General features: G+C 71.7%; 104 protein-coding genes and 1 pseudogene (1 of these 105 cut by a window edge). 74 read left to right on the top strand and 31 right to left on the bottom strand.

Annotation, left to right across the window (positions count from 1 at the left end; translation table 11 throughout):
- Positions 1-94, bottom strand: partial view of a GNAT family N-acetyltransferase gene (locus Q4A22_RS05655; RefSeq protein WP_303177762.1) — the 5' portion only. The gene continues 386 nt to the left of window position 1, outside the view; the window shows 94 of its 480 coding nt (coding positions 1-94); the start codon lies at positions 92-94; its stop codon lies off the left edge, out of view.
- Between the two features lie 61 nt (positions 95-155).
- Here Q4A22_RS05655 and Q4A22_RS05650 point away from each other — a divergent pair, with 61 nt between their 5' ends.
- The 3 genes from Q4A22_RS05650 to Q4A22_RS05640 all read left to right on the top strand — a co-directional run bounded on the left by Q4A22_RS05650 (position 156) and on the right by Q4A22_RS05640 (position 2,673).
- Positions 156-1,118 carry a 1-phosphofructokinase family hexose kinase gene (locus Q4A22_RS05650; RefSeq protein ID WP_303177761.1) on the top strand — a complete coding sequence of 321 codons (963 nt, stop codon included), beginning with the start codon at positions 156-158 and terminating at the stop codon, positions 1,116-1,118.
- Between the two features lie 52 nt (positions 1,119-1,170).
- The gene (surE, locus tag Q4A22_RS05645; RefSeq protein ID WP_303177760.1) at positions 1,171-2,067 is read left to right on the top strand and encodes a 5'/3'-nucleotidase SurE; all 897 of its coding nucleotides are present in this window, start codon (positions 1,171-1,173) and stop codon (positions 2,065-2,067) included.
- 333 nt (positions 2,068-2,400) lie between these two features.
- A complete protein-coding gene (locus tag Q4A22_RS05640) occupies positions 2,401-2,673 on the top strand; it encodes a hypothetical protein (protein ID WP_303177759.1) in 273 nt (90 codons plus the stop codon).
- Here Q4A22_RS05640 and Q4A22_RS05635 read toward each other — a convergent pair.
- Positions 2,670-3,143: an NUDIX domain-containing protein gene (locus Q4A22_RS05635; protein ID WP_303177758.1), complete on the bottom strand. Its 474-nt coding sequence runs from the start codon at positions 3,141-3,143 to the stop codon at positions 2,670-2,672. The two genes, Q4A22_RS05640 and Q4A22_RS05635, sit on opposite strands and share 4 nt — an antisense overlap.
- A gap of 22 nt (positions 3,144-3,165) precedes the next feature.
- Here Q4A22_RS05635 and Q4A22_RS05630 point away from each other — a divergent pair, with 22 nt between their 5' ends.
- From Q4A22_RS05630 to Q4A22_RS05620, 3 genes are all read left to right on the top strand, one after another.
- The gene (locus Q4A22_RS05630; protein WP_303177757.1) at positions 3,166-4,179 is read left to right on the top strand and encodes a nitronate monooxygenase; all 1,014 of its coding nucleotides are present in this window, start codon (positions 3,166-3,168) and stop codon (positions 4,177-4,179) included.
- Positions 4,180-4,277: 98 nt separating this feature from the next.
- On the top strand, positions 4,278-5,336 hold the full coding sequence (locus tag Q4A22_RS05625; RefSeq protein ID WP_303177756.1) for a Dyp-type peroxidase: 1,059 nt from the start codon (positions 4,278-4,280) through the stop codon (positions 5,334-5,336).
- A gap of 2 nt (positions 5,337-5,338) precedes the next feature.
- The gene (locus Q4A22_RS05620) at positions 5,339-6,139 is read left to right on the top strand and encodes a family 1 encapsulin nanocompartment shell protein (RefSeq protein WP_303177755.1); all 801 of its coding nucleotides are present in this window, start codon (positions 5,339-5,341) and stop codon (positions 6,137-6,139) included.
- Positions 6,140-6,214: 75 nt separating this feature from the next.
- Here the strand turns inward: Q4A22_RS05620 and Q4A22_RS05615 are convergent, their stop codons facing one another.
- A complete protein-coding gene (locus tag Q4A22_RS05615; protein WP_303177754.1) occupies positions 6,215-8,101 on the bottom strand; it encodes an FAD-binding monooxygenase in 1,887 nt (628 codons plus the stop codon).
- A 324-nt stretch (positions 8,102-8,425) separates the two neighbouring features.
- On the opposite strand from Q4A22_RS05615, the gene Q4A22_RS05610 reads away from it, so the two are divergent.
- The 6 genes from Q4A22_RS05610 (at position 8,426) to Q4A22_RS05585 (ending at position 15,225) form a co-directional block, all read left to right on the top strand.
- Positions 8,426-9,958, top strand: a complete 1,533-nt coding sequence (locus Q4A22_RS05610; protein WP_303177753.1) for a fumarylacetoacetate hydrolase family protein — start codon at positions 8,426-8,428, stop codon at positions 9,956-9,958.
- A 47-nt stretch (positions 9,959-10,005) separates the two neighbouring features.
- The gene (locus Q4A22_RS05605) at positions 10,006-10,695 is read left to right on the top strand and encodes a GntR family transcriptional regulator (RefSeq protein ID WP_303177752.1); all 690 of its coding nucleotides are present in this window, start codon (positions 10,006-10,008) and stop codon (positions 10,693-10,695) included.
- 49 nt (positions 10,696-10,744) lie between these two features.
- Positions 10,745-12,280 (top strand): 5-carboxymethyl-2-hydroxymuconate semialdehyde dehydrogenase, encoded by a 1,536-nt coding sequence (hpaE, locus tag Q4A22_RS05600; RefSeq protein ID WP_303177751.1) that lies wholly within the window; start codon positions 10,745-10,747, stop codon positions 12,278-12,280.
- An 86-nt stretch (positions 12,281-12,366) separates the two neighbouring features.
- Positions 12,367-13,533, top strand: coding sequence for a 3,4-dihydroxyphenylacetate 2,3-dioxygenase (gene hpaD / locus Q4A22_RS05595; RefSeq protein WP_303177750.1), 1,167 nt, complete (start codon positions 12,367-12,369; stop codon positions 13,531-13,533).
- Positions 13,534-13,618: 85 nt separating this feature from the next.
- Entirely contained in the window at positions 13,619-14,404 is a 786-nt protein-coding gene (locus Q4A22_RS05590; protein ID WP_303177749.1) for a fumarylacetoacetate hydrolase family protein, read from the top strand.
- 50 nt (positions 14,405-14,454) lie between these two features.
- Complete coding sequence (locus Q4A22_RS05585; RefSeq protein ID WP_303177891.1) at positions 14,455-15,225, top strand: HpcH/HpaI aldolase/citrate lyase family protein; 771 nt, start codon at positions 14,455-14,457, stop codon at positions 15,223-15,225.
- Positions 15,226-15,268: 43 nt separating this feature from the next.
- Here Q4A22_RS05585 and Q4A22_RS05580 read toward each other — a convergent pair whose 3' ends face one another.
- Positions 15,269-16,198, bottom strand: coding sequence for an SDR family oxidoreductase (locus Q4A22_RS05580; RefSeq protein WP_303177748.1), 930 nt, complete (start codon positions 16,196-16,198; stop codon positions 15,269-15,271).
- Positions 16,199-16,289: 91 nt separating this feature from the next.
- On the opposite strand from Q4A22_RS05580, the gene Q4A22_RS05575 reads away from it, so the two are divergent.
- The 6 genes from Q4A22_RS05575 to Q4A22_RS05550 all read left to right on the top strand — a co-directional run bounded on the left by Q4A22_RS05575 (position 16,290) and on the right by Q4A22_RS05550 (position 21,168).
- Positions 16,290-16,943 carry a TetR/AcrR family transcriptional regulator gene (locus Q4A22_RS05575; RefSeq protein ID WP_303177747.1) on the top strand — a complete coding sequence of 218 codons (654 nt, stop codon included), beginning with the start codon at positions 16,290-16,292 and terminating at the stop codon, positions 16,941-16,943.
- A gap of 9 nt (positions 16,944-16,952) precedes the next feature.
- A complete protein-coding gene (locus tag Q4A22_RS05570; protein ID WP_303177746.1) occupies positions 16,953-17,396 on the top strand; it encodes a cytidine deaminase in 444 nt (147 codons plus the stop codon).
- Positions 17,397-17,506: 110 nt separating this feature from the next.
- Entirely contained in the window at positions 17,507-18,931 is a 1,425-nt protein-coding gene (locus Q4A22_RS05565) for an NAD(P)/FAD-dependent oxidoreductase (RefSeq protein WP_303177745.1), read from the top strand.
- A 127-nt stretch (positions 18,932-19,058) separates the two neighbouring features.
- Complete coding sequence (locus Q4A22_RS05560) at positions 19,059-19,739, top strand: isochorismatase family protein (RefSeq protein WP_303177744.1); 681 nt, start codon at positions 19,059-19,061, stop codon at positions 19,737-19,739.
- Positions 19,740-19,785: 46 nt separating this feature from the next.
- Positions 19,786-20,409, top strand: coding sequence for a TMEM175 family protein (locus tag Q4A22_RS05555; protein ID WP_303177743.1), 624 nt, complete (start codon positions 19,786-19,788; stop codon positions 20,407-20,409).
- 111 nt (positions 20,410-20,520) lie between these two features.
- Complete coding sequence (locus tag Q4A22_RS05550; RefSeq protein ID WP_303177742.1) at positions 20,521-21,168, top strand: DUF1345 domain-containing protein; 648 nt, start codon at positions 20,521-20,523, stop codon at positions 21,166-21,168.
- Positions 21,169-21,255: 87 nt separating this feature from the next.
- Here the strand turns inward: Q4A22_RS05550 and Q4A22_RS05545 are convergent, their stop codons facing one another.
- From Q4A22_RS05545 to Q4A22_RS05535, 3 genes are all read right to left on the bottom strand, one after another.
- Positions 21,256-22,011, bottom strand: a complete 756-nt coding sequence (locus Q4A22_RS05545; RefSeq protein WP_303177741.1) for a hypothetical protein — start codon at positions 22,009-22,011, stop codon at positions 21,256-21,258.
- Positions 22,012-22,368: 357 nt separating this feature from the next.
- Positions 22,369-23,040: a hypothetical protein gene (locus Q4A22_RS05540; RefSeq protein WP_303177740.1), complete on the bottom strand. Its 672-nt coding sequence runs from the start codon at positions 23,038-23,040 to the stop codon at positions 22,369-22,371.
- A 94-nt stretch (positions 23,041-23,134) separates the two neighbouring features.
- The gene (locus Q4A22_RS05535; protein WP_303177739.1) at positions 23,135-23,950 is read right to left on the bottom strand and encodes a sulfurtransferase; all 816 of its coding nucleotides are present in this window, start codon (positions 23,948-23,950) and stop codon (positions 23,135-23,137) included.
- Positions 23,951-24,076: 126 nt separating this feature from the next.
- On the opposite strand from Q4A22_RS05535, the gene Q4A22_RS05530 reads away from it, so the two are divergent.
- Positions 24,077-24,469: a hypothetical protein gene (locus Q4A22_RS05530; protein WP_303177738.1), complete on the top strand. Its 393-nt coding sequence runs from the start codon at positions 24,077-24,079 to the stop codon at positions 24,467-24,469.
- Between the two features lie 29 nt (positions 24,470-24,498).
- Here Q4A22_RS05530 and Q4A22_RS05525 read toward each other — a convergent pair whose 3' ends face one another.
- Complete coding sequence (locus Q4A22_RS05525) at positions 24,499-24,684, bottom strand: hypothetical protein (RefSeq protein WP_303177737.1); 186 nt, start codon at positions 24,682-24,684, stop codon at positions 24,499-24,501.
- Between the two features lie 130 nt (positions 24,685-24,814).
- Between Q4A22_RS05525 and Q4A22_RS05520 the strand changes: the two genes are divergently transcribed.
- The 9 genes from Q4A22_RS05520 (at position 24,815) to Q4A22_RS05480 (ending at position 32,554) form a co-directional block, all read left to right on the top strand.
- Entirely contained in the window at positions 24,815-25,015 is a 201-nt protein-coding gene (locus tag Q4A22_RS05520; protein ID WP_303177736.1) for a hypothetical protein, read from the top strand.
- Positions 25,016-25,093: 78 nt separating this feature from the next.
- Entirely contained in the window at positions 25,094-25,492 is a 399-nt protein-coding gene (locus Q4A22_RS05515; protein WP_303177735.1) for a Fic family protein, read from the top strand.
- A 95-nt stretch (positions 25,493-25,587) separates the two neighbouring features.
- Positions 25,588-26,385: a carbon-nitrogen hydrolase family protein gene (locus Q4A22_RS05510; RefSeq protein WP_303177734.1), complete on the top strand. Its 798-nt coding sequence runs from the start codon at positions 25,588-25,590 to the stop codon at positions 26,383-26,385.
- Positions 26,386-26,569: 184 nt separating this feature from the next.
- Positions 26,570-27,697 (top strand): Gfo/Idh/MocA family protein, encoded by a 1,128-nt coding sequence (locus Q4A22_RS05505; protein WP_303177733.1) that lies wholly within the window; start codon positions 26,570-26,572, stop codon positions 27,695-27,697.
- A 44-nt stretch (positions 27,698-27,741) separates the two neighbouring features.
- Positions 27,742-29,154 (top strand): TIGR01777 family oxidoreductase, encoded by a 1,413-nt coding sequence (locus Q4A22_RS05500; protein WP_303177732.1) that lies wholly within the window; start codon positions 27,742-27,744, stop codon positions 29,152-29,154.
- A 115-nt stretch (positions 29,155-29,269) separates the two neighbouring features.
- Positions 29,270-29,437 (top strand): hypothetical protein, encoded by a 168-nt coding sequence (locus Q4A22_RS05495; RefSeq protein WP_303177731.1) that lies wholly within the window; start codon positions 29,270-29,272, stop codon positions 29,435-29,437.
- A complete protein-coding gene (locus Q4A22_RS05490; protein WP_303177730.1) occupies positions 29,431-30,978 on the top strand; it encodes a hemolysin family protein in 1,548 nt (515 codons plus the stop codon). Before Q4A22_RS05495 ends, Q4A22_RS05490 begins: the two co-directional genes overlap by 7 nt.
- Entirely contained in the window at positions 30,975-32,054 is a 1,080-nt protein-coding gene (locus Q4A22_RS05485) for a hemolysin family protein (protein WP_303177729.1), read from the top strand. Before Q4A22_RS05490 ends, Q4A22_RS05485 begins: the two co-directional genes overlap by 4 nt.
- A complete protein-coding gene (locus Q4A22_RS05480; RefSeq protein WP_303177728.1) occupies positions 32,051-32,554 on the top strand; it encodes a DUF3817 domain-containing protein in 504 nt (167 codons plus the stop codon). The genes Q4A22_RS05485 and Q4A22_RS05480 overlap by 4 nt, the downstream gene beginning before the upstream one ends.
- A 181-nt stretch (positions 32,555-32,735) precedes the next feature.
- Here the strand turns inward: Q4A22_RS05480 and Q4A22_RS05475 are convergent, their stop codons facing one another.
- Positions 32,736-35,249 carry an MMPL family transporter gene (locus Q4A22_RS05475; RefSeq protein ID WP_303177727.1) on the bottom strand — a complete coding sequence of 838 codons (2,514 nt, stop codon included), beginning with the start codon at positions 35,247-35,249 and terminating at the stop codon, positions 32,736-32,738.
- Positions 35,250-35,330: 81 nt separating this feature from the next.
- The gene (locus Q4A22_RS05470; RefSeq protein ID WP_303177726.1) at positions 35,331-36,029 is read right to left on the bottom strand and encodes a TetR/AcrR family transcriptional regulator; all 699 of its coding nucleotides are present in this window, start codon (positions 36,027-36,029) and stop codon (positions 35,331-35,333) included.
- A 177-nt stretch (positions 36,030-36,206) separates the two neighbouring features.
- On the opposite strand from Q4A22_RS05470, the gene Q4A22_RS05465 reads away from it, so the two are divergent.
- The 4 genes from Q4A22_RS05465 (at position 36,207) to Q4A22_RS05450 (ending at position 41,293) form a co-directional block, all read left to right on the top strand.
- On the top strand, positions 36,207-37,409 hold the full coding sequence (locus tag Q4A22_RS05465) for a sensor histidine kinase (protein WP_303177725.1): 1,203 nt from the start codon (positions 36,207-36,209) through the stop codon (positions 37,407-37,409).
- Positions 37,406-38,131 (top strand): response regulator transcription factor, encoded by a 726-nt coding sequence (locus Q4A22_RS05460; protein ID WP_303177724.1) that lies wholly within the window; start codon positions 37,406-37,408, stop codon positions 38,129-38,131. The genes Q4A22_RS05465 and Q4A22_RS05460 overlap by 4 nt, the downstream gene beginning before the upstream one ends.
- 163 nt (positions 38,132-38,294) lie before the next feature.
- Positions 38,295-39,071, top strand: coding sequence for an ABC transporter ATP-binding protein (locus tag Q4A22_RS05455; protein WP_303177723.1), 777 nt, complete (start codon positions 38,295-38,297; stop codon positions 39,069-39,071).
- Entirely contained in the window at positions 39,071-41,293 is a 2,223-nt protein-coding gene (locus Q4A22_RS05450) for an FtsX-like permease family protein (RefSeq protein ID WP_303177722.1), read from the top strand. The genes Q4A22_RS05455 and Q4A22_RS05450 overlap by 1 nt, the downstream gene beginning before the upstream one ends.
- Before the next feature lie 134 nt (positions 41,294-41,427).
- Here Q4A22_RS05450 and Q4A22_RS05445 read toward each other — a convergent pair whose 3' ends face one another.
- Positions 41,428-41,982 carry a TetR/AcrR family transcriptional regulator gene (locus Q4A22_RS05445; protein WP_303177721.1) on the bottom strand — a complete coding sequence of 185 codons (555 nt, stop codon included), beginning with the start codon at positions 41,980-41,982 and terminating at the stop codon, positions 41,428-41,430.
- Between the two features lie 166 nt (positions 41,983-42,148).
- Between Q4A22_RS05445 and Q4A22_RS05440 the strand changes: the two genes are divergently transcribed.
- From Q4A22_RS05440 to Q4A22_RS05390, 11 genes are all read left to right on the top strand, one after another.
- Positions 42,149-43,675: an MFS transporter gene (locus Q4A22_RS05440; RefSeq protein WP_303177720.1), complete on the top strand. Its 1,527-nt coding sequence runs from the start codon at positions 42,149-42,151 to the stop codon at positions 43,673-43,675.
- Between the two features lie 145 nt (positions 43,676-43,820).
- On the top strand, positions 43,821-45,236 hold the full coding sequence (locus Q4A22_RS05435; protein WP_303177719.1) for a S41 family peptidase: 1,416 nt from the start codon (positions 43,821-43,823) through the stop codon (positions 45,234-45,236).
- Positions 45,237-45,369: 133 nt separating this feature from the next.
- Entirely contained in the window at positions 45,370-45,672 is a 303-nt protein-coding gene (locus Q4A22_RS05430) for an urease subunit gamma (protein ID WP_303177718.1), read from the top strand.
- A gap of 19 nt (positions 45,673-45,691) precedes the next feature.
- Complete coding sequence (locus Q4A22_RS05425) at positions 45,692-46,123, top strand: urease subunit beta (RefSeq protein WP_303177717.1); 432 nt, start codon at positions 45,692-45,694, stop codon at positions 46,121-46,123.
- 69 nt (positions 46,124-46,192) lie between these two features.
- The gene (gene ureC, locus Q4A22_RS05420) at positions 46,193-47,908 is read left to right on the top strand and encodes an urease subunit alpha (protein ID WP_303177716.1); all 1,716 of its coding nucleotides are present in this window, start codon (positions 46,193-46,195) and stop codon (positions 47,906-47,908) included.
- 26 nt (positions 47,909-47,934) lie between these two features.
- Complete coding sequence (gene ureE / locus Q4A22_RS05415; protein ID WP_303177715.1) at positions 47,935-48,426, top strand: urease accessory protein UreE; 492 nt, start codon at positions 47,935-47,937, stop codon at positions 48,424-48,426.
- Positions 48,427-48,430: 4 nt separating this feature from the next.
- A complete protein-coding gene (locus Q4A22_RS05410; RefSeq protein ID WP_303177714.1) occupies positions 48,431-49,135 on the top strand; it encodes an urease accessory protein UreF in 705 nt (234 codons plus the stop codon).
- A gap of 119 nt (positions 49,136-49,254) precedes the next feature.
- Entirely contained in the window at positions 49,255-49,866 is a 612-nt protein-coding gene (gene ureG, locus Q4A22_RS05405) for an urease accessory protein UreG (protein WP_303177713.1), read from the top strand.
- Positions 49,867-49,993: 127 nt separating this feature from the next.
- Entirely contained in the window at positions 49,994-50,839 is an 846-nt protein-coding gene (locus tag Q4A22_RS05400) for an urease accessory protein UreD (RefSeq protein WP_303177890.1), read from the top strand.
- 96 nt (positions 50,840-50,935) lie between these two features.
- Entirely contained in the window at positions 50,936-52,063 is a 1,128-nt protein-coding gene (locus tag Q4A22_RS05395) for a HoxN/HupN/NixA family nickel/cobalt transporter (RefSeq protein ID WP_303177712.1), read from the top strand.
- Position 52,064: 1 nt separating this feature from the next.
- Positions 52,065-52,991, top strand: coding sequence for an urea transporter (locus tag Q4A22_RS05390; protein ID WP_303177711.1), 927 nt, complete (start codon positions 52,065-52,067; stop codon positions 52,989-52,991).
- Here Q4A22_RS05390 and Q4A22_RS05385 read toward each other — a convergent pair.
- Positions 52,924-53,475, bottom strand: a complete 552-nt coding sequence (locus tag Q4A22_RS05385) for a hypothetical protein (RefSeq protein ID WP_303177710.1) — start codon at positions 53,473-53,475, stop codon at positions 52,924-52,926. The two genes, Q4A22_RS05390 and Q4A22_RS05385, sit on opposite strands and share 68 nt — an antisense overlap.
- A gap of 189 nt (positions 53,476-53,664) precedes the next feature.
- Between Q4A22_RS05385 and Q4A22_RS05380 the strand changes: the two genes are divergently transcribed.
- The 3 genes from Q4A22_RS05380 to Q4A22_RS05370 all read left to right on the top strand — a co-directional run bounded on the left by Q4A22_RS05380 (position 53,665) and on the right by Q4A22_RS05370 (position 57,663).
- Complete coding sequence (locus Q4A22_RS05380) at positions 53,665-55,035, top strand: NAD-dependent succinate-semialdehyde dehydrogenase (RefSeq protein WP_303177709.1); 1,371 nt, start codon at positions 53,665-53,667, stop codon at positions 55,033-55,035.
- Positions 55,036-55,215: 180 nt separating this feature from the next.
- A complete protein-coding gene (locus Q4A22_RS05375; RefSeq protein ID WP_303177708.1) occupies positions 55,216-55,740 on the top strand; it encodes a DinB family protein in 525 nt (174 codons plus the stop codon).
- A 126-nt stretch (positions 55,741-55,866) separates the two neighbouring features.
- Positions 55,867-57,663, top strand: coding sequence for a M23 family metallopeptidase (locus Q4A22_RS05370; RefSeq protein WP_303177707.1), 1,797 nt, complete (start codon positions 55,867-55,869; stop codon positions 57,661-57,663).
- Between the two features lie 119 nt (positions 57,664-57,782).
- Here Q4A22_RS05370 and Q4A22_RS05365 read toward each other — a convergent pair whose 3' ends face one another.
- From Q4A22_RS05365 to Q4A22_RS05345, 5 genes are all read right to left on the bottom strand, one after another.
- Complete coding sequence (locus tag Q4A22_RS05365; protein WP_303177706.1) at positions 57,783-59,069, bottom strand: cytochrome P450; 1,287 nt, start codon at positions 59,067-59,069, stop codon at positions 57,783-57,785.
- A gap of 35 nt (positions 59,070-59,104) precedes the next feature.
- Positions 59,105-60,328 (bottom strand): MFS transporter, encoded by a 1,224-nt coding sequence (locus tag Q4A22_RS05360; RefSeq protein WP_303177705.1) that lies wholly within the window; start codon positions 60,326-60,328, stop codon positions 59,105-59,107.
- 182 nt (positions 60,329-60,510) lie between these two features.
- Positions 60,511-61,746 carry a DUF4097 family beta strand repeat-containing protein gene (locus tag Q4A22_RS05355; RefSeq protein WP_303177704.1) on the bottom strand — a complete coding sequence of 412 codons (1,236 nt, stop codon included), beginning with the start codon at positions 61,744-61,746 and terminating at the stop codon, positions 60,511-60,513.
- Between the two features lie 8 nt (positions 61,747-61,754).
- Positions 61,755-62,411 (bottom strand): response regulator transcription factor, encoded by a 657-nt coding sequence (locus tag Q4A22_RS05350; RefSeq protein ID WP_303177703.1) that lies wholly within the window; start codon positions 62,409-62,411, stop codon positions 61,755-61,757.
- Position 62,412: 1 nt separating this feature from the next.
- On the bottom strand, positions 62,413-64,029 hold the full coding sequence (locus tag Q4A22_RS05345; protein ID WP_303177702.1) for a histidine kinase: 1,617 nt from the start codon (positions 64,027-64,029) through the stop codon (positions 62,413-62,415).
- A gap of 156 nt (positions 64,030-64,185) precedes the next feature.
- On the opposite strand from Q4A22_RS05345, the gene Q4A22_RS05340 reads away from it, so the two are divergent.
- Both Q4A22_RS05340 and hchA read left to right on the top strand, forming a co-directional pair.
- The gene (locus tag Q4A22_RS05340) at positions 64,186-64,656 is read left to right on the top strand and encodes a MarR family winged helix-turn-helix transcriptional regulator (protein WP_303177701.1); all 471 of its coding nucleotides are present in this window, start codon (positions 64,186-64,188) and stop codon (positions 64,654-64,656) included.
- A 197-nt stretch (positions 64,657-64,853) separates the two neighbouring features.
- Positions 64,854-65,714 (top strand): glyoxalase III HchA, encoded by an 861-nt coding sequence (gene hchA / locus Q4A22_RS05335; RefSeq protein WP_303177700.1) that lies wholly within the window; start codon positions 64,854-64,856, stop codon positions 65,712-65,714.
- Between the two features lie 90 nt (positions 65,715-65,804).
- Here the strand turns inward: hchA and lysX are convergent, their stop codons facing one another.
- Entirely contained in the window at positions 65,805-69,113 is a 3,309-nt protein-coding gene (gene lysX / locus Q4A22_RS05330) for a bifunctional lysylphosphatidylglycerol synthetase/lysine--tRNA ligase LysX (RefSeq protein WP_303177699.1), read from the bottom strand.
- 38 nt (positions 69,114-69,151) lie between these two features.
- A complete protein-coding gene (locus tag Q4A22_RS05325) occupies positions 69,152-70,285 on the bottom strand; it encodes an alpha/beta fold hydrolase (protein WP_303177698.1) in 1,134 nt (377 codons plus the stop codon).
- 205 nt (positions 70,286-70,490) lie between these two features.
- On the opposite strand from Q4A22_RS05325, the gene Q4A22_RS05320 reads away from it, so the two are divergent.
- The 4 genes from Q4A22_RS05320 to Q4A22_RS11825 all read left to right on the top strand — a co-directional run bounded on the left by Q4A22_RS05320 (position 70,491) and on the right by Q4A22_RS11825 (position 74,234).
- Positions 70,491-71,807: an ABC transporter substrate-binding protein gene (locus Q4A22_RS05320; RefSeq protein ID WP_303177697.1), complete on the top strand. Its 1,317-nt coding sequence runs from the start codon at positions 70,491-70,493 to the stop codon at positions 71,805-71,807.
- A gap of 49 nt (positions 71,808-71,856) precedes the next feature.
- Positions 71,857-72,726 (top strand): carbohydrate ABC transporter permease, encoded by an 870-nt coding sequence (locus Q4A22_RS05315; RefSeq protein ID WP_303177696.1) that lies wholly within the window; start codon positions 71,857-71,859, stop codon positions 72,724-72,726.
- Entirely contained in the window at positions 72,723-73,616 is an 894-nt protein-coding gene (locus Q4A22_RS05310) for a carbohydrate ABC transporter permease (RefSeq protein ID WP_303177695.1), read from the top strand. The genes Q4A22_RS05315 and Q4A22_RS05310 overlap by 4 nt, the downstream gene beginning before the upstream one ends.
- 216 nt (positions 73,617-73,832) lie before the next feature.
- Positions 73,833-74,234, top strand: a complete 402-nt coding sequence (locus Q4A22_RS11825; RefSeq protein WP_368410564.1) for a DUF4190 domain-containing protein — start codon at positions 73,833-73,835, stop codon at positions 74,232-74,234.
- 83 nt (positions 74,235-74,317) lie between these two features.
- Here Q4A22_RS11825 and Q4A22_RS05305 read toward each other — a convergent pair.
- Together Q4A22_RS05305 and Q4A22_RS05300 are read right to left on the bottom strand one after the other, a co-directional pair.
- Positions 74,318-75,934 (bottom strand): annotated as a pseudogene (locus tag Q4A22_RS05305) (thiamine pyrophosphate-binding protein); the annotation flags it as partial.
- Complete coding sequence (locus tag Q4A22_RS05300; RefSeq protein WP_303177693.1) at positions 75,931-77,376, bottom strand: sodium:solute symporter; 1,446 nt, start codon at positions 77,374-77,376, stop codon at positions 75,931-75,933. The pseudogene Q4A22_RS05305 and the gene Q4A22_RS05300, both read right to left, overlap by 4 nt.
- Positions 77,377-77,592: 216 nt before the next feature.
- Between Q4A22_RS05300 and speB the strand changes: the two genes are divergently transcribed.
- From speB to Q4A22_RS05280, 4 genes are all read left to right on the top strand, one after another.
- Positions 77,593-78,630, top strand: coding sequence for an agmatinase (gene speB / locus Q4A22_RS05295; RefSeq protein ID WP_303177692.1), 1,038 nt, complete (start codon positions 77,593-77,595; stop codon positions 78,628-78,630).
- Positions 78,627-79,811, top strand: a complete 1,185-nt coding sequence (locus Q4A22_RS05290; protein ID WP_303177691.1) for a PLP-dependent aminotransferase family protein — start codon at positions 78,627-78,629, stop codon at positions 79,809-79,811. Before speB ends, Q4A22_RS05290 begins: the two co-directional genes overlap by 4 nt.
- A gap of 161 nt (positions 79,812-79,972) precedes the next feature.
- Positions 79,973-80,143, top strand: a complete 171-nt coding sequence (locus Q4A22_RS05285; RefSeq protein WP_303177690.1) for a hypothetical protein — start codon at positions 79,973-79,975, stop codon at positions 80,141-80,143.
- Positions 80,144-80,154: 11 nt separating this feature from the next.
- A complete protein-coding gene (locus Q4A22_RS05280) occupies positions 80,155-80,610 on the top strand; it encodes a MarR family winged helix-turn-helix transcriptional regulator (protein WP_303177689.1) in 456 nt (151 codons plus the stop codon).
- A gap of 175 nt (positions 80,611-80,785) precedes the next feature.
- Here the strand turns inward: Q4A22_RS05280 and Q4A22_RS05275 are convergent, their stop codons facing one another.
- Positions 80,786-81,400, bottom strand: a complete 615-nt coding sequence (locus Q4A22_RS05275; protein ID WP_303177688.1) for a malonic semialdehyde reductase — start codon at positions 81,398-81,400, stop codon at positions 80,786-80,788.
- 135 nt (positions 81,401-81,535) lie between these two features.
- Here Q4A22_RS05275 and Q4A22_RS05270 point away from each other — a divergent pair, with 135 nt between their 5' ends.
- Positions 81,536-82,144: a LysE/ArgO family amino acid transporter gene (locus Q4A22_RS05270; protein ID WP_303177687.1), complete on the top strand. Its 609-nt coding sequence runs from the start codon at positions 81,536-81,538 to the stop codon at positions 82,142-82,144.
- Between the two features lie 39 nt (positions 82,145-82,183).
- Entirely contained in the window at positions 82,184-83,251 is a 1,068-nt protein-coding gene (locus Q4A22_RS05265; protein ID WP_303177686.1) for a hypothetical protein, read from the top strand.
- A 211-nt stretch (positions 83,252-83,462) separates the two neighbouring features.
- On the opposite strand, the gene Q4A22_RS05260 is transcribed toward Q4A22_RS05265, so the two are convergent.
- The 3 genes from Q4A22_RS05260 to Q4A22_RS05250 are packed head-to-tail and all read right to left on the bottom strand — an operon-like array spanning position 83,463 to position 87,262.
- Positions 83,463-85,046, bottom strand: coding sequence for a dihydrolipoamide acetyltransferase family protein (locus tag Q4A22_RS05260; protein WP_303177685.1), 1,584 nt, complete (start codon positions 85,044-85,046; stop codon positions 83,463-83,465).
- 3 nt (positions 85,047-85,049) lie between these two features.
- Positions 85,050-86,060 (bottom strand): alpha-ketoacid dehydrogenase subunit beta, encoded by a 1,011-nt coding sequence (locus Q4A22_RS05255; protein WP_303177684.1) that lies wholly within the window; start codon positions 86,058-86,060, stop codon positions 85,050-85,052.
- Entirely contained in the window at positions 86,060-87,262 is a 1,203-nt protein-coding gene (locus Q4A22_RS05250) for a thiamine pyrophosphate-dependent dehydrogenase E1 component subunit alpha (RefSeq protein ID WP_303177683.1), read from the bottom strand. Before Q4A22_RS05250 ends, Q4A22_RS05255 begins: the two co-directional genes overlap by 1 nt.
- A gap of 329 nt (positions 87,263-87,591) precedes the next feature.
- Here Q4A22_RS05250 and Q4A22_RS05245 point away from each other — a divergent pair, with 329 nt between their 5' ends.
- The 3 genes from Q4A22_RS05245 (at position 87,592) to Q4A22_RS05235 (ending at position 90,440) form a co-directional block, all read left to right on the top strand.
- On the top strand, positions 87,592-88,053 hold the full coding sequence (locus Q4A22_RS05245; protein ID WP_303177682.1) for an Lrp/AsnC family transcriptional regulator: 462 nt from the start codon (positions 87,592-87,594) through the stop codon (positions 88,051-88,053).
- Between the two features lie 133 nt (positions 88,054-88,186).
- On the top strand, positions 88,187-89,644 hold the full coding sequence (locus Q4A22_RS05240) for a tryptophan-rich sensory protein (RefSeq protein WP_303177681.1): 1,458 nt from the start codon (positions 88,187-88,189) through the stop codon (positions 89,642-89,644).
- A 133-nt stretch (positions 89,645-89,777) separates the two neighbouring features.
- On the top strand, positions 89,778-90,440 hold the full coding sequence (locus Q4A22_RS05235; protein ID WP_303177680.1) for a CPBP family intramembrane glutamic endopeptidase: 663 nt from the start codon (positions 89,778-89,780) through the stop codon (positions 90,438-90,440).
- A 37-nt stretch (positions 90,441-90,477) separates the two neighbouring features.
- Here Q4A22_RS05235 and Q4A22_RS05230 read toward each other — a convergent pair whose 3' ends face one another.
- Both Q4A22_RS05230 and Q4A22_RS05225 read right to left on the bottom strand, forming a co-directional pair.
- On the bottom strand, positions 90,478-92,412 hold the full coding sequence (locus tag Q4A22_RS05230; RefSeq protein ID WP_303177679.1) for a potassium transporter Kup: 1,935 nt from the start codon (positions 92,410-92,412) through the stop codon (positions 90,478-90,480).
- A gap of 199 nt (positions 92,413-92,611) precedes the next feature.
- Positions 92,612-93,301 (bottom strand): TetR/AcrR family transcriptional regulator, encoded by a 690-nt coding sequence (locus Q4A22_RS05225; RefSeq protein ID WP_303177678.1) that lies wholly within the window; start codon positions 93,299-93,301, stop codon positions 92,612-92,614.
- Between the two features lie 94 nt (positions 93,302-93,395).
- Here Q4A22_RS05225 and Q4A22_RS05220 point away from each other — a divergent pair, with 94 nt between their 5' ends.
- The 3 genes from Q4A22_RS05220 (at position 93,396) to Q4A22_RS05210 (ending at position 96,766) form a co-directional block, all read left to right on the top strand.
- Positions 93,396-94,970, top strand: a complete 1,575-nt coding sequence (locus tag Q4A22_RS05220; protein WP_303177677.1) for a YhgE/Pip domain-containing protein — start codon at positions 93,396-93,398, stop codon at positions 94,968-94,970.
- 58 nt (positions 94,971-95,028) lie between these two features.
- Entirely contained in the window at positions 95,029-95,547 is a 519-nt protein-coding gene (locus Q4A22_RS05215; protein WP_303177676.1) for a DUF4870 domain-containing protein, read from the top strand.
- 67 nt (positions 95,548-95,614) lie between these two features.
- Positions 95,615-96,766 (top strand): NRAMP family divalent metal transporter, encoded by a 1,152-nt coding sequence (locus Q4A22_RS05210; RefSeq protein WP_303177889.1) that lies wholly within the window; start codon positions 95,615-95,617, stop codon positions 96,764-96,766.
- Here Q4A22_RS05210 and Q4A22_RS05205 read toward each other — a convergent pair.
- Genes Q4A22_RS05205 through Q4A22_RS05190 form a run of 4 tightly spaced genes read right to left on the bottom strand, consistent with a single transcriptional unit; the run spans position 96,718 to position 101,886 of the window.
- Entirely contained in the window at positions 96,718-97,422 is a 705-nt protein-coding gene (locus Q4A22_RS05205; protein ID WP_303177675.1) for a GntR family transcriptional regulator, read from the bottom strand. The two genes, Q4A22_RS05210 and Q4A22_RS05205, sit on opposite strands and share 49 nt — an antisense overlap.
- A complete protein-coding gene (locus tag Q4A22_RS05200) occupies positions 97,419-99,161 on the bottom strand; it encodes a biotin carboxylase N-terminal domain-containing protein (protein ID WP_303177674.1) in 1,743 nt (580 codons plus the stop codon). The genes Q4A22_RS05205 and Q4A22_RS05200 overlap by 4 nt, the downstream gene beginning before the upstream one ends.
- Positions 99,146-101,131 carry an urea amidolyase family protein gene (locus Q4A22_RS05195; RefSeq protein ID WP_303177673.1) on the bottom strand — a complete coding sequence of 662 codons (1,986 nt, stop codon included), beginning with the start codon at positions 101,129-101,131 and terminating at the stop codon, positions 99,146-99,148. Before Q4A22_RS05195 ends, Q4A22_RS05200 begins: the two co-directional genes overlap by 16 nt.
- Positions 101,128-101,886: a LamB/YcsF family protein gene (locus Q4A22_RS05190; protein ID WP_303177672.1), complete on the bottom strand. Its 759-nt coding sequence runs from the start codon at positions 101,884-101,886 to the stop codon at positions 101,128-101,130. Before Q4A22_RS05190 ends, Q4A22_RS05195 begins: the two co-directional genes overlap by 4 nt.
- A 168-nt stretch (positions 101,887-102,054) precedes the next feature.
- Here Q4A22_RS05190 and Q4A22_RS05185 point away from each other — a divergent pair, with 168 nt between their 5' ends.
- From Q4A22_RS05185 to Q4A22_RS05140, 10 genes are all read left to right on the top strand, one after another.
- Positions 102,055-103,218, top strand: coding sequence for an LLM class flavin-dependent oxidoreductase (locus tag Q4A22_RS05185; RefSeq protein ID WP_303177671.1), 1,164 nt, complete (start codon positions 102,055-102,057; stop codon positions 103,216-103,218).
- A gap of 52 nt (positions 103,219-103,270) precedes the next feature.
- The gene (locus Q4A22_RS05180) at positions 103,271-103,945 is read left to right on the top strand and encodes a CE1759 family FMN reductase (protein ID WP_303177888.1); all 675 of its coding nucleotides are present in this window, start codon (positions 103,271-103,273) and stop codon (positions 103,943-103,945) included.
- Between the two features lie 5 nt (positions 103,946-103,950).
- A complete protein-coding gene (locus tag Q4A22_RS05175; RefSeq protein ID WP_303177670.1) occupies positions 103,951-104,418 on the top strand; it encodes a MarR family winged helix-turn-helix transcriptional regulator in 468 nt (155 codons plus the stop codon).
- A gap of 106 nt (positions 104,419-104,524) precedes the next feature.
- Positions 104,525-105,613: an amidohydrolase family protein gene (locus tag Q4A22_RS05170; protein WP_303177669.1), complete on the top strand. Its 1,089-nt coding sequence runs from the start codon at positions 104,525-104,527 to the stop codon at positions 105,611-105,613.
- On the top strand, positions 105,603-105,911 hold the full coding sequence (locus Q4A22_RS05165; RefSeq protein ID WP_303177668.1) for a YdeI/OmpD-associated family protein: 309 nt from the start codon (positions 105,603-105,605) through the stop codon (positions 105,909-105,911). The genes Q4A22_RS05170 and Q4A22_RS05165 overlap by 11 nt, the downstream gene beginning before the upstream one ends.
- 246 nt (positions 105,912-106,157) lie before the next feature.
- The gene (locus tag Q4A22_RS05160) at positions 106,158-107,717 is read left to right on the top strand and encodes an amino acid permease (RefSeq protein WP_303177667.1); all 1,560 of its coding nucleotides are present in this window, start codon (positions 106,158-106,160) and stop codon (positions 107,715-107,717) included.
- Positions 107,718-107,903: 186 nt separating this feature from the next.
- A complete protein-coding gene (locus Q4A22_RS05155) occupies positions 107,904-108,818 on the top strand; it encodes an SMP-30/gluconolactonase/LRE family protein (RefSeq protein ID WP_303177666.1) in 915 nt (304 codons plus the stop codon).
- 94 nt (positions 108,819-108,912) lie between these two features.
- The gene (locus tag Q4A22_RS05150; protein ID WP_303177665.1) at positions 108,913-109,680 is read left to right on the top strand and encodes a TetR/AcrR family transcriptional regulator; all 768 of its coding nucleotides are present in this window, start codon (positions 108,913-108,915) and stop codon (positions 109,678-109,680) included.
- Between the two features lie 121 nt (positions 109,681-109,801).
- A complete protein-coding gene (locus Q4A22_RS05145) occupies positions 109,802-111,901 on the top strand; it encodes a 3-hydroxyacyl-CoA dehydrogenase NAD-binding domain-containing protein (protein ID WP_303177664.1) in 2,100 nt (699 codons plus the stop codon).
- Positions 111,902-111,927: 26 nt separating this feature from the next.
- Complete coding sequence (locus Q4A22_RS05140) at positions 111,928-113,187, top strand: acyl-CoA dehydrogenase family protein (protein WP_303177663.1); 1,260 nt, start codon at positions 111,928-111,930, stop codon at positions 113,185-113,187.
- Positions 113,188-113,575: the final 388 nt, after the last annotated feature.

Raw genomic sequence — 113,575 nt, 5'->3', positions numbered from 1 at the left:
GGTCGAGCTCCCCGAAGTACGCCCGGAGTGCCTGGAGGGTGTGCTCGCTGGCGGCCTGACCCTCCACGATGCGGATCGGTGCGGTGGCGTTCATCCCTTCATCGTGGCACCTCGGGCACCTGTTCACCAGCATCCCCGTGGGGTAGTTTTCGTGCGTGACCGACACCCGTTCCGGCGCCGCACCGCGCCTCTCCGTCCTGGTTCCCACGCCGCTGCTGATCACCGAGATCACTGAGCCAGCGGCCCACCGCAACCGCAGCGCGCACGAGTCGGACGTGCACATGCACCCCGGTGGGCAGGGGCTGTGGGTGGCACGTATGGCGGGGTCGCTGGGCGCGGACGTGTCCGTGAGCGGTCCCTTCGGCGGGGAGCTCGGGGCGCTGATCCGCTCCATGCTGGACGGGCTCGGCATGCAGGTCAACGCCGTGCGCTACGGGTACGGCAACGGGGGCTACGTCTACGACCTGCGCGGCGAGGACCGGGAGGTCCTGGCCCACATGCCCCCGCCGGAGCTCTCCCGGCACGAGCTCGACGACCTCTACGGCACGGCGTTCGTGGACGCCCTGGCCTCGGACGTCCTCACGGTCACCGGCTCCGAACCCGGGGACGTGGTTCCCGCGTCGTTCTACGCCCGCCTCATCCGGGACACCCGGGACGCCGGGACCACCGTGGTCGCGGACCTCAGCGGGGCGCCCGCACTCGCGGCGGTGGACGCCCGCGTGGACGTCCTGAAGATCAGCCACGAGGAGATCCGGGACCTGGACCTCGGCTCGGACGGCACCCCGGAGTCCCTCGTGGCTGCCGGGCGGGCTCTCGTGGAGCGGGGAGCGGGCGCCGTCGTGGTGTCCCGCGCGAAGGACCCGGCGCTGCTCGTGGAGCGGGAGCAGGTGCGGGAGGTCTGCGCGCCGTCGATCACCCCGCTGGACCACCGCGGCGCGGGCGACTCCATGACCGCGGGCATCTCCGTGGGCCTGGCCCGCGGGCTGGAGCTCGTGGACGCGGTGGCGCTCGGTGCCTCCGCCGGGGCGCTGAACGTGGCCCGCCGCGGCCTGGGCACGGGCAACCGCACGACCATCGAGAAGTTCGCCCGTCAGATCACGGTGCGCACCCTCTCCTGAGACCCGTTCCCGCGCAGATCCGCCCTGGTCCGGGGGTGGGCCGCGTGCCACCATGGACTCCATGCACATCCTGGTCACCAACGACGACGGCATCTCGTCCCCCGGCCTGGCGGTCCTGGCGCGGGCCGCGCTGGAGCGCGGGCACACCGTCACGGTGGCGGCCCCCGCCGAGGAGTACTCGGGTGCCAGCGCGTCCCTGTCCGGCGAGGAGATCGACGGGCGGATCGCCCTGGTGCCCGCCGATCCCCCGGACATGCCGGAGGGCGTGGAGTGCACGGGGGTGAAGGCGGCACCCGCGCTGATCGCGTTCCTGGCCTCCTACGGGGCGTTCGGCCGGCGCCCGGACATGGTGCTCTCCGGGGTGAACCTGGGCGCGAACACCGGACGGGCCACGCTGCACTCCGGAACCGTGGGCGCCGTGCTCACGGCCGCCTCCCACGGGATCCCGGGCATCGCGGTGTCCACCACCTCGGGCGCGCCGCAGCACTGGGACACGTCCCTGCTGGTCACCCGCTACGCCCTGGAGCGCTGGGAGCAGCGTCCCTTCGACGAGTGGGTCCTCAACCTCAACGTGCCGGACGTCCCCCCGGCGCGGCTGCGCGGGCTGAAACCCGCCCGGCTAGCGAGCTTCGGGGCGGTCCAGGCGCAGATTGGCCGCGGAGACGCGAAGCACATCGCGGTGACCTACAGCGCGGAGACCGGGCCGGAGGAACCGGACAGCGACCACTACCTCCTCACCCACGGCTGGGCCACCGCCACCCTGCTGCGCGCGCCGGTGGACGACCGCAGCCAGGACACCCACGCCGTCCCCCGCGCGGACCTCGGGATCACGGGCCCCGAGCCCTTCGGAGACATCACCCTCCCGGGTCTCACGGACGACGACGCCGCTGCCGTCGGTTCCCGGGGCGAGGTCCCCGTGGACCCGGCCACGGTGATGCGTCGCACCTGAGCGCACGCGGAACGGCGTTCGGCGCATCCAGGGAGGTGGTGGTCGCGGATCCCGTTCCTGGGCGGAGTCGGGGCGGAGACCGCGGCCCGGGTGCCCGGCAGTCGCTGCCCGGTGTGGGGTGGTGCGAGTCTGGTCGCTGGGCCATTGTCCGACCCCCGCGCCGGTTGCCACGGTGGAGGTCCGGGAGGGCCCCGGTGAGACGAGCACACGATGCGAGGTGCGGACATGTCCGGCACGGAATTTACGCCCGGCCACGGCACGGCGGGCGACCCCAGAACAGCGAACGGTGACCGGGGGAACCTCTCGCCACAGCAGGCCCGCCGCCGAGAGATCGTGCGGGCCGATCCTTACTATCCGCACACCGTGGGGCGCGCGGTGGTGGCGTGGCTGGTGTACTTCTTCTGCTTCCTGGGGTTTGCGGCGCTGATCATCCTCGTTGTCCCCCATCGCGAGTTCGGGTGGTACTACGTGGTCAACACGGCCATGTCTGCGACGGTCTTCACGGTCATGCAGCTCCTGTGCCGCAAGGCCCGCGTGCAGATGCTGGAGAACACGGGCCAAATTGCCCCGGAGGGTGCAGACCCGGGAGCCGGGCCCCGCGGCTAGTTCCCCAGCCCCCGCACCACGGGCAGGGCGTCCCAGCGGGCCAGCGGTGCCAGGTCCGGGACGTCCTCCACACCGTCCAGCGGCTGCCAGCGCAGCTCCTCGATCTCCGCGGCCGGTTCCGGGGTGGCGGTGAGCGGACGGGTGCTCAGGAACACGTGGCTGTGCAGACCGTGGCCGGGCTCGTTCGCGGCGTCCGAGTGCCACTCGCCCACGGGGGTCAGGTCTGCGGCGGTGAGCTCGACGCCCAGTTCCTCCCGGACCTCGCGGATCCCGGTCTCCACCGGGGTCTCACCGGCCTCCGGCTTGCCGCCGGGGAACATGAACATGCGGGTGCCCCGCTTGCGCACGGTCAGCACGTGGCCGTCCGAGGTGCGGCGCAGCACCACGCCCGTGACCTTGATGACGGGGCGGGCGGCGTCGTCGGCGGCTGACGGGGCTGGGGTGGGGAGAGCATCATGGGAGGCGGACACCCGCCCAGTCTAAGGAGACCCCGTGACGAATCCACTGACCGATCTGCAGGTGCCGCTCGTCCAGGCACCCATGGCGGGCGGGCCGTCCACGCCGGCGCTCGCGGTGGCCGTGGCGCGCGCGGGCGGGCTGGGCATGCTGGCTGCGGGGTACAAGACCACCGAGGCGATGGCGGCGGAGATCCGTGAGGTCGCCGCGCAGACCGACCGCTTCGGCGTGAACCTGTTCGTCCCCGAGCGGGACCCCTCGGACCCCGGGGACCTCGCGGCGTATGCCCGCGCCCTCGCGCCGCTCGCCGCCGAGCTGGGCGTGCCCGCGCCGGAGCCGGGGGAGTTCACGGACGACGAGTACCGCGTCAAGATCGCGCACCTGCTGACCCACCCGGTCCCGCTCGTCTCCTTCACGTTCGGCCTGCCGAGTGCCGCGGACGTGGCCCGGCTGCGGGAGGCGGGCAGCGCCGTCGTCCTCAACGCCACCAGCGCGGGGGAGGTCGCCGCCGCCGCGGAGCTCGCGCCGGACGCGATCGTGGTCCAGGGCACCGAGGCGGGCGGGCACCGCGCCAGCCACGGGCAGGCCGCGGCGCCGGAGGACGTCACGACGACGGCGCTGCTCGCCGCCGCGCGCGGCCTCACCGGAATCCCCCTGATCGCGGCAGGCGGTGTGGCCGGGCGCGAGGACGCCGCGGAGCTGCTGCGCGGCGGTGCCCGGGCCGTGCAGGTGGGGACGCTGTTCCTCACGGCGCGGGATGCGGGGACCAAGCCGGCGCACCGGGCGGCCCTGTTGGACGGAGAGCCCCGGGACACGGTGGTGACCCGGGCGTTCTCGGGCCGGTCCGCCCGCGCGCTGCGCAACCGGTTCACCGAGCGCATGGCGCGCGAGCAGGTGGCGGGCTACCCCCAGGTGCACTACATGACGGCGCCCCTGCGCGCGGCCTCCGCCGCGGACCCGGAGGGGCTGAACCTCTGGGCGGGCACCGGGTTCGGGGCGTGCCGGGAGACCACGGCGGCGGGCGTCGTGGAGCTGTTCCGCGGTCTGTGAGGCGGGGCGTGGTGGGTGCGGTGCCCTGACGAATCCCGCCCACCCGGAGGGATACTGTGGGATGAGAAGCGTCCCGTCCACGGAGCCACGGAGATCACATGCCCACCCAGAAGATCCTGGCCGCCCCGGCCAAGTCCGCCATGTTCCTGGTGCTGAGCATCAACGAGGGCGCGGAGGCGCAGGTGGCGGAGATCCTCACCGGGGTCTCGGACCTCACCAAGGCGGTCTCCTTCCGCGTGCCCGCGAGCGACCTGCTCTGCGTGGTGGGCATCGGCTCGCACGCCTGGGACCGGCTGTTCGACGCCCCGCACCCCCGGCAGCTGCACCCCTTCCGCGAGATCGCGGGCCCCACCCACACGGCCGTGGCCACTCCCGGTGACCTGCTGATCCACCTGCGCGCCGGCACCCAGGACGTGTGCTTCGAGCTCGCCAAGCACCTGATGCGTCGCTTCGGCCCGCACGTCACGGTGGAGGACGAGGTGCAGGGCTTCAAGTTCTTCGAGGAGCGGGACCTGCTGGGCTTCGTGGACGGCACCGCCAACCCCGAGGGGGAGGACGCCGTGGCCGCAGCTCTGGTGGGGGACCAGGACCCCGCCTACCGCGGGGGCAGCTACGTGGTGGTGCAGAAGTACCTGCACGACATGGCCGCGTGGGAGGCCCTGTCCACGGAGGAGCAGGAGCGGGTGATCGGGCGCTCCAAGCTCGAGGACATCGAGATGTCCGACGAGCAGAAGCCCGCGAACTCCCACGTGGCCCTCAACGACCTCGACGACGTGGCCGGCCACGCCCGTGAGATCGTCCGGGACAACATGCCCTTCGGGCGGGTGGGCTCGGCGGAGTTCGGCACATACTTCATCGGCTACGCCGCGGACCCCGCCGTCACGGAGACCATGCTGGAGAACATGTTCCTGGGCAACCCTCCGGGCACCCACGACCGCATCCTGGACTTCTCCACCGCGGTGACCGGGGGCCTGTTCTTCGCCCCGCCACGGTCCTTCCTGGACGATCCCTCCACCGTTCCCGCCGAACCCCCCGCGCCGTCCGGGCCCTCCGCGGGTACCGCCGGTGACTCCACCGCGGACGACGCCGCACCCACCACCCCCGCCGATGGCTCCCTGGGCATCGGCAGCCTCAGACGACCCAGCAACAGGAGCTGACCATGAACAACCTGCACCGGGAACTCGCACCCGTCTCCGCCGCGGCGTGGTCCGACATGGAGGACGAGGCCCGCCGGACCTTCGCCTCCCGTGTGGCCGCACGGCGCACCGTGGACATGCCGGAGCCCGCGGGCGCGGAGTTCTCCGCCGTGGGCACCGGACACGTGAGCCGCGTGGACTCGGACGCGAGCGGCGTCGAGACCCTGCAGCGCCACGTGGTGCGCGTGGTGGAGCTACGCGCCCCGTTCACCGTGCGGCGCGCGGACGTGGACTCCGTGGAGCGCGGCGCCACGGACGCGGACTGGCAGCCCGTCAAGGACGCCGCCGTGGCCCTGGCCTCCGCCGAGGACCGCACGGTGTTCTACGGCTCCCAGCCCGCCGGCATCCAGGGCATCGCCCCTGCCAGCGACAACCCGCGCGTGGCCCTGCCGCAGGACGTCCGGGAGTTCCCCGACGCCGTGGCCAAGGCCAGGACCGAGCTGCGCCTGGCCGGTGTGTCGGGCCCGTACAACCTGCTGCTGCCCGCCGAGCTGTACACGGAGGTCACCGAGACCACCGACCACGGCTACCCGGTCCACGAGCACGTCTCCCGCATCCTCGGGGACGGCTCGATCATCTGGGCTCCCGCGCTCGACGACGCCCTGCTGGTTTCCGCGCGCGGCGGCGACTACGAGCTGCACCTGGGTCTGGACACCGCCATCGGGTACTCGTCCCACACCGCGGAGACCGTGGAGCTCTACCTGCGGGAGACCCTCACGTTCCGGGTCAACACCTCCGAGGCGAGCGTGGTCATCGCCCGCTGAGTCCCGCCCGCACACGCAAACGGCACCGGCCGCGCACCCACGGGAGTGCGCGGCCGGTGCCGTTCTGCGTCCGGATCAGTTCGTGCGCAGGAAGCCCGCGAAGAACTGCGCCAGCTCGTCCGTGGCGTCCAGGGGCAGCACCGCGGCCACGTACTGGTCCGGGCGCACCACCACCACGGCGCCGTCCCGGCTGATGGAGCGCGCGTCGAAGATGTCCTCCCCGGGGATCGCGGCGTAGACCCGCTCCCAGTACTCCACCTCGAGCGTGCCCACCGCGGGCTTGAAGACCGCGGGCACACGGTTGATGTCCACGTCCGTGTACGGCTGCTGGTAGGTGACGTCCACGTCGAAGAGCGTCGCCTCGCCGTCGCCCTCGCGGCGGTGCGCCACCAGCGGGGACGCGGGATCGGAGCGAAGCCACTCGGCGAACGCGGCGGTGGGGGAGTCCGCCCCGGCCTCGGCGGGGTCCGCGTAGACGTGGATGCGCCACCGGCCGTCCGCAGTGGCCTCGTGGCCCTGGTGCACGATCTCGGAGTCGCACACGCGCTGCACGCGCGCGGACTTGAAGCGCTTGCCCACCGGGTAGCCCTCCGCGAGCTCCTGGTGCTGCGTGCCCGCCACGAGCACCGAGGGCTCGTACTGCGTCATGAACCCGGCCGGGAACTCGGCGGTCTTCACGTAGAAGTCCTCGAGGTACTTGGGGTCCGGCAGCTGGTCCTGCGGGGTGGCCATGAGGGTGGACCACTCGCTGTCGAACTCGATCAGGTTCTTGGCGATCACCTGGCGCTCGGCGGAGTAGGTGTCCAGGAGGCACTCGTCCGCCCGGCCGGAGAGCACCGCCCCGAGCTTCCACCCCAGGTTCCAGCCGTCCTGCATGGACACGTTCATGCCCTGGCCCGCCTTGGCGGAGTGGGTGTGGCACGCGTCCCCGGCAATGAACACGCGGGGCACGCGGGTGCCGCGGTCCTCGTCGTCCACGTCGTCGAAGTGGTCCGTGAGGCGGTGGCCCACCTCGTACACCGAGGACCACGCCACGGACTTCACGTCCACGGAGTAGGGGTGGATGATCTGGTTGGCCCGCCGGATGATCTCCTCCACCGGGGTCTTGCGGATCTCGTGGTTGTCGTCCGCGGGAACCTCTCCGAGGTCCACGTACATGCGGAACAGCAGTCCGCCCTCGCGGGGGATCAGCAGGATGGACCCGCTGCGCGAGTTGATCGCGCACTTGGTGCGGATGTCGGGGAAGTCGGTGTTGGCCACCACGTCCATCACGCCCCAGGCGTGGTTGGCGCCCTTGCCCTCCAGCTTGCGCCCGATCGCCTTGCGCACCCCGGAGGAGGCGCCGTCGCAACCGAAGACGTACTTGGCGCGCACGGTGCGCTCCTCGCCCTCACGGGGACCGGCCGTGTAGCGGACGGTGACGGCCACCGGGTACTCCTGGTCCCTGTCGATCTCCAGGCCCACGAACCCGATGCCGTAGTCGGGGGTGATCCGGGCAGGGCCCCGGTGCGCGGCGCGCAGGAAGTAGTCCAGCACGCGTGCCTGGTTCACGATCACGTGGTCGAACTCGGAGACCCCGTGGGGATCGTCCGAGGGGCGGCCCGTGCGGATGATGTTCTGCGGGTTCTGCGGATCCGGGTTCCAGAAGCACATCTCCCGGATGCGGTAGGCCTCCTTGCGGATCTCCTCGTGGAACCCGAAGGCCTGGAAGGTCTCCATGCTGCGGGCCTGGATGCCGTCAGCCTGCCCGATCTCCAGCCGCCCGGGGCGGCGCTCGATCATGCGGGTGCTCACCTCCGGGTACTGGGAGAGCTGCGCCGCCGCGATCACACCGGCCGGACCCGTGCCCACGATCAGCACGTCCATGGTCTCCGGGAGGTCCTCCGGCCGGTCCACGCCGTACCCGCGGGCCGCTTCGATCCGGGGGTCTTCGGAGACGTATCCGTTCTGGTGGAAGAGCATGGCTTCTCCTGCGTTCTGGGGTGGTGTGGACCGGGGTCCGTTCCGGGCGGAGCCACGCTGCCCGCGGCCCGGTGGATCGGTGGGGTCCACGGGTGTTGCCTAGATCATATACGATGTGTGGCCCAGGTAACAGGGGGTGCTCCCCGCGTGGCGACGCCGCATGGCCACGCCCTGCGCCTCCCGTCACCGCCGCGGATTTCCGCTCCGTGGACGACGATTCGCGGCCCTCCGGGGACAATGGTGTGATCTGAACCACTTGTCGGTTGCGCCCGAATAATATACGATTTCGAATAACATTCTGCCGACCACGAGGAGGCGGTCCCGGTGACCGAGAACCCCCAGAACGCCCAGAGCACCCTCGGCGGGACCCCCGGCACGCAGCCGGTTCCCGTGCGTCCCGGCAAGATCGTCGCCGTGCACGTGGCCTACGAGTCCCGCGCGGCGCAGCGCGGCCGCAAGCCCGCCGTGCCCTCCTACTTCCTCAAGCCCGCGAGCTCACTGGCGGGCTCCGGGGCCGAGGTGGAGCGTCCCGCGGGAACGGAGCTGCTCGCGTTCGAGGGCGAGATTGCCCTGGTGATCGGCACGCCCGCCCGGAACGTGTCCCTCGAGGACGCCTGGGACCACGTGGCCGCCGTGACGGCCTCCAACGACTGGGGCCTCTACGACCTGCGCGCCGCGGACAAGGGCTCCAACCTGCGCAACAAGGGCCGGGACGGCTACACCTCCCTGGGCCCCTCCCTCCTGGACGCCCGCGAGGTCTCCCCGGAGCAGCTGCGGGTACGCACGTGGCTCAACGGGGAGCTGGTCCAGGAGGACACCACCGCGCCGGAGAACATGATCTTTCCGCTCGCCCAGTTCGTGGCGGACCTCTCCCAGCACGTGACCCTGCAGGAGGGGGACGTGATCCTCACCGGAACCCCCGCGGGCTCCTCCGTGGCCCGGCCCGGGGACGTCGTGGAGGTGGAGGTCGACGCGCCGTCCGCCGCCGGGGCGCCGTCGTCCGGACGCCTCGTCAGCCGCGTGACCGAGGGGACGGAGCCGTTCGACGAGGGCCTGGGCGCCATGCCGGCCGTGGACGACACCCAGCGCGAGGAGGCGTGGGGTTCCCGCGAGGCCGCGGGCCTGCCGGAGCGCGGTGCCGCGCACGCGCTGAGTCCGGAGCTGCGCGCGAAGCTCGAGAAGGCCCCCACCGCGGGGCTCTCCGCCCAGCTGCGCAAGCGCGGGCTGAACAACGTGGTGGTCGCGGACGTCTTCCCGCAGACCCCCGGCAGCAAGCTCGTGGGCACGGCCAAGACGCTGCGCTTCGTGCCCAACCGCGAGGACCTCTTCAAGACCCACGGCGGCGGCTACAACGCCCAGAAGCGTGCGTTCGACGCCGTGGGGGAGGGTGAGGTGATCGTGATCGAGGCCCGTGGGGAGACCGGTTCCGCGACCCTCGGGGACGTCCTCGCCCTGCGTGCCCGCCACAACGGCGCGGCGGGCGTGGTCACGGACGGCGGCGTGCGCGACTACGCCGCGGTCCAGGAGATCGGCCTGCCCGTGTTCTGCAAGGGCCCCAACCCCGCGGTGCTCGGGCGGCGCCACGTGCCGTGGGAGTCGGACGTGGCCGTGGCCTGCGGCAACGTCACCGTGCTCCCGGGTGACGTGGTCGTGGGGGACGACGACGGCGTCGTCGTGATCCCCCGCGAGCTCGCCGAGGAGGTGGCCCAGGACGCCCTGGCCAAGGAGCACGAGGACGGCTGGGTGGCCGAGCGCGTGGCCGAGGGCCACCCGGTGGACGGGCTGTTCCCGCCCACGGGGCAGTGGAAGGAGCGGTTCCAGCAGTGGCTGGCCGAGAACCCCCTGCCCTCCGAGTGACCCGCCGCTGACACCACGCCTGCCCCCTGACCCGAACCGAGGAACCCATGTCCCTGACCGCGGACACCGCGAACGCCGCCCCGTCCAAGGCGCAGCGGGCCTACGACTGGATCAAGTCCCAGATCATGACCCAGGCGTTCTCGCCGGGCTACCGGCTGGTGCTCGCGAGCATCGCGGAGACCCTGAGCATGTCCGTGGTGCCCGTCCGCGAGGCGATCCGCAGGCTCGAAGCCGAGGGGCTCGTGTCCTTCGAGCGCAACGTGGGGGCGCGGGTGTCCATGGTGGACGGTGAGCAGTACCGCTTCAGCATGGAGACCCTGGCGGTGCTGGAGGGAGCGGCCACCGCGGAGGCGGCCGCCCTGATCACCGCCGCGGACCTCGCCCACGCCCGGGAGCTCAACGCCTCCATGGAGGCGTCCCTGAAGAGCTTCGACCCGCAGACCTTCACCGAGACCAACCACGAGTTCCACCGCGTGCTCGCGTGCCGGTGCCCCAACGAGCGCCTCAACGACCTGGTCACGGTGGAGTGGGAGCGCCTCAACCACCTGCGCACCTCCACGTTCTCGTTCGTGCCGGAGCGCGCCCGCGCCTCGGTGACCGAGCACCACCACATCCTCCACCTCCTCGAGACCCACGCCCCGGCGGACGCCGTGGAGCGTGCCGTGCGCCAGCACCGCACCGCGACCCTGGCGAGCTACCTCAGCAGCCGCGGCGAGGCGCAGCCCCGCACCGCGTGACCCACCGACAGCAGTCCCACTGATTCGCACTGATTCAAGGAGTCATCACATGGCAGCCCTGCAGGACACCAAGCCCGAGAACCTCCCCGATTCCATCCGCCACTACATCGGCGGCGAGTGGGTGGACTCGATCGACGGGGACACCTTCGACGTGCTCAACCCCGTGACCAACGAGCCCTACATCACGGCCGCCTCCGGCAAGAAGGCGGACGTCGAGGCCGCCGTGGCCGCCGCGAAGAAGGCGTTCGAGGAGGGGCCGTGGCCCACCATGCTCCCCCGGGAGCGCTCGCGGATCCTGCACCGGGTCGCGGACATCGTGGAGTCCCGCGGGGACCAGCTGGCCGCCATGGAGTCCTACGACTCCGGGCTGCCCATCACCCAGGCACTGGGCCAGGCCCGCCGGGCGGCCGAGAACTTCCGCTTCTTCGCGGACCTGATCGTGGCCCAGGTGGACGACGCCTACAAGGTCCCCGGGCGCCAGGTGAACTACGTGAACCGCAAGCCCATCGGCGTGGCCGGTCTGATCACCCCGTGGAACACCCCGTTCATGCTGGAGTCCTGGAAGCTGGGCCCCGCGCTCGCCACGGGCAACTGCGTGGTGCTCAAGCCCGCCGAGTTCACCCCGCTGTCCGCGTCCCTGTGGCCGGGGATCTTCGAGGAGGCCGGTGTGCCCGCTGGTGTCTTCAACCTGGTCAACGGCTTCGGCGAGGAGGGCTACGCCGGAGACTCCCTGGTGAAGCACCCGGACGTGCCCCTGATCTCCTTCACGGGTGAGTCCCGCACCGGGCAGATCATCTTCGCCAACGCCGCCCCGTACCTGAAGGGCCTGTCCATGGAGCTGGGCGGAAAGTCCCCGGCCGTGGTCTTCGAGGACGCGGACCTGGAAGCGGCCGTCAACGCCACGATCTTCGGCGTGTTCTCCCTCAACGGCGAGCGCTGCACCGCGGGCTCGCGCATCCTGGTCCAGCGCGGGATCTACGACGAGTTCGTGGAGCGCTACGCCGCACAGGCCAAGCGGGTGAAGGTGGGCCTGCCCTCCGACCCCGCCACCGAGGTGGGCGCTCTGGTGCACCCGGAGCACTACGAGAAGGTCATGTCCTACGTGGAGATCGGCAAGCAGGAGGCCCGTCTGGTGGCCGGTGGCGGGCGTCCCGAGGGCTTCGAGACCGGCAACTACGTGGCGCCCACGGTGTTCGTGGACGTGGCCCCGGACGCCCGGATCTTCCAGGAGGAGATCTTCGGCCCCGTGGTGGCCATCACCCCGTTCGACACGGAGGACGAGGCCCTGGAGCTCGCCAACAACACCAAGTACGGGCTGGCCGCCTACATCTGGACGAGCGACCTCAAGCGTGCCCACAACTTCGCGCAGAACGTGGAGGCCGGCATGGTGTGGCTGAACTCCAACAACGTGCGTGACCTGCGCACCCCGTTCGGCGGCGTGAAGGCCTCCGGGCTGGGCCACGAGGGCGGCTACCGCTCGATCGACTTCTACACCGACCAGCAGGCCGTGCACATCAACCTGGGTGAGGTCCACAACCCGGTGTTCGGCAAGCAGGAGGACGCCGCCGCGAAGGCGGACGGCTGATCCCCTCGCGGCTGCGCCGGGCCGGCTCGTCCGCCCCGGCTCCACGACCCCACTGACCACGTCACCCTCACCACGAAGGACACATCATGACGAATCCCGCTGACCGGACAATGACGTCCTCGGGCTTCTACGTTTCGCAGGAAGCACCGATCACCACCGACAACCCCGTCAAGACCCCCTCTGTCCCGGCCCCGGACATCCTGCGCTGCGCGTACATGGAGCTCGTGGTCACGGACCTCGCGAAGTCCCGCGAGTTCTACGTGGACGTGCTGGGTCTCACGGTCACGGAGGAGGACGAGGACACCGTCTACCTGCGCTCGATCGAGGAGTTCATCCACCACAACCTGGTGCTCCGCAAGGGCCCGCAGGCCGCGGTGGCCGCGTTCTCCTACCGCGTGCGCAGCCCCGAGGACCTGGACCGCGCCGTGGCCTTCTACGAGGAGCTCGGCTGCCGTGTGGAGCGCCGCAGCGAGGGCTTCACCAAGGGCATCGGGGACTCCGTGCGGGTGGAGGACCCGCTGGGCTTCCCGTACGAGTTCTTCCACGACGTGGCGCACGTGGAGCGCCTGGCCTGGCGCTACGACCTCTACACCCCGGGGGCCCTGGTGCGCCTGGACCACTTCAACCAGGTCACCCCGGACGTCCCCCGCGCCACCAAGTTCATGCAGGACCTGGGCTTCCGCGTGACCGAGGACATCCAGGACGAGGAGGGCACGGTCTACGCCGCGTGGATGCGACGCAAGCCCACCGTCCACGACACCGCCATGACCGGCGGGGACGGGCCCCGGATGCACCACGTGGCCTTCGCGACCCACGAGAAGCACAACATCCTGGCCATCTGCGACAAGCTCGGGGCGCTGCGCCGCTCGGACATGATCGAGCGCGGCCCCGGCCGCCACGGCGTGTCCAACGCGTTCTACCTCTACCTCCGGGACCCGGACGGGCACCGCGTGGAGATCTACACGCAGGACTACTACACCGGTGACCCGGACAACCCCGTGGTCACGTGGGACGTCCACGACAACCAGCGCCGCGACTGGTGGGGCACCCCCGTGGTCCCGTCCTGGTACACGGACGCCTCCCTGGTGCTCGACCTGGACGGCAACCCGCAGCCCGTGGTGGCGCGCACGGACGAGTCCGAGATGGCCGTGACCATCGGCGCGGACGGCTTCTCCTACACCCGTCCCTCCGAGGGCGAGGACTCCATGCCCGAGTGGAAGCAGGGCGAGTACAAGATGGGTCACCAGCTCTGACCCGCCACGACGACGCCGCTCGCCCCGCTGCGTGGGCGGGCGGCGTCGTCGTCCCCCGAGCAGGCACGAACCGAAAGGCAGGGACATGCTGGAGCACGAACGCGTGGTGGCCATCGCGGACGAACTGGCCGCCGCGGAGGCGAACCGCACGATGGTGGAGCGGCTCACCGCGCGCTACCCGGAGATGACCGTGGAGGACTCCTACGCGGTGCAGAACGAGTGGCGCCGGCGCGCGCAGGAGTCCGGGCGGCGGCTCGTGGGGCGCAAGATCGGGCTGACCTCCAAGGTCATGCAGGAGGCCACGGGGATCACGGAGCCGGACTACGGTGCGATCTTCGCGGACCAGGTGCACGAGAACGGCTCGGTGATCGAGCACGGGCAGTACTCGAACGTGCGGATCGAGGTGGAGCTCGCGTTCGTGCTCAGGGACGAGCTGCGCGGGCCGCACACGAGCATCTTCGACGTGCTGCGGGCCACGGAGTACGTGGTGCCGGCGCTGGAGATCCTGAGCTCGCGGATCCAGATGGAGGGTCGCACCATCGTGGACACCATCTCGGACAACGCCGCCCTGGGCGGGATGGTGTACGGCGGCAACCCCGTGGCTCCCGATGCCGTGGACCTGCGCTGGGTGTCCGCGCTGCTGTACCGCAACGAGACCCTGGAGGACACGGGCGTGGCCGCCGCCGTGCTGAACCACCCGGCGAACGGCGTGGCGTGGCTCGCGAACAAGCTCGCGGCGCACGGGGACGCGCTGGAGGCCGGGAGCATCGTGCTGGCCGGGTCCTTCACCAAACCCATGTGGGTGCACCCCGGGGACACCGTCCACGCGGACTACGGACAGTTGGGAGCCATCACGTGTCGCTTCGAGTGAACGAGCTGATCCACACGTTCCGCGCGCCGGACGCGGCCAACCTGCCCGGCGTGCTGCCGAGCCTCAAGGACCTCTTCGCGCTGCCGCGCACGCCGCAGGACCCGGTCACGGGCATCTTCCTGTCCTCCGGGGACCCCACCGCGGCGGAGATCTGCGCGGGCGCGGGCTTCGACTACCTGCTGGTGGACGGCGAGCACTCGCCGCTGTCCCTGGAGAGCGTCCAGGCGCAGCTGCGGACCATCGCCGGGTACCCCACGCTGTCCGTGGTGCGGGTTCCCGCCAACGACGAGGTGCTCATCAAGCAGTACCTGGACCTCGGGGTGCAGTCGCTGATAGTGCCCATGGTGGACTCGGTCGCGGAGGCGGAGGCCGCCGCGCGGGCCGTGGCCTACCCTGCCGCCGGTGTGCGCGGCGTGGGCGCGGCACTCGCGCGCTCGGGCCGTTGGGGAGGAATCCCCGGCTACCTGCCGCGCGCCAGGGAAACCATCACGCTGGTGGTGCAGGCGGAGTCCGCGGCGTCCGTGGCGGCCATCGAGGAGATCGCGGCGGTGGACGGTGTGGACGGCGTGTTCGTGGGCCCCTCGGACCTCGCCGCCTCCATGGGTCTGATCGGTCAGCAGGCCCACCCGGACGTCGTCGCCGCCGTGAAGCACGCGATCGCCGCCGTGCAGGGGGCGGGCAAGTTCGTGGGCGTCAACGCGTTCGCCCAGGACCAGGCGCGGGACTACCTCGCCGCGGGTGCGGACTTCGTGAACGTGGGCGCCGACGTCGCCCTGCTGGCTTCCGGTGCGCGGAACCTGGCGGGGGCGTTCCGGGGGTAGGGGTCGGGAGGCGTGGGGCGGTTCTTCCCGCCCCACGCACTGTTCACGGGCGCGGCAGATCCACGCCAGTCTCTCGCGCGGCCACGGCCCAGAGGCTCTCGGCGAGCGTGGGGCCCTGGGCGCTGCGGTATACCGGGACCTGGGTGGCGTCGCCCGTGATGCCGAGGCGGCCGTCCGGGCCGTAGAAGCCGCCGTTCGCGGCGTGAGGATCCGTGGCCGCCATCAGCTCGGGGCTGGCACCCTGGGGCGTCTCCATGAACGGCAGGACACCCAGGGACATGACGCGCGTGGCCAGGGTGGAGCGGCCCGAACCCAGGGACGGTCCGGCCGACTGCAGGTTTGTGCTGGTGAACCCCGGGTGGGCCGTGGTGGAGACCAGGCCCCAGCCGCGCTCGCGGGAGACCCGCGCCAGGTGCAGCCCCATCAGCAGGTTCCCGAGCTTCGACTGCCCGTAGGCACCCTGCGACGAGTACTTCCGGGTGGACTCCAGGTCCGCGAAGTCGATGGACGCGGTCTTGGCGGCGAGGCTCGTCATGGTGGTGACGCGCGGCGTCGTGCTCCGCAGCAGGACGGGCAGCAGCAGGTTCGTGAGGACGAAGTGCCCCAGGAAGTTGCTGCCCCACTGGAGCTCGTGTCCGTCCGTGGTGAGCATGCGCTCCGGTGGCATCATGACGCCGGCGTTGTTGACCAGGACGTCCAGACCCCGGCCGCTGCTCTCGATGCTCTCCGCCAGGGCGTGGACGCTGCCGAGGTCGGCCAGGTCCAGAGGCGCGATCTCCAGATCCGCGCCGGGAACCTCGCTCAGGATCTCCTGACGCGCAGCCTCGGCCTTCTTCTGCGAGCGGCACGCCATGACGACGCCGGCGCCCGCCTTCGCGAGGCGGCGCGTGACCTCCCTGCCCAGGCCGCTGTTGGCGCCGGTGACGAGAAAGCGCCGCCCGCTCTGGTCCGGAACCGTGTAGACCGTGCTCATACTGTCTCCTGCTGCGGTGGCGGGCGGCAGGTGGTGTCCGCCCGAAGTTGTACTAGTCTAAACTTGAATTCTGGACTGGTACAAGATCGGAGTGGACGTGGCGACCCGTGCGGACAAGAAGCTCGAGACCTGGCGGGGCATCCGCGCCGCGGCACTGCGACTGTTCGAGGAGCGGGGGTACGCCGAGACCACGGTGACGCAGATCGCCCAGGCCGCCGGGGTGTCCCGGGGGACGTTCTTCAACTACTTCACCGGTAAGGAGGCCGTGGTCTTCGACCCGGACCCCAGCGACCGTGACCACTGGCGCGCCACCATGGAGGAGCACACGGAGGACCCGTTGTGGCCCGCCCTGACGGCGATCACCCTGGACTTCGTGGAGATGCTCCGGGATCGCATGGTCCTGCAGCGCCGGCTGAAGCGGGCCGACCCCGACCTGCTCCGGTTCGCGCAGGCCTTCGGCAACCTCTTCCGTCACGACCTGGACGAGTGGGTCCGTGACCGGCAGGACGTGGACTGGGAGCGGGGCGTGGACGGCGCCCTCTATGTGAACCTGGCCTTCGCCTGCGCCACCACGGCGTACGAGGCGTGGCGGTGGGACGAGTCCTTCGAGGACCTCCTCTCCCGGCTGCGGCACTGCCTGGGGACGGCCACGCCCGCCGAAGCCTCTCGGGGGGCAGTGACCCGCGGTCTGGTGGGGTGTGCAGGAATGGGGCGGCGGCAGTCCGGCCCTGAACTCGGCGCTTAGAGTCGGTGCATGAATCGTGAGCACCTGGATGACACCCTCAGGGCCTGTGCAGCACTCATCGACGCGCGCTTCCCGCAGGGCGAGGAGCGCGGCGCCGCCGCGATGCTGCTGGCCGACGGAACCATTCTCACCGGCACCACTCCGAATGCGGTGAACCCGGCCGTGGAGGTCTGCCACGAGATCGAGCCGTACGCGGGGGCGTTCCGTCTGAACCAGGCTGTGGTGGCGTCCGTGTGTCTTCACCGTGATGGTGACGGGCGGTTCCTGGTTCTCAGCCCCTGCGGAGTGTGTCGGGAGCGGCTGGCCGTGCACGGACCCGAGGTTCTGGTCGGCGTCGCTTCTCCGGAGGACCCCACACAGGTCGTGTGGAAGGCATTGCGGGATGTGCTGCCGGACTACTGGATGAACGTCTTCCCGGAGGAGGCCTCCGGCCGCTGGCACACATCGCCTTAGGGCCGTGCTGCTTCTCGCGCGCTCCGGACCGCTGCCGGCCACCGCAGAGCCGTGGGGATGCCCTTCTTGCTTCTAGACTCGCCCCACACCAGCAACGAACGGAGCCCCCCATGACCACCACGAACCAGGCCACCCCGGACGCCGACGCGAGCGCGGAGGACGTCGCGGACGTCGTCGTGCTCGGGGGCGGGCCCGCGGGGGAGAACGTGGCGCAGTGCGCGCACGAGGGCGGGCTGTCCGCCGTGGTCGTGGAGGAGTCCCTGCTGGGCGGAGACTGCTCCTACTACGCCTGCATGCCGAGCAAGGCCCTGCTGCGCCCGGTGGAGGTCGCGCACACCGCGCAGCACCTGGCGGGCGTGGACTCCCCGGACGTGGTGGGAAAGGACCTGCTCGCCCGCCGGGACGCGTGGGTCTCCCACTACGACGACGCCGGGCAGGTCCGCTGGGCCGAGGGCGCCGGTCTGCGCGTGGTCCGGGGCCGCGGTGAGATCGTGGGCCCCCGGCGGGTGCGCGTGACCGGGGACGGGCAGAGCCGCACGCTGACGGCCCGGAAGGCCGTGGTGCTGGCCACGGGCTCCGCCGCCGTGGTCCCGCCCGCGTTCGAGGACCTGCATCCCTGGACCTCCCGGGACGCCACCGGGATCGTGGAGGTGCCCGGCAGCATCGCCGTGGTGGGCGGAGGCGTGGTGGCCGTGGAAGCGGCCACGTGGCTGGCGGCACTGGGCTCCCGGGTCACCCTGCTCGTGCGCGGGGCGGCGCTGCTGGCCGGCAACGAGCCGTTCGTGGGCGAGCTGGTGCGGACCTCCCTGGAGAGCGTCGGCGTGGACGTCCAGCTGGAGACCGAGGTCCGGGAGGCCACCCGCGAGGATGCCCAGGACGCCGGGCTCGGCCGGATCCACGGCGGCTCGGTCCGGCTGCGCACCACGCGCGGTGAGCTGACGGTGGACGAGGTGCTGGCGGCCACCGGTCGCACGCCGCGGCTCACGGATCTGGGGCTGGACTCGGTGGGCGTCACCCCGGAGCAGGTGCGGGAAGGGCGGCTGCCCGACTGGCTGCACGCGGTCGGTGACGCCAAGGGTGACGCCCTCCTGACCCACATGGGCAAGTACGAGGCCCGCGTGCTCGGCTCCCGCCTGGCAGGCGTTCCCGAGACCGCCCCCGCCGGACCGGTTCCCGTCCCGCAGGCCGTCTTCACGGACCCCCAGGTGGGGGCGGTGGGCATGACCGAGCGGGCCGCGCGGGAGGCCGGGCGCGACGTCGTCACGGCCGAGGCGCCGATCACCGCCGCCGCGGGTGCCGCCCTGCTGCGGGACGGCGCCGCCGGGCGCGCCAAGCTCGTGGTGGACAGGAACTCGGGGGCCCTGCTGGGGGCCACGTTCGTGGGCCCGGACGCGGCGGAGCTGGTCCACGCCGCCACCGTCGCCGTGGTGGGGCAGGTCCCGGTGAGCGTGCTGCGCCACGCCGTGCCGAGCTACCCCACCGCGTCCGAGATCTGGCTGCGGCTGCTGGAGGACCTCCCGCTGGCCCTGCGCTGAGGGGATGCCGCCGCCCGCAGCTCGGGCAGGCCCCACCGGGAAACGCTGGACACGGGGGCAGCGGTCCCGGTCGGGCCTCTACGATGTAGGTGCAAGGTCACATAACTGCGACGGAAAGAGTTCTGCCATGACCGCTCCAGCCAACTTCGACGGCGCCTCCCCCGTGATCCGTCCGGACGACGCCGCACTGCTTCTCATCGACCACCAGACGGGTCTCTTCCAGACCGTCGCGGACATGCCCCTGCCCACGCTGCGCCGCAACGTGACGGTGCTGGCCCGCATGGCGGCCAAGGTCCACATGCCGGTGGTCACCACGGCATCCGTTCCCCAGGGCCCCAACGGTCCGATGATCCCCGAGATCCACGAGATCGCCCCGCACGCCACCTACGTGGCCCGGCGCGGTGAGGTGAACTCCTGGGACTGCCAGGATTTCTTGGACGCCGTGAAGGCCACGGGCAAGAAGCAGCTCATCATCGCCGGCACCATCACCAGCGTGTGCATGGCGTTCCCGGCGCTGTCCGCCGTGGCCGAGGGGTACCAGGTGTTCTGCGTGGTGGACGCCTCCGGAACCTACTCCAAGCAGGCGCAGGAGATCACCATGGCGCGCATCGTCCAGGCCGGTATCGTGCCCATCGACACCCCCGCGGTGGTCTCCGAGGTGCAGAAGACCTGGCACCGCGACGACGCCATGGACTGGATGGCCATCTGGTCCGAGATGTTCCCCAACTACCAGCTGCTCGTGGACAGCCACGCCCGCGCCCAGGAGGCCGAGCGCACCCACGAGCCCCTGGACTCCGAGCGGGACTGACCTCCGCGCCGCACCCCACCCCCGCCCTCACGGAAAGGCGCTCCTCATGAGCACCACGCGCATTGAAGCGTTCAGCGATGCGGTCCTCGCGATCGTCATCACCATCATGGTGCTGGAGCTGAAGCCCCCCGAGGGGGAAACCCTCGCGGACCTGTGGAGCACCTCGGGGGTGGGGCTGCTGGGGTACGCGGTGAGCTTCGTGTACGTGGGCATCTACTGGAACAACCACCACCACCTCTTCCAGGTGGTGGACGAGGTGGACGGCACCACTCTGTGGGCCAACCTGCTCCTGATGTTCTGGATCAGTCTGTTCCCGTTCACCACCGGATGGGTGGACGAGAGCGGCCTGGCCCCGGTCCCGCTGCTCGCTTACGGGGTGGTGCTGCTCGCCGCGGCCTGCTCCTACTACCTCCTGCAGCTGGTGCTGCTGCGCCGCAACGCGAACAGCGACGCCGCCCGGCGGGCCTGGGAGGCCGGCCGCACCGGAGTGCTCGGGGCCAGTTCCAAGGAAAAGGTCTCGATCGGGCTGTACGTGCTCGGCGTCCTCCTCGCGGCGGGCCACGGCCTGTGGGGGGACCGGGTGGCCTCCGGCGGTGCGATCGTCTGCTACGTGCTTGTGGCGGTGCTGTGGTTCGTGCCAGACCGGCGGATCGAGCGTGCCCGCGGCTGACCTTCCGGGCACGGGGCTGCGTCATCCGGGACCGTGAGAACATCGACAGCCCGGACAATCACGACAGCGACAGAGAGGAACACGCCTGCCCTCGTGGCGGCGGACCCCACCATGACACAGCGCCCCCGGCACACCCTGGTCACCTCCGCGCCCGTGCGGCTGTTCGGCGCCATCACCGCTGGCATCCTGGCCGGTCTTGTCGCGTGGGCGCCGCTGGGCGGTTCCGTGGCGCTGCTGCTGGGGGTCTGCACGGTGTCCGTGCTGTACGTGGTGGTCTCCACCGCCGCCCTGTGGCCCATGGATGCGCAGCGCACCCGGCAGAACGCGGGCCGGGAGGACTTCCACCCCGCCCTCCAGGAGACCGCGGGCGTCTGCCTGGGGGTGGTCAGCCTGGTCTCCGTGGTCAGCGTGCTGGTCCGCGGCTCGGACGAGTCCCGCACCCTGGCGGCCGTGCTGGGTCTGGTGGGGATCCTGTTCACCTGGGCGGTGCTCCACCTGCTGTACGGCGTGCGCTACGCCCACGAGTTCTACAGAGAACCCCGTGGTGGCATCGACTTCAACGGGGACGGCCCGCCGCAGTACGTGGACTTCTTCTACTTCTCCTTCAACCTGGGCATGACGTTCCAGGTCTCGGACAACAACGTCTCCACCACCCGGCTGCGGGCCGTGATCCTGCGCCACTGCCTGCTGTCCTTCATGTTCAGCACCGTGATCCTGGCCGCGACCGTCAACCTGGTCATGGGTGTCCTGCCGTCCTGAGCGGCGTCACCCCGCGTCCACGGACGACGCCGCCCTGCCGCTCCGCGTGCCGCGCCTCACCGGTGGCGACCTGCGGCGCTGCCCCTCTCAACCGCCGTGGCGCACGGACTGCAAGATGGCGTCCACGGCCCCGGCGTCGTCGGTGCCGTTGATCTCGTTGACCAGCTCCACACCCCTGCTCTGGGACAGAGGGGGGTTTCCCTCGTTCACGGGGGAGTACCGGAACTCGGCCCACATGTCCGCTCGGCCCCGCCCGCCCGGCAGACGCACGATGCCCTTGTTGTCGGACTCCGTGAGCCCCCACAGCACCGCATCCGGCTGGTCGCTCTTCGGCGGCGCCGGCAGGTAGGTGGAGTACGTGAACACGGAGGTGTCCAGCTGCTCGCCCAGCGGGGTCTCGGGGCCGATCAGCGGGTGGACGGGGCGGGTGAACCAGTCGCCCTTGGGCGGGTGGGTCTTCGTGGAGGCCACCGTGCCCGTCACCCGGCCGTCCGGGCTGCTGAGCTCCAGGTACCCCCGGTTCTCCTGGGCCTTCCAGTCCTTCGGGTACTTCACGGTGAAGAGTCCGTCCGGGTCCGTGTAGGTCTTCGTGAGCTCGTAGACCTCGGCGCTGCTTGCCGCGGTGGCCCCCTGCGAGGCCTCACCGGAGGAGGCCGAGGTGGTCCCACCCGAGGGCGCGCCCTCCGAGGCGGTGTCCGCGGCGCTGCCCTGCTGCATCCCGGGGCTCGCGCTCGTGGCCGGGGCAGGCTCCGAGGAGGTGCCGCCCGAGCAGCCCGTCACCGCCACGGCGCCCAGCAGGGTGGCGGCGGTCAGCCAGGTCCGGGTGAGAGTGCGTTTCGCCATAGCAAACAGGTTCCTCGTCCTCCCCGGCTGGTGCAAGGACAAGCGGGGGGTTGCGGCCGAGTCGTGATCCTGCATGCGCATCGAGGTGTCCCCGCAGTGCTGAGAACTGGACTTTGACCTGCACCGATCCCGGTCTGCCGGAAGGCTCCGCTCTTTGGGGGACACGGCCGGTCAATCCGCGTTCTCGGGGGAGTGTGACCCCCTGGGTGCCGTAAAACCCGCCGGACGCGGGGACCAGCGCCCGCTGGGAACCGAGTGTGCAGACAGCCCCCGGCCGTGTGAGGAGGTGCGAACGCCCGGTCGGAGGGGTGTCCGGCCGGGCGTTCACGGGGTGGGTGGAGCGGAGCCCCCGGTGGTTCAGGACCCGGGAAGGTCCTTGGGGGTCAGGTAGCGCTCGCCGTCCTCGGTGGTCCCGAGGTCGTAGTCCCGCTCCTGCTGCTGCACACGCTCCTCGACCATGCTGGAGTGGCGCACGGGCTCCACGCGGGGCATGTTCTCCGGGTCCTCGTACTGCACCGTGCTGTCCGCTGCGGCGCCGCTGTCCGAGGTGCGGTTCGCCGCGGCTCGTGCCTGGTCCGTGCCCGGGTTGTAGTCGGGGCTGTCCAGCGGGTTGTCCGAGATGTTCGGGTTGTTCTCACCGGGGAGGGGCTGGAACTTTCGCGTGCCCGCCAGGGCCTCGGAGTCCAGGTCCCGGGCGCCCTGGGCGTCCACGGTGTCCTCCCCGACCACGGGGAAGCCCGTCTCCTGCACGGCCTTGGGCGGCAGGCCGTTGCGCGTGCCGTGCTCCTCGTGGGAGGAACCGGGGCCCGCGGTGTGGGCCGTGGCCCCGTGGTCCGCAGTGCCCTGACGGGACGCGGAGCGGCCGGTGGCGCCCGGTTGGTCGGGGTCCCCGTCCGTGGCGCCCTCGTCCGGCTGGGTGTCACGGCCGGCGCGGGAGTCGTCCTGGCCCTCCACGGTGGTGGGCTGGTCGGGGTCGTCGATCTGGCCGGCGGACGCGATGGGATCCGTGTGCTCGGGCTGCTGAGTCATGTGATGCCTCCTGATGTCCTCGTGGCGTGGGCCACTGTCGTGTGGTCCATCTTGGCACTGCGGTACGACATGCGTAAGCACCCTGACGGAGCGTTCAGCTCTCGGAGGAGGTCTCCACGGGGCGGTCCGTGTGCGAGTACTGGGACCAGCTGCCGGGGAACAGGCGGCCCCTGCCCAGCCCGGCGTGCTCCGCCACCAGCAGGTTGTGGCACGCGGTGACCCCGGAGCCGCAGTAGGAGATCATCGCGCTCGCGTCCGTGACCCCCGCGTCCCGGAACCGGGTGCGCAGCGCCTCGACGGGCTGCAGGGTCCCGGCCTCCGTGAGGTGCTCACGGCAGGGCACGTTCACGGCCCCGGGGATGTGCCCCGAGCGGGGATCCACGGGGTCCGGGGAGCCGCCCACGTACCGGGCGCGGTCCCGGGCGTCCACCACCAGGGGGCCGTGGACGGCCTCGTCGATGCTCGCGAGCGCCTCGCGCGGCCACGGCACGGGGGTGAACTCCGCGGCGGTCGGCTCGGCCCGGCGTTGCTCCAGCTCCTCGGGTGCCGCGGTGGCCAGCCCGCCGTCCAGCAGGGCGGCGGAGTGGCCCGTGGTGCGCAGCAGCCACACGAGACGGGCGGCCATCACCCCGCCGGCGTCGTCGTACGCGACCACCGTGGTGCCGTCCCCGATGCCCGCCGCGGACATGGCTGCCGCGAAGTCCTCGGGGGAGGGCAGCGGGTGGCGTCCCGCCGCGGGGTCCGCGGGCGCGGCGAGAGCCGTGTTCACGTCCACGAACACGGCTCCCGGCAGGTGCCCGCGCAGGTACTCGGCTTCCGCGCTGCGCCCGTCCAGGTACATGCGCGCGTCCGCGAGTACCACCTCGTCCCGGTGCTCGGCCAGCCACTGCGGTGTCACAAAGGGTTCCATCTCCGCCTCCTCGTTCGACGACGTCGCTGCTCGCCTCCCAGGGTAGGGCGCGCCGACGGCGGTGGGGAACGGCGTCGTCGGCCGCGGCTGCCCGCGGGGAACGGCACCGGTGGGTACGGTGAGGGCATGGGAAAGAAGCTGATGACCGCGCGCCGCAGGGCCCACCGTTCCGCCGTCTTCTCCGGCCTGTCGCTGACCGGGATGGGTGTGCTGCACCTGGTCAAGCCCGAACCGTTCGACGCCCTGATCCCCGAGCAGCTGCCGGGCACGGCGCGGCAGTGGTCCATCGGGTCCGGGTACGCCGAGCTGGCCACGGCGGCGCTGCTGCTCGTGCCGCGCACGCGCCGGATCGGGGGTGCGGCCGCGGCCGCCCTGTTCGTGGGCGTGTGGCCGGGGAACGTGAAGATGGCGTGGGACTGGCGCCACGAGCCCGCCGTCAAGCAGGTGGTCTCCCTGGGCAGGCTGCCGCTGCAGATCCCGCTGATCGTGCAGGCGGTCAGGATCGCCCGGAACGCCTGAGCAGACGGCACCGGGGCTCAACCGGGGTCTCAGTGCAACTGGGGATCCCGGCGCAGGCGCACCGCCCAGAAGCAGGTCACGACCAGTGCCGTGGTCCCCGTGAAGACTGCCAGGACCACCAGAACCTTGCCGAGCAGCAGACTGAGCACCACCGTGAGCAGCACGGCGAGCCAGACGGCCGAGATGGCGAAGAGGGCGGTCCTGCTACCGGTCATGCGAACCTCGTTCCGGGATCGGGGGTGGCGCCGGGTGCCTGGCGCGCGGTACCGATGGTAGCCACGGGTGGGGGCGGCGCGCGCCAACTGGCATCGAGGGCGTACTGTTCCACCCACCCAGGAGGACGCCATGACCGCGCACGCGGACGACGATCTGCAGGAGCGCCGGGAGTCCATGACGGACATCCTTGCCAGCTGGGACCTCGAGGGCGCGCTGCCTGACGCCGCGGCCATGCAGCTCATCCGTGAGTACGTGGCCGGCGCGTTCGGACTGGACGAGCTGATTCAGAAGATGGCCGACCTCTCGCTGTACCCGGAGCAGGCGGCCTGACGGTGGGGGAGTTCAACGATCCGTACCTCTATCCGGGCACCGAGGTTCTTCGGAACATCCCTAGTTATTCGTGACCCGGTGCGGGGTACGTTCGACCTCGCGCACCTGCGGGAGATCCACCGCAGGCTCTACCAGGACGTGTGGGAATGGGCCGGACAGGTCAGAACCGTGGTCATCACGAAGGGATCCTCCACGTTCCTCCACCCCTCCCGTGTTGAGACGGCATTTGGTGGCATCCACGCGTTCCTCCGAGATTCTGCGCTGCTCAACGACTCGGACATCTCTGACGAGAAGTTCGTGGAACAGGCGTCCGACCTGCTGGAGAAGGTCAACCACGTGCATCCCATCCGCGCATTCACCGAGGCAGACGGAAGGCCGTTCGTGCCGCTCATCGAGGAAGTTCTGAAGCCCCCTCTCGATGGACTGTCCTTGTTGGACGAGGAGCTGTACCGGGCGAGCAACCCCGAGGGCACCTGACGGGATGTTGCGCTGCCCCTCGGGTGCCTGCCCCGTCCGTGACGGGAGCCCAGGGACCTTCTCGTCCGGGGCGTGTGCCCTCTAGGGTGGCCACCATGCGCATCGCACTCGGACAGCTGCTCAGCACCTACGACCCGCGGGAGAACCTGCGGGCGGTCGCGGACCTCGTGCGCCGCGCGGGGGAGGACGGCGCGGACCTGCTGGTGCTGCCGGAGGCCACGATGGTCGCGTTCGGGCGGGGCCTCACGGGGATCGCCGAGCCGCTCGACGGCCCGTGGGCCACGGCCGTCTCCGAGCTGGCGTGCGAGCACTCGGTGGCGGTCGTGGCCGGGATGTTCACCCCCGGTGAGGGTGAGCGCGTGCGCAACACCGCGCTCGTGGCCTTGCCGGACGGATCCGTGCGCGGCTACGCCAAGATCCACCTCTACGACGCGTTCGGCTTCACGGAGTCGGACACTGTGGACCCCGGTGGGGATCCCGTCACCTTCTCCGTGGGCGGCACCACCGTGGGCGTGGCCACCTGCTACGACATCCGCTTCCCGCGCCTGTTCACCCGGCTGGCGCACGACGGCGCCACGGTCACCGTCCTGGGCGCGTCCTGGGGCGACGGTCCGGGCAAGGTGGAGCAGTGGGAGCTGCTGGCCCGCGCCCGGGCCCTGGACACCACCTCCTACGTGGTGGCGGTGGGCCAGGCGGACCCCGCGTCCGTGGGGGAGCCCAACCCGAACGGCGATCCCCGCGGCGTGGGGCACAGTCTGGTGGCGGCACCGGACGGTTCCGTGGTGGCCGCGCTGGGTGCCGCCCCGGACTACGCGGTGGTGGACCTGGACCTGGACCTCGTGGAGCGCACCCGCACGGCCATTCCCGTGCTGCGCAACGCCCGGGAGCTCTGACCACCCCGCCCCGTGGGCTGCGTCCGGGGGAGGGGCCGGCGGCGGCAGGGGGTCTGTGCGCGGTGGGTGAACGGGCACTGACATGCCCCGTGGCGCGTGCCTAGAGTGGAAGCGGAACACGTCATCAGTCCACTGATCGGTGGGCGTGACACGTCAATCCCCCAGACATCGGAGGTTCACCACCATGGTCGCCACCATCCCCAACGATCGCCCGGTCCGCTTCGCAGTGGTGGGTGTCGGACAGATCTCCCAGCAGGCGTTCATCCCCGGCCTGAGCCGGATCGAGGACGCAGAGCTCGCCGCCCTGGTCACCTCCAGCCCCGAGAAGGCGGAAAAGCTGGGGCAGGAGTACGGCGTGGCCGTGCACTCCTACGAGGAGTACCCCGCGCTGCTGCAGTCCGGGGACATCGATGCCGTGTACGTGGCCACCCCGGTGTTCCGCCACCGTGAGTTCGCGGAGCCCGCGCTGAAGGCCGGGCTGCACGTGCTGCTGGAGAAGCCCATGGAGACCTCCGTGGAGGACTGCCAGGCCATCATCGACGCCGCCGAGCAGAGCGGCGCCACCCTCATGGTCGCGTACCGGTTGCACCAGGAGCCGGGCACCGTGGAGATGATCGAGAAGGTCCGGGACCAGAAGGTCATCGGCAACCCCCGCTTCTTCTCCTCCGTGTTCTCCCAGGACATCACCGAGGAGAACCACCGCGGCCACTCCGGCTACTGGGGCGGGCCCATCCCGGACATGGGCACCTACCCCCAGAACATGGTGCGCAACCTCTTCCACGACGAGCCCGTGGAGGTCTACGCCAAGGGTGTGCGCACCCCGGGCCGTGGGTTCGACTTCGACGACACCGTGGCCGTGACCCTCACGTTCCCGGGCGAGCGGGTGGCGCAGTTCACCATCTCCTACGCCTCCGAGGCCACCGAGCGCTTCACCGTGGCGGGCACGGAGGGCGAGATCTCCGCGGAGCCGTGCTTCGGCTTCGGTCCGGACACCGGCATCGAGTACACGCTCACCCAGGGTGGATCCTCCGAGAGCTTCGCCCACGACCCCGTGGAGCAGTTCGGCGGCCAGGCCCAGTACTTCGTGGACTGCCTGCGCAGCGGCACGGCGCCCGAGCCCAGCGGTGAGGAGGGGCTGCTGGACGTGCGCGTGAACGAGGCGGTGCTGAAGTCCCTGGAGACGGGAGCCCCGGTGTCCCTGGAGCCGCGGCGTCGTGAGCGCGTGGTCACCTCCGAGCAGGTGCGCCGCGTGAGCCCGGCGGACGAGCCCGAGGACGACGAGCTGGTGGACCAGGTCCCGCAGAACGGCTGAACCACCCCGGCCGCCAGGCCCCCTCACGAACGGAGAGCAGCGCCATGACCCACGAGTACATCCACGAGACCCGCCTGACCCAGCCGCGGGAGCAGGTGTTCGCGTGGCACGAGCGCCCCGGGGCGCTGCCCCGGCTCACCCCGCCGTTCGGAGGGGGCCCGGACCAGGTGCGCCAGGCGCCGTCGGACGGGATCGAGCCCGGCTCCGAGGCCAAGCTGGGGATCTCCGTGCCGGGCACGTTCGGCATGGTGCACCTTCCCTGGACCGCCGAGCACGGCGAGTGGGACCCCCCGCACTACTTCACGGACCGCATGGCCAGGGGGCCGCTGGGGGAGTGGGAGCACCGGCACGTCTTCGAGGAGACGGAGACCGGCGGCACCCTCATCCAGGACCGGGTCACGGTCCGGCCGCTGCCGCAGTGGGCGGGGCGGCTGAACGACCTGGGCGAGAGTCTCATGACCCCGCAGCTGAACCGGATCTTCGCGTACCGGGAGCGGCAGCTGCGCGCGGACCTGGCCTTCCACGACCAGCACGACGGCCCCCGGCTCACCATTGCGGTGGCCGGCTCCTCCGGGCTGGTGGGCACCCAGGTGTGCGCGCTGCTGGAGACCGGCGGACACACGGTGCTTCGCATGAAGCGCGGTGCCACCACCGGTGAGGGGGTCATCGGGTGGGACCCGGACAGGGGGGTGCTGGACCCGCACGACCTCGAGGGGGTGGACGTGGTGGTCCACCTGGGCGGCAGGAGCATCGCCACCCGGTTCACGCCCGAGAACAGGAAGCAGATCATGGACTCCCGCGTGGACAGCACCGCCCTGCTGGTGCGCGCCCTGGGGCAGGTTCCCGCCGAGAGGCGCCCGCGGGCGCTCGTGGTCTCCTCCGCCGTGGGCTACTACGGCACGGGCCGCGGGGACGAGGTCCTCACCGAGGACTCGCCCTCCGGGGAGGGCTTCCTGGCCGAGGTGTGCCGGGAGTGGGAGCGCGCCGCCCACGGCGCCACCGCGTACGGGATGCGCGTGGTCAACGTCCGCACCGGGCTGGTGCTCTCCCCCACGGGCGGGCTGCTCAAGCCGCAGCTGCCCCTCATGGAGGCGGGCCTCTCCGGACCGCTGGGCGGCGGGAAGCAGTGGCAGAGCTGGATCGGGCTGGACGACATGGCCGGGGTGGTGGCGCACCTGGCGCTGTCCGAGGACGCCGAGGGCCCCTACAACGTGGCCGCTCCCCAGCCCGTGCGGCAGAAGGACTTCGCGAAGACCGTGGCCGGCGTGCTGCACCGGCCCGCGGTGGTCCCCACGCCCCTGGCCGGTCCCAAGGTGGTGCTGGGCGAGCAGGCCACCGAGGAGCTCGTGGCGGCCAGCCAGCGCGTGGACGTGAGCAGGTTGCTGGCCAGCGGCTACCGCTTCCGCAACGAGGACCTGCGCGGCTGCGCCCAGCACATCCTGGGCAGGACCGCCTGAGCACCCCGGGTGCGCGGACGACGCCGCCCGCTCACCCTGCGGCCCGTGCGCGCACCACGTCCGCCCGCCCCGTGCATCACGGGGCGGGCGGACGCGGATTCGGTAGTCTTGTCCCGTGACATCTCAACACAACCGGCCCCCGGCGTACCTCGGTGCGCTCGCCTCGGCCGACGACAAGGAGTCGGACAGTCCCGGGCAGCGCCGCTGCACCCCTGACGTCCGCACCACTGCCCTCCCCCGCCTCCGCGGAACCGGCCGACCCGACGAGGTGAGCTGGTGCTGACCGCCTGGCTCGTGGTCCTGGCCTTCGTCTTCCTGGTTCTCGCCAACGCACTGTTCGTGGCAGTCGAGTTCGCCTTCCTCACGGTGGACCGCCAGGCCGTCCAGCGCGCGGAGGCCGCCGGGGACCCCCGCGCCAAGACCATCGAGCAGAGCCTCAGGAAGACCTCCACCAACCTCTCCGGCGCCCAGCTGGGCATCACCGTCACCAGTCTGCTGGCCGGCTACACCACCGGTCCCGGCGTCGGTGAGCTGCTGCGCGCCGGCCTGGGCGTCACCGGACTGTCGAACGGGCTCGTCACGGGGGTGTCCACCGCGGCGGCCTTCATCGTCGCCACCTTCACCCAGATGGTGTTCAGCGAGCTGGTCCCCAAGAACTGGGCCATCGCGGACCCCATGCGGGTGACCCGCGTGGTGGTGCTGCCCCAGAAGATCTTCATGGCCGTCTTCGGCTGGCTCGTGGCCCTGGTCAACGGTGCCGCGAACGCCGTGCTGCGCATGCTCGGCTTCACCCCCACCGAGGAGGTGGCGAACGCCCGCACCGCGGAGGAGCTCGCCTCGGTGGTCAGCCGTTCCGGCCGGGAGGGCACCCTGGACCCCGGCACCGCCGAGCTGGTGGCCCGCTCCATCGAGTTCGGGGACCGCACCGCCGCGGACGTCATGCGCCCCCGCCCGCGTGTCACGTTCATGGACGCCGAGGACTCCGTGGAGCACATGCTGCTCACGGCGTCCGAGACCGGTCACTCGCGCTTCCCGGTCACGGGCGAGACCGTGGACGACATCGTGGGGGTGGTGCACTACACGCACGCCCTCGCCGTGCCCTACGAGGAGCGCGCGGTGCGCCGCGTGGCGGACGTGTGCGTCCCCGCGGACGTGGTCTCCGAGTCCATGACCCTGGACCCGCTCATGCGCCAGCTGCGCGTCAAAGGCCTGCAGCTGGCCGTGGTGGTGGACGAGTACGGCGGAACCGCCGGCATCGTCACCCTGGAGGACCTCATCGAGGAGATCGTGGGAGAGATCGACGACGAGCAGGACACCCGCGTGCAGCGCTTCCGGCGCATGCGGGACGGCGGCCTGATGGTCTCCGGTCTGCTCCGTCCGGACGAGCTGGGAGACGTCCTGCGCGTGGACATGCCCGAGGGGGAGGAGTCCGACACCCTGGGCGGTCTGATCGCCGAGGAGCTGGACCGGCTGCCCCGGGTGGGGGACACCCTCACCGTGGAGGTGGTGGACCACTACCACCGCGACGACGACGACCTCCCCACCAAGGCCCAGGTGCGCCTGGACGTGGTGCGGATGGACCAGCACCGCGTGGACCGGATCGTGGTCCACCGCGAGGGCGGGGACCCGGACGCCCGCGGCGGCTCCACGACCTCCACGTCCTGGCAGCCGCCCGGACGCCCCGACCCCCTGGGTGGCGGGGACGAGAAGCCGGAGACCGCGGAGGAGTGGCTCGCGTCCCACCCGCGCAGCACGGGAGCCCCGGGCTTCCACCGTGACGAGGACGTCTCCGAGGTAGATCCCCGCGAGGAGGGGCAGCGATGAACAGCAGCGTGGCCATCATCATTCTTCTGCTCCTGCTGGTGGGCAACGCGTTCTTCGTGGCCAGCGAGTTCGCCGTGGTCTCGGCCCGCCGCGACCAGCTGGAGCCGCAGGCCGCGGACGGCTCCCAGTCCGCCAAGTACGCCCTCAAGGGCATCGAGAACGTCTCCACGTCCCTCGCCGCCACCCAGCTGGGCATCACCGCGTGCTCCCTGCTGATCGGCGCCGTGGGTGAGCCCGCGATCGCCCACCTCATCGAGGTGCCCATGGAGCACCTGGGCGTTCCCGAGTCGCTGCTGCATCCCATCTCCCTGGTGATCGCACTGCTGATCGTGACCCTGCTGCACATGATCCTGGGCGAGATGGTCCCCAAGAACATCGCGATCGCGGTGCCCAGCCGCGCCGCCCAGGTCCTGGGCCCGGCGCTGCACGGCTTCACCGTGGTGTTCCGCCCGTTCATCTGGATCATGAACGAGTGCGCCAACCACCTGGTGCGCTGGTTCTTCAAGGTGGAGCCCAAGGACGAGGTTGCCTCCGCGTTCACCTCGGACGACGTCCGCGGTTTCGTGGCGGAGTCCGGGCGGGAGGGGCTGCTGGACAACGACGAGATCAAGCTGCTCACGGGTGCCCTGAACTTCGAGAACAAGACCGCGGAGAACCTGGCGATCCCCCTGACCAGCATGCGCACGGTGGTCTCCACCGTGACGGTGGCGGACGTGGAGAAGATCTGCGCGGAGACCGGCTACTCGCGGTTCCCCGTGCAGGACCGGGACGAGCGGCTCATGGGCTACATCCACGCCAAGGACGTGCTGGGCCTGCCCGAGCTCGCCCGCAACCGGCCGATCCCCGCCGCGATCATCCGTCGCTTCGCGCGGGTGTCCCCGCAGGACAAGCTGCGCAAGGTCACCCGCACCATGCAGGCCAAGGGTGCCCACTTCGCGCTGCTCGGCGAGGTGGCCCGTGACTCGCGCACCACGGACGAGTCCGTCTACATCGTGGCGCTCGAGGACGTCCTCGAGGAGCTCGTGGGCGAGGTCCGGGACGCCACCAGCAAGGCGGACCAGGAACCCGCCGCGTGAGCCCGCGCATCCTGTACCGGGTGGCGGCCGGTGCCGAGGCCGTCACCTGGGGACTGCTCGTGCTGGGCATGGTGGGCAAGCACCTCCTGGGCCTGGGAGACGTGCCCGTCCGTATGGCGGGCGGGGCCCACGGTTTCGTGTTCCTGGGCTACTGCGTGTCCACCGTGGTGGTCTGGACCGACCGCCGCTGGCCCGCCCGGACCGGCGTGCTGGGGCTCGTGCTGTCCGTCGTCCCGTTCGCCACGGTCCCGTTCGAGCGGGGCGTGGAACGCAGGGGTCTGCTCGCGGATGCGTGGCGCGTGGCTCCGGCGGGCGCCCCGGCCTCGGCCCCGACTGCGGGTGGAACGACCGGGCGGCAGACGGCACGCACCCCGGCCGAGAGGCTGCTGGCCGTGATCCTGCGCTGGCCCCTGCTCTCCGGTGTGGTCCTGGTGGCGTTCGTGGCGGCGCTGTTCTCGGTGCTGCTCACCGTCGGACCGCCCACCCAGTGGTTCCGCTGACCCGCACCTGACCGTGCGCGTGCTGGGCCCGGAGCCCACCGCGCGCAGCACACACGGCCGTGGGGCGGGCCCCCCCCCCCGGCGGGGGGCGGGGCCCCGCGCCGCGCGCACCACACCCGGCGGGGGCCCGCCCCCCGCCGGGTGGCGGTGCCCCCCCCACGGCTCTCTGTGTGGGGGCGGGTCAGGCCGCCGAGCCGGCCCCGCCGTGGCGGCCGTGGGTGGAGCGCTCCAGAGAGGCGCCCTCCACGTCCACGTCCGGGACGATGCGGTCCAGCCACCGCGGGAACCACCAGGCCCTGTCGCCCAGCAGGTGCATGACCGCGGGGATGAGCGTCATGCGCACCACGAAGGCGTCGAACAGCACGCCTGCGGAGAGCACGAACCCGATGGACGCGATCATGGGATCCCCGCTGAACACGAAGCCCATGAACACGCCGGTCATGATGAGCGCGGCCGCCACGACCACCCGGGCGCTGTGGCTGTAGCCCACCACCACGGAGGTCTTCCCGTCCCGCCCGTGGCTGAACGCCTCGCGCATGGCCGAGACCAGGAACATCTGGTAGTCCATGGCCAGGCCGAAGAGGATGCCCACGGCCAGGATGGGCAGGAAGCTCAGGATGGGCCCGGGCTGCGTCACGTTGAACAGCGAGCCCGCCCAGCCCCACTGGAACACGGCGACGGTGGCACCGAACGCCGCGAGCAGCGAGAACAGGAAGCCCACCGTGGCGGTGAGGGGCACCCAGATGGAGCGGAACACCAGGATCAGCACGATCAGTGACAGCCCCACCACGATGCCCAGGTACACGGGCAGCACCTTCAGCAGGTTCTCGGAGATGTCGATGTTCATGGCGGTCTGACCGGTCACGCCGAACGTGGCCTCACCCCGGGGGGTGTCCAGCTTCAGGGCGCGCAGGTCGTTCACCAGGCTGGTGGTGGACTCCGCGCTGGGGCCCTCCTCCGGGATCACCTGGTACAGCAGCATGGAGTTGTCCTTGGCGATGCCCGCGGGCACCACGGCGGCAACGTTCTGCTGGTCCCGCAGCTGCTCGCCCAGGTCCACCTCCAGGTCCTGGGCCTGGTCCTTGGTGGTCCCGTCCGGCAGGTACGCGGCGGCGATCACGGGCCCGTTGCGGCCGGCCCCGAACTTGTCCTGCACGATCTGGTAGGTCTTGTACGCGCCCGAGTCCTTGCTCTGGCTGCCGCCGTCCGGCAGGCCCAGGCGCAGCTGGCCCATGGGGATGGCGATGATCCCGAGCACGGCGACGGTCGCGAGGATGGTCACCACGGGGGACTTCAGCACCACCCTGAGCCAGCCGCGAGGGGTGGTCTCCTGCTCCTCGTGCAGGGCGTGCGCCCGGTCCGCGGTGTGACCGGCGGCGCCGGTGTGGTCGGCCTGCTCGCGCAGCCGGGTGCGGCGCTGGATGGCCTCCCAGCGGCGTCGTGGGACGATGCGGTGTCCGATGATGCCCAGCATGGCCGGGGTGAGGGACACGGCCACGGCCACGGCCATGAGCACGGCGAACGCGGCCACGTTGCCCATCACGGACAGGAACGGGATGCCCACCACGTTCAGCGCGAGCAGGGCGATGATTACGGTGGTGCCCGCGAAGAGCACCGCGTTGCCGCTGGTGCCCGTGGCCAGCGCGATGGACTCCTTCATCCCCATGCCGCGCGAGAGGTTGTTGCGGTGGCGGTTGATGATGAACAGGGAGTAGTCGATGCCCACGGCCAGGCCCAGCATGGAGCCCAGTGCGGGGGTGGAGGAGTTCATGTCCACCACGTTGGAGAGTGCGAACGCGCCCAGGTACGCCCCGCCCACGCCCACCACGGCCATGAGGATGGGCAGACCCGCGGCCACGAACGTGCCCAGCATGATCAGCAGCACGATCAGCGCGATCACCATGCCGATGATCTCGGAGGTCACGCCCATCTCGTGCATGCCCTCGAGGTTCTGGTCGAACTCCACGTTCAGCCCGTGCAGGTCCGCGTCCTGGAAGATGGAGCGGATCTCGGCGAGGGTGTCCGGGGAGATCTCGTTGATCTCCTTGGTGAACGTGACGCTGGTGAGGGCGGTGGTGCCGTCCTCGGAGATGGTCCTGTAGTCGCTCGTCAGGTCCAGCTTGCGCTCGTTGCGGTCCAGGTCCTTCGAGCCGGACTCCAGCTCGGAGCGCTTCTGGTCCAGCGTGGCCTGCTGCTCGTCGAGCTGCCTGGTGGCCGATGCCGGGGCGTTCGCGGGGATCTGGGAGCGGGCGCCGTCGAGCTGCTTCTGGGCGGCGTCGAGCTGCTGGGTGCCGCTCGTGAGCTGCTGCTTGGCGTCCTCCAGCTTCTGCCTGCCCTCGTCCACCTGCTTCTGCTGGGCGAACGGGTCCATGGTGGAGTCCACGTCCTGGACGTCGTCCACCTTCTTCAGGGTGTCCGCCACGGCCTGCTTCTGCTGGTCCGTGATCTTGCCGCCGTCCTCGGTGGAGACGATCGCCTGCCCCTGGCCGGCGTCCGAGTTCACGTCGAACTTGCCGCTGAGGTCGTCCTGGACCTGGGCGGCCTTGGTGCCCGGGATCGTGATGTTGTTGCTCAGCTCGCCCTTGAACGCGGCGAACGCGCCGCCCAGGGCCAGCAGGATCACGAGCCAGGCACCGATGACCACCCAGGACTTTCGGGCGGCGAAACCGCCCAGGGTGTGGAGGAATTTAGCCATTGCTCTCTTACTGTTCGTCGTCGGTGGTGCGGAACGGTCGGTGGGAAGATCTGGGGTGCGCGCCGTGCCACGGCGCGCGGGTCACAGCTGCGGTGCTCCCGCGCTGACCTGGTCGTAGGCCCACGTGATGTGGGGGACGAAGGTGGCCACGTCCGGGAGGTGGGAGAGCATCTCCTCCACGCCCCCGGGTTCCTCCGCCTCGTCCCCGGGGAGCAGGGTGAGCGCGCCCCGGGCCAGCCCGAAGGCCGTGGCGATCGCCAGGTTGTTGGTGAAGAGCCGCAGGGCCAGTCGGTCGTCCATGCTCAGCTCCGGGTGCTGGGCCTCCGCGCGGTCCGCCGCGGCGCGGCCCATGCCCGTGAGGGTGATCAGCACGTGCCGGGTGAGCACCTCCCCGGAGGAGGAGGCCAGCGCGGCCGCCAGCCGGATGAAGCCCGCCAGCTGCTCCTGGCCCGCGGCGTCCGAGAGGTTCGCCAGCAGCTGCTGGCGGACGATCGCGGGCAGCTGCCCCACGGGGGCGTCGGCGGGGATCTCCAGGTCGCAGAACAGGGGGATCAGGTAGTCCTCGATGCGTGCCAGGGCCGTGGCCTCGATGCTCTCGAAGTGGTTGAAGATGGTCCGCTCCGAGACGCCCGAGCGGGCCACCAGGTCCTTGGTGCGCAGACCGGCAGGGCCTTCCTCGAGGACCAGCTCCTCCGCGGCGTCCAGGATCCGCTGCCGGGTGGTGGCGCGCAGCTTGCTCCGCCCGTCGGAGGGCAGCGGAGGACAGTTCAGTGAGGGCACGGTGATGACAGTAACTGCAATTTTGCAGTAACTGCAAGATGCTGTGGCGTGCGTTACGGTTCGTAAGCGGGGACGCGCCGCGGTCGACGCCGCCGCGGCACCCGCGCCCTCCGCGCGCTGAGATCGTCCCACGGCATGATGCCCCTCCGGCCGGGTCCTGGATACCCTGGGCGGAACATGGCTGCGCACATTCGACTGGCCCGCTGGGCCGAACGGCACCCCCACCGGAGCAACGCGGTTCTCATGAGCCTGGGGATCGCCCTGACGTTCATCCTCTTCGGAGCCGTGAACGGGGACGGTGTGACACCGTGGTGCACCGCGGTGTGCGCCGTGCCGCTGTACTTCCGCAAGGCCGCACCCGTTGCCACCGCCTACGCGGTGGGAGGGCTGGCTCTCGCCGCCCTGCTCATCTTCAACGTGGCCGCCATCGACCTGTGCCTGTGGGCCGTGCCGTGCGTCCTGCACACCGTGGCCTCCCGTGCCTCCGGACCCGCGCGCCGGGGGGTCTACACCACCGCGCTCGTCGGCTGCGTGGTGCTCGGCCTCACCAGCCGCCGTTGGCTCCTGGAGCCGTCCGGTCCTCCGGCTCCGGGGCAGTGGGCCATCGTGGGCATCACCTCCGCGGTGCTGGCCGCGGCCTTCGCAACGGTGGGCTTCCTCACGGGAGACCTGGCGCGCGAGCGGCGTCGCCGTCGGGAGGAGCTCGAGGAGCGGGCGCGGCGGCTGGAGGTCGAGCGGGACCAGGAGGTGCGCCTGGCCGCGCAGGACGAGCGGGCGCGGATCGCGCGGGAGATGCACGACGTGGTGGCGCACTCGCTGTCCGTGGTGATTGCGCAGGCGGACGGGGCGCGGTACGCGGCGGCGTCGGAGCCCGGCGTGGCCGTCGACACGCTGGGGACCATCGCGGAGACGGCACGCGGCTCCCTGTCCGAGATGCGGAGGCTGCTGGGGGTGCTGCGCACCGAGGAGGAGACGAGCACCGCTCCGGTCCCGCAGCTGGCGCAGGTCGAGGACCTCGTGGCGTCGGTGCGCCGGGCAGGTGTGCCCGTGGACTTCCGGGTGGCCGGCGAGCCGCACCTCTCCCAGGGCGCGCAGCTCACCCTGTACCGCGTGGTGCAGGAGGCCCTCACCAACGTGCTCAAGCACGCAGGGGGCGCCCGGTCCGTGCGCGTGGAGCTGACGCACACCGCGCGCTCGTCCCACGTGGAGGTCCGCAACGACGGCGCCACGCCCACCTCGCGGGCGCCCGGCGGGGGGTACGGCCTGCAGGGACTGCGCGAACGCGTGGACCTGTACGGCGGCACGCTCACCGCCGGGCCGCACCCTGAGCGCGCGGACGTCTTCCTGGTGAGCGCCGATCTCTCGGGGGAGCAGCCGTGACGGCACCCGCCCCACCCGTCCGCGTGCTGATCGTGGACGACCAGCCCCTGGTGCGCGGCGGCTTCCGCATGCTCGTGGACTCCCAGCCGGACCTCACCGTGGTGGCGGACGTGGGCGACGGCGCCGCGGCCGTCGACTCCCTGCGGGCCACCGCCGGGGCGCCGGACGCCCCGGACGTGATCCTCATGGACGTGCGGATGCCGCGGCTGGACGGGATCGGGGCCACGAGGGAGGTCCTGCGGCTGCGCCCGGACGCCCGGATCATCGTGCTGACCACGTTCGACCTGGACGAGTACGCGCTGGAGGCCATCCGCGCCGGTGCCAGCGGGTTCCTGCTCAAGGACGCCCGGCCGGAGGAGCTGCTGGACGCGATCCGGACGGTGGCCCGCGGGGACGCCGTGATCGCGCCGTCCACCACGCGGCGGCTGCTGTCCCACCTGGTGGCGGGGCCTGGCGGCGTCGCCTCGCCACCGGTGCCTTCCCCTGCGACGGCGCGGGATCCGTGGAGCGACCCCCGGCTGAGCAGCCTGACCGCGCGGGAGCGGGAGGTGTTCGAGCTGATCGGGGGCGGGTGCTCCAACGGGGAGATCATGCAGCGGCTGTTCCTGTCCGAGCCCACCGTGAAGACCCACGTGTCCCACATCCTGGCGAAGCTGGGCGCCCGTGACCGGGTGCAGGCCGTGGTGATCGCGTACGAGACCGGCGTGGTGCTGCCCGGCTGAGACCCTCATCCCCCGGTATGAGACCCGGTGGGTGCGCAGGGTTCTCGGAGGGGATTTCCCGGCGGTTCTGCGGTGCCCGTCAGCCCGGGGTGGGGTCGAAGAGGCGGAAAGCTGGTACCCCCGTCCGATGCGGCGGAGAGCCCCTGGGGGCCACAGTGGGGGCATGACTTCTCCGCAGCCCCTCCACCAGCCACCCGCCGCCGCGCCCTGGGCCGGTGAGACCACCGAACGGGCGTCCCGCCGCCCTGCCGTGAGCGCGGCCCACGTGTCCCGCACGTACGGCACGGGCGGCACCGCCGTGCAGGCGCTCAGGGACGTGAGCTTGGAGATTCCCGCGGGCACGTTCGTGGCCGTCATGGGGCCCTCCGGCTCCGGCAAGTCCACGCTCGTCCACTGCCTCGCGGGCCTGGACACCCCGGACCGCAACCCCGAGACGCGGATCACCGTGGGTGGTCAGGACATCGCCGGGCTCTCCGACGACCAGCTGACCCGCTTCCGCCGCGACCACGTGGGCTTCGTGTTCCAGGCGTTCAACCTGGTGCCCACGCTCACGGCCCGGCAGAACATCGAGCTGCCGCTGTCCCTGGCCGGCCGGAAGGTGGACGGCCGGCGCCTCACGGACCTCGCCGCCACCCTGGGCATCACGGAGCGCCTGGGCCACCGCCCGGACGAGATGTCCGGCGGCCAGCAGCAGCGCGTGGCGATCGCACGGGCCCTGCTCTCCCAGCCGGACGTGGTGATCGCGGACGAGCCCACGGGCGCGCTGGACTCCGCGACGTCGGACGAGGTCCTGGCCCTGCTGCGCCGCTGCGTGGACGAACTGGGCCAGACCGTCGTGGTGGTCACCCACGACCCCACGGTGGCCGAGGCCGCGGACCGCGTGCTGCGCGTGAAGGACGGGGAGATCGTCTCCGACGACGCCCGGGGCGGTGTGCGCTGATGCTGCGGGTGGTCTGCTCCCGACTGACGCGCCAGTGGAGCCGCTACGCACTGGTGGTGGTGTGCGTGGCCGTGTGCGCCGCGTTCATGACCGCGGCACTGGGTCTGGCCAGCACGCTCTCCGCGAGCCTGGCCACCAATCTGGCCGCGCCGTACAGGAACGCCGACGCCGCCGTGACCAGCTCGGACACCGGGCAGCCCATGGCTCCCGTCAGCGCTCAGCAGGTGCAGCGGATCGAGGCGCTGGACGGCGTGGCGAGCGCGTGGGCTCCCGGTCTCAAGCTGGTGGCCACGCCCACCTCGGGGTCGACCGCCTGGCGGATGGGCGATCTTCCCGCCGACACGTCCCTGCTCCCCAGGGAGCTCACCCGGGGGGCGTTCCCGGAATCCGCCCGGCAGGTGGCGGTGTCCGAGACGACCGCCGAGGAGCTGCACGTGGGCATCGGGGACACCGTGACGCTGCAGGAGGCCATGGCCGAGGGCGGGTCCACCGCGGAGTACACCGTGAGCGGGCTGGTCGCACCGGACGACTCCGGAGCGGGGTTGCCCGAGTGGTACGCCTCCTCCCAGGGGCTGGCCCGCATGCCGGGAGCAGACGTGGCCGGGCAGGGCATGAGCTCGGGAATCCTGCTGCGAACGGACGGCACGCTGGACCAGGACCAGCGCCAGCACCTGGCTGGTGAGGTCAACCGGATCCTGGGAACGGGCACGGGCGGTCAACCGGCCGTCACGGTGCGGACCCCGGAGGAGATCTCGGACGCCGCGCTCCAGCAGATGTCCCAGGGCATGGACGTGATCGCCCTCGTCCTCGGGGCGTTCGCGGGGCTCTCCATGCTGGTGGCGCTGCTCGTGGTCACCAACACGCTGTCGGTGCTCACCGCGCAGCGGGCCCGGGAGCTCGCGCTGCTGCGCTGCGTGGGGGCCACCGGCTCCCAGCTGCGCCGCGCGGTGCTGCTCGAGGGCCTGGTGCTGGGCGCGGTGTCCTCCGTGCTGGGCGTGGCCGCGGTCGCCGGTCTCGTGGCGCTGGCCCGTGGCCTGTCCGCCACGGGCTCGCTGACTCTCACGCTCGCTCCCCGGGACGTCCTCGTGGGGCTGGTGGGCGGGATCCTGCTCACGGTGCTGGCCTCCCTGGGTCCGGCTCGCCGGGCGCGCGGCGCCTCCGCGCTGGACGGGCTGCGCGGCTCGCGGGCGGCGGACGGGCTGCCCGTGGTGCGCACCGTGCTCGGCGCCCTGGTCCTGCTGGCCGGGGCGGGGGTCCTGGTCTACGCCGCCGTCAAGCACAGCGCAGGGCTGGGCATCGTGGGCGGACTGGCGTCCTTCCTGGGCGTGGTCCTCACCTCCCGCGCCTACATCCCCGCCCTGGTGCGCGGCGCAGGCAGGCTCCTGCCCGGAGGGGTTCCCTCCCGCCTGGCCGCCGCGAACGCCGCCCGCTACCCCGCGCGCACGAGCACCACGGCCACCGCCCTGCTGATCGGCGTGCTGCTCGTGGCCACGGTGCTCACGGGCCAGCAGGTGGCCCGCGTGAACCTGCTCGACGAGCTGGACCAGAGGGACCCCGTGGACATCTCCGTGCCCGCGGCGGCCGGGCACCTGAGCCAGGAGCAGGTCACCCAGCTGGAGAAGATCCCCGGCGTGCTGGGTGTGCAGACGGACGGGAACCTGCCTGCCGGTTCCACCGCCGCGGTCGACGCCGCCCAGTACCTGGACTCGTCCCGCGCCTCCGATCTCCAGCGCCAGGTGGCGGACGTGCTCCACGTGGAACCCAGCCAGCTGGGCGGGGCGCTGCTGGAGAAGGCCGAGTACGTGAGCATCCTGGACACCATGCTCTCCGTGGTCCTCGGACTGCTCGCCGCAGCCGTGGTGGTCTCCGTCCTGGGCATCGCGTCCACCACCTCGCTGTCCGTGCTGGAGCGCTCCCGGGAGAACTCCCTGCTCCGCGCGCTCGGGCTCTCCAAACGGCAGCTGGGCGCACTGATCCGCAGGGAGACCCTGGTGATCGCCCTGGTGGCCACGCTGGTGGGTCTCGTGGTGGGCTGGGCCTTCGGGATGCTCGGCATGATGGCCGTGCTGCCGGAAGCGGTCACCCTGCGCCCGGTGGTGCCCTGGCAGGGGTTCCTGATGATCCTCGCCGGAGCCGTGGTCGTGGCGGTGCTCGCCTCCGCCCTGCCGGTGCGAAGGGCCACCCGGCTCAGCCCGGTGGAAGGCATGGCCCGGGCGGACTGACCCGGTCCGACCGAACCGGGGGCGTGGCCGCGGACGGGCGGCCACGCCCCCCCTTTTGCCGCCCCGGAATCCGACGGACGGCGCGGTGCGGCGCGGAGCGGACCGCGCGGCGTCGTCGCCCGCCGGCAGGCCGACTACTGCGCGGGGGCCACCCGCGTGAGGCGCTCCAGCGCCTCCAGGAGGTGGTCGAGAACGGCGCGCTTCTCGGCGTCCTCCTCGGGGAGCAGGCCCATGGCCGCCTGCTGGTAGAGGCCGTCCCCCATGGCCTGGACGGCGGTGGCCACCACCGGGTCCCCCACGTCCGCGAGCACCGCCCGGTACCATGCGCTCGAGACGCGCTCGCAGGTCTCCCGCGCGCCGGGCTCGCGCGCCTGGACCAGGCGGAAGGCCACCCCCAGGCTGCGGTCCAGGGGACTGTCCTCCCAGAGGGACGTCACCAGGAACTCGCGGGCCGCGCCCCGGGGCGACGCCGTCAGGCGCACCAGGTCCTCCCCGGCCAGTTCCTCGCAGCGAGCCAGGACGGCGTCCACCAGCGCCCGGCGGTGGGGGAAGTGGTAGAGCAGGCCCCCCTTGGAGACCCCCGCCTGGGCGGCCACGGCATCCAGGGTGGCGGCGCGCTCGCCCTCGGTGAGAACCAGGTGCTCGAAGGCGGTCAGGAGCTTGTCGCGGGCTTCGGGTTTGCGGGGCATGGGGCGGGTGGTCCTCACCGGTGACGGGAATGATTGCGGAGCGGGCGCCGTTAACTGTACCGTCTGGACGGTAAAGACTGACGAGGCGCCCCTCCCGGGGGCTCGGTACAACGGTGTACGGCTCGCGTCACCGCTCATCCGCAGCTCTCATCCCAGGAGGTTCCCCGTGTCCGTCGCGCGCCAGCAGCAGCCCAGGGCAGGTGCCCGCGAGTGGACCGCGCTGGGGGCGCTCATGCTCCCGGTGCTGCTGGTCACCGTGAACAACACCGCCCTGAGCTTCGCCCTGCCCGCCATCTCCCAGGGACTGCAGCCCACCGCGGCGCAGCTGCTGTGGATCGTGGACGTGTACCCGCTGGTGCTCGCGGCACTGCTGATCCCCATGGGCACCCTGGGGGACCGGATCGGGCGGCGGAGGATGCTGCTCATCGGCTCCTCCGGATTCGGCCTGATCTCCCTGGGCGCCGCGTTCGCCCCCACCGCCGAGTGGCTGCTCGCCGCCCGCGTGGGGATCGCCGTGTTCGGCTCCATGCTGCTGCCCACCACGCTCTCCCTGCTGCGCACCGTGTTCCGCGACGACGCCCAGCGCAGCCTGGCCATCGCCATCTGGACCGCCGGATTCAGCGCCGGAGCGGCCCTCGGACCCATCGCGGGCGGGTTCCTGCTGAACCACTTCTGGTGGGGGTCCGTGTTCCTGCTGGCCGTCCCCGTGCTGCTCGCCTTCCTGGTCGCCGCGCCGCTGGTGCTGCCCGAGTCCAGGGACCCGCACCCCGGGCCCGTGGACCCGGCGTCCATCGTGCTGGCCGTGCTGACCATGGCCCCCGTGGTCTACGGGATCAAGACACTGGCCACGAGCGGCTCCCCCGTGGAGAGCCTCGTGTTCATCGCCGTGGGTGTGCTCTGCGGTGTGCTCTTCGCGCGCCGCCAGGTGGCCAAGGACTACCCCATGCTGGACCTGCGGTTCTTCCGCAGCCCCCGCTTCTCGGGCGGGCTTGCGGTGAACACCACGTCCAACGTGGCGCTGTTCGGCTTCCTGTTCTTCTTCACCCAGCACCTGCAGCTGGTCAGCGGGAAGGACCCCATGACGTCCGGGCTGCTCATGGTCCCGGGTCTCTTGCTGTCCATCCTGGCGGGGCTCGGCGCGGAACGGATCGCGCGGCTGCTGGGGGTGCGCACCGCGGTGGTCCTGGGTCTGGTGCTGGTGGCGGCCGGGTTCTTCGTGGTCGCCTTCACGGACCAGCGGGCCTCCGCCGTGCCGGTGCTCGTGGGCTTCACCATCATGAGCGCGGGCACCGGCCTGGCCACCACGCTCTCCACGGACCTGGTGGTCTCCTCCGTGCCGGAGGCGAAGGCCGGGGCGGCGTCCGCCTCGTCCGAGACCGGGTACGAGGTGGGCGCCGTGCTGGGCACCGCCGTGCTGGGCGGACTCACCACCGCCTTCTACCAGGCACACCTGGACCTGCCGGCCGGCGTGGCCCCGGGCGCCGCCCAGGCCGCGCGGGAAACCCTGGGCGGCGCCTTCGACGTCGCCGCGAGCTCGCCCCTCGGCTCCGCCATCGTCGACGCCGCCACGTCCGCCTTCTCCTCCGGGATGCAGTGGACATCGCTGTGCGGCGGCATTCTGGTCACCGTGGTTGCCCTGGTCCTGGCCCGCGTGCTGCGGGCGGACCGCCGCGTGCGTCGCGCGCGGGGCTGACCGGGCGGGAACGACGACGCCGCCGCTGCGCCCACCCGTGCGGGGACGGGTGCGGCGGCTGCCCCGCAGGCGGTCATCCGGCCTGGTGGCGCGGCCCCGGAGGCACTGCAGACGCACCGCGGATGAGGGACGGCATCATGGTCACATGACTCTGAGCGGCATCGCGCCCGACGGCCTCTTCCACATCGACTTCCCCGTCGACTGGCTGGGCCCGGACGTCCTGTCGCTGCTGGCGCAGGAACGCCACGAGTTCGAGGCTGTTCTGGGTGTTCCCGTGGTGTTCTCGGAGCCGGCCGGCACCTGCTGCCGGTGGGTCGTCGAGCGCGCAGACCCGGGGGAGGCACCTTCCCTGGAGTGGAACGCCGAGCGAGGCGTTCTCGTCAGTCGGGCTGCCGATGGCCAGGGAGTCATGGCCACGTTGAGTCTGCTGCAGACTCTCGCCCATTCACCCGGGACGCAGGTCTCTGCGGCCCCTCCGTCCACCATCGACGAGGCGATCGAGCTCATCCGCACCGAGTGCGCGACCACTTACCCGTACTTCACGCTGCGCGGTCTGAGGTGGGACGACATCTGTGCGGGGGCGCTGCAGGACCGGCCCCGCACGTGGGACCAGTTCATCCCCTGGGCCACGCGGTGGGTTGCACAGCTGGGGGATGCGCACACCGCGGTCATCGACCACCGGTCGGCAGAATTCCATCCTCCCTACACAGCTGAACTCCTCGAACGCGGGGCCGTGATGATCCGCGTTCCCGAAGAGTCGGCGGCGTTCGCCGCTGGTGTTCGACCTGGATGGATCGTGGACGTCGGGGACCCCGCGGCGTGGTTGGCCGCGGTTGGGGCGTCGCCCCAGCAGCACGGAAGAATGGCTGCTCGTCGTGCCATGGCAATCCAGGGAACCCAGCGCCGCTTCACCGCGAGAGATCCCCGTTCTTCGCGTTCGGTGACGTGGACCGAAGAAGCAGGCCGGCACTCCCGGGACGACATCGTCAGGCTGGAGCGCTCCCGGTCAGGGGAGGTTCACATCGTGCTGCGGGCTTTCGACCCCTCTGCGGACGTCGAATCAGTCTTTGACGCAGCTGCGGCCGCCGCCACTGCCTCCGACCGCATGGTGCTCGACCTGCGCGGCAACGTGGGGGGAGACATCATGCTGGCGGGGCGGCTGCGGGACCGGTTCCTGCGTGCCAGGACCTGGGTGGGCAGTGCGGCGTTCACGGACGGCCGTGGTGGCCTGTCGGAACCGCGGCCCCGCTGGGCCGATCCCTCCGAGAGCGGGCGGTGGCCAGGGATCTTGACCGTCATGGTGGATGCGTCCACCTACAGCGCCGCTGAGGACTTCCTGGTGGGGTTGAAGGGCCTCGAGCACGTGACAGTGGTGGGGGAGCGCACCGGCGGGGGAAGCGGACGGCCTCGCCTCATCCCACTCGGACCCGGTTGCAGCCTGCGGATCAGCACCGCGCTCACCTACGACAGGCGAGGTCGCCCCGTCGAGTTCCACGGCATTGAACCGGACGAGGGTTCCTGTGGAGCGGGAGGAACCCTCTCCGCTGGAAGGGTGCTGTGAGATGGCGCCCTCCATCCGGGGCATCACCCCAGGTCACCCAGGATGCAGAGGTAACCTAACGACATTCGCGTACCGCGGGGCAGCCGCTCCGCCCCAGCGACAGAACGAGTGAACCAGCCGGGAGGGACCACGCATGCACCTGCAGCCCAAGGACCAGGAGAAGCTCCTGGTGGTGGTCGCCGCGGACCTGGCGCGAAGGCGCCAGGCGCGGGGACTGAAGCTGAACTACCCGGAGGCCATCGCGGTCATCACCTACGAGCTTCTCGAGGGCGCCCGGGACGGGCGGACCGTGGCGGACCTCATGAGCTGGGGGAGCACCATCCTCACCCGTGACGACGTCATGGAGGGCGTCCCGGAGATGGTTCCGGACGTCCAGGTGGAAGCCACGTTCCCGGATGGCACCAAGCTCGTGACCGTCCACGACCCCATCCGCTGACACCACCCGAGGAGCAGCCATGACACCCGGAGAGTACGTTCTGGCGGAGACCCCCGTCGTCTGCAACGAGGGCCGTGAGGCCATCACCATGGAGGTCCTCAATCGCGGGGACCGCCCCGTGCAGGTGGGCTCCCACTTCCACTTCGCGGAGGCCAACAGGGCCCTGCAGTTCGACCGTGACCGGGCCGTGGGCCACCGCCTGGACATCCCCGCCGGCACGGCGGTGCGACTGGAACCGGGGGACTCCACCACGGTGCGCCTGATCCCGCTGGGCGGGGACCGGATGGTCTACGGCTTCCGTGACCTCATGGACGGTCCCCTCGACGCCCACGAGCCGGCGTCCCTGGACGACGACGCCGCCTCCGTCACCCCCTCGCGCCACCGCTCGGCCGCGGGCGACGCCCCGAAGCCGTTGCAGGAGCGTGAAGGCTTCTCCAACGAGACCCGCTGAGCCCGCCCGGCCCACGAGACGGCATGACGTGGACCACCCCGCCGAACACGCACAACAAGAAGGTCGACCATGAGCTTTGAGATGAGCAGGGACCAGTACGCGAGCCTGTACGGGCCCACCACCGGGGACGCGATCCGCCTGGCGGACACGGAACTCTTCGCGCGTGTGGAGAAGGACCTCACCACGCCCGGCGAGGAGGCCGTGTTCGGCGGTGGCAAGGTGGTCCGGGACGGCATGGGTCAGAACGGGCAGCTGGTGCGGGACGTGGGGGTCCCGGACCTGGTGATCACCAACGTGGTGGTCATCGACTGGACGGGCATCTACAAGGCGGACGTCGCCGTGCGGGACGGTCACATCCAGAAGATCGGCAAGGCCGGGAACCCCCATGTGATGGACGGGGTGGACATCGTGATCGGCGTGGCCACGGACGTGATCGCCGGAGAGGGCAAGATCCTCACGGCGGGTGGGATCGACTCCCACATCCACTTCATCAGCCCGGACCAGATCGAGACCGCCCTGGTCTCCGGGATCACCACCATGATCGGCGGCGGCACGGGGCCGAGCGAGTCCTCCAAGGCCACCACCATCACCCCGGGCGAGTGGAACATCCACAACATGCTGCGCTCCTTCGAGGAGTTCCCCATGAACTTCGGGCTCCTCGGCAAGGGCCACGGCTCGTCGATCTCCCCCATGGCGGAGCAGATCCGGGCGGGTGCGATCGGGCTGAAGATCCACGAGGACTGGGGTGCCACGCCGTCGTCCATCAACACGTCCCTGCAGGTGGCGGACGAGTACGACGTGCAGGTGGCCATCCACACGGACACCCTGAACGAGGCGGGGTTCGTGGAGGACACCCGCGCGGCGATCGCGGGGCGGGTGATCCACACGTTCCACACGGAGGGAGCGGGTGGCGGCCACGCCCCGGACATCATCGAGCTGGCCCAGGACCCGAACATCCTCCCGGCGTCCACCAACCCCACGCTGCCGTACACGCGCAACACCATCGAGGAGCACCTGGACATGCTCATGGTGTGCCACCACCTCAACCCGGACATCCCGGAGGACGTGGCGTTCGCGGACTCGCGCATCCGCAAGGAGACCATCGCGGCGGAGGACGTGCTGCAGGACATGGGCATCTTCTCCATGACATCCTCCGACTCCCAGGCCATGGGCCGCGTGGGCGAGGTGGTGCTGCGCACGTGGCAGGTGGCGGACTCCATGAAGCGCCAGCGTGGCCAGCTGCCCGAGGACGAGGGCTCGGTGGGGGACAACCACCGCATCAAGCGCTACATCTCCAAGTACACGATCAACCCCGCCATCGCGCACGGCGTCTCCCACGCGGTGGGCTCCGTGGAGGAGGGCAAGTTCGCGGACCTCGTGCTGTGGGAGCCCAAGTTCTTCGGGGTGAAGCCGGACCTGATCATCAAGGGCGGCCAGATGGTCCACGGGGTCATGGGTGATCCGAACGCGTCCATCCCCACGCCGCAGCCCCGCTGGTACCGCAAGGCGTTCGGGGCGTACGGGAAGGCCGCGGCCCGCTCGTCCATCACGTTCATGTCCCAGGCCTCCATCCAGGCCGGGGTGCCCCGCTCGCTCGGGCTGGAGAAGGTGGTCCGCGAGTGCCGGGACATCCGCTCCCTCACCAAGGCGGACATGAAGTTCAACGGCGAGACGCCGCAGCTGCGGGTGGACCCGGAGACGTACGAGGTGCGCGTGGACGGCACGCCCGTCACGTGCGAACCCCGCACGGAGCTGCCCCTCGCCCAGCGGTACTTCCTGTTCTGAGCCCTCTGACCGACGGAAGGAGTTCCATGATCGTCACCGAGATCCTGGGCAACATCCATGACGCTCCCGGAGCGGAGCTCGTGGCCGGGCGGCACGTGGAGAAGGTGGTGCTGCCCAGCGCTGAGCTGGTCAAGCGCATCCAGCGCCTCACCACCGACCACGGCCACGAGTTGGGCCTGCGGTTGCCGGCCCGTGCCCCGGACCTGAGGGACGGGGACGTGCTGTCGGTGGAGGGTGGACCGCAGGACGGCAACGCCGTGGTGGTGCAGGTGCTGCCCACGGACGTTCTGGTGATCGGGGCCCGCTCCATCGTGGAGATGGCGTTCGTGGCGCACAGCCTGGGCAACCGGCACCTGCAGGCGCAGTTCTTCGACGAGGACAGCGAGTACGGGGCGCAGGTGATGGTGGTGCAGTACGACCACACCGTGCAGGACTTCCTGGACCACCACGAGGTGCCCTACTCCCGCCAGGAACGGGTCATGCCCGTGCCGTTCCGTCACGCCGAGCACACGCACTGATCCGGTGGTGGAACCCTCTCTGACCGGGATCCTGGGGCTCATGCAGCTCACGGACTCCGCCCTGCCCACCGGGGCGTTCAGCCACTCCCTGGGCTTCGAGACCTACATGGCGGCCGAGCAGCTGGAGGACGAGGCGAGCTTCTCCGCGTGGCTGGAGATGTTCGTGGACCAGCAGCTCACGTTCACCGATGCCCTGGCCATCCGCCTGGTGTACGCGGCGCAGGACTTCGAGCGGGTCGAGGACCTGGACGACCTCGTCACCGCGCAGGCCCTGCCCCGGCAGATCCGCGAGGGCGGGATGACCATGGGCAGGCGGCTTCTGAGCATCGGCGCCCGCAGCTATCCCGGCGACTGGGTGCGCCGCTACCAGCAGGGTGTGGCCGAGGAGCGGATGCACGGCCACCAGGCCACCGTGTGGGGTGTGCTGGCCCGAGGTTTGGACGTCCCCGAGGACACGGCCGTGGCCTCGCACGTGTACGCCACCGTGATCTCCCTGACGCAGAACGCGGTGCGCGGCATCCCGCTGGGCCAGAACACCGGTCAGGCCGTGATCCGTGCCGCGCAGGACTGGGTGGGGCGCGCCGTCGCCACCTCCCGGGACCTGGTGACGGCAGGACTCGCGGAGGAGGTGCTGGGAGCCGTGGCCCCCGGCCTGGAGATCGCGCAGATGAACCACGAACGCCAGCGGGCCCGGCTCTTCATGAGCTGAGCGGGCGCGGGGTGACCGTGCGCCATCCTGACGACGCCGCGCGGAGACCCGGCAGCGCCCGGAGGCATTCCGCGGCGCCCAGAGACGAACAGCAGAGAACGAGAACTCAGGAGGACAGCATGGATCCCGTCATCATCGGTGTGGGAGGCCCCGTGGGAGCGGGCAAGACGCAGCTCGTGGAGCGCATCACGCGGGCCATGAGCCAGGAGATCTCCATGGCCGCGATCACCAACGACATCTACACGATCGAGGACGCCAAGATCTTGGCGCGCAACTCGGTGCTGCCGGAGGAGCGGATCATCGGCCTGGAGACCGGCGGCTGCCCGCACACCGCCATCCGCGAGGACACCTCCATGAACGAGGCCGCGATCGAGCAGCTGAAGAAGCGCTTCCCGGACCTGCAGGTGATCTTCGTGGAGTCCGGCGGGGACAACCTCTCCGCCACGTTCAGCCCCGAGCTCGTGGACTTCTCCATCTACGTGATCGACGTGGCCCAGGGCGAGAAGATCCCCCGCAAGGCCGGCCAGGGGATGATCAAGTCGGACCTGTTCATCATCAACAAGACGGACCTGGCCCCGCACGTGGGCGCGGACCTGGACGTCATGGCCGCGGACTCCAAGGTGTTCCGGAAGGACAAGCCCTTCGCGTTCACCAACCTCAAGACGGACGAGGGCCTGGACCAGGTCCAGGACTGGATCCGCAACGACGTCCTCATGCTCGACCTTGCCTGAGACGCCGGGCGCAGGGGGAACCACGACGCCGCCGGCACCCCGGGTGCCGGACGCGCGGACGGGCGCGGCACCGTCGTCCGCTCTCGGAACGCCCGGCGGAACCGGCGCTGACAACTGGGCCGGACAGCTGCGCCTGACCGTGGCCGCGCGGGACGGGCGCTCGTACGCCGCCCGGCAGTTCCACGAGGGCGCGCTGCGGGTGCTGCGGCCGCACTACCTGGACCGCTCCGGGCAGGTCACCTACACGGCGATCAACCCCGGGGGCGCGTACTTCGGAGCGGACGCGTACCTGTTGGACGTGGCCGTGGAGCAGGATGCCTCCCTGGCCCTGACCACGCAGTCGGCCACCAAGGTGTACCGCACGCCGCAGGGTCCGGCGTCCCAGGAGATGCGCGTGCGGCTGGGGCCGGGCAGCTGCCTGGAGTACGTGCCGGACCAGCTGATCGTCTACCGGGGCGGGTCCTACCTGCAGCGCACGCGCGTGGACATGGACCCCACGGCGTCCCTGCTGCTCGCCGAGGTCGTGACACCCGGGTGGTCCCCGTCCGGGGAGTCCTTCGCGTACGACGAGCTGCGAATGCGCACCGAGGTCCGCGTGCTCCCGCCGTCCACCAGCCCGCAGGCCCCCGCCCGGCGGCTCGTGGTGGACCAGCTGCGGATCCAGCCGGATGCGCACGGGGACATCACCGGCACGGGGTTCATGGAGGGCCACAGCCACACCGGGCAGCTGCTGGTCGCGGACGCCCGACTCACCGACGAGGTCTACGAGCTGCTCACCGCCGCCGTGGACGCCTCCGGCACCCGGTCCGGCATCACCCGCGCCGGGGTGGGGGAGCCGTACGGGGTGCGCTGCGTGTGCGTGCGCTCCCTCGCCCACTCCACGGAAGCCATCGCGGCCCTGCACCGCATGGTGGTGAACCTGCTGCGGGAGCACTGGCGGGGGCAGGCACCCCTGCACCTGCGCAAGTACTGACGGCCGCGGCGGTCTCGCCCGCCACCTGCTGCTGCCGACCCGCCGGAGGACGCCACCAGCCCGCCGATCCGCCCACCCACGACCCCCAGGAGAACCGTGTCCACCACGCATCCCACGCTCTACCGCCGCTACGTGACGGAGCGGCACCGCCTGCCCCTGCGCGTGCGGGTGGGCTTCACGCTCTCCGCGGTTGCCGCCCTGCACGTGCTCGCGGCCGTGCTGCTGGCCACCGCGCTCGCGCCCGGAGCCCAGCCCCTGGCCCTGGGCGTGGTGCTCACCGCGTACGCCGCCGGTTTGAAGCACAGCTACGACTGGGACCACATCTCCGCGATCGACAACTCCACCCGCAAGTTCGTCTCCGAGGGCATGAACCCGGCCAGCGTGGGCTTCGCGTTCAGCCTGGGGCACTCCCTGGTGGTCACCATCGCCGGAGTCATGGTGGTGGCAGGAGCCCAGTTCGTGCACGGGGCGTTCGAGGACGGCAGCTCCACCAACCACGTGCTCGGTCTGATCGGGGCCGGGGTCTCCGGGGTGTACCTGCTGGTGCTGGGCCTCTACAACGCGAGCATCGGCGCGGGTCTGGTGCGTCGGATCTCCCGCGGGGAGCAGGGCGCCCAGGGGCACCGGCACGACCTGGACGGCAGCTGGGGGCTGGTGTCCCGGCTGCTGCGCAAACCCCTGCAGCGGGTGCGCCGCCCGCGGGACATCTTCGTGCTGGGGTTCCTCTTCGGCCTGGGCTTCGACACCGCCACCACCATCGGTCTGCTGCTGCTCACGGTCACCGCGTCCCTCGCCGGGGTCCCGGCTGCCGCGCTGATCGGCCTGCCCGTGGCCTTCACCGCCGCCATGACCCTGTGCGACACCCTCAACGGGCTGGGCATGATGAAGCTCTACTCCAGCGCCCTCACCGAGACCGGAACCCGGATGCGCTTCAACGCCACGGTCACCGTGATCTCCGCCGTGTCCGCGCTGTTCATCGCCGCCATCACCCTGGGCGGGTTCCTGAACGACCTCCTGGGTCTCACAGACCCGGTGACCTCCGCGCTCGCGGAGATCGACCTGGGGCAGGCCGGGCTCGTGCTGGTCGCCCTCTTCGGCCTGGTCTGGTGGTGGTTCTGGCGGTCCTCGCGCGGGAGCGCGGGGACGACGTCGACGGGCGGGCAGCTGCCGCGGCGCGGCTCCGGGCACGCGGGCGGGTCCGTGCGCTCTGACGGGGAGGTCTGAGGTGGATGCTCTTCGCGGCCCGGGCAGGGCGGTGGGCACCGTCCTGCGGGGCGTGTCCCAGATCTTCTTCATCGACAACCCGTGGTCCGGGGCGCTGCTGCTGGTGGCCATGGGATGGGTCCACCCCTGGGTGGCGCTGGTCGTGGCGGTCGGCGCCCTCGCGCAGACCGCGGGAGCGTGGGCCCTGCTGGGCACGGACGCCGTGCGCACCGGGATGATGGGCTACAACGGCGCCCTGGTGGGCGCGGCCGCGGCACTCGCCCTGGGGCACCCGCTGCCCGCGCTGCTCATGACCGTGGTCGGCGCCCTGGCCTGCGTTCCCGTGCACGGCCTCCTGCAGCGCGCCTTCGGGTCCCGGGCGCTGGGATGGGCCCAGCTGCCCGTTGCCACCGCGCCGTTCTGCCTGGTGGCCGGGGTGATGTTCGACCTGGTGCTGCCCCTGGTGCGCTCCGGCTCCCCGACCACCGGCGAGGGCCCGGGCGGGGTGCTGCTGGGCGCGGTGAACAGCTTTTCCGAGGTGGTCCTCGCAGACGGTCTGGTGCCGGGTCTGCTGATCGTGGCCGCGCTGTTCGTGGGTGGCGTGCGGATCGGGCTGTTCGGCGTGCTCGGAAGCTTCGTGGCGCTCGCGGGTGCACTCTTGGTGGGCGACGGTGTCGTCCAGGTCTCCTCCGGGCTGCTCGGCTACTCGGCGGTGCTGGTGTCCATCGCCCTGGGCGCGGTGGTGTGGACCGCCCGGCCCCTGTGGGTGCGCGTGCTCGGCGCGCTGGTGGGTGCGCTGCTCACGCTGCCCCTTCAGCTGCTGATCGCCCAGTTGCCCGTGCCCGTGTACACGTGGCCGTTCCTGGTGAGCATGTGGCTGGTCATGCTGGTGGTGGCGGGTGTGCGGCGTCGTTCTCCCGGAGGTACGCCCACGCCGCGGGCAGCCTGACGAGCGCCATCACAGAGAAGACCAGCATGCCTCCCACACCGGGCAGCCAGTCCAGGTCCGGGCGGGTGAGGGCGGCGCCCGCGTAGCCGACCAGCAGGGCCCAGAACAGCATGAACATCCACACCCGGTCGTAGGCCACGCGGGCCGCCATCAGTCGCACCCCCGGGTGCTCCGGAACGCCTCGGTGGTGGCGTGCGGAAGAGAGGGCGCCCTGCCAGCGGAGGTCATCCACGTCCCTCGGTTGGCGGGGGAGCCGTCTGCGGTCCAGGAGCACCACTCCGAACATCGCGAGCAGAACGAGTATCACGATCAGGGTGGGCCACCACCCGTCGCTGGGCTCGCGGGGCAGGAAGTGGGCGACCACGGGCGGGGCGAACAGGCCCAGGGCGCACGCTGGAAAGGCTCGCGCCACGGCCCGCCCGGGGCCGGGGATGTCGGCCGCCGTGCCCATGGGGGCCTCCCGCGGCTCTGCGGGTCTGGTCATGGGATCACTCTAGGGGGGGGCGGGCCGCGCCCACCTCGGCGACACCACGCGGACCCGGCCCGGGCGACGCCGCCGGGGACACCGACGTCGTCCGGCGATGGCCGCCGCGGCACCCGGGAATCTTCCGCCCGGGGCTCTCGTTAACACGGACGACAGCATGCACGACCGTCCGAGACATAAGGAGACCTCATGGCCTACCGCACAGAGAATCCAGCCACCGGAGTCGTGGAGCAGGAGTTCACCTCCGCCACGGATGCGGACGTCGCCCGCGCCGTCGAGCGCGCTGATGCCGCGTTCGCCTCCTGGCGCGCCACCCCGGCCCAGCAGCGCGCGGACGCGCTGAACGCTGTGGCGGACGCGTTCGACGAGCGCGCCGACGAGCTCGCCCGCGTGATCAGCACCGAGATGGGAAAGCCGTTCAAGCAGGCCAAGGGTGAGGTGGCGCTGTCCTCCTCCATCTACCGCTGGTACGCGGAGCACGGCCCGGCCCTGCTGGAGGAGGAGACCCTGGACGTGGGCGACGACGCCCGGTCCGTGGTGGTCACCGATCCCATCGGTGTGCTCATGGGCGTCATGCCGTGGAACTTCCCGCAGTACCAGGTGGCCCGCTTCGCGGCCCCGAACCTAATGCTGGGCAACACCATCCTGCTCAAGCACGCCTCCATCTGTGGGCGCACCGCGGAGCTGATCGAGGAGATCCTGCACGCGGCGGGCATCCCCGAGGACGCCTACATCAACCTGTTCGCGAGCACCGACCAGGTCACGGACATCGTGGCGGACCCGCGGGTGCGCGGCGTCTCCCTGACCGGCAGCGAGGGCGCGGGCAAGGCCGTGGCCACCACCGCCGCTCAGAACCTGAAGAAGAGCGTGCTCGAGCTGGGCGGTTCCGACCCCCTGATCGTGCTCGACGACGTGGACGTGGCCAAGACCGCCAAGTACGTGGCGATCGCGCGCATGAGCAACGCCGGCCAGGCCTGCAACTCGCCCAAGCGCATCCTGGTCCCCTCCGGGATGTTCGACGAGTTCGTGAAGGTGGTCGTGCAGACCGTCGAGGGCATGAAGGTGGGCGATCCCCTGGCCGAGGACACCAAGGTGGGCCCGCTGTCCTCCGTGGAGGGCCGTGACGACGCCGTGGCCCAGGTGGAGCGCGCCGTGGAGCAGGGCGCCACCCTGCACACCGGCGGCAAGGCCCTGGACAAGGACGGCGCCTGGATGTCCCCCGCGGTCCTCACCGGTGTGACCCGCGAGATGGACGCCTTCAAGGAGGAGATCTTCGGTCCCGTGGCCGTGGTCTACTCCTACGACTCGGTGGACGAGGCCGTGGAGATCGCCAACGACTCCGACTTCGGCCTGTCCGGCTCCGTGTGGGGCCAGGACGTCGCCAAGGCGGAGGAGATCGCCCGCCGGCTCGAGGTGGGCATGGCCTACGTCAACGAGCACGGCACCACCAAGGCCGGCCTGCCCTTCGGCGGCGTGCGCCGCTCCGGCTACGGCCGCGAGCTGGGCCGCTGGGGCTTCGACGAGTTCTCCAACACCAAGCTGGTGCGCGTGGCGAGCTGACGCCCGCTCCCCGGCTGACGACGACGCCCGGTCCCGTTCCGCAGCGAACGGCACCGGGCGTCGTCGTACCCGGCCGTCCGCCGCTGGGAACGGGGCGGCCGGGACCGGTCCCTCCCGGGCGCGGCGTGGTGGTCGTACAGTGGGGAACGAGACACGGATCACGACCGGAAGGGGAGAACCATGGGTGCTCTGGATCTGATGGCGGACGCGGCACGGCGTCCCGTGGAGGCGGCGGAGGCCGCGGTGGAGGGCATCTCGCAGGAGGTGCTGAACCAGATGCCGGACGGCACGCACAACTCCATGGCCTGGCTGCTGTGGCACGCCGCGCGCCAGCAGGACGTGCAGATCGCGCAGCTGTGCGGGGCCGAGCAGATCTGGACCGCGGAGGGCTGGTCGGACTCCTTCGGGCTGCAGCGCCCCTCCGACGACTTCGGTTTCGGGGACACCCCGGAGGACGTCGCCCGGGTGCGCGTCTCGGATCCCGGGCTGCTGGTGGGCTACCTGCGCTCGGTCTGCTGCGCCACGGCCCAGTACGTGTCCGAGCTCTCGGACGAGGAGCTGGACGAGGTCGTCGACGACTCCTGGGACCCGCCCGTCACCCGGGGTGTGCGCATCGTCTCCACCATCGACGATGCCGCCCAGCACGTGGGGCAGGCGGCATACGTCCGCGGGCTGGTGGAGCAGGGCTGGACGGGCCGCCACTGACCACAGCTGTGTCGATGCGTCCATGAAACTACATGGACACCGGGAATTCACCTACACTTGCTGTACTGACGGTCGGCCCGCGGGCTCACGGCGCCGATGTTCCTCCCGGGAGACACGATCACACTCATGGCTCGTTCAAACGCGCGTTCCACCCCCTCCAAGAAGCCGTCCATGGCTCTCATGGCGTTCACCTCGTTCTCCCTGCTGGTGGCGGGAAGCGTGGCACTGAGCAACGGCTCCGAGGTGGCCCCCTGGCAGCCGGCCATGGCGCAGGACCCCCAGGGCCCGCAGCGGCCGGCCCCTGCCGCGTCGAACGGGGCCGACGACGCCGCCCAGCCGGCTGAGGCATCCCTGTTCGCCGCCGTCGCGGACCCCGAGGCGATCGCCGCCTCCAAGAACACTTCTCTGGTGTCCCTCAGCCACGCGAGCTCTCCCACGAGTGACACAGCCGGAGCAGGCAACGGCGCCGCGGGTGGCGGCGCGGGGAAGGCCGCCGTGCCTCCCGTGACCTCGGCCGAGCACGCTCCTCCCGTCTTCAAGGGCGAGCTGCCGGTCAACACCCTGATCGCGCCCGCCCAGCCGGTGATCGTGCTCAAGGGCGGGGAGTTCGGGTGGCGCGTCGCCCCGGACGACGGCCGCCGCGAGCTCCACAACGGCACGGACATCTCCGCTCCGGAGGGCTCGCCCGTGGTGGCGGCCCTGGACGGCACCGTGACGGCCGTGTTCTGGGACGTGTGGGGCGGCAACCGTGTGGAGGTCTCCCACGCCAACGGCATGAAGACCACCTACAACCACATGAGCAAGGTCATGGTCCGGGTGGGGGACCACCTCAAGGCCTCTGAGCAGCTCGGGGCCGTGGGCCACACGGGCATGCGCGTGACCGGACCGCACCTGCACTTCGAGACGTGGGTCAACGGCAAGGTGGTGGACCCGCAGTCCTTCGACTGGAAGTCCGGCGAGGAGATCATCCCGGCCTCGCGCCCCGCGTACTCCAACGCGGACCAGGCGGCAGCGCAGCAGCCCGCCGCGGACCCGAACGCGACCACCGGAGTCGACGCCGGCCCCGCGCCGACTCCCTCCAAGGCACCCCAGAAGGACCGCGACGCGATCGTGGCCGCCGCCGCGGCGGCTGCACCCACTGCGGGTTCTGGTGAGAAGAAGACCGACAGCAAGAAGGCCGAGCCGAAGAAAACCGAGCCCACAAAGACCGAGCCGAAGAAGCCCGCCTCGGGCCAGAGCACGGTTGAGGCCGGGGGAACGCAGAAGGCCGCGGGAACGGGCGGCACGGGCAACACAGGCAAGGTCACCTCCGGCACGGCCCCGCGCACGGGACAGACCGGGCAGGACAAGACCACGAAGGATCAGGGCGGCTCCGGCGGTTCTGGCAACGGCACGGGCAAGAAGAAGCAGCAGCCCACCACGCACACGCCCTCCCCGAGTACCACTCCCACCCCGTCCCCGACCAAGGACAAGGCACCCGTCGTGCCCGTGGAACCGGTGCCCGGGAACCCGGACCCCTCTCCTACGAAGCCTGCCCCCACACAGCCGGCCCCCACCGGCGTGGACCCGCGAACCGCGGACATCACCCTCCTGACCACCCCGGAGCAGCTGAAGCAGCGCACGCAGTACATCCTGGGGTCGCACCTGACCCTGACGGCCCCCGAGCAGGCCAAGGCGTACGTGCCGGGCTCGGCCCTGGACCTGCAGCTGCAGGCACTCGTGGGGCGCGCCCCCGCTGTGGGCCTGCCCGCCACGGATCCCTACGTCGCGCAGCTGACCGCCGCGCAGCAGGCCGTGGCGGCGGCGGGGAAGGCCCCCCGGGACCCGAAGCTCGCGGCGACCGCGACCGCCCAGCTCCGGGCCCTGCAGAACATCGCGATCACCACCCCGCCGTTCGGGTCCCCGGTGGCGGGCGGCAAGTAGAACCCGTCCGCTCACGTGTGGTGAGCCCCCTCCGCGGTCTGATCTGACCGGGACGAACAGGACGGCGCCGGGACCGTGGGATCCCGGCGCCGTCGTGCCTGGTGCGTTGTGCGGAGTGCTCAGGGGGTGGCGCGCACGCGCACCCCGGTGGCCGGGCGGGTGAGCATGTGGGTCCAGGAGAACGTGAGGTCGTCCTGGTCGCTGGGCAGCTGCACCTCGGGGCGGCACAGCGCCACCACGGTGGCGGACAGGGAGGTCACCGCGATCTTCTCGCCGGGGCAGCGGTGGCCGGTGCGCACGTCCGCGCCGCCCTGGGGGATGAACGTGGTGATCTCCTCGGCGTCCTCCACCCCCATGAAGCGCTCGGGGTCGAACACCGCCGCGCGGTCCCAGGAGGCGGGGTCCGTGTTGGTGCCCAGGATGTCCAGGAGAACGCGCTCGCCCTTGTGCACGGGGCAGCCCTGGATCTCGGTGTCCGTGGTGGCCTCGGCCGGGAGCATGGGCACGAACGGGTACACGCGGCGGACCTCCTGCGCGAAGGCCACGGCCTCCGGAACGTCCAGCAGGGTGCCGCCGCGCTTCTCGGAGGCCGCGCGGATGCGCTCCACCCACTCGGGGTGCTCCACCAGGGCGGTGGCGGCGAACGCCGCGAAGCGGGCCACGGCCACGTTCGGGCGGGTGAGGTTCTGCAGCTCGATGCCCGCGGTCTTGGCGTCCACCAGGGCACCGTCCGCGTCCACGAGCTCGGCCATGTGCGCGAGCACGGAGTCCTCGGGGGCGGCGACCGCGCCGGAGCGCACATCCTGGATGAGAGCCTCGAAGCGGCGGTCCAGGGCGTTGCGGTCCAGGCGGGAGACCAGGTGCACCGCGGGGCGGCCGAAGGTGTCCAGCAGGCGGCTCATGCGGTGCGCCCACCGGTCCATCTCGGGGACGCCCCACGGGATGCCGGCCCAGCGGAAGGACGCGCGGCCGAAGGCGATGGCGGTGCTGTCGTAGACGTTGTCCCCGTCCTTCCACCGCCCCACGAGGGCCTCGAGCTCCTCCGCCACGAAGGGCTTGTACGCGGCCACCCGCTCGTCCTCGTATGCCATGTCCGCGAGCTGCTGCTTGCGGACCAGGTGGGCCTCGCCGTCCAGGGTGTGCACGGCGCCGTCACCGAACAGAGGGCCCTGCACCACACCGGGCATGGCGCCGTCGCGCTTCACGCGGGACGTGTCGTAGAAGAGGTCCACGCCCTCCTGTCCGCGGACCAGGACGGTCTGCTTGCCCAGCAGGGGCATGCGCACGGGGCAGCCCGAGTCCGGGGAGACGCCGGCGCGGCGTCGTGCGCGGGAGGCGAAGAGGTAGCCGGAGCGGAACAGGTCGAGGGCTCGTTCGGAGCGCGTGCGGGGGGCCTTGGAAGTCATGACCCCAGTATGCCCGGGCGCGCCCGGGTCTGCGCTCAGCGTCCGGAGCGCTCCCGCAGCGCACCCGCGAACACCACCGCCAGGACGCCCATGAGCGGGAAGACGAGCAGGGCGGTGCGCAGCCCCAGGGCATCCGCGAACAGGCCCACCAGCGGGGGAGAGAGGACGAAGACGATGCGCATGCACCAGCTCACGAGCGTGAGCCCGGTGCCGGGTTTGAGCCCGGGAGCCCGGTCCGCGGCGGCGTAGGCGGTGGGCACCATGGTTGCGCAGCCGAATCCCGCCAGGGCGAACCCGGTGAGGGCCAGCCACGGGGCCGGGGCGAGTGCCACGGCGCCGAGCCCCAGGAAGATCAGCACCCCGCCCAGGCGCGTGACGAGCACGGCACCGAGGGAGTCGATGAGGCGGTCGCCCAGCAGGCGGCCCACGAACTGGGCGCCCACCAGGCTCACGTACCCGAGCCCCACCATCCCCACGGGTGCCGCGAGGACGTCCCGCAGGTAGACCGCGGACCAGTTGGAGCCCACGTCCTCCACGAGCACCCCGGCCACGGCGACCACCGCGATGGGAAGCAGGGCGAGCAGCGCGGCGCCGGTGCCACGCGGCAGCCGGGGCATGCCGGCGGTGTCCACCGGGACGTTCTCCGCCTGGGCGGCGGCGTGGCCCTCGGGGTCGTCCGGGACCGCCCACCGCAGGGCCAGCACGGCCACCACGGAGAAGATGGCGGCACTCGTGAGGAAGTGCCACACGAACGGGATGTGCAGGGCGGCCGCGCCGGTGCCCATCAGACCGCCGATCACGGCACCCACGCTCCACAGGGCGTGCATGGAGTTGATCATGGACGTGCCTGCCAGGCGCTGCACCCGCAGCCCCTGCGCGTTCTGAGCGGTGTCCACCACGGCGTCCAGCATCCCGGCGATGAACAGCCCCGCCCCGAACACCGCGATCACGGGCACGGACCCGGCCGCGAACACCGCGAGCGCCAGCAGCACCGATCCCACCGCCGCGGTGCGGGCTGTCCCGAAGCGCCGGAGGATGGGCGCGGGCAGCGGCCCGGCCACCACACCGCCGATGGGGAACGCGATCACCGCCAGCCCGTACAGCGCGTTGGAGAGCTCGAACATGTCCTTGATCTCCGGCAGCCGGGGCAGCAGGTTGGAGAAGATCGCGCCGTTCGTGAGGAACAGCAGGGACACGGCGATCCGGGCACGGGTGATGCGCGCACGGTCCATGGGCGGGGAGGCTGCGGCGGAGGACACCCGTTCAGGCTACGGGCCCGCGGCGGTTCCCGGGGCATCGCCCGCCCCCGGGGCGCCGCGTGACGTGACGGGGTGGCAGTCTCCGCGGTGACCGGCCCGGGCGCGGAAAAGCCCCGCGGCCCGCCTGGTCAGCGGTGCCGCGGGGCGCCCGTCCGGGGCCCGTACGCCCCGGACGGGAGTTCTCAGTCCTCCCGGGCGGGAGTGGGTGGTGCGCTCGCCGCGGGTGTGCTGGTGGACCTGCTCGCGGACGGCGAGCTCGGGGACGTGCCGCTGGCCGGGGAGCCGGGGCTGCGGTCGTCGCTCTCGTGCGGGGAGGTGCGCTCCTGCCACGCCTCACCCAGCTCGTCCGCGTACCCGAAGTCCTGGACGTCCAGGGGCTCGCCGCGCAGGAACAGGCAGGGCCGGTTCTTCGGGGCGGAGGCGCACACGGCGTCCGCCTGGACGTCCGCGCCCGGTGCTCCGTCTCCGGAGACGGCGGTGGCAGCGTCCGTCCCCCCGGATCCCGCCATCCCGGTCCCTGCCGAGTCCGTGGTCCCGTCCTCGGAGGAGGTGGTGCGGGGCAGGCGGGGGTTCGGGAAGTCGTGGCGGCTCGTGGCCGGGTACCAGTAGTCCGCCGCGGGCATGTCCACGCCGTAGAACCCGGTGTCCGCCGTGACGGAGGCGCGCTTCGGGGCCGCCCCCTGGGTGCTCACCAGGGCGGTGCCCGTGGTGGCGTGGGCGTCCAGCCGGTCCCGCACCCGCACGCCGTCCAGCACCACCTCACCCGCGGTGGCGCGGGCGTCCAGCACCGTGGCCTGCACGTCCTGCGCGCTGACCACGCCGAGCTCGGTGGTGGCGGACACGGTGGTGAACGCGCCCGTGATGCTCACGGCGCCGGTGTGGCCGGTGAACGTCACGGCTGCCGCCGGCGCCTTCTCCGGGACGAGCACGGAGATGCTGCGAAAGCTGGTGCCCCATCCCGACTGCTCGGGCGGGACGGTCAGGCGCAGCGTGCCCTTCTCCACCGTGGGCGTGAGCTGCTGCTCGTCCAGGTGCCAGCCGGTCTCGTGCCACCGCACCTCCACGTGGTCCACCGTGGGGCTCGTGCTCACGTCCACCGCGGCGGTGGGGGCGTCGATGTCCAGTGCGGAGACCGCGGAGTCGGCACTCCACGAGGAGTCACGCTCCTGCGTGAGGGCCAGCGCGGCGGCGGTGCCCGCACCACCCAGCAGCAGGGCCAGCGCGCCCACGCCACCCACCACGGCGGTGGCGGCGTTCCACGCGCGGCGCTCGCCGCGGGGCAGGGGGCGGTCCCCCGCGGGGTTCCAGCCGTGCGGGGCGGGCGGGGGCGGCGTCGTCGTGCGGGCGGAGTGGGGAGACGCGGAGAACGCGGGGTCCTCGGGCGTGGGAGGGACGGGGTCCGGGGTGCGAGTGGTCATGTCAGGTCCTAGAGGGAGTGGTCCGAGTAGCCGAGGTACTTGAGAACGGCCAGAACCCTGCGGTTGCCGGTCTCCGAGATGACGCCGAGCTTGGCGAAGATCGAGCCGATGTGCTTCTCCACGGCCGATTCGGTGAGGTACAGGTTCGCGGCGATGGACGCGTTGGAGAGCCCCTGGGCCATGAGGCCCAGCACCTCGCGCTCCCGCGGGGAGAGCAGCTCCATGTCGTTGCGCCGCCGCGAGCGCACCAGGATCTGGGTGAGCACCTCCGGGTCCAGCACGGTGCCGCCGGAGCCCACGGTCTGCACGGACTCCAGGAACTGGTCCACGTCCGCCACGCGGTCCTTGAGCAGGTAGCCCAGGCCCTCGCGGCGGGAGGCGATCAGCTCCGAGGCGTAGCGCTCCTCCACGTACTGGGAGAGCACCAGAACGGCCACCCGGGGGTGGGCGGAACGGATGAGCACTGCCGCGCGGATGCCCTCGTCGCTGAACGTGGGCGGCAGCCGCACGTCCACCAGTGCGAAGTCCGGGTGGTGCTCCTCCACCGCCCTCACGAGGCCCTCGGCGGTGTCCGTCTCGGCCACCACCTCGTGCCCGGCGTCCGTGAGCAGGCGCACGAGTCCCGCGCGCAGCAGGACGGCGTCCTCGGCGATCACGATCCGCATCTCAGCTCTCCTCTCCTGCTGCGGGGCGCGGCGCGCCGGCCGCGGGGTACGACGGCGCCGCGCCGCCCGCTCCCTGCCCCGGCCCGCCGGGCGCGACGGGCGCGGTGCCGTGGGCGGGGGAGGTGCCGTGCGCCGTCGTGCTCCGGCCGGGGAGCGGCAGCTCCACGACCACCTCGGTGGGCCCGCCCACCGGGGAGGTCACGAAGAACCGGCCGCCGGCGGAGCGGATGCGGTCCTGGATCCCGGAGAGTCCGCCGCCGGGGAGCACGCGGGCGCCGCCGCGGCCGAAGTCCCGCACGCCGGCCACCACCACGGGGGCGCCGGGAACGGGGCCGTCCTGGACGGACACGGCCACGTCCGCCGCCAGGGCGCCGGAGTGCTTGATGGCGTTGCTCAGGCTCTCGGAGACCGCGAAGTAGACGGCGGCCTCCGTGCGGGGGTCCAGCCGGGGAACGTCCACGGACACGTCCACGGGGAACGGTGCCTGGGCGGCCACGGCGGACAGCGCGGCGTCGAGCCCCCGGTCCTCCAGCACCGCGGGGTGGAAGCCGCGGGCCAGGCGGCGCAGCTCCGTGATCGCGGCCTTCGTGGTGCCGTGAGCCTCGGCCACGAGCTCCTTGGCGGCGGCGGGATCGGTGTCGATCCGGGACTGCGCCATGGAGAGGTTCATGGCCACCGAGACCAGCTGGGGCTGGACGCCGTCGTGCAGGTCCCGCTCGATGCGCGAGCGCTCGGTCTCCGCCCCGCGCACCGCGGACTCCTTCGCGGCGGACTCGTGCTCGGCGCGGCGGCGGGCCTCCACGGCCTCACGCCGCAGCCGCACGGCCTCGCTCTGGCGCAGCAGCCCGGCCGAGAGCCCGCGGTGCGCCAGGGTCAGCAGCACACCCAGCAGGATGCTCAGCAGCACCGCGGCCACGCTCAGCACCACCAGGAGCCACACGGGGGCGTTGTGCGCCGCCTCCAGGGCGTTGGCGACCACCGAGTTGCCCGGCATGTACAGCGGGGAGAAGGACAGCGCGATCCCCGCCCCCACCGTGACGAACGGAACCAGCGCGAGCCACCCCAGGCAGCACGTGAGCACCAGGTGGATCACGCCGAGCCACAGGGGCCCGTCGCTCGCGTCCAGCCACCACTGGTGCGGGACGCGCACCCAGTCCGTGCGCTGGCTCCGCCGCCGCCTCGGGTCCCGGACGTCCAGGCCGAAGGACGACGCCGAGCGCCGCCGTTCCAGCCACACCGCGGCCCGCATCACGTAGACCGCGGCCACCGGTGCCAGCACACCCAGCAGGAAGAGCGGCACCGCGACGAGCAGGGCGCCCACCCCGAGCCCCAGCCCCAGTACGGGCACCGCACCGATTCCCGCCGCCAGCAGGGCGAGGACCAGCGTGAGGGCCGCGGTGTTGAGCACCGCGTCCACCACGAGGTCCAGACCGCCGAAGAACAGTGTCCTGGGGGACAGGGCGCGCCACTCGCGCGGGGCGGCGGGACCGGCGGACGTGGTAGCCGTGGGCGATGCCGAGGAACCGGTGCTCGGCATCGGCACGGTGCGCTCGGCAACCGGGGGCAGGTGTTCGGTGGTGTCCCACGGTGGCGTGGGTTCGGAGGCTCGTGTGCTCATGGCCTCCACGCTACGGACACCCCGGCCGGGCGCGCGCGAGTGCTGACCACCGGGTCGCGGTGGGGTTTTCCGCACCCGCCGGGCGTGCAGCGCCATGACCAGGGACGCGCCGCACGGAAAGGATGGAGAAAGGATGGAGTGTGTGAGGATCGGACGATGACGTACGCGCACGAACCCCGGGACAGTGACCGCCGCACATGCGATCTGGGGTGGGCACTGGGCATGTGCCTGCGCGGCTACCGGGCGCGCGTGGAGCCCGTCTTCGCGGAGGTTCCCCGGGGCGCCCGCGGGTACCAGCTGCTGCACACCGTGGCCCACAAGCCCATCCGCACCCAGATGGAGCTCGCCGAGTACCTGGGGGTGGACCGGACGGTCATGCCGTACGTGGTGGACGACCTCGTGGAGAGCGGGCTGGTGCGCCGTGAGAGGGACGGGGCCGACCGCCGGATCCGCACGGTCGTGGTCACGGATGCGGGGACGTCCCTGCTGCGCTCTCTGGAGGTCGAGCTGGCCCGGGCGGAGTCCGAGCTGCTGTCCGCTCTGGACCCGCAGCTGCAGGACGTTCTCCGTGACGCGCTGGCGCGCGTGGCCCAGTGGTCACGCGACGACCGGGCGCTGGACCTCTGAGCAGCCGTGGCGCGTCCTCTCGGGCGGCCTGCGGCGAAATCGGGTGGGACAACTAGTTTGTGGAGCATATGTTTACTAGGGTGAGATTGCGAGCGCACGGCGCAGGTCCTGTCGCGGATCACTTCTGATCCCACCCAGGACCCGCGCGGGCTCTCAGCACTCACCACCGTGAGTCCCCACTACGGAAGAAGGTCACCATGGCTTCGAAGAAACCGACGGTCGACGCCGCCGAGCACAACGCGTACTTCCCCTCCGACTACTCCCTGGGCCAGTACGTTCCCCCCACCACGGACTTCGACGGCGCCAAGGGTGCCCCGCGCGTGTCCTCCGGGCCGCGGAAGATCCTGACGATCCTCACCGACGAGCGCTACCTGGAGCTGCGGGACGGCGTCTACTTCTCCACCGGCAACCACCCCGTGGAGACCCTCCTGCCGCTCATGCACCTGCAGGCTGCAGGCTACGAGGTCGAGGTGGCCACCCTGTCCGGCAACATGGCCAAGTTCGAGCTGTGGGCCATGCCGGAGAAGGACGAGGCCGTTCACGAGGCCTGGGACAAGCTGCTTCCGCAGATCGAGCGCCCCCGGGTGCTCGGCGAGATCGCCGAGGGCCTGGACGCGTCCAGCGACTACGCCGCGGTGTTCATCCCCGGTGGCCACGGCGCCACCATCAACCTCGCCGAGAGCCGTGAGGTGGGCCGGGTCCTGCAGTGGGCGCTGGACCAGAGCCGTCCCGTGATCACCCTGTGCCACGGTCCCGCGGCACTGCTCTCCGCCGTGTCAGCGGACGGGAAGAACCTGTTCGCCGGCTACAGCGTGGCGGTGTTCCCGGACGCCCTGGACTCCGGTCCCAACATCGAGATCGGGTACCTCCCCGGGACCATGACCTGGCTGGTTGCCGAAGAGCTCACCCGTGCGGGCCTCACGGTGGTCAACGACGACATGACCGGGCTGGTCCACAAGGACCGCACCCTGCTGACCGGGGACAGCCCGCTGGCGTCCAACGCGCTGGGCCGGCTCGCGGTGGAGACCCTCACCGGGGCCTCCTACACCGAGGACTGAGCTCCGCAGACGTCATGACAGTGCCCCCGTGCCGTGAGGCACGGGGGCACTGTCATGCTCCACCGACGGGCGGGACGGCGGCGGCTCCGCTCAGCGCTGCTCGTTCGGGCGGGTGAACGGGAACGCCAGGGTGGCGCGGATGTTCGTGCCCGTGAGCATCATGATGAGCCGGTCCACGCCGATCCCCAGGCCACCCGTGGGAGGCATCGCGTACTCCAGGGCGGTGAGGAAGTTCTCGTCCACCTCCATGGCCTCCGGGTCACCCGCGGCGGCTTTGAAGGACTGCTCGGTGAGCCGGTTGCGCTGGTCCACCGGGTCCACGAGCTCGGAGTAGGCGGTGCCGATCTCCGCCCCGAACGCCACCAGGTCCCAGCGCTCCGAGAGCCGGGGGTCCGTGCGGTGCGTGCGGGTCAGCGGGGAGGTCTCCAGCGGGAAGTCCGTGTAGAACACCGGCAGGGTGGTCTGGCCCTCCACGAGCTCGTCGTAGAGCTCCAGCACCACTTCACCGGCGGTCATGTTCTCGTTCCAGTGCACGTCGTGCGCGGAGGCCACGGCGCGCACCTCCTCCAGCGGGGTGGTGGAGGTCAGGGTGGTGCCGGTGGCCTCGGAGACCGCCCGGTGCACGGGGATCACAGGCCACTCGTGGTCCAGACGGATGCGGGTCTGCCCGCCGTGGCCGTCCGGGCGCACCGCCACGGGCTCACCGTGGATGGCGGTGGCCACCTCGATGATGACCTCACGGGTGAGCACGCGCATGGTGTTGTAGTCGCCGTGCGCCGCGTACGCCTCCACGGAGGTGAACTCGGGGTTGTGGGTGGCGTCCGCGCCCTCGTTGCGGAAGTTGCGGTTGAGCTCGAAGATCTTGTCCATCCCGCCCACGCAGAGGTGCTTGAGGTACAGCTCCGGTGCGATGCGCAGGTACAGGTCCGCGTTGTACGCGTTGATGTGCGTGCGGAACGGGCGGGCGCTCGCGCCGCCGTGGACCGCCTGCAGCATGGGGGTCTCCACCTCCATGTAGCCGCGCTCCGTGAAGGACTGCCGCATGGCGGCGATCCCGCGCGAGCGCGCCCGCAGCAGCTGGGAGGACTCCTTGTTCACGATCAGGTCCAGGTAGCGCTGGCGCACCCGGGCCTCGGGATTGGTGAAGCCGGTGTGCTCGCTCGGCACCGGGCGCAGGGACTTGGACGCCATGCACCAGGACGTGGCCAGCACCGAGGGCTCACCCCGGCGGCTGCGGCCCAGCGTGCCCGTCACTGACACGTGGTCGCCCACGTCCACCGCGCGCCGCCACAGCCGCATGAGCTCGGGCGCCACCGCGTTCTCCTCCAGGACCGCCTGGATCCGCTGGTCCCGTTCCTCCAGCACCGCGAAGACGACGCCGCCCAGGTCGCGCAGCGCGCGCACGCGCCCGCCCACCGAGACCACCTCGCCGGTGGCCTCCGCGGTGCCGTCCGCGATCATCTCCAGGGCCCGCGGCACCGAGGTGGTGTAGGGGACCTCCACCGGGTAGGGGTCCATGCCTGCCTCGCGCAGCACGTCCAGCTTGGCGTGGCGCACCCGCTGCTGCTCCGTGAGGTGGCGCACCGGGCGCGGCGGGGTGAGCAGCTCCCGGTCCTGGGCGAGCGAGAGGTCCGCGAGCGGCGTCGGTGTGCCGTCGGGGCCGGGAACGAGCGTCTCGCCGTCGTGGCCGGGGCGGGGTGCGCGGCCCGGGAGAAAGCCCTCGGCGCGGCCCGCGGCGATGCCCACGAGCGGGAGGTCCGCGGCGGAGTCGTAGCACAGGAAGCGGCTGTCCCAGCGGGGCAGGTACTTGGCGTTGGCCTCGTAGAGGGACTCCAGCTGCCAGAACCGGTTGCCCCAGGAGAGCACCCGGTCCGCGATCCGCACGCCCACCCCGGCGCCCACCTTGTCCGCGCCGGTGAACACCGAGCGGAACATGGCGAAGTTCAGGGAGATCTCGCGGATTCCCAGGTCCCCGCCGTCCTCGGCGAGGGCCGCGACCATGGCCTCGTTCACGCCGTTGGGGGCGTCCGGGGAGCGGCGCATCAGGTCCAGGGAGATCCCGCGCGTGCCCCACGGCACGTAGGACTGCAGGGCGACGATCTCTCCGGTGGCGTCGCGCACCAGCACCGCCACGCAGCGGGCGTCCGTGCGGTCCGCGAGCCGGTTCAGGGCCATGGAGAAGCCGCGGTCGGCCTCGTCCCCGCGCCACTTCTCGGAGAGGTCGATGACCTGCTGCATGGTGGCGGCGTCCAGCTGTCCGTGGCGTTCCACCGTGACGGTGCAGCCGGCTTCCCGCACGCGGGCCACCGCGCGCTTGACCGGGCGCATGGTGCGCCCCTCCAGGGAGAAGGTGTCCGTGTCCAGGACGGCCTCGTCCCCGAGCGGGCGGGCGCGCAGCCCGGCGGCCACGTACGCCTGTGCGCCGGTCTCCGAGGCGGAGAGCACGGCCAGGTGCCACGCGTGCTCCCGGCCCTCCCGCTTCCAGGCGGCGATGGCGTCCTGCCAGGCGTCGTGCGGGCCCAGGGGATCCCCCGAGGCCAGGCAGACCGAGCCGATGACCCGGTAGGAGACCGCCGCGCGGCCGTCCGGGGAGAAGATCACGGACTTGTCGCGGCGGGTGGCGAAGTAGCCCAGCGAGTCCTGGCCGCCGTACGTGGCCAGCAGCCGGCGGATGTGCAGCTCGTCCTCGGCACTGATCACCTCGGAGCGCTGCGCGGACTGGGTGAACTGCCAGACCGTGAAGAACAGCACCGCCGCGCCCAGCACGCCGCCCAGGACCGTGAGCCAGTGGGGCCCGGCCGAACCGTCGGAGATGCTGCGGGGCAGGGACAGCCCCGTGACGCTGCGGAACGAGAACCACACGTGCTCCACCCCGTGCAGGTGGTGCAGGTGGCTCGGGACCACCCACGAGACCAGGAAGATGAGCGCGATCACGGTCGCCAGGCCGCCCAGCAGCGTGAGCAGGGCCTGGCGCACCGCGCCGGAGCGCATCCGGGCCGGGAAGTCCTTGCGATGGACGATGAACGCCACGGTCCACGCGGTGGTGATGGCCGCCCCGGCGATCAGCACGGCGCTCTCCAGCAGCTCGAGCTCCACGTCCACCGACTCCGTGACCAGGGCGACACCCAGGACCGCGAACACGAGCAGCTCCACGATCAGCACGCCCAGGGAGATCACCCACGCCACGCGCAGCCGCCGCCGCAGCGAGGTGCCCACGATCAGCAGGCTCAGCGCCAGGAAGAGGTTGGGCCCGGAGGGCACACCCAGGGTGCTGAAGACCTCGTCCACCCAGTACAGGGAGCCCCTGCGGGCGAACGGGATGGAGACGAAGGACCACAGGGAGGCCAGCAGCACGAGGGTGCTGGCAAGCCGTGGCAGCCAGTCACGCGATGTCTTCACAGTTGTCACTTTCCGGTGTCCACGGGTGACGCCCGGGATCACCCGCGCTCGGAGAGGGTGGTGGTGTCCTTGGTATCACGGGTGCCTGCGCCGAGTGGGGCGGCATGGTGCCCGTGTCGTCGTGGCTCGATGACCGGGGCCAGGTGCTCCGAGACCAGCCGGGCCAGCCTGGGAACCAGCAGGGGATGCACCTGGTGCCCCATGCCGGGCACGCGGACGAAGCACGCTCCCGGTATCGCTCGGGCCGTGGCCGGCCCGCCGTCCGGACGCACGATCCGGTCCCGGTCCCCGTGCAGCACGAGCGTGGGCGCGGTGATCCGGGCCAGTGCCTCGCCGCGGTTGCCCGAGGCGCGGATGGCCCCGATCTGACGACGCAGGGCGGCCCCTTCCTGCCGCGGGTCCAGGCTGCGGTCCCAGTGGGTCCGCGCCAGCTCACGTTCGTGGTCCAGGTCCACGGGAAAACCCGTCCCGGCCAGGTGCCGGGCCATGACCAGACGCGAGCGCACGTAGGTCCTCCGGGTCCTCGCCCCCGGCAGGGCGAGCATGGCGGCGGTGGAGGCGGCTGCCCCGCCCGCGGTGGGGTCCCCGGTGGTGGAGCACAGCGAGACCAGCCGCTGCACCAGGTGCGGGTGGTGCGCCGCGAGGGACTGGGCGATCATCCCGCCCAGGGAGAAGCCGAGCACGTCCGACCGTTGCACCCCGAGCACGTCCAGGGCGGCCGCCACGTCCCCGGCCATGTCCTCCACGGTGTACTGCTCGGCGGGCAGGTCTCCGCCCAGCAGCTGACGCACGGTGGGGGTGGGCGTTGCCACTCGGAACGAGCGCCCCACGTCCCGGTTGTCGAAGCGCAGCACGCGGTGTCCCCGCCCGGCCAGGACCCGCACCAGGGCCGGGGGCCAGGTGTGCAGGTCGAAGCCCAGTCCGGTGAGCAGCACCAGGGGGTTCCCGTCCGCGGGCCCGTCCGCGCGGACGCACAGGAACCGGCCGGGGTCCAGGTCCACGGTGAACTCCTCGCCCTCGGCGGCCCACGCCGGGCGGGGTGCGGTCACGGGGGTGGCGGCCGGGTGCCCCGCTCTACGGGGTGCGGGCGCGCCGGGACGGGGGCGGGCGGCGTCGTCGTCCGGGGATGCTGGGACGGCACCGGGGCGGGGTTGGCGCGGACGTTCGGGCACGCTCCGATTGTAGGAGCGGCGTGACGGGTGCCCACGGAACGGGGAGGGGTGCGCCGGGGTGCCGCGGCGGGCTGGGGTGCACAGCGGGGGAAAAATAGTAACCTGGCTTACATCTCGCGGGAACGCACCGCTGGATGCCCGCCCGGCCCCCGCGACCCGTCGTGCGCCGCCGCTGTCCGTTTCCCCCTGCGATAGGACCCGCCACATGCGTCTGCGCAACACACAGGTGGTGCCGGCACTGCTCTCGGTCCTGGTGCTCACCGCCCTCACCGGCTGCGGCGCGGGCTCCCGCGTGGCCGAGAACGGCGGCGGCACGGAGGTCCCGTGCAACGTCACCGCCCCGGAGGGCGGCGCCACCGTGCAGGTGCTCGCCTACAACTCCTCGGCGATCGACCCCTTCACCAACACCATGGTCCGCAGCTGCAACAAGGACGACCTCGTGGTGCGCCACGAGCCCATCGACTTCGCAGGCCAGCGCCAGCGCACCCAGGCCACCCTCTCCGGGGCCAGGGGCACGTTCGACCTCGTGGAGACCTACAACTTCGTGGTCCCCACCTACGCGGACCAGAGGAAGCTGCGCCCGCTCGACGACCTCTTCGAGAAGTACAAGGACCAGTACGGCCTGGACGGGCTGAGCCAGCAGATGCTGGACGCCATGTCCTACGACGGCCACCTGTACGCGCTGCCCATGCAGGCGCAGGTGTTCACCATGGCCTACCGCAAGGACATCTTCGACGAGCTCGGCCTGAAGCCGCCCACCACGTTCGCGGAGCTGCGGGACGTGGCCAAGAAGATCCAGGACTCCGGGAGGATGGAGCACCCCGTGGCCATGCCGTGGCTGGCCAGCGCGGACATCGTCACCGCCTACGACGCCGCCATGGGCTCCCTGGGCACGGACTTCATCGACCACCGCACGAACACCGCGAACTTCGACACCCCCGCCGCGACCAAGGCGTTCGACGAGCTGGGCTCGCTGCTGCCCTACATGGACCCCCAGGTCACCACGTTCGACCAGCCCGCGGTGCAGCAGCAGATGTACAACGGGGACGCCGCCGTCTCCATCATGTTCTCGGGGCGGATGAACGACCTCTCCAACCCGGACAACTCGCAGTACGCGGACCGCATCGGCTTCGCCCCGCCGCCCGCCGTGGAGAAGGGCGGGAAGCAGTACAGCTCACTGTCCGTGGACGGCTGGTCCATCCCCGAGAACACGGACGTGGACCCGGACCTGCTGTTCCAGCTCATGGCGGTGTCCGTGGGGAAGGAGGCGTCCGAGTCCGCGGTGCCCGCGGCGTACCCGGCGCGCGAGGGCGTGGTGACCCCCGAGAACTCCCCCTACGCGGACGCCGCGAACAACGCCATCGGCCACGCCCCGTCCCCGGAGCCGTACCCGGCCACGTCCCTGATCAGCAACGAGATCAGACCCACCGTGGCGGAGGTGCTCAGTGGCCGCACGAGCGCGGCGGACGCCACGCGCCGCATGCAGGACAGCGCCGACAAGATCCTGGAGGAGAACCCGTGAACACTCTGAGGCGCGCCGCGCCAGCCCCCGGCACGGGAGCGGCCCGGTGATGCGCAGGCGGGAGTTCTACTCCCTGGTGGCTCCGAGCATGCTCGTGATGGTGGGGTTGCTGCTCGTGCCCCTCTACCTCACGGTCAAGTGGAGCTTCCAGGACGTGGACTACGGCTCCCCGGGGACCTTCGTGGGCCTGGACAACTACGTCCGCGCCTTCGGAGACCCGCGCTTCGGCCACGCCCTGCTCTTCACCGCAGGCCTCACCGTGGTGGTCACCGCCGTGCTGCTCGTGGGCGGGTACGTCCTGGCCTCGATGGTCAACCGGCTGGGCCGGATGCGCCCGGTGGTGCTGGGCGTCCTCCTGATCTCCTACGTGATCCCGCAGGTGGTGGGGGCCACCATGTTCTCGTGGCTGTTCAACGAGAACTTCGGGGGCATCGTGAACCTGCTCACCGGCTGGGCCACCGGGCAGGACGTCCTGTGGTTCGTGGACGCGTGGCCCAACCGGATCATGGTGGCCCTGAACGTCATCTGGTCCATGCTGCCTTTCGCCACGCTCATCATCCTGGCGGGGCTGCAGGGCGTCTCCCGGGACGTGCTGGAGGCCGCCCAGCTGGACGGCGCCGGGCGCCTGCGGATGCACTGGAGCATCATCCTCCCGTCCATCCGCGGGGTCATCGGGTTCGTGGGACTCATCTCCGTCATGGACATCCTGCGGGTCTTCGACAACCTGGTGCCGCTGTCCCCGCAGGCGGTGGAACTGGGCAACGAGTCCCTCATGCTCTACATCTTCAACATCGCGTTCCAGGACGGCGGGCAGGACCTCGGCATGGGTAGCGCGCTGTCCGTGCTCACTATCGCGGTCATCGTGGTCATGCTCTACCCGTTCCTGCGGGACGTGGTCAGGGAGGCCCGGCAGTCATGAAGAACCCGACCCGCCGTTCGGCGGCGCCCCGCCCCAGGACCTCCCGCCGCGGGGGAGCCCCCGGCTCCGTGACCGGCGGGCGCCTCGGGCTCCTGGGCGGCGTCTTCCTGGCGCTCGTGTGCCTGGTGATGCTGCTGCCGGTGATCTGGACGGTGCTGTCCGTGGTCAAGCCCACGAACGTGGCGTTCGCGAACCCGCCCGTGTGGTCCTTCAGGCCCACCCTGGACGCCTTCGTGGACCTGTGGCAGGCCACCTACTTCTACCGCTACCTCATCAACACGTTCGTGGTGGCGCTCATCAGCACCCTCGGCGCACTGGTCCTGGGCATTCCCGCCGCGTACGCGCTGTCCCGGTTCCCGGGGTGGGTGTCCGTGGCACTTCTGCTGCTGGCCCTGGTCTTCCGGTCCCTGCCGCGGTTCGCGATCGTGCTGCCCATGTACGACATCGCCCGCACCCTGGGGATCTACGACACCCGGTGGGTGCTCGCGCTGGCGCTGATGGCGATCAACCAGCCGTTCACCATCTGGCTGCTGCGCAACTTCTTCGCCGCGATCCCCCGGGAGCTGGACGAGGCCGCCATGCTGGACGGCTGCCGCCGCGACCAGATCCTCACCCGCATCATGGTCCCGCTCCTGGGACCCGGCATCCTCACGTCCGGGATCTTCGTGTTCTTCTTCGCGTTCCAGGAGTACCTGACGGCCGTGGTGCTCACCAACACGGACGCCGGCACGGTGCCCGTGTTCATCGCCACCCAGCTGGGTCAGACCCTGCCCATGCTGCAGCAGGCCGGGGCGGCCGCTGTGCTGCTCACCATCCCGGTGATGGTCTTCGCGTTCGTGGCGCAGCGCTACCTGGTGGCCGGACTCAGTGCAGGCTCGGTCCGGGGCTGATCCCGCCGTGGCGGTGTCGTGGCCGGATCCTGGTGCGCCTGGTTCCCGCTCGTCCCTCGGCGGCGAGCATCTGAGGCGGGAAGCGCCCACCAATCGGGCTGCGGGGTGGTCATGTCGTGCCGAGAATGTTGGTCCGTCATGTCGTGCCGCAGGTGTCAGGTGGTGACCGTGGTGGCCTGAAAGAAAGTGTCACGACCCTGGCGGGCTGAAAACAATATGCATAATCGTTGGATGGACACTGAAAACCAGACCCCCCAGACTCCCAGCTACCCCCAGACCCCGCAGGCGGGCGCCTCCTACGGCCAGCCCGTGGCCGGTTCCTCCGTGGCACCCCAGCAGACGATGCCGAACCAGCTGACCATCGTGCGTCAGTCGAGCGGACCCAAGGGCCTGTCCATCGCGTCCATGGTCATCGGCCTGGTGAGCATCTTCCTGGGCTTCACTTTCATCCTTCCCATCATCGGCTTCGTTCTGGGGCTCGTGGGTCTCAAGAAGGAGCCCGCCGGGCGCGGCATGGCCATCACCGGTGTGGTGCTTTCCGGTCTGATCCTGGCCATCTGGGCGGTGCTGATCTTCTCCGGGATCGGGCTCGTGGGCCTGGGGCTCAGCAACAGCTGACCCCCCCGGGGCTCCTCCCGCCCGCTGAACGCGCGTTCCAGACGCTCGTCCCCCGGACAACACCATCTCAGGTGCACCACGCTGGGGCCCTTGGTGGCCAGTGCCTTCTGCACGGTCTCCGCGAGGGTGTCCATGGTGGCGGGGTAGCCGGTGGCGCCGAAACCCTCCGCGAGCTTCACCCAGTCCGGCTGCACGAGGTCCACGGCCAGGGGATCGATGTCCCGGTCCACCATGTTCTGCCGGATCTCCCCGTACCCGCCGTTGTCCACGCAGATGACGGGCAGGTCCAGGTTCAGCTCCACGGCGGTCATGAGCTCCTGGATGGAGAACATGAGGGCGCCGTCACCCACCAGGCACACCACCGGGCGCTCGGGCGCGGCGATCTTGGCGCCCACGGCCGCGGGCAGGCCGTAGCCCAGGGTGGCGTACGTGCCCATGTAGAGCAGCGAGTTGGGCTTCGGGGCACGGAAGAACGTGGTGGAGCCCATGTAGGTCACCTGGGAGGAGTCGCCCGCCAGGACGGTGTCCTCCGGGACCACCTCCATGATGGTCTCGTTGAGGGCCGCGAGGTCCGGCGCCCACTGGCGGCCCTCCTCGTCCATGGCGTCGAAGACCTCGCGCAGGTCCGGCTGCTCCCGGCCCTCGCCTGCCTGGCGTTCGCGCAGCCCGTCGAGCAGCTGCTGCACCACGGCGGCGGAGTTGCCGGGCACCTCCACGTCCGGGGTGAGGTTGCACAGCATCTGGTCTCGCATGATGTCCACGCGCACGATCGGGCCCTGCGGGGTGATGTCCCCGCCCCACAGCTCGGCCTCGCCCACCTTGGAGCCGATCACCAGCAGGGCGTCCCGGGAGCGCAGGAACTCGTGGGCGGTGCTCAGTCGCAGGTCCGCGCCCAGGGAGAGGGGGTGCTTCTCGGGGATCGCGCCCTTGCCGTTGGTGGTGGTGATCACGGGAGCCTGCAGCAGCTCCGCGAGCTCCAGCAGCCGGGGCCCTGCGGCCAGGGACCCGCCACCGGCCAGGATGACCGGGCGCTCACTGGCCGCGAGCGCGGAGACGGCCGCGGCGACGTCGTGCTCCGGGGCGGGGGTGGGCTCGCCGAGGGGGCGGGGCGCGGTGGCCGACTCGGGGACGTCCGCGGGGGCCTCGAGGATGTCCAGGGGGATCTCGATGTGCACGGGCCGGGGGCGGGAGTGGGCGAAGTCGCGCATGGCGTCGTGGACCATGGTCACGGCCTCCGCGCCGGAGGTGACGCGGCGGGAGAGACCCACGATCGCGTTGACCGCGGCGGACGGGTTCTTGGTCTCGTGCAGCGAGCCGATGTCCCGGAAGTCCTGGCCCACCGGGCGCCCCGGGGACAGCAGGATCATGGGCCGGGACTCCGCGTACGCGGTGGCCGCGCCGGACAGGGAGTTCAGCAGGCCGGGACCGGAGGTGGTGATGACCACGCCGGGCAGCCCGCGCACCTGGGACCAACCGTCCGCGCCGTAGGACGCACCCTGCTCGTGGCGGGTCGTCACGGCGGTGATGCCCAGCTCGCGCAGGGGCCGGTAGAACTCCAGCGAGTGGGTGCCCGGGATGCCGAACACGGTGTCGATCCCGTACCCCCGCAGGGTCTCCAGCACGGCCTTGGCCACGCTGCGCTCGGGGTACGACGCCGCCCGGGTCTCCCCGGTCTCGGGCGTGCTGCTGTCGGTGCTCATGCTTTGGACTCCTGAATGCGTCGGTTCCACTCGTCAGTGACATGGGGCGCCGTGGGAGTGCTCACCAGGGACACCACCACGAATACTACGGCCGAGGCGAGCAGCCCCAGGTAGATGGGGGTGTTGGCCATGACCCCGAAGACGACCATCCCCACCACGGTGGCCACCACACCCACCGCCATGGACCACATGGCCCCGGCCGCGGTGCCGCGCCGCCACACCAGACCGCCCAGCACGGCCACGAGCAGCCCGCCCACCAGGAGGTCGTAGGCAATGGTCAGGGCCACCACGGTGGAGCTCACCGTCATGGACAGTCCCGTGATCACCAGGCCCACCACAACCACGTACACGCGGTCCTTGAGCACGGAGGCGTTCTCGGAGCGGGCCCGGGCCACGTCCTCCGGGGCGGCTCCGAGCAGACCGCGCAGCGTGGGGACCACGTCCACGCGGGCCACGGTGGCCGCGGCGATGCTTGCACCGGAGGCCGTGGACATCATCGCGGCGACGCCTGCCGCGAGCACCACACCACCCAGGCCCACGGGCACGTGGTACTGGGCCATGGCAGCAAAGGCCTCCTCGGGGGCGTCGAGCGTGGGGAGCACGGCGGCCGCGGCGGTGCCGATCAGCGCACCCGCCACGCCGTAGACGGCCACGTACGCGGCGGCTGCCAGGCCGCCCCACCGGGCCACGGCAGGGGAGCGGGCCGTGAAGACCCGCTGCCAGATGTCCTGGCCGATCAGCATGCCGAACCCGTAGACCACGAACTGCGTGAGGATCGCCTGGAAGCCCATGGCTCCCGGGGAGAAGAAGGAGGTGCCCAGGCGCTCGCCGAGCCCCGTCCAGCCGCCGCCCGCGGCAAGGGAGAAGGGCAGGAGGATCGCGAAGACGCCCACGGTCATGAACACGAACTGCATGAGGTCCGTGAGGGTGATGGACCACATTCCGCCCAGCACGGAGTAGGCGATCACCACCACGCCGCCCAGGAGGATGGCCCAGGGGCGGGAGATGGGGAAGAGGACGGAGAAGATGGCGGCGTACGCGGCGGTGGAGGTCACCGCGATCATCAGCGTGTACGCGAGCATCACGAACGAGGACGCCGTGGCGCCGCCCGCCGCCCCGTAGCGCAGCTGCAGCATCTGGGACACGGTGAAGACCCGGAGGGACTGGATGCGCGCCGCGAAGAAGAGGCTGAGAACCGCGAGGCCCGTGGCGATCGCCACCACGAGCCACATCCCGGAAATCCCGTACTGGTAGCCGAGCCCCACGCCGCCCACGGTGGAGGCTCCGCCCAGCACCACGGCGGCCATCGTGGAGGTGTACAGCCCCGCGCCCAGGCGTCGTCCGGCCACGCGGTAGTCGGTGGCGGTGCGGGCCCGGCGGGCCGCCCACATGCCCACGGCCACCATGACCACCAGGTACAGCACGATCACGAGCACGTTCACGGAGGTCTCCTCGGGTGGCGGTGGCGCGGCGTCCAGCGGGTGCGGCGGCGGGGTCCGTCGGCTGGGATGTGGCGCTAGTGTTATGCCTCGGGCCACAGAAAAGTACCACCGGGCGGGCAGTCGCCGGCGCGGTTCGTGTGCGGCGGGTCGGGGGGCTCCGACCGCCGCGGTGGCCGCCACATCTCCCGGGCGATCCCCGGGCCGGAAGGAGTACAGGTGGAACCTGAACGCATTGTCGAGACCAACGCCGCAGGTGAGCGGCGAGTGGGCCCCGTGGACGCGGCACTGACGCCGCGCTGGGCGGGCCCGGCCACGTTCGCGCGGCTGCCCCGCACGGACCAGGTGGAGCACACGGACATCGCCGTGGTGGGCGTCCCCTTCGACTCCGGGGTGTCCTACCGCTCGGGCGCGCGGTTCGGGCCGAACCACGTGCGCGAGTCCTCGCGGCTGCTGCGCCCGTACAACCCGGCGCAGAACCACTCCCCGTTCGCGCACCTGCAGGTCGCGGACGCCGGGGACATCGTGGGGAACCCCTTCGACATCCGCGAGGCCATCACGGCCATCGAGACGGGCGCCAAGGAGCTGATGGGCGAGGACACGAAGGTGGTGGCCATCGGCGGTGACCACACCATCGCCCTGCCCCTCCTGCGCGCCGCGCACTCCCGCCACGGCAAGGTGGCACTGCTGCACTTCGACGCCCACCTGGACACCTGGGACACCTACTTCGGTGCCGAGTACACGCACGGCACCCCGTTCCGGCGCGCGTTCGAGGAAGGCATCATCGACACGGACGCCGTGATGCACGTGGGCACCCGCGGCCCGCTCTACGGCACGCAGGACCTCGAGGACGACGCCTCCTTCGGCTTCGAGATCGTCTCCTCCGCGGACGTCATGCGCTCCGGCGTGGACGCCGTGGTGGCCGCGCTGCGCGAGCGCGTGGGTGACCGCCCGCTCTACATCTCCCTGGACATCGACGTCCTGGACCCCGCCCACGCCCCGGGGACCGGCACCCCGGAGGCAGGCGGCATCACCAGCCGCGAGGTCCTGGAGATCCTGCGCGGGCTGCGCGGCCTGGACGTGGTCGCGTGCGACGTCGTGGAGGTCTCGCCCGCGTACGACCACGCGGAGCTGACGGGCATCGCCGCCGCCCACGTGGTCTACGACCTCATCTCCCTGATGAGCCTGGGGCACGACGCCGCCGCGGACGGCCCCGCGTACGGCATCTCCGGCGCGCGCTACGGAGCGGACAAGTGAGCGCGTTCGCCTCCCGCGCGGGAGAGTTCCGGCCCTCGCCGGTGCGCGCGGTGTTCGAGACGGCCATGGACCCCGCGGTGGTCTCCCTGGCGGGCGGCAACCCCGACCTGTCGGTGCTGCCGGGCGGTTCCGTGGGGGAGCTCGCGGGTCAGCTGATCCGCGAGCGCGCCGGGGAGATCCTGCAGTACGGCTCGGGTGCGGGCACCCGGGAGCTGCGGGAGCTGATCGTGCGGCTGATGGCCCGTGGCGGCTCCTCCGTGACGGAGGCGGACGTGCTGCCCACCACGGGTTCGCAGGCCGGGCTGGACCTGGTGACCAAGCTGTACTGCAACCCCGGTGACGTGATCCTCGCGGAGGGCCCCACCTACGTGGGTGCCCTCGGTGTGTTCGGCGCGTACGAGGTGGGTGTGCACCACGTGGACGTGGACGAGCAGGGGCTGGACCCGGAGGCCGTGGCCGCCGCTCTCGACGAGCTGGCCGCTCGGGGCACCCGGGTGCCGTTCGTGTACGCGATCCCCAGCTTCCAGAACCCGACGGGCGTGACCATGCCCGTGGAGCGGCGTCGTGAGCTGGTGCGGGTCTGCGCCGAGCGTGACGTGATGATCATCGAGGACGATCCGTACGCGTTCCTGGCCTTCGACCGCAGCGACCCCCTGCCGTCCATGCACGGCATGGATCCCGAGCACGTGATCCACCTGGGCAGCTTCTCCAAGGTCTTCGCGCCCGGTCTGCGCGTGGGCTGGATCGCGGCACCCCCGGAGGTCCGGGGCCGCCTGCAGATCGCGGCGGAGTCCGTGGTGATCCACCCGTCCAACCTGGCGCAGACCCTGGTCACGGCGTGGGTGGGTTCCGAGCAGTGGGCTCCCGCGCTGGACCAGGCCGTGGAGCTGTACCGGCAGCGCTGGGAAGCCATGGACGAGGCGCTCACCGAGTTCATGCCCGACACGGCATCCTGGACCACTCCCACCGGAGGGTTCTTCACGTGGGTGACCGCGGAGGAGCTGCGCGGCCGGGACATCCTCACCGAGGCCATCGCCCACGGCGTGGTGCTCGTGCCGGGATCGGCCTCCTACATGGACGGCCGCGAGTCCGACGCCGTGCGGCTCGCCTTCTCTGGTGTGGCCCCGGCGCGCATCCGCGAGGGCGTCAAGCGCTTCGGCGAGGCGCTGCGCGGGCTCTGACCCCTCCGGTTCCACACGGCGCCCCGGGCGGCGGACCACACGGTCCGTCACCCGGGGCGTTCTGGTCGCTGGGCCATGGTGGCCCGGCCCGCGCGTGGGTAGCGTGGTGGGCGCCAACGGTGCCTGCGCGGGTGCCGACCCGTGCGACGGAGGAGACCGCTGTGGAACACCTCTCGATTCTTCTGGGCGCCCTGCTCGTCCTGCTGCTGGCGGCGGGCGTCGTCTACTTCCTGGTCAGCGTGGCGCGCGCCGCGTGGCGCCCGCGGGAGGGTGCGGCGAATTACCGCTCAAGACCGCGCGCGGACCGCAGAGGGCGCGAACGCGGCGACTAAAATCGAGTGGCATGGACACTCCGCACGCCGCTCACGACCGAGGCCGTCTGCTCGTGGAGGCGTCCAGGCTGCGAACGGTCCTGCGGGGCGGGGTCTACTTCCTGCGCGGGCTGGAGGGTGCGCGGGAGCTGACCAGCCAGCAGATCAGCCTCCTGACCATGCTGCGCCCGGGCAGCGTGCGCATGACGCGCATCGCGGCCCAACTGGGGGTGCGCACCCCCACGGCCACGCAGAGCGTGGACCGCCTGAGCAGGGCGGGCCTGGTGCAGCGGGACCCGGACCCCTCGGACGCGCGCGCGGTGCTCGTGTCCCTCACCCCGCTCGGGGAGCGGGTGCTGGCGGAGGAGGACGAGCACCGCAACGAGAAGGTGGCGGACGTCCTCGCCACCCTCACCCCCGACGAGTTCGAGGCGCTGGACGCCGCCTTACCCGTCCTCTCCAAGCTCACGCTCGACCAGAGCGCCTGAGCACGCGCACCGCGCGGCTCCTCGCCCGGGGACACGCGAACGCCCGGGTCTCCGTGGGACGGAGCCCGGGCGTTCGGGGTCAGCTCTCACCGCGGACGACGTCGCACGGCCGGGTCCGCGGGCTGCGGCACCCGGGGCGCGGGCGGCGTCGTCGGCGGCTGGCCGGGAGGTGCGCTCAGATGGTCTCGGTGACGTCCTCCGCGGCGAAGCGCGGGCTGCGGTCGTAGGCGGGGGCCTGCGGGCGGCCCAGGTTCACGACCACGATGGACCGTTTGCCCGTGCCCTCGAAGAACTCCCGGTCCACGGCGGGGGCGTCGAAGCCCGTCATGGGCCCCACGGCGAGGCCGGCGGCGCGTGCCGCGATGATGAAGTAGCCCACCTGGATGTGGGAGTTCGCCTTGCCGCTGCTCATGCGCAGCTCGGCGTTCTCGTCGTACATGCCCTGCATGTGCGGGGCCGCGGGGAGGAACTCCGGGAAGTGGGTGTGCCAGTTCTCGTCGTAGGACAGGATGGCGGTCAGGGGAGCCTTGCGGGTCTTCTCCTGGTTGCCACCGCTCATGTGCTGCACCAGGCGCTCGCGTGCCTCGGGAGACTCCACCCAGGTGATCCGCAGGGGCTGGGAGTTGAACGCCGTGGGGCCCATCTTGGTGAGTTCGTAGATGGCGTGCTTCTGCTCCTCGGTCACGGGCTCGTCCGTGAAGTGGCTGGCGGTGCGGGCCGTGGTGAACAGGCGGTCCGCGTCCTCGGCGGTGATCTCGAGGGCCAGCTGGTCCATGTCGGGAGTGGTCATGGGACGTCCTATCGGTCGGTGGTCGGGCCGGGCACTGGTGGGCGCCCGAAATGATTTCTGAGGAAACCATACAGGGGATGACTCCCGGTGGCGGACGAATGTCGGGGAGGTCACGCGAACCGGTATTTTGTCGGGGTGACTTCAGCCTTCCTTCCCGGTCTGGTGACCGGGCTCGCCCTCATCGTGGCCATCGGGGCCCAGAACGCGTTCGTGCTGCGCCAGGGAATCCGCCGCCAGCACGTGGGCGTGGTCGTGGCCATCTGCATCGTCTCGGACATCTTCCTGATCGGCATGGGCACCGCGGGGATCGGCTTCCTGATCGACCGGGTGCCGTGGCTGCTCAACGCCTTCCGGTGGCTCGGGGTGGCCTACCTGGCGGGCTTCGCACTGCTGTCCTTCCGCTCCGCCCTGAAGTCCCAGACGCTGGAGGCCGCCAAGGTAGAGAGTGGTTCGCTGCGCACCGTCATCCTGGCGACCCTCGCCTTCACGTGGCTCAACCCCCACGCCTACCTGGATGCGGTGCTCATCCTGGGCAACCTGGCCAACCAGCACGGGGCGGAGCGATGGATCTTCGCGGGCGGCGCGTTCACCGGATCGGTCATCTGGTTCACGGCCCTCGGTGCCGGCGCCAAGGCCCTGTCCCACGTGCTGAACACGCCGCTGACGTGGCGGATCGTGGACGTGGGCGTGGGCCTGGTGATGCTGTTCATCGCGGTGCAGCTGGCGCTGATGCCTGCCATCTGACCCTCTCGCGGGGCTTGCGCCGTGTGCTGGAATGGACCCATGACGCCCACCTCCTCCTACACCAGCAGCGGAACCGGGCGCAGGTCACAGGAGTACACCCCGGCCGCCGCCCTGCGGGGGTTCCTGGAGCACTCAGCTCGCAGGGCTGCCGAGCTGAGCCCCGGCTACGAGCACGTGTGGGCCAGGATCGGTGAGGTCGCCGCCGCCGGGGACGGGTTGCAGCGGGACCTGGTGATGGCCGTGGTGGAGTCCTACCCGGCACGTCCCACCCGTCCGGTGCTCAACGCCGTGGCCGCGTCCTTCGAGCTGCTCAGCACCGCCCTGCTGCTACGGGGTGAGGGCGTGTCCCCGGGCACCACGATCAGCCCCCTGCGCCGAGTGCCCGCCCCCGCCGCGGCCCCCGCGGAACCGGCTCCGGGGGACTCCGTGCACCGCACCTCCCTGGCGAGCCAGCTCGCCCTGGCCGGTGCCTACCGGATGGTGGCCACCTCCCACGCCCCGGAGTCCCGGCTGCTCAAGCTCCTGGACATCCTGGACCACTCTGTCTTCCACGCCACCGCGGGTGAGCGCCTGACCGGGGAGCTGACCCGGCGCCCGGCCTCGGTCTCCCACCGTGAGGTGCTGGAGGCGCTGCGGATCGGTGGCGCCGTGCCCTGCTGGGAGTCACCCCTGCGCGCCGGTGCCGTTCTGGGCGGCGCACCCACCGCGCACGTGAACGCCCTGGCGGACACTGGCCGTGCCCTGGGCGTGGGCCACGGCCTGGCCGAGGAGCTGCGCCTCGCTGCGGACCCCCACGGCGCGGGACCGCGGGAGCTGCTGCGCGCTGACCGCCCCACCGTCCTCGGCACGTTCGTGGCGTCCGGACCGCACGGACCCGCGTGGCGCACCCTGTGCGAGCGCGCCGCACGGAGCGCGCTCACGGAGGACGACGCCGCCCGCGCCCGCGAGCTCCTCGATCGCTCCGGGTCCGTACGCGCCGTGGAGCGCATGGTGCACACCGCCCGGCAGCGGGCCGAGCACGCCATGGTCGGCGGCAAGCTGCCCACTGCCCTGGTGGAGCGCCTCACCGCCTGGGCGGACCGGGAACTGAACCCCGCGGAGGCCTGAGCCCGGACACGGCCACGGCGCCCGCCGTGCCCGCAGCGACGGCGCCCAGGCAGCCCTGCGCACCAGTGGCCTGCCGCGCGATCACACGGCGGGAGTCCGGCCGCCCTGGACTCGACCCCGGACACGGGGACGGCGCCCGGGCCGAAGCCCGAGCGCCGTCGTCAGCTCGCCGGGGCGCGGCGCCCCGGGGGATGTCAGATCTGCGGTGATGTCAGATCTGCGTGAGCGCCCGCACGGGGTTCTCGATGCAGTCCGCCACGAAGCGGATGAAGCCGCCCGCCGCGCCGCCGTCGCACACGCGGTGGTCGAACGCGATGGTCACGGTGGTGACCTTGCGGACGGCCAGCTCACCGTTGACCACCCACGGCTTGTCGATGATCCGGCCGATGCCCAGGATCGCCGCCTCGGGGTGGTTGATGATGGGCGTGGCGCCGTCCGTGCCGAACACGCCGTAGTTGTTCAGCGTGAACGTGGAGCCGCTGAGCTGCGCGGGACCGGCCTTGCCGGAGCGGGCCACCTCGATGACCTCGCGCAGGGCTCCCGTGAGCTCCACGGCGCTGAGCCGGTCCGCGTTGCGCAGGTTCGGCACCATGAGCCCGCGCTCGGACTCCACGGCGATCCCCAGGTTCACGCCGTCGAAGCGCACGATGCTGCGGCTGCCGTCCTCGGCGGTGTCGATCCGGGAGTTGAGTTGCGGGAACTTCCGCAGCCCGGCCAGGGTGAACCGCGCGATCAGGGCCAGCAGGCTGGGCGTGTTCTGCGGGTCCTCGGCCTTGAGCCGGGCTCGCAGCTCCAGCAGCTCGGTGGCGTCCACGTCCACCCACACGGTGGCCTCGGGGATCTCGCCGCGCGAGCGGGTCAGCGCGTCCGCAATGGTCTTGCGCACGCCCTTGACGGGTTCGCGGGCGGCCACAGCCAGACCGGTACGGGGGTCCGTCCCCTCCTGCTCGGACGACGCCGCGGCCGGTGCGGCCGGGGTCGCCCCACCCTCAGCGGCCCCGCCCTGATCCGGTCCACCGGGTGCGGCCAGGGTCGGAGCCACGGGAGCGGGTCCGCCCAGACCCGTGGGAGCCGGCCCGGCGGCGTCGGCACGCATCCGCTGGTCCGCCACCTGCTCGATTGCGGCGAGGACGTCCCTGCGCATGATGAGCCCGCCGGGACCGCTGCCCTGCAGGGCGGCAATGTCCAGGCCGTGCTCGCGCGCGAGCTTGCGCACGAGCGGCGAGATGACGGTGGGAGCCATGCGAGGTCCTGCGGCGAGCGCCTCCTGAGCGTGCGCCGCGGAGCCCGTGGGGGCCGCCGAAGTGGTCTCGGCGTCCGCGCCGCGCTTGCGGCGGCGTCGCCGGGACGAGGACGCCGCGGAGGTGCCGTAGCCGATCAGGACGTTGCCGGAGGACTCCTCGCCCTCACCGGCGGTGGGGTCGGCCTCGTCCACGGCCAGCTCCGCGGAGGGCTGCGCGCCCGCGAGCTCCTCCTCGCGGTAGCTCGCGGCGTGCTCGGCGGCGGGAGCCCCCGCCTCCGTGCCGGTGCCGGCGGGGGCCTCGGGGGTCTCCACGCCGTCGGAGATGGAGATCAGCGGCTGGTCCACCAGCATGGTGTCGCCCTCGGCGCCGTGCAGCTTGTGCACCACGCCCTCGAACGGGGTGGGCACCTCCACGGCGGACTTGGCCGTCTCCACCTCCACGATGGGCTGGTCCATGGTGACGGTGTCACCCTCGGCCACGAGCCAGCGCAGGATGTCGGCCTCGGTCAGGCCTTCGCCCAGGTCCGGCAGGTTGAACACATTGATGCTCACGGGTCAGTCCTCCCACTGCAGGTCGTCCAGCGCGTCCAGGATGCGCTCGGAGCTCGGGATGTGGTGGTGCTCGAAGGACGGCGAGGGGTAGGGGATGTCGAACCCCGTGACCCGCAGCACCGGGGCGGCCAGCGAGTGGAAGCAGCGCTCCTGGGTGCGCGCGGCGATCTCCGAGGCCACGGACGCGAAGCCCTGCGCCTCGGCCACCACCACGGCACGGCCGGTCTTGCGCACGGAGGCGGCCACGGTCTCGTCGTCGTAGGGGACCACGGTGCCGAGGTCCACGACCTCCACCGACATGCCCTCGCGCGCCGCCTCCTCGGCGGCGGCCAGGCACACCGGCACGGACGGGCCGTAGGAGATCAGGGTGGCGTCCGAGCCCTCGCGGGCGACGGCGGCGTGGCCCTCCCGCCGCGACAGGCTGCCGTTCTCGTACTGCTCGCGCAGCTCGTCCAGGTCCACCTGCGCGGTGGACCAGTACAGCCGCTTGGGCTCGAAGAACACCACGGGGTCCGGGGAGTCGATGGCCTCGCGCAGCAGCACGTACGCGTCCGCCACGGACGCCGGGGTGAAGACCTTCAGGCCCGGGGTGTGGGCGTAGTAGGACTCGGAGGAGTCGCAGTGGTGCTCCACGCCGCCCACGCCGCCGCCGTAGGGGATGCGGATGACCAGGGGCATGCTCAGCTTCCCGCGGGTGCGGTTGTGCATCTTGGCCACGTGGGAGGCCACCTGCTCGAACGCGGGGTACGCGAAGGCGTCGAACTGCATCTCGGCCACCGGGCGCATGCCGTTCATGGCCATGCCCACCGCGGTGCCGATGATCCCCGACTCCGCGAGCGGGGTGTCGAAGCAGCGGTCCCTGCCGAACCGGGCGGTCAGCCCGTCCGTGATCCGGAAGACACCGCCCAGGGTGCCCACGTCCTCACCGAAGACCACCACGTCCGCGGAGGCCTCCATGGCGTCCGCGAGGGCGGTGTTCAGGGCCTTGGCGAAGCTCACTTTCGACGCGCTCATCACGCCTCCTCACGGGAGAGTTCGTCCGCCAGCTGCGCGCCTTGTTCGCGCAGCTGCGGGGTGGGTTCGTGGTAGACGAAGCGGAAGAGGTCCTGCGGGTCCAGCTCCGGCTTGGAGGACATCGCCTCGCGCAGCCGCTTGGCCATGGCCTCGGCGTGCTCGGAGATCCTCCCCGTGACGTCCTCGTCCAGGGCGCCCTGGTCCTCCAGGTAGCGCTGCATGCGGGTGATGGGGTCCTTGGCCACCCACTCGCTGACCTCGTCCCGCTCGCGGTAGCGGGTGTCGTCGTCCGCGTTGGTGTGCGCCTGCATGCGGTAGGTCATGGCCTCCACGAGCAGCGGCCCGCCGCCCGCGCGGCACAGCTCGATGCCACGGCCCAGCACGGAGAGCAGGGCGGCGAGGTCGTTGCCGTCCACGCGCTCGCTGGCCATGCCGTAGCCCACGCCCTTGTGCGCCAGGGAGGGTGCGCGGGTCTGGGAGGACAGCGGCACGGAGATCGCGTAGCCGTTGTTCTGCACCAGGAACAGCACGGGCAGCTGGAACACCGCCGCGAAGTTCAGGGCCTCGTGGAAGTCCCCCTCGGAGGTGGCCCCGTCACCGCACATGGCCAGGGTCACGGTGTTCTCGCCGCGCAGCTTCGCGGCGTGCGCCACGCCCACCGCGTGCAGCAGCTGGGTGGTGAGCGGAGTGGCCTGGATGGAGACCTTGTACTTCTTGGGGTCGTAGCCGCCGTGCCAGTCCCCGCGGTAGGTGCTCATGACCTCCAGGGGGTCCACCCCGCGGGACATCACGGCCACGGAGTCGCGGTACGTGGGGAACAGCCAGTCCTGGTCCTCCAGGCACAGGGCTGCGGCCACCTGGCACGCCTCCTGGCCGTGGCTGGAGGGGTAGACCGCCATGCGTCCCTGGCGCACCAGTGCCATGTTCTGGTCGTTGATGCGCCGGCCCACCACGAGCTTCTCGTAGGCGTCCAGCAGCCGGTCCGTGTCCGGCATGGGGTACTCGTGCCCCGGCTCCTGGCCCTGCTCGGACCTGGGAACCTCTGTGCCGTCCGGGGACAGCAGGCGGATCTCCGTGCTCGCGGGCAGCATGTACTGCTCGGGGGTGATGCCGAAGTTCTTGGAGGCCTCCACGGCCGGGTTCACCGGCCGTGTGCTCTCCCGGGCGGCGCTCGTGCCGCCGGCGGAGGTGGGCTCGCTCATGGGGCGTCCCTTTCTTCTCTGGGTGGAACTCGGTGGCGTCCGGGCGCCGCACGGCACGCGCGCGCGACGGCGCTCGGACGCGTCGTCCGCTCAGTATGGCCATTCCGGGCGCTCCGTCTCCACACCGGGGGCACGTCGTGGACGATAGGCTGGGTTCGGGCGGTTTGACTGGACGGATTGCCTCAATGTGACCTGCGTCATGCTGGATCGTCTCCCGGCGCCGGACGCACCGGCCCGCGGTGGACGGCGGCGGCGTCGTCGACCGGTGCCGTGGCGGCGCGGCAGGGACGTGGACGGAAACGGGCAGGACCGAGGAGAGGGCGGCACGGATGGCGCGGCAGGACCGGGAGGACGTGGAGCTGGACGGGACGGACCGGCGGATCCTGGAGGAGCTCACCCGTGACGCACGCCAGTCCGTCACCGCGCTCGCGGCCACGGTGCACATCTCCCGCGCGCACGCCTACGAGCGGATCCGCCGGCTGCACGAGCGCGGGGTGGTGCTGCGCTACACGGCCGTGATCGACCCCGTGAAGGCCGGGCTGGAGGCGTCCGCGTACGTGACGCTGCGCCTGAAGCAGAACACGTGGGACACCCTGCGGCCCAAGCTGCGCGCGATCCCCCAGGTCCAGCACGTGGCCCTGGTGGGAGGCACGTTCGACGTGATGCTGCTGGTGCGGGCACGCGGCACCGCCGAGCTGCGGGAGGTCATCTTCGACCGGCTGCAGCCCATGCCCGAGGTGGTGGACACCCAGACGTTCCTGGTCTTCGAGGACGTGGACGTGCGCGGCTGAGGCCGGTCCCGCCCCCGGCGGAGCCCGTGGTGGAACCCCTCAGCAGGCTGACATACTGGCACCAGCACAGGCGGTTCCGCGCCACTGCCGGGTGACGCACCCGGACACCCCTCGCACAGGACGGGAACGACACATGAGTGACAACGCACGGCTGGCTCTCGTCACGGGCGCCACGGGATACATCGGCGGCCAGGTGGCCCAGGAGCTGCTGCGGCGGGGCTGGCGGGTGCGTCTGCTCAGCCGCAGCGCCGAGAAGGTCCGCGACCTGCCCTGGGGCGACGCCGTGGTGGCGAAGGGCCGCTCCGCCGGGCCCGGGCAGGCCGAGGTCGTGGAGGGCAACGCCTCCGAGGCCGCGGACATCTCCCGCGCCCTGCAGGACGTGGACGTGGCCTGGTACCTGCTGCACTCCATGGGCGACTCCGAGAACTTCGTGCAGGAGGAGGTGGAGATGGCCAAGACCTTCGCCACCGCCGCGCACGACGCCCACGTGGAGCGCATCGTCTACCTGGGCGGTCTGCACCCGGACGACGAGCCCGTCTCCGAGCTCTCCGACCACCTGCGCTCCCGCGTGGAGGTGGGTCAGGCCCTCATGGACTCCGGGGTGCCCACCGCCGCGCTGCAGACCGGCGTGGTGATCGGGGACGAGTCCTCCTCCTTCATCATGATCCGCCACCTCGCGGAGCGCTTGCCGGGTGCGATCGCCCCCCGCTGGGTGCGCAACCGCATCCAGCCCATCGCCGTGGCGGACGTGGTGCACTACCTCGTGGGCGCCGCGGACCTCCCAGCGGACGTGAACCGCACGTTCGACGTGGGCGGGCCGGAGTCCATCGAGTACGCGGACATGCTGGACCAGTACGCCTGCGCCACCGGCAAGGGCCGGCGCTTCATGCTCACCGCGCCGGTGACCACCCCCGGGCTGGCTGCCAACTGGATCGGGCTGGTCACTCCGATCAGCTCCAAGCTGGCCCGGCCGCTGATCGGCAGCCTGCAGCACGACACCGTGATGCACGAGCGGGACCTGGACGACTACATCGGCGCCCCCGAGGGCGGGCACACCTCCTTCGCGGACGCCGTGCGGGCGGCCACCAAGGACCTGGACACCAACCGGTGGCGCCGCGTGTTCTCCGCGACCACAGCCGCGGTGGCGGCCACGGCGGTGGTGGGCACGCTCGCCAGCGCCCCGGACACCCTCTGGTACAAGACGCTGCGCAAGCCGTCCTTCCAGCCCCCGGCATGGCTGTTCCCCGTGGCGTGGACGGCGCTGTACGCGGACATCGCCGCGATCGGCTCCCTGTCCATCGCGGACCTGGGGGAGCAGGGGCGCACCGACGAGCAGCGCGCGTACGCGACCGCCCTCGGCGTGAACCTGGCGCTGAACGCCGGGTGGAGCGTCCTGTTCTTCAACCGCAAGCGGCTGGGCGCGGCCGCCGTGGAGTCCGTGCTGCTCGCGGTCAGCTCCGCGGACCTGGTGCGGCGCAGCGCCAAGATCTCTCCGGAGAAGGCCGTGGTGCTCAGTCCCTACGCCGGGTGGACCGCGTTCGCCTCCGTGCTCTCCACCACCCTGCGCGGGCTCAACCCCCGGCGGAAGTGACCCGGCGGCGGTGCGGCGGGATCCCGGGCGCGGGTCCCGCCGCCCGCCGCACCGGGCCGTCGTGGTGCACGGCGGCCACCGCAGCGCCCTCCCACGTCCCCGGCCCGAGCGGCCGGGATGGAAAGGAACCACGGTGAGCGAACATCGTGTCAGCCCCTACGGGGACACCACCACGGCCACCCGCAAGCGGACCGTGTGGGTGGTGGCCGCCACGGGCGTGCTCGCGGCGGCCGGTCTCGCGTGGTCCCTGCGGATCCCCGCGGGGGACCCGTGGTTCTACCCGGCCACCCTCATCCTCGCGGCCGTCTACATCGCGGGCAGCTCCATCGCCGTGCGCATGACCGGGGAGCGGCTGCCCTGGCGGGTCACCCCCCAGGGCATGCGGGACGCGGTCATCGGGGGCGTGGTCCTCGCGGCCGTGTTCGTGGCCGGCGGCTTCATGGTGCGCTTCATCCCGCCCCTGGCCGGACCGGTTCACGAGCTGCTCGACCACGCTCGGGTGGGCGGCCTGGCCATGACGGCCCTGACCACGGCCGTCAACGGCGTGGCTGAGGAGACCTACTACCGCGGTGCCCTGTGGCGCGTTCTGCCCCGGGGGCGGCGCATCCTGGTCACCACCATCCTCTACACCGCCGTGACCTCCCTGGCGGGCATCCCCCTGCTGGCCTTCGCGGCCGCGGCACTCGGGGCGTTCGTGGGCTACCTGCGCGAGCGCACGCGCTCTCTGGTGCCGTGCGTCGTCACGCACCTCGTGTGGTCCCTGACCATGCTCCTCGTCCTGCCCCACGTGGTCTGACGCACGACGACGCCGCGCCGGCCCGCGGGTGCTCCCCTCACAGCTCCAGCTGCGCCCCGATCATCACGGTGCGGTCCCGGGGGAGCCGGTAGTAGTCCGCGGGCACGGCGGCGTTGTGGCTCATGGCCATGAACAGCAGCTTCTGGGCCCTGCCCATGCCCTGGTGCCGTCCGGCGTCGATCAGGGTGAGCTCCGAGACGAAGTACCGGGCGTCCTCGGCGTCGATGTCCAGACCCTGCTCGCGCGCGGTTGCCAGGCCCGCGGGGACGTCCGGGTCGTCCAGGAACCCGAAGCGCAGCGTGAGGTGCGTGATGTGCTGGGTCGGGGTCTCCAGCTCGTCCACGACCACCCTGCGCTCGGGGGCCACGTGGGGGACGCCCACGGGAAGGGTCCGCACGACCACCACGTTCTCGTGGATCACCCGGTTGAAGCGGGCGTTCTCGCTCAGGGCGAGCGGCGTGGAGGACGGGTTGGCGTGCAGGTACACGGCCGTGCCCGGGACCTCGCGCAGGTGGCCGTTGCGGGCGCGGCGGATGAAGTCGCTCAGCGGGCCCTCGAGCTGGCCCTCGTAGGCCACCACGGCCCGCCGGCCCCGGCGCCACGTGAGCATGCTCGCCGCAATCAGCCCCGCGACCGCCAGGGGCACCCAGCCGCCGTGCAGCAGTTTGACGGTGTTGGCCGCGAAGAACAGCCCCTCCACCACGTACAGCACGGTTCCCAGGGCCACGAGCCGCCCCAGCGGCCACTTCAGACCGGTGTGCGCGTAGACCAGGAACAGGGTGGTGGTCAGCAGGAAGGTGCCGGTCACGGCGAGGCCGTAGGCGATGGCCAGCCTGTCGGAGCTGCGGAAGACCACGAGCAGCAGGAGAACACCCGCGAACAGCGCCCAGTTGACGCTGGGCACGTAGATCTGTCCCTCCTCGTGCTGACCGGTGTGACGCACGGTCATGCGCGGCATGTAGCCCAGCCGCTCCGCCTGCCGGGCCGCGGAGAACGCACCCGAGATCACGGACTGCGAGGCGATCACGGTGGCGGAGGTGGCCAGGACGATCAGCGGCAGCCTGGCCCACTGGGGTGCCAGGAGGTAGAAGGAGTCGCCCATGGTCTCCGGGCGGTCCAGGATGAGAGAACCCTGCCCCATGTAGTTGAGCAGCAGGCTCGGGAACACCAGGAAGAACCACGCCCTGTTGATGGGCGCGCGGCCGAAGTGGCCCATGTCCGCGTAGAGCGCCTCCGCTCCCGTCACGCACAGCACGATGGCGCCACCGGCCACGAACGCCACCCCGGGGTGCTCCACCACGAAGGCCACCGCGTACGTGGGGGAGATGGCCCGCAGGATCTGCGGGTCCCGCGCCACCTGGACCACGCCCAGGACGGCGATCACCCCGAACCACAGGACCATCACGGGGCCGAAGGCCTTGCCCACCAGGTCCGTGCCCTTGCGCTGGGTCAGGAACAGGGCAGTGATGATCACCGCTCCCAGGGGCACCACGTACGTACCCAGGCCGGGATGGACCAGCTCCAGACCTTCGACCGCGGACATCACGGACACCGCCGGGGTGATCACGCTGTCACCGAAGAAGAGGGAGGCCCCGATGACCCCCAGCAGCATGACGAGTCCCCAGAGCTTCCCGTTCCGGGGCAGCCGCTTGCGGGTCAGGGCCGCCAAGGAGAGCACTCCGCCCTCGCCGTCGTTGTCCGCCTGCATGACCACCACCACGTACTTGAGGGTGACGACCAGCACCAGCACCCAGAAGAAGCAGGAGGTCACGCCGTAGACGTCCACGGGGGTGGGGCGCACCGCCCCGCCGTCCACCGTGAACACCGTCTTGACGGCGTAGAGGGGACTCGTGCCGATGTCCCCGAACACCACCCCCAGGGCGCCCAGCGTCAGGAGGTACCAGGGACGGCGTTGCTCCGTGTCCTCGGTGGTGGCCGTCACGGTGCTCCCACCGGCTGCTGCATCAGGCACGGGCTGTCCTTCGTTCACTGGAGCCGCAGCCGGGCGACCCCGTCGACTCGGCACCGGGCCGCGCGCTCGGTGCGGCGGGCGAGTACATGATGCGCCCACCCCGGGAGCCGGTCAATCCGGGGCGGACGGGGCGGGCCGGCGCAGTGGCGCAGGGGGGGCGGGAGGTGTGATCGGTCAGGAAGCAGGGGCGGCGGCGTGGTCAGGCGGGCCGGGTGACGGCGAACCACATGGTGGGGACCACCCGCTGGGCGGCGGGGCCTGAGTCCCCCATGGCCATGTGGTCGGTGAGCTGGCCCGAGTAGCTGGTGAGGAGCACGCGGGCCACCTCGTCCGGCGGCACCGTGAACTCGAGGTGCTGCGCGTCTGCCACCCGCACCAGGGCCTGCTCCACGGCCCGGTACATCCGTGCGCGGATGGGCGCCAGCTGCTCCCGCACCTCGGGCGAGCGGTAGGCCACCAGGGAGAGCTCCACCCGCAACGCCTGCTGGTTCATGTTCGACACCTGGTCCGTGACGCCCTCGATGATGCGGGTGACCACCTCCTGGACCGGCAGCCCGGAGCCCAGCCAGTGCTCCAGCTCGGAGTCGATGGTCTCGGCCAGCTGGGTGGCGAGGTCCTCGAAGGCGAGGATCGCCAGCTCCTGCTTGGACTCGAAGTTGGAATAGAAGGCGCCCCGCGTGAACCCGGCAGCGGCGCACAGCTCGCTCACCGAGGCGCCGTCGATCCCCTGCCGTGCGAACACGGCCGGTGCGCTGCGGATCAGCCGGAGCCGGGTGGCGGAGCGGGAGCGCCTGTCCCGTGCACCGTCCTGGGCGCCCGCCTGATCGGCGGCGGCATCCCCCGGACCCGCGGCGGTGGCCGTGCGGGGGCAGTCTGTCTGGTTGCTCACGTGCCCACCACTTCCTCGTCCAGTTTCAATACACCAGTGTATCGTGTTTGGGAGACACCCCAGCATTCGTACGTCCTCGCACCAGGAGAAACCGGTGACCCCCAAACACGCACCCACCCCTTCCCTCCGGGACCGGCTCGGACGGCCGTTCGGCCAGTTCGGGTTCTGGCTGCTGCCCATCCTCGCCGTCATCGCGGTGGCGGTCGTGGGCACCGCCCTGTACCTGGGAGGCCTGTCCAGCCCGGACAAGCACTTCAAGGAGTTCCCCATTGCCGTGATCAACCAGGACAAGGGGGCGGAGGTCCCCCAGCAGGACGGCAAGAAGACGCGGGAGAACCTCGGCGCCGACCTCGTGCAGAAGTTCGCGGACAAGGCCGCTGAGAACGACAAGATCGACCTTCGCCAGCTCAGCATGGACGAGGCCAACGAGCAGCTGGACCGCGGTGAGCTCTACGCCGCCGTGGTGGTGCCCGAGTCCTTCTCGGAGGACACCGTGAGCCTCATCGAGGGCTCCCTCACCCGCGACAACGCGGCCCGCCCCGAGGTGACCGTCTACACCGACCCGCAGGCGGGCTCGCTGGGCACGCGACTGGCCACCGGCGCCGTCGAACCCGGTGTGCAGGAGGCCAGCAAGAAGCTGGGCGAGCAGCTCACCAAGTCCGTGGGGCCCGCCGAGCAGCAGGCCCACGACCAGGTGCTGCAGCAGCTGCAGGAGAGCCAGCAGGCCCAGTCCGAGCAGATGGCCCGCCAGGCCGCCCAGGGCGGGCCCGCGGTCCAGCAGTTCGCCCAGCAGGTGCAGAAGGCCCAGGAAGGCTCTGCCGAGCAGATCGCCCAGGAGCTCTCCCCCACCGTGAGCTCCGTGGCCAAGGAGACCCTCCAGGACCCCGTCTCAATGGTGTCCAAGGCGTACAACGACCTCCCCTCGGGCACAGCCCTGGGCATGAGCCCCTTCTACTACTCCATCCTGCTGCTCGTGGTGGGCTTCTCCGGCTCCGTGGCCCTCAACCTGCTGATGGACAGCCGCATGGGGATGTCCCCCTTCGAGATGGGCCCCGTGTTCCGTGACCACCCCCGTGCCGTGCTGCCCCGCCCCGTGGGCTTCCTCATGAAGTGGCTGACCTTCGTGGTGGCCGCCGCACCCGCCTCCGGGCTCATGATGTGGGTGGCCTCCGCTGTGGGCATGCCCGTGCCGCACGGCTTCCTGGTGTTCCTGCTCGGCTGGCTGGCCATGTCCACGGTCTCCGCGATCGTCCTGGCCCTGCTCGCCGTGGGCGGCAGCGTGGGCATGCTGCTGTGCCTGATCTACCTGGTCTTCATGGGCCTGCCCTCCGCCGGTGCCGTGGTGCCGCTCGAGGCCGTGCCCGGCTTCTTCCGCGCCATCGCGCCCATCGAGCCGCTGCACCACATCTTCACCTCCGTGCGCTCCGCGCTGTTCTTCGACGCGATCCCGGAGGCCGGGCTGACCACGGGTGTCATCGGGCTGGCCGTCATGCTCGTGGTGGCGCTCGCCGTGGGGCTGCTCGGCGGCTGGGGCTACGACAAGTGGGTGGGCCTGCGCGGTGCCGAGGGCGTCGGCAAGCACACGGCCGACTCGGCTGCGGTCACCGGACGGAAGCCGCATTCCAAGACTGCGGAGAACCCCACTGCGCCGGCCGGCGCGTCAGCCTAGGCTGGATGCAGGAAACGACCGGTGGGCCGCCGCGCGGCCCGGACCCCACGGAGATGACATGAGCTACGAACCGCAGCAGCCGCGCCCCGACTACCGCGCCCACCAGGGGCACCCCGGTGGCCAGGGACAGCCCGGCGGGCCGCAGGGCGGCTACCCCGGTGGCCCCGGCTACGGCCCGGGCCCCGGGGCTCCCGGCGGGAACCGCATGGGCTCCTCCGGACCGCGGGACGACGAGAAGACCGTGGCCGTGCTGACGCACCTGGCCGGGCCCATCGCGGCTCTCGTCTCCGTGGGCTCGCTCGGCTTCCTGGGGCCGCTCATCGTCTGGTTCATCTACAAGAACAAGAGCCCGTTCCTGCGCGCCGCCTCCGCGGGGGCGTTCAACTTCAACGTGACCCTGTGGCTCATCAACGTGGTGGGGTGGATCTGCGTGTTCACGGTGATCCTGCTGCCCGTCGGCTTCATCCTGATGGGTGCGTACTGGGTTCTCCTGTTCGTGGTCCACATCATTGCCGCCGTCAAGGCCGGGCACGGTGAGGCCTACCGCTACCCGTTCCAGCTGCCCATCCTGCACTGATCCGCTCGTGACGACGTCGAGCACGCACCCGCCCGCCGCCGGTCACCGGCGCGCGCTGCTGGGTGCCATGTTCCTCATGGCCACGAGTGCGATCGGCCCCGGGTTCATCACCCAGACCACTGTGTTCACGGTGCAGCTGGGGGCGGCGTTCGCGTTCGCCATCCTGCTGTCCATCCTGGTGGACGTCGCCGTGCAGCTGAACGTGTGGCGGGTCGTCGGCGTCTCCGGGCTGCGCGCGCAGGAACTGGCCAACCGCGTGCTGCCCGGGGCCGGGTACGCACTGGCCGCGCTCGTGTTCCTGGGCGGAGCGGTGTTCAACATCGGCAACGTCGCGGGCACCGGGCTGGGGCTGAACGCCATGCTGGGGCTGGACCCCCGGATCGGTGGGGCCATCTCCGCGGGCATCGCGGTCCTCGTGTTCCTGTCCAGGCGCGCGGGGCTGGCCCTGGACCGGATCGTGGTGGGCCTGGGTGCGGTGATGATCCTGCTCATGCTGTACGTGGCCGTGGTGGCAGCACCTCCCGTGGGGGAGGCGCTCAGGAACACCGTGCTGCCGGAGAAGGTGGACTTCCTGGTGGTCACCACGCTCATCGGCGGCACCGTGGGCGGCTACATTACCTACTCGGGGGCGCACCGGATGATCGACTCCGGTGTGACCGGGGTTGAGAACGTCCGCCACATCACGCGCACCTCCGTGCTGGGGATCATGGTCACCGGGATCATGCGCGTGCTGCTGTTCCTCGCGATCTTCGGCGTGGTCGCTGGCGGCGTGGCGCTGTCCGGGGACCACATGGCCGCGGACGCGTTCGGCGCGGCCGCCGGTGAGATCGGCGTGCGGATCTTCGGCGTGGTGCTGTGGGCGGCCGCCCTCACATCCGTCGTGGGCGCGGCGTTCACGTCCATCTCGTTCGTGACGTCCTCGGGGAGCCGCCCCCGCACCCGCAATTTGCTCACCGTGGGGTTCATCCTGGTGTGCGGCGTGGCATACCTGTTCCTGGGCAAGGCACCGCAGACCCTGCTGATCTTCGCGGGCGCCTTCAACGGGCTGATCCTGCCGTTCGGCTTCGCCCTCCTGCTCTGGGTGGGCTGGCGTCGGAGGGACCTGCTGCACGGCTACCGCTACCCGGTGTGGCTCCTGGTGGTGGGCGTGCTCGCGTGGTTGCTCACCGTCTACCTGGCCTGGCACTCGCTCGCGGGTCTCGCCGCGCTCTGGTCCTGAGCCGCGGGCAGCTCGCCCAGGTTCCGCAGCAGCTCGTCCCGCGCGGCCGTGAGGGAGGCCCGCACGAGCTGCGCGGCCCGTTCGCGGTCCCCGTCCGCCAGGGCGGCCAGCACGTCCGCGTTGTCAGCGGCGTAGCGGGCGTGGAACCGGGGATCGGCCGCCATGGTGTGGAAAACGAGCCGCATGCGCGCCAGCAGCCGGTCCATGTCCGCCAGCAGGGAGGGGGAGCCGGCAGCGGCCACCAGATCGCGGTGGAAGCGCTGGTTCGCGTCCGCCATGCCTGCCACGTCCCCCGCATCCCGTGCGGCCAGCGCCGCGGCCACGGTGTTGCGCTGCCGGGTGAGGAGGGGCCCGTCCACCGCGCCCCACAGCACCGCGGCGGGCTCGAGTATGCAGCGGGCGGCATAGAGGTCGCGAACCTCTCCGGCAGAGGGGTTCACCACGAACACGCCGCGGTGGGGGATGCGGTCCACCAGGTTCTCCGTGGCGAGCATGGTGAAGGACTCCCGCAGGGTGTTCCGGGAGATGCCCAACCGGCGTGCCACCGCCTCCTCGGACAGCTTCTCCCCGGGGCGCAGGGCGCCGTCCGAGATCATGCTCCGCAGGGTGGCCGCCGCGTGCACGCCCGCCTGGGCGTCCTCGGTCCCGGCGCTCACGCGATCTCCCCGAGGCGCTGGCCCCGCCGCACGGCGTCGCCCTCCGCCACGTCCGCGCGGGTCAGGGTGCCGCCGCGGTGGGCGCGCACCGGGGTCTCCATCTTCATGGCCTCCACCACCAGCACCGGCTGCCCCTCACGGACCTCCTCGCCGTCCTCCGCGAGCCACGTGACCACGGTGCCGTCCAGGGGAGCGGCCAGGGCGGCGTCGCCTCCGGGGGACGACGCCGCCGGGCCGCCACCGGCGTGAACGTCCCCTCCCGCACCGCCCCCGTGCAGCAGCGCGGCCGCCAGCTCTGCCGGCAGCCCCACGCGGACCGCGCGCCCGTCGAGCTCCACCGTGAACGAGGTGCGCCCGACCGCGTCCGGGGCGAGGTGGGGGGAGGCCTCCAGCCGCGCGGCGAACTCCTCCTCGATCCACGTGGTGTGCACGCCCAGCGTGTCCGGGGAGGTGAACGCGGGGTCCTCCAGCACCGCCCGGTGGAACGGCGCCACCGTGGGCAGTCCACGGATCCGCAGTTCCCGGAGGGCGGCCCGGGAGCGGACGAGGGCCTGCTGCCGGTCCTCGCCCCACACGATCAGCTTGGCCAGCAGGGAGTCGTACTCGGCGGGGACGGTGGAGCCGGAGCGCACGCCCGCGTCCACCCGCACTCCCGCTCCCGTGGGGGCCTCGAAGGCCTCCACCGTGCCGGGGGTGGGCAGGAAGCCCAGGGCGGGGTCCTCGGCGTTGAGCCGGAACTCGAACGCGTGCCCGTGCGGGGCCGGGTCCTCGGTGAGGCTCAGGGGCAGCCCATGCGCCACCCGGAACTGCTCGCGCACCAGGTCCACCCCGGTGGTCTGCTCGGTCACGGGGTGCTCCACCTGCAGCCGGGTGTTGACCTCCAGGAAGGAGATGAGACCGTCCGGGGCCACGAGGTACTCCACGGTGCCCGCACCCGTGTACCCGGCCTCGCGGCAGATGGCGCGCGCGGACTCGTGCAGGGTCCGCCGCTGCTCGTCCGTGAGGAACGGGGCGGGCGCCTCCTCCACGAGCTTCTGGTGCCTGCGCTGCAGCGAGCAGTCCCGTGTGCCCACCACCACCACGGTGCCGTGGGTGTCCGCGAGCACCTGGGCCTCCACGTGGCGCGGGCGGTCCAGGAAGCGCTCCACGAAGCACTCGCCCCGTCCGAACGCCCCGGTGGCCTCCCTCACCGCGGCGTCGAACGCGGGTTCCACCTCGCCCGGCTCCCGGGCGATGCGCATGCCGCGTCCCCCGCCGCCGAAGGCCGCCTTGATGGCCACGGGCAGGCCGTGCTTCCGCACGAAGGCCCGGACCTCTGCGGCGTCGGCCACGGGTCCGTCCGTGCCCGGGACGAGCGGGGCCCCGGCGCGCACCGCGATCTCCCGGGCGGTGACCTTGTTGCCGAGAGCTTCGATCACTTCAGGGGCCGGGCCGATCCACGTGAGACCCTCGGCCACCACGGCGCGGGCGAAGTCCGCGTTCTCGGAGAGGAACCCGTAGCCGGGGTGCACGGCGTCCGCGCCGCACCGCTCGGCCACCGCCAGCAGGGCGGAGGCGTTGAGGTAGGTGTCCGCGGGGGCCGAGCCCTCCAGGGCATATGCCTCGTCCGCCATGTGGACGTGGGGTGCGTCGGCGTCCGGTGCGGAGTAGACGGCCACGGACCGCAGCCCGGCGTCGGCGCACGCCCGGACCACGCGCACCGCGATCTCCCCACGGTTGGCGATCAGGACCTTCTGCATGGTGTGTCTCCTGTGTGGGTGGTCGTGGTCGCAGCCGTGGGCGGGGGAGTGGGTGGGGCGGCGGGCCGAGGGGGTGGGGCCGGCGGCGTCGTGGCAGGAGGGGGCGCCCCGGTGGGGGCGGTGGCCGGAGTGGACCGGGGACCGGGGGGTGCGAGCCGGAAGCGCACCGCGCAGCCGGGGGTGAGCTGCGCGGCGAGCGGCAGGTCCTCCGGCAGGACCACGGCGACCACCGGGTAGCCCCCGGTCACGGGGTGGTCCGCGAGGAACAGCACCGGAACGCCGGAGTGGGGGACCTGGAGGGACCCGGCGACCACTCCCTCGCTCGCGAGCTCGCCCGTGCGGGCGCGTTCCAGGACCTTCCCGTCCCCGGGCGTCTCGAAGCGCACACCCACGCGGTTGGAGGCGCTGCCCACGGTCCACGTCCGGTCCGTGAGCGTCTCCAGCGCGTGGGGGGCGAACCAGTCGGCGCGGGGGCCGGGGGAGATCCGCAGGAGCACCGGAGTCTCTCCCCGGGGCGCCGCCACGGCGGGGCGCTCGGGCCGGGCGACGGCGCGCCCTCCCACCACCCGGCGCACGGCCACCTCGTCCCCGCGGGCCAGGGGCGCGGGCCCGACCCCGGACAGCACGTCAGTGGAGCGGCTGCCCAGCACCGCGGGGACGTCCACCCCGCCGCGCACGGCGGCGTAGCTGCGCAGCCCGGAGGTGGGGGCGCCCAGGGTGAGGCGCTCGCCGTCGTAGAGGGCGAACGGAGCGCAGAACGGAGCGGGGCGGGTGCGCCCCTCCGCGGACGGGGTGGATGGACGGGTGACCTGACCCGGCTCGACCCCTGAGAGGTCCGGAGGGGAACCGGTGGCCTCCGCCGCGGTGGAGGACAGCGGCGGCCGCTCGTCCCCCACCGGGGTGCGGATCGTCGCGGTGACGGGTGCCCCGCTCAGTGCGAGCACCTGGTGGCCGCGGGCCGTGACGGACAGCCCGCCCAGGGTCACCTCCAGGACGGCATCCCCCTCGGCATTGCCCACCAGTCGGTTCGCCTGCGCGGCGGAGACCCGGTCCGCGGCCCCGGACGCCGAGACCCCCAGGTCTCCCAGGCCGGGGCGGCCGAGGTCCTGGACGAGCGTCTGCATCCCGGGCTCCTCGACCACCAGGCCGCACCGTGCCGCGCCCTCCGCTGCCGGGTCACCCGGTGCCTCTGGCTGCGGGTCGGTGGGGTGCGAGCGGTGCGTTCGGTGGCAGTCCGGCCGCTCGGAGCCGGCGCCGGCCGCGGTGACGTGCCCCGCGGCGTCGTCCCCAGCGGCACCGGACCCGTGCGTGTTCCCCGCTTCCGTCATGGCGACCAGCTCCCGCACGGCCCGGTAGCGCACGGTGTCCCCGGGGCGGATGAGAGCGGGCGGGTCGCGGCGCTCGTCCCACAGGACCGCGTCCGTGCGCCCGATCAGCTGCCAGCCGCCGGGAGAGCTCCGCGGGTACACGGCGGAGAAGGTGCCCGCGAGCGCCACGGATCCCGCGGGCACGGCGGTGCGGGGACTGTCCCGGCGGGGCACGTCCAACGGGTCCCCTGCGGCGGTGAGGTACGCGAATCCCGGTGCGAAGCCCCCGAACGCGGCCGTCCACGCGGCACCCGTGTGGGTCTCCACCACCCCCTGCTCGCTGCGCCCGGTGAGCCGGGCGACCTCGGCGAGGTCCGCGCCGTCGTACACCACGGGGATCTCCACGGTTTTCCCGGACGCCGCGCGGGAGGCTGCGGGTCGGGCGGTGGCGACGGCGCCCGCGGCCTCCCGCGCGGCGCCCGCCCCGGTGAACACCACCAGCACGGTGCGGGCGGCGGCGACCACGTCCACCTGACCGGGCAGCGGGTGCCGCGTGAGGTGGGCGTGCCACCGCGTCACCTCCGCGAGGTCGGCGCAGTCCAGCAGGAACGCCTCGGTCCCGGCCCAGTGCAGTTCCGGGGTCGTGGGCCCTGGAGCGCTCATGCGAAGGGCCGCACGGTGATGCCGGCGCGTTCGAGACCGGCACGGACCTCGGCGGCCATGGCCGCGGAGCCGGGGGTGTCCCCGTGCACGCAGATGCTCTCGGCGTGGATGCGCACGGTGGAGCCGTCCACGGCGGTGAGGGTGCCGTCCTCGGCCAGGCGGACCATGCGCTCGGTGACCAGCGCGGCGTCGTGGAGCACGGCACCCGGCTCGCTGCGGGGAACGAGCGTGCCCTGCGGCGTGTACCCCCGGTCCGCGAAGGCCTCGGCCACACCGCGCAGCCCGGCGCGCCCGGCCAGGCGCAGCGCCGCCGAACCGGGCAGCAGGAGCAGCGGGAGGTCCCCGCCGAATGCTGCGACGGCGTCCACCACGGCCCGGGCGTGCGCCTCGTGGTGGACGATGGTGTTGTAGAGCGCTCCGTGCGGCTTCACGTAGCGCACGGCGCTCCCCGCGGCGCGGGCCACGGCGTCCAGAGCGCCCAGCTGGTAGAGGACGTCGTCCGCGAGCTCGGTGGGGGTGCAGTCCAGGAACCGGCGTCCGAAGCCCGCGAGGTCCCGGTAGGCCACGTGCGCGCCCACCGTGATGCCGGCGGCCGCCGCGTCCCGGCAGGTGCGGGCCATCACGGACGGGTCGCCGGCGTGGAAGCCGCAGGCCACGTTCGCGCTCGAGACGGAGCGGAGGATGGCGGCGTCGTCCCCCATGGTCCACGCGCCGAAGGACTCACCCACGTCGCTGTTCAGATCCATGACCGTCATGAGTGACCTCCGTCTCACTGGTGTGGCCCCCAGCATGCCCGATCGACCGCAAATTGTTCAACAATCCACCCGGGAATAGTTGGGGGGCGCCGAGCATTACACGGGTAGTTCAAATTTGAAACAAAGCCGCCGAGCCCCTCGGCTGGGCGGCACGAGGAGGGAAATACCATGCAACTGGGCATCTTCACCATCGGGGACGTCACCGTGGACCCCACCACGGGCAGGGCCCCCACCGAGAACGAGCGCATCAAGGCCACGGTGGCCATGGCCCGCAAGGCCGAGGAACTGGGCATGGACGTCTTCGCCACCGGCCAGCACCACAACCCCCCGTTCGTGGCCCCGGCCAACCCGCCGGTGCTCATGGCGGCCGTCGCGGCCCAGACCGAGCGCCTGCAGCTCTCCACGGCCACCACTCTGATCACCACCACGGACCCGGTGCGCATCGCGGAGGACTACGCCTACGCCCAGCACCTCGCGGACGGCCGCGTGGACCTCACGCTGGGGCGCGGCAACACCGGCCCGGTCTACCCGTGGTTCGGCAAGGACATCCGCCAGGGCATCCCGCTCGCGGTGGAGAACTACCAGCTGCTGCACCGGCTGTGGCGTGAGGAGGGCGTGAACTTCGCGGGCCGCTTCCGCACCCCGCTGCAGGACTTCACGTCCACGCCGCGGCCGCTGGACGAGGTTCCCCCGTTCGTGTGGCACGGCTCCATCCGCTCCCCGGAGATCCCGGAGCAGGCGGCGTACTACGGTGACGGGTTCTTCCACAACAACATCTTCTGGAACAAGGAGCACACCGAGCGCATGGTGGCGTTCTACCGGCAGCGCTACGAGTACTACGGCCACGGCTCGGCGGACCAGGCGATCGTGGGCCTGGGCGGGCAGGTGTTCATGGCGAAGAACTCGCAGGACGCCGTGCGGCAGTTCCGCCCGTACTTCGACAACGCGCCGGTGTACGGCCACGGGCCGTCCCTGGAGGACTTCATGGCGCAGACCCCGCTCACGGTGGGCTCACCCCAGCAGGTGATCGAGCGCACGCTGTCCTTCCGGGAGTACGCCGGGGACTACCAGCGTCAGCTGTTCCTGGTGGACCACGCCGGTCTGCCGCTGAAGACCGTGTTGGAGCAGATGGACATGCTCGGGGAGGAGGTCTTCCCCGTGCTGCGCAAGGAGTTCGACGCGCTGCGTCCGGCGCACGTGCCGGAGGCCCCGACCCACGCGTCCCTCGTGGCGCGCCACCTGGCGGGCGAGGACCCGGTCCCCGGTGGCGGACCGGACTCGCAGGCCGCCAGGGACCGCGCGGCCAGGGCGGACGCCGCGGCGTCCGCGTGAGCGGCCCGTCGCGGACAACCACGAGCACCACGAGCAACGAGGAGTGAGCACCATGACCGAGGTCCGCAGCATCGCGGTGGTGACCGCGGGACTCTCAGAAGACGCGTCCACCACGCGCCTGGCACGGGCGGTCGCGCAGGCGGCGGGGGACACCGCCGTGCGCGGCGGCGCCCCCGCGCCGGAGCTGCGGGTGGTCACCCTGCGGGAGATTGCCCACGGGATCACGGACGCCATGCTCACCGGCATGGTGCCCGCCCAGGTGCAGGACGCGCTGGACACGGTGCTGCACGCGGACGGGCTGGTGGCGGCGTCGCCCACCTACAAGGCGAGCTACTCGGGGCTGTTCAAGGCGTTCTTCGACCTGTTCGACGAGGGCGCCCTGGAGAACCTGCCCACCGTGGTCGCCGCCACGGGCGGGTCCCCGCGGCATTCCCTGGTCCTGGACACCGCGCTGCGCCCGCTCATGGGCTACCTCAAGGCGCTCACGCTGCCGATCGGTGTGTACGCGGCCACGGAGGACTGGGCGGACGCCGCCCTCCAGGCGCGCGTGGAGCGCGCCGGCGCGGCGCTCGCGGGGATGCTGGGGCTGCCGGGTGAGCGGGCGGCGTCGTCCGTCGGCCGCGCCACGGGGTCCCCGGGCGGCCCCGCCGCACCGCGGCGCGCGGTCCAGGACGAGTTCGACGGCGTGCCGAGCTTCGAGGACCTGCTGGCTGCGGTGCGACGATAGAGCCCATGCCCGCACCAGCAGACCACGGCCACGCGTCCCAGCCCGAGCGCTGGGACGCGTGGCAGCTCTACTTCGAGACCACCGCGCTGCTCACCGCCCGAGTGGAGGAGCGGCTGAAGGCGCACGGCTGCTCGCTCATGGAGTACCAGCTGCTCGTGCTGCTCTACCGCGCGCCCGGGCAGTGCCTGCGGATGGGCGAGCTGGCCCGGCGCCTGGTGTTCTCGCCCTCCCGGCTGAACTACCAGGTCAAGGTGCTGTGCGAGCGGGGCTGGGTGGAGCGCCGTCCCGCCCGCGGGGACGGCCGCGGCTGGGAGGCCGTGCTCGCACCCGGGGGCGCCCGCGCCTACCGGGCCCTGCGTCCCCAGCACGCCCGGGACGTGGAGGAGCTGTTCTTCGCGTCCCTCACGGACGGGGACGTCGCCCGGCTGGGGGAGCTGATGGGCAAACTGGCACAGGGGCTGGGGGAGCAGTGACGCGGCCCCGACCCTCCTGCGGGGGTGTAGACCTGTCCTGAGAGGGAGCACCGGCTCCCGCCCACCACCGGGTCCCGCGCGGGCCCGCCCAGCAAGGAGACGCACCATGACCACCGTTCTGCGCAATGTCGTCCGCCCGGGGGAGCCGGACCGCCCCCTGGACGTCGTCATCGAGGGGGAGACCATTGCGGCCGTCCGGGAGGCGGGGACCGCCGCGTCCGGCGACGTGCTCGACGCCACCGGGCTCGTGGTGTCCCCCGGGCTCATCGACACCCACGTGCACCTGCTGGAGGAGAAGGAGCTGTCCCAGCTCACGGATGCCGGCGTCACCACGTGCGTGGAGCTCGGGACCCAGCCGGACGCCCTCGTGGAGCGGCTGCGGGCCGCCCCCGGGGTGACCTCCGTGGTCAGCGCGGGATCGGCGGCGTCGGCCCCCGGGAGCATGCAGGTGGAGGTGCTGGGCTTCCCGGAGGAGAGCGCGGTGACCGGCCCCGAGGACGCCGAGCGGTTCGTGCAGTGGCGCCAGGACAGCGGCGCGGACCTCGTCAAGATCATCGTCGAGGACCCGCACATCCCGGACGTGAAGGCGCTCGCACCGGAGACCCTCGCCGCCCTGGTGCGCGCGGCCCACGAGCGGGGCCTGCTGACGGTGGCGCACGTGGTCACCTCCCACGCCTACGGCATGGGCCTGGACGCCGGCGTGGACGTGCTCACCCACGCACCCCTGGACCAGCCCGTCGCCGAGGAGACCGCCGCCCGCATGGTGGAAGCGGGCACCGTGGCCTCGCCCACGCTCACGATGCTCGAACTGGCGGCCAAGGCGCTCGCCGGTCGCCCGGGACCGACGCTGACCTACGACGCCGCCCGCGAGACCGTGCGTCGACTCCACGCCGCGGGCGTTCCCGTGGTCGCCGGCACTGACGCCAACCAGCACCCGCACACCCCCGCCCAGATCCCGCACGGCTCCTCGCTGCACCACGAGCTGGAGCTGCTCGTGGCGGCGGGGCTGACCCCCGCCGAGGCGCTGGACGCGGCGACGACGGCGGCCGCCCGGGTCTTCCGCCTCACGGACCGGGGCTCCCTGGAACCGGGTCTGCGCGCGGACCTCGTGCTCTTCGGCGCGGACCCGGCACGGGACATCACGGCGTCCCGCGACGTCCGCCAGGTGTGGATCGGCGGCGAGCGTGTCCGCTGAGACGGGGGCCCTGCCCACGGACGATCCCCTGACGGACGCGGCCGCCCTGCCCGGCGGCGTGGTCCACGAGCTGCCCGCGGACCTCGCGGCGTCCCTGCTGGCGGACCCCGCCACCGCCGAGCTGTGGCGCGGGCTCACCCCGCTGGGCCGCAACGAGTTCGTGTGCTGGGTGGAGGACGCCAAGAAGCCCGAGACCCGGGCCCGCCGCATCCGCCGCACCGGCGAGGAGATGCACGAGGGCAAGCGCCGCCCGTGCTGCTGGCCCGGCTGCAGGCACCGGGAGCGCACGGGCCGCTGAGTCCGGGCCGTCGGGAGCCGCCCGCGGCGCGCACACGGGCCGCGGGCGGCGTCGCCGACGGCACCGCCCGGCTCCCGGTTCCTGGGCGCGCGGCGATCCGGGAGGCGTCGCCCCGCCGCCCGACCCGGTGAACACCCGGTGTGCCACAGGTTACGAACATCCGGGGCAGCGTCTAGGCTTCCCCTGTGCGCGTCCTCCGTCCACGGCGGCGTGCGCAGTCCCCGTACCGACCGAAGGTGTCCACGCATGGCCTCGACCCCCTCCGACACGACGCCCACCCGCGGCGCCGAGTCCGCCACCCAGTACGCCGCCGAGCAGGAGGGCTACAGCAAGGGGCTCACGGCGCGCCAGATCAACATGATCGCGATCGGCAGCTCCATCGGAACCGGCCTGTTCCTGGGCGCCGGCGGCGGGCTCGCGGACGCCGGGCCCGCCCTGTTCCTGCTGTACGCGGTGGCGGGGTTCTTCGGCTACCTCATCCTGCGGCAGCTCGGCGAGCTGGTCATGCACCGGCCCTCGTCCGGCTCCTTCGTCTCCTACACGCGCGAGTTCTACGGGGAGAAGGGCGCGTACTTCGTGGGCTGGATGTACTGGCTGTCGTGGGCCTCCACCACGGTGGTGGACGCCACCGCCATGGCCATCTACATCAAGTGGTTCGGGCAGTACAGCCAGTTCGTCGCGGACCTGCCCCAGTGGCTGCTGGCCGCCGTGGTGCTGGTGCTGGTGATGGCCACCAACCTCATCTCCGTGAAGGTCTTCGGGGAGATGGAGTTCTGGTTCGCGGTCATCAAGGTCTCCGCGCTGGTCATCTTCCTGATCGTGGGCATCGCGTTCGTGATCTTCGGGACCCCCACCGGGGCGCCCACGGGCTTCTCGCTGATCACCGAGAACGGAGGGATCTTCCCCAGCGGCCTGCTGCCGGCGCTCGTGGTCTCCCAGGGCGTGGTCTTCGCGTACTCCGGCATCGAGCTGGTGGGCATCACCGCCGGTGAGACCGAGAACCCCCGCAAGACCATCCCCAAGGCCATCAACACCGTGATCCTGCGCATCGCGCTGTTCTACGTGGGCTCCATCCTGCTGCTCACGCTGCTGCTGCCCTACACCGCGTACTCCGCGGACGAGTCCCCGTTCGTCACGTTCTTCAGCTCCATCGGGATCGACGGCATCGGCCCCATCATGCAGCTCGTGGTCATCACCGCGGCGCTGTCCTCGCTCAACGGCGGGCTGTACTCCACCGGGCGCATCGTCCACTCCATGGCCATGGCGGGGTCCGCGCCCAAGTTCACCGGCAAGATGACGCGTTCGGGCGTTCCCGCCGGCGGCATCATGCTCACCGTGGGCGTGGGTGCGCTGGGCGTCGTCCTGAACTACTTCGTGCCGGAGGAGGCCTTCAGCATCGTGCTGAACATCTCCGCGATCGGCATCCTCGTGGGCTGGGCGGCCATCACCCTGCCGCACCAGAAGTTCGTGCGTCTGGCCGGGCAGGGTCTCTACCAGCGCCCCGCGTACCGCGCCCCCTTCGCGCCGTACACGAACTGGCTCACCATGGTGTTCCTGGTGGGCGTGATGGTCCTGGTCGCCTTCGACTACCCGCTCGGCACGCTCACCATCGCGTCGATGGCCGTGGTGGTCCCCATCCTGGTCATCGGGTGGTTCCTGGTGCGCGACCGCGTGCGGGCCATCGCCGCGGAGCGCGAGGGCTTCACGGGCACCTACCCCGTGGTGGTCCAGCCCCCGGTGGCGGAGGAGGAGCGGCGCCGCGCGGCTCGGCGAGCGGGCCGCTCGGGTGGCGCCGGGCGCCGGTAGCCACTGCACCTCCCGCCGGTGCCGTTGCGCGCACCGGGTCCGACGACGCCGCCCCGGTCACCTCGCCGGGGCGGCGTGCGTGTGTGCGGCGCGCCGGTGGCGTCGTCCCCCGCCCTGTGTGCGGTGGTGGCGGCCCCGGCCTAGGCTGGGACCCTCCGCACCCACCAGCCCCAGGAGGCCGCAGTCGTGAACCAGCTCACCGCCCGCAGAATCACCCCGTCCTGGGTCTACCACGGTGAAGGCCCGTGCTGGAGCAGGGAGTGGTCCGGCCTGGCCTGGATGGACATGCTCGCCGGGGACGTCTTGACCTTCACCCCGGAGGACGAGCCGCGGCGGCAGCACGTGGGGGCCGTGGCCGGGTGCATGTACCCCCGCACGGGCGGCGGGCGGATCGTCGCGGTGGAGCGCGGAGTGCTCGTCATGGATGCCGAGGGCGTCGTGGAGCGCGAGATCACCCTGTGGGAGTCCCCGGACATCCGCATGAACGAGGGCGGCGTGGCCCCGGACGGGTCGTTCTACGTGGGGTCCATGGCCTACGACCAGGCCGAGGGCGCGGCCACCCTGTACCGCGTGGCCCCGGACCTCTCGTGGGAGCCGGTGCTGGAGGGCGTGAGCATCTCCAACGGCATCGCCTGGTCACCGGACGGCACCCTGGCCTACTACAACGACACCCCCACCCACGAGGTCTCGGTCTTCGACTGGAGCGCGGAGAGGGGACTGGAGAACAGGCGCACGTTCGTGGCTCCCGTCCTGGACGAGCACGCCGCGGCGGAGGCCGTGGACCCGGGGGAGCAGTACGTGCCCGGCTCGGTGGGCGTCAGCCCGGACGGGCTCGCCGTGGACTCGGAGGGCGCGGTGTGGGTGGCGCTCAACGGCGCGGGCCAGATCCACCGCTACCTCCCGGACGGCACCCTGGACACCGTGGTCACGGTGGGCGTGAAGCAGACCACCGCGTGCGCCCTGGGGGGAGAGGACCTGCGCACCCTCTACATCACCACGTCGCGGGAGAACCTGCCGGACGACGCCCAGCCCACCGCGGGATCCCTGTACGCCGTGCGGGTGGCGGTCCCGGGGCAGGTCACCGCGGCATTCGGGGGCTGATTCCCCTGGCCCACTGCACCGCGTCCCGTGCGACTGCGTCTCACACCGGCTGCGCTCGTCCCGGCGGCACCCCGAGGGCCCGGAGGAGGCACGGATGAAGCAGTCGCACGGTGCGGCGGAGGACGTGGTCACCCGCTCCATCCGGATGCTCGCGGACCACGGCTACCTGGAGACCACGGTGGAGCAGCTCGCGCAGACCGCGGGCATCAGCCGGGCCACCTTCTTCCGCAAGTACGGCAGCAAGGAGGACGTGGTCTTCGCGGACCACGCCGCCACCCTGGACAGGCTGGAGCTCCTGCTGGAGCGGCCCGCTCTCCCGCCGCAGGGCGGGCTGGTGGAGGGTGCGCAGCTCGTGTTCCGGCACGCGCTGGAGGACCCGGACCGCGCGGTGGCCCGGCACGACCTGCTCCAGCGGGTGGAGTCCCTGCGGGACCGCGAGATCGCCATGTCCTCGCGCTACGAACGCGTCTTCCGTGCATTCCTGCGCCGTTCCCTGCCGGACTTCCCGGACCGGGAGGTCACGGCGGTGGCCCTGGCCTCTGCCACGGTGGCCGTGCACAACTCCTTCCTGCGCGCGTGGCTGCGCGACCCCCACCCGAGCGCCGGGGAGCGGCTCGTGGGCTCGCTCAGCGACCGGGTCGCCTGGTTGTGCGCGGTCTTCGGGGTGGCCCCGGACGACGCCGCCCGGCAGTTCGCCGCGGACGTCACCTGCCTGCCCGCGGCGGCCACGCTCGACCGGGAGGACCCCGCGGCGTCGGGCGAGGGGTCGGCACCGATCGTGGTGGTCCTGCCGGAGGGGGTTGACCCGGCGGACGCGGCGCGGCGCGTGGCCCGCTCCGTGTACCGGGCGCTGCGCGGCTAGCCCCGGTTCGGACCGGGCTCCGAGGCCCGCGCGATCCCTTGACCGAGACTGCGTCTCAGGGCACACTGAACCCCGAACAGTGTGGTGCACGACACCCCTCAGCAAGCCCCAGGAGCGCAGCGTGAGCGAACAGTCCTTCCCGTCCACCGTGACCATCACCGTCACCCGGCCGGTGCTGCCGGGTCGTGAGAAGCCCGTCGCCCTGGTGTCCCTGGACTCCACGGCGCCCAACGGGCTCGTGATCTGGGGTTCGGAGGCCATGCGGCAGCTCCAGCGGGAGCTCTCCGCCATCGACACCTCCCAGGTGGAGGCCGTGGTGGTCACCGGCAACCAGAAGTCCTTCGGCGCCGGCGCCAACCTCAAGGAGATCCGTGCGGCCCAGCTGAGCGGCACCTCGGACGAGTACGTGGGCTCCGGCCACGACGCCTTCGGCCTCCTCGCGGAGATGGACGTCCCCACCTTCTCGCTCATCACGGGCGTGGCGCTGGGCGGCGGCCTGGAGCTGGCGCTGCACACGGACTACCGCCTCTCCACCTCCGGCAAGGCGCCCATGGGCCTGCCCGAGTGCCACCTGGGGTTCTTCCCCGGCTGGGGCGGCGTGTACCTGCTGCCGCACCTCGTGGGGGCGGAGGCGGCGCTGAACGTGATCGTCACGGACTCCATGCGCGGCAAGAACCTCAACCCCGCGAAGGCCGCGGAGATGGGCCTCGTGGACGCCGTCCTGGACGGCGCTCCCGGTTCCGAGCAGTGGGAGACCGCCTGGCAGAGCTGGGTGGTCGAGGCCCTCGAGGGCCGGCACGAGCCCCGCCGTGCCACGGAGGACGCGCAGACCTGGGACGCGGCCGTGGAGAGGGCCGCCGCGAAGGCCAAGAAAGCCTGGCACGGTGCGGCACCCGGCCCCGTGGCCGCCATCGAGCTCGTGGGCCGCGCCCGCACGGAGACGCGCGAGGAGAACGGTGCCGCCGCCGTCGAGATGTTCAAGCAGATCGTGCAGTCGGAGCCCGCCCGTGCGTCCCTGTACGCGTTCGAGCTCGTGAGCGCCCGCAGCAGGCAGGCCGCCAACGTCCCGGACGCGCCGGTGCGGGAGATCAGGAAGGCCGCCGTGATCGGCGCCGGTCTCATGGCCGGGCAGCTCGCCTCCCTCATCGCGCAGGGCGCCCGCATCCCGGTGGTCATGACGGACCTCGACGACGAGCGCCTCGCCACGGGTGTCCAGCGCACCCGTGACCGCTTCACCGCCCAGGCGGAGAAGGGCCGCATGAGCGCGGAGCAGGCCGAGCAGCTCGGCGCGCTCATCACCGGCGCCCAAAGCCCGGAGGACCTCGCGGACGCGGACTTCGTGATCGAGGCCGTGTTCGAGGAGCTGGACGTCAAGCGCCAGGTCTTCGCGCAGTGGGAGCCCGTCGTCAGCGAGGACGCCATCCTCGCCACCAACACCTCTTCGCTGTCCATCACCGCCATGGGCAGGGACCTGAAGCGCCCCGAGCGGCTCGTGGGCTTCCACGTGTTCAACCCGGTGGAGGTCACCCCGCTGCTCGAGATCGTCGCCGGGGAGAAGACCGACGACTCCACCCTGGCCACCGCGTTCGACCTCGCCGCCAAGCTGCGCCGCACCGCGGTGCGCGTGGAGGACGCCCCGAGCTTCGTGGTGAACCGCGTGCTCACGCGGATGTTCGACGAGATCGGCCGCGCCATGGACGCCGGGGGAGACCCGGAAACCGTGGACCACGCGCTGGACCCCATGGGCCTGCCCATGACCCCGCTGCAGCTGCTGGACTTCGTGGGCCCCGCGGTCCTGGTGCACATCACGCACACCATGAACCACGCCTACCCGCAGCGCTTCACGCTCTCGCCGTGGCTCGACGCCGTCGCGGACGCCGGTTTGAAGAACACGCTGCCCGCGCGGGGCGAGTCCTCCGAGACCTACCTCTCCGCCGGAGCCCACGAGGCGCTGGAGCGCACACGCCAGGAGAACGGCGTCGCCGCGCAGTCCGGGGACGGCGCCGACGGCGAGCTGCTCACCCGGGTGCAGGACGCGCTGGCGGAGGAGATCGGCCACATGCTGGACGAGGGCGTGGTGGCCACGGCCCGGGACGTGGACCTCTGCATGATCCTGGGCGCGAACTACCCGTTCCACCTGGGCGGCATCACCCCGTACCTGGACCGCACCGGCGCCACCGAGCGTGTCCGGGGATCCCGCTTCGACGCCGCTGACCAGTAACCCCACTCCAGACCTAAGGATTCGCCATGACCAAGGACAGCACGGAGACCACCGGCATCACCATCAGCGATCCCCAGGACTTCCCCACGGGCACGCTCGAACCCCACTACTCGCTCACGGAGCCCCTCGCCACGGACGAGGCCGGGGTCTTCGACGGCATCTCGGAGGAGGACCGCGCCTACCAGCTGCGCGCCCGGCAGTTCGTCCAGGAGGACGTCCTGCCCGTCATCGCCGAGTACTGGGACCGGGGCGAGTACAACCTGGAGCTCGTGCGGCGCATGGGTGAGCTGGACCTGCTGCGCGACGGCGTGGACGTCCCCGGCCTGCCCCCCATGTCCAAGCTCGCGGCGGGACTGGTGGCCATGGAGCTCTCCCGCGGGGACGGGTCCATCTCCACGGTGTCCGGTGTGCAGGGCGGGCTCGCCATGCGCTCCATCGCCCTGTGCGGCAGTGAGGAGCAGAAGAAGCGCTGGCTGCCGGACATGGCCACGGGAAAGCTGCTCGGAGCGTTCGCCCTGACCGAGCCGGCCCACGGCTCGGACTCCATCGGTCTGGAGAGCAGGGCCACCCCGGTGGAGGGCGGCTACGTGCTCAACGGTGCCAAGAAGTGGATCGGCAACGGCTCCATGGGCGGCATCACCGTGGTGTGGGCCCGCAGCGACGAGGACGGCGCGGTCCACGGCTTCGTGGTCCCCCAGGAGTCCGAGGGGTACACGGGCACCACCATGAAGGCCAAGCTCGCTCTGCGGGCCATCCACCAGGCCGAGATCACGCTCGAGAACGTCTTCGTGCCCACCGAGAACGTGCTTCCCCACGCCCGGAACTTCAAGGACACCTCTGCGGTGCTCTTCGCCACCCGCATCGGGGTGGCGTGGGCCGCGGTGGGGCACGCCCAGGCGTGCTACGAGACCGCGGTGCACTACGCCATGCAGCGGCACCAGTTCGGCCGTCCGCTCGCGGCGTCGCAGATCGTGCAGGAGCGGCTCACCCGCATGCTCAGCGAGCTCACCCAGATCCAGACGCTCGTGATGGCCATGGCGCGCAAGGAGGAGGCGGGAACCCTCACGGGGCCCCAGGCCTCCCTTGCCAAGTACACGGCCACCCGCACCGCCCGCCAGGTGGCCATGAACGCCCGCGACCTGCTGGGGGGCAACGGGATCCTCATGGAGAACCGTGTGGCGCGGCACTTCGCGGACATCGAGGCCATCCACACGTACGAGGGCACCGAGACGGTGCAGGCCCTCATCATCGGCAAGTCCATCACTGGGATCTCCGCATACAAGTGATGCGCGCGGAGCGCGTCCCCGGCTCACGAGTCGGCGGCCGGGGGCGGTGCACCAAGACCCCTGGAGGCTGACGGTCCGAAGCCTCAGACCCGGCTTTGCGCAGGTCGGCGGGCGTGTGTAATGTATTCCGAGTCGCCGCAAGGACAGGCAGCCAAGAGCTGGTCCGGCAGGTCGGCAAGCCTCCCAGTCCACCTGGTGGTCAACAACGCGGAAACGCGGGGTTGCAAACCAGAAACGGAAGGGATAAGCTAGTCGAGTTGCCAACAGGACAGCAAAGAGCTTCCGAATCGCGGCAACGCAAACTTCCAATCCGAAGCCCCGGACAGGGGCTCAGATGTGGTGTGTTGTTTGTCAACTCAATAGTGTGTCTAGTTTGTTGATACCAAAG

This window comes from Kocuria sp. (assembly GCF_030530945.1).
GTDB lineage: Bacteria > Actinomycetota > Actinomycetes > Actinomycetales > Micrococcaceae > Kocuria.
Note: the sequence above shows the minus strand (reverse complement) of the source record. Positions and strands in the feature narration are given on the sequence as shown.

Bases quoted from the DNA above. Each gene is read 5' to 3' on its own strand.
- surE (WP_303177760.1), top strand. From the start codon at position 1,171: ATGGACTCCATGCACATCCTGGTCACCAACGACGACGGCATCTCGTCC.
- Q4A22_RS05625 (WP_303177756.1), top strand. From the start codon at position 4,278: ATGCCCACCCAGAAGATCCTGGCCGCCCCGGCCAAGTCCGCCATGTTC.
- Q4A22_RS05620 (WP_303177755.1), top strand. From the start codon at position 5,339: ATGAACAACCTGCACCGGGAACTCGCACCCGTCTCCGCCGCGGCGTGG.
- Q4A22_RS05615 (WP_303177754.1), bottom strand. From the start codon at position 8,101: ATGCTCTTCCACCAGAACGGATACGTCTCCGAAGACCCCCGGATCGAA.
- Q4A22_RS05605 (WP_303177752.1), top strand. From the start codon at position 10,006: ATGTCCCTGACCGCGGACACCGCGAACGCCGCCCCGTCCAAGGCGCAG.
- hpaE (WP_303177751.1), top strand. From the start codon at position 10,745: ATGGCAGCCCTGCAGGACACCAAGCCCGAGAACCTCCCCGATTCCATC.
- hpaD (WP_303177750.1), top strand. From the start codon at position 12,367: ATGACGAATCCCGCTGACCGGACAATGACGTCCTCGGGCTTCTACGTT.
- Q4A22_RS05590 (WP_303177749.1), top strand. From the start codon at position 13,619: ATGCTGGAGCACGAACGCGTGGTGGCCATCGCGGACGAACTGGCCGCC.
- Q4A22_RS05580 (WP_303177748.1), bottom strand. From the start codon at position 16,198: ATGAGCACGGTCTACACGGTTCCGGACCAGAGCGGGCGGCGCTTTCTC.
- Q4A22_RS05570 (WP_303177746.1), top strand. From the start codon at position 16,953: ATGAATCGTGAGCACCTGGATGACACCCTCAGGGCCTGTGCAGCACTC.
- Q4A22_RS05565 (WP_303177745.1), top strand. From the start codon at position 17,507: ATGACCACCACGAACCAGGCCACCCCGGACGCCGACGCGAGCGCGGAG.
- Q4A22_RS05560 (WP_303177744.1), top strand. From the start codon at position 19,059: ATGACCGCTCCAGCCAACTTCGACGGCGCCTCCCCCGTGATCCGTCCG.
- Q4A22_RS05555 (WP_303177743.1), top strand. From the start codon at position 19,786: ATGAGCACCACGCGCATTGAAGCGTTCAGCGATGCGGTCCTCGCGATC.
- Q4A22_RS05550 (WP_303177742.1), top strand. From the start codon at position 20,521: ATGACACAGCGCCCCCGGCACACCCTGGTCACCTCCGCGCCCGTGCGG.
- Q4A22_RS05545 (WP_303177741.1), bottom strand. From the start codon at position 22,011: ATGGCGAAACGCACTCTCACCCGGACCTGGCTGACCGCCGCCACCCTG.
- Q4A22_RS05540 (WP_303177740.1), bottom strand. From the start codon at position 23,040: ATGACTCAGCAGCCCGAGCACACGGATCCCATCGCGTCCGCCGGCCAG.
- Q4A22_RS05535 (WP_303177739.1), bottom strand. From the start codon at position 23,950: ATGGAACCCTTTGTGACACCGCAGTGGCTGGCCGAGCACCGGGACGAG.
- Q4A22_RS05530 (WP_303177738.1), top strand. From the start codon at position 24,077: ATGGGAAAGAAGCTGATGACCGCGCGCCGCAGGGCCCACCGTTCCGCC.
- Q4A22_RS05525 (WP_303177737.1), bottom strand. From the start codon at position 24,684: ATGACCGGTAGCAGGACCGCCCTCTTCGCCATCTCGGCCGTCTGGCTC.
- Q4A22_RS05520 (WP_303177736.1), top strand. From the start codon at position 24,815: ATGACCGCGCACGCGGACGACGATCTGCAGGAGCGCCGGGAGTCCATG.
- Q4A22_RS05510 (WP_303177734.1), top strand. From the start codon at position 25,588: ATGCGCATCGCACTCGGACAGCTGCTCAGCACCTACGACCCGCGGGAG.
- Q4A22_RS05505 (WP_303177733.1), top strand. From the start codon at position 26,570: ATGGTCGCCACCATCCCCAACGATCGCCCGGTCCGCTTCGCAGTGGTG.
- Q4A22_RS05500 (WP_303177732.1), top strand. From the start codon at position 27,742: ATGACCCACGAGTACATCCACGAGACCCGCCTGACCCAGCCGCGGGAG.
- Q4A22_RS05485 (WP_303177729.1), top strand. From the start codon at position 30,975: ATGAACAGCAGCGTGGCCATCATCATTCTTCTGCTCCTGCTGGTGGGC.
- Q4A22_RS05475 (WP_303177727.1), bottom strand. From the start codon at position 35,249: ATGGCTAAATTCCTCCACACCCTGGGCGGTTTCGCCGCCCGAAAGTCC.
- Q4A22_RS05465 (WP_303177725.1), top strand. From the start codon at position 36,207: ATGGCTGCGCACATTCGACTGGCCCGCTGGGCCGAACGGCACCCCCAC.
- Q4A22_RS05455 (WP_303177723.1), top strand. From the start codon at position 38,295: ATGACTTCTCCGCAGCCCCTCCACCAGCCACCCGCCGCCGCGCCCTGG.
- Q4A22_RS05450 (WP_303177722.1), top strand. From the start codon at position 39,071: ATGCTGCGGGTGGTCTGCTCCCGACTGACGCGCCAGTGGAGCCGCTAC.
- Q4A22_RS05445 (WP_303177721.1), bottom strand. From the start codon at position 41,982: ATGCCCCGCAAACCCGAAGCCCGCGACAAGCTCCTGACCGCCTTCGAG.
- Q4A22_RS05435 (WP_303177719.1), top strand. From the start codon at position 43,821: ATGACTCTGAGCGGCATCGCGCCCGACGGCCTCTTCCACATCGACTTC.
- Q4A22_RS05430 (WP_303177718.1), top strand. From the start codon at position 45,370: ATGCACCTGCAGCCCAAGGACCAGGAGAAGCTCCTGGTGGTGGTCGCC.
- Q4A22_RS05425 (WP_303177717.1), top strand. From the start codon at position 45,692: ATGACACCCGGAGAGTACGTTCTGGCGGAGACCCCCGTCGTCTGCAAC.
- ureC (WP_303177716.1), top strand. From the start codon at position 46,193: ATGAGCTTTGAGATGAGCAGGGACCAGTACGCGAGCCTGTACGGGCCC.
- ureE (WP_303177715.1), top strand. From the start codon at position 47,935: ATGATCGTCACCGAGATCCTGGGCAACATCCATGACGCTCCCGGAGCG.
- ureG (WP_303177713.1), top strand. From the start codon at position 49,255: ATGGATCCCGTCATCATCGGTGTGGGAGGCCCCGTGGGAGCGGGCAAG.
- Q4A22_RS05385 (WP_303177710.1), bottom strand. From the start codon at position 53,475: ATGACCAGACCCGCAGAGCCGCGGGAGGCCCCCATGGGCACGGCGGCC.
- Q4A22_RS05380 (WP_303177709.1), top strand. From the start codon at position 53,665: ATGGCCTACCGCACAGAGAATCCAGCCACCGGAGTCGTGGAGCAGGAG.
- Q4A22_RS05375 (WP_303177708.1), top strand. From the start codon at position 55,216: ATGGGTGCTCTGGATCTGATGGCGGACGCGGCACGGCGTCCCGTGGAG.
- Q4A22_RS05370 (WP_303177707.1), top strand. From the start codon at position 55,867: ATGGCTCGTTCAAACGCGCGTTCCACCCCCTCCAAGAAGCCGTCCATG.
- Q4A22_RS05365 (WP_303177706.1), bottom strand. From the start codon at position 59,069: ATGACTTCCAAGGCCCCCCGCACGCGCTCCGAACGAGCCCTCGACCTG.
- Q4A22_RS05355 (WP_303177704.1), bottom strand. From the start codon at position 61,746: ATGACCACTCGCACCCCGGACCCCGTCCCTCCCACGCCCGAGGACCCC.
- Q4A22_RS05350 (WP_303177703.1), bottom strand. From the start codon at position 62,411: ATGCGGATCGTGATCGCCGAGGACGCCGTCCTGCTGCGCGCGGGACTC.
- Q4A22_RS05345 (WP_303177702.1), bottom strand. From the start codon at position 64,029: ATGAGCACACGAGCCTCCGAACCCACGCCACCGTGGGACACCACCGAA.
- Q4A22_RS05340 (WP_303177701.1), top strand. From the start codon at position 64,186: ATGACGTACGCGCACGAACCCCGGGACAGTGACCGCCGCACATGCGAT.
- hchA (WP_303177700.1), top strand. From the start codon at position 64,854: ATGGCTTCGAAGAAACCGACGGTCGACGCCGCCGAGCACAACGCGTAC.
- Q4A22_RS05320 (WP_303177697.1), top strand. From the start codon at position 70,491: ATGCGTCTGCGCAACACACAGGTGGTGCCGGCACTGCTCTCGGTCCTG.
- Q4A22_RS05315 (WP_303177696.1), top strand. From the start codon at position 71,857: ATGCGCAGGCGGGAGTTCTACTCCCTGGTGGCTCCGAGCATGCTCGTG.
- Q4A22_RS05310 (WP_303177695.1), top strand. From the start codon at position 72,723: ATGAAGAACCCGACCCGCCGTTCGGCGGCGCCCCGCCCCAGGACCTCC.
- Q4A22_RS11825 (WP_368410564.1), top strand. From the start codon at position 73,833: ATGCATAATCGTTGGATGGACACTGAAAACCAGACCCCCCAGACTCCC.
- Q4A22_RS05280 (WP_303177689.1), top strand. From the start codon at position 80,155: ATGGACACTCCGCACGCCGCTCACGACCGAGGCCGTCTGCTCGTGGAG.
- Q4A22_RS05275 (WP_303177688.1), bottom strand. From the start codon at position 81,400: ATGACCACTCCCGACATGGACCAGCTGGCCCTCGAGATCACCGCCGAG.
- Q4A22_RS05265 (WP_303177686.1), top strand. From the start codon at position 82,184: ATGACGCCCACCTCCTCCTACACCAGCAGCGGAACCGGGCGCAGGTCA.
- Q4A22_RS05255 (WP_303177684.1), bottom strand. From the start codon at position 86,060: ATGAGCGCGTCGAAAGTGAGCTTCGCCAAGGCCCTGAACACCGCCCTC.
- Q4A22_RS05250 (WP_303177683.1), bottom strand. From the start codon at position 87,262: ATGAGCGAGCCCACCTCCGCCGGCGGCACGAGCGCCGCCCGGGAGAGC.
- Q4A22_RS05245 (WP_303177682.1), top strand. From the start codon at position 87,592: ATGGCGCGGCAGGACCGGGAGGACGTGGAGCTGGACGGGACGGACCGG.
- Q4A22_RS05240 (WP_303177681.1), top strand. From the start codon at position 88,187: ATGAGTGACAACGCACGGCTGGCTCTCGTCACGGGCGCCACGGGATAC.
- Q4A22_RS05215 (WP_303177676.1), top strand. From the start codon at position 95,029: ATGAGCTACGAACCGCAGCAGCCGCGCCCCGACTACCGCGCCCACCAG.
- Q4A22_RS05210 (WP_303177889.1), top strand. From the start codon at position 95,615: ATGTTCCTCATGGCCACGAGTGCGATCGGCCCCGGGTTCATCACCCAG.
- Q4A22_RS05200 (WP_303177674.1), bottom strand. From the start codon at position 99,161: ATGCAGAAGGTCCTGATCGCCAACCGTGGGGAGATCGCGGTGCGCGTG.
- Q4A22_RS05195 (WP_303177673.1), bottom strand. From the start codon at position 101,131: ATGAGCGCTCCAGGGCCCACGACCCCGGAACTGCACTGGGCCGGGACC.
- Q4A22_RS05190 (WP_303177672.1), bottom strand. From the start codon at position 101,886: ATGACGGTCATGGATCTGAACAGCGACGTGGGTGAGTCCTTCGGCGCG.
- Q4A22_RS05185 (WP_303177671.1), top strand. From the start codon at position 102,055: ATGCAACTGGGCATCTTCACCATCGGGGACGTCACCGTGGACCCCACC.
- Q4A22_RS05180 (WP_303177888.1), top strand. From the start codon at position 103,271: ATGACCGAGGTCCGCAGCATCGCGGTGGTGACCGCGGGACTCTCAGAA.
- Q4A22_RS05175 (WP_303177670.1), top strand. From the start codon at position 103,951: ATGCCCGCACCAGCAGACCACGGCCACGCGTCCCAGCCCGAGCGCTGG.
- Q4A22_RS05170 (WP_303177669.1), top strand. From the start codon at position 104,525: ATGACCACCGTTCTGCGCAATGTCGTCCGCCCGGGGGAGCCGGACCGC.
- Q4A22_RS05160 (WP_303177667.1), top strand. From the start codon at position 106,158: ATGGCCTCGACCCCCTCCGACACGACGCCCACCCGCGGCGCCGAGTCC.
- Q4A22_RS05150 (WP_303177665.1), top strand. From the start codon at position 108,913: ATGAAGCAGTCGCACGGTGCGGCGGAGGACGTGGTCACCCGCTCCATC.
- Q4A22_RS05140 (WP_303177663.1), top strand. From the start codon at position 111,928: ATGACCAAGGACAGCACGGAGACCACCGGCATCACCATCAGCGATCCC.